Origin of the sequence: Winogradskyella sp., assembly GCF_028289625.1 — a bacterium.
Lineage (GTDB): Bacteria > Bacteroidota > Bacteroidia > Flavobacteriales > Flavobacteriaceae > Winogradskyella.
The window spans coordinates 1-115,343 of record NZ_JANQOM010000020.1 but is presented as its reverse complement, the minus strand read 5'-3'; the positions used below and the strand labels follow the sequence as shown (position 1 = coordinate 115,343).

The 115,343-nt window shown below is 35.1% G+C and carries 108 protein-coding genes, 1 tRNA gene and 1 pseudogene; 52 read left to right on the top strand and 58 right to left on the bottom strand.

Features of this window, described 5'->3' with window-relative positions:
- Positions 1-34: 34 nt before the first annotated feature.
- Positions 35-1,135 carry a DUF4407 domain-containing protein gene (locus Q0992_RS04635; RefSeq protein ID WP_299521125.1) on the top strand — a complete coding sequence of 367 codons (1,101 nt, stop codon included), beginning with the start codon at positions 35-37 and terminating at the stop codon, positions 1,133-1,135.
- 43 nt (positions 1,136-1,178) lie between these two features.
- Entirely contained in the window at positions 1,179-1,646 is a 468-nt protein-coding gene (locus Q0992_RS04630) for a nuclear transport factor 2 family protein (RefSeq protein ID WP_299521123.1), read from the top strand.
- A 90-nt stretch (positions 1,647-1,736) separates the two neighbouring features.
- On the opposite strand, the gene Q0992_RS04625 is transcribed toward Q0992_RS04630, so the two are convergent.
- From Q0992_RS04625 to Q0992_RS04610, 4 genes are all read right to left on the bottom strand, one after another.
- Complete coding sequence (locus tag Q0992_RS04625; RefSeq protein ID WP_299521121.1) at positions 1,737-2,027, bottom strand: hypothetical protein; 291 nt, start codon at positions 2,025-2,027, stop codon at positions 1,737-1,739.
- A 322-nt stretch (positions 2,028-2,349) separates the two neighbouring features.
- Positions 2,350-3,351 (bottom strand): type I phosphomannose isomerase catalytic subunit, encoded by a 1,002-nt coding sequence (locus Q0992_RS04620; protein WP_299521119.1) that lies wholly within the window; start codon positions 3,349-3,351, stop codon positions 2,350-2,352.
- Positions 3,352-3,361: 10 nt separating this feature from the next.
- Positions 3,362-3,862 carry a glycosyltransferase gene (locus Q0992_RS04615; RefSeq protein ID WP_299521117.1) on the bottom strand — a complete coding sequence of 167 codons (501 nt, stop codon included), beginning with the start codon at positions 3,860-3,862 and terminating at the stop codon, positions 3,362-3,364.
- A gap of 6 nt (positions 3,863-3,868) precedes the next feature.
- The gene (locus tag Q0992_RS04610) at positions 3,869-5,056 is read right to left on the bottom strand and encodes a response regulator (RefSeq protein WP_299521115.1); all 1,188 of its coding nucleotides are present in this window, start codon (positions 5,054-5,056) and stop codon (positions 3,869-3,871) included.
- A 183-nt stretch (positions 5,057-5,239) separates the two neighbouring features.
- On the opposite strand from Q0992_RS04610, the gene Q0992_RS04605 reads away from it, so the two are divergent.
- Genes Q0992_RS04605 through Q0992_RS04595 form a run of 3 tightly spaced genes read left to right on the top strand, consistent with a single transcriptional unit; the run spans position 5,240 to position 11,056 of the window.
- The gene (locus Q0992_RS04605; RefSeq protein WP_299521113.1) at positions 5,240-8,329 is read left to right on the top strand and encodes a hypothetical protein; all 3,090 of its coding nucleotides are present in this window, start codon (positions 5,240-5,242) and stop codon (positions 8,327-8,329) included.
- Positions 8,329-9,543: a hypothetical protein gene (locus Q0992_RS04600; RefSeq protein ID WP_299521111.1), complete on the top strand. Its 1,215-nt coding sequence runs from the start codon at positions 8,329-8,331 to the stop codon at positions 9,541-9,543. Before Q0992_RS04605 ends, Q0992_RS04600 begins: the two co-directional genes overlap by 1 nt.
- Positions 9,536-11,056: a glycoside hydrolase family 2 TIM barrel-domain containing protein gene (locus Q0992_RS04595; protein WP_299521109.1), complete on the top strand. Its 1,521-nt coding sequence runs from the start codon at positions 9,536-9,538 to the stop codon at positions 11,054-11,056. Before Q0992_RS04600 ends, Q0992_RS04595 begins: the two co-directional genes overlap by 8 nt.
- Here the strand turns inward: Q0992_RS04595 and Q0992_RS04590 are convergent.
- The 3 genes from Q0992_RS04590 to Q0992_RS04580 all read right to left on the bottom strand — a co-directional run bounded on the left by Q0992_RS04590 (position 11,046) and on the right by Q0992_RS04580 (position 13,932).
- The gene (locus tag Q0992_RS04590) at positions 11,046-12,272 is read right to left on the bottom strand and encodes a glycosyltransferase (RefSeq protein ID WP_299521107.1); all 1,227 of its coding nucleotides are present in this window, start codon (positions 12,270-12,272) and stop codon (positions 11,046-11,048) included. The genes Q0992_RS04595 and Q0992_RS04590 overlap by 11 nt on opposite strands.
- Positions 12,273-12,373: 101 nt before the next feature.
- The gene (locus tag Q0992_RS04585; RefSeq protein WP_299521105.1) at positions 12,374-13,633 is read right to left on the bottom strand and encodes an oligosaccharide flippase family protein; all 1,260 of its coding nucleotides are present in this window, start codon (positions 13,631-13,633) and stop codon (positions 12,374-12,376) included.
- Positions 13,634-13,659: 26 nt separating this feature from the next.
- Positions 13,660-13,932 (bottom strand): STAS domain-containing protein, encoded by a 273-nt coding sequence (locus tag Q0992_RS04580; protein WP_299521103.1) that lies wholly within the window; start codon positions 13,930-13,932, stop codon positions 13,660-13,662.
- 156 nt (positions 13,933-14,088) lie between these two features.
- Here Q0992_RS04580 and Q0992_RS04575 point away from each other — a divergent pair, with 156 nt between their 5' ends.
- From Q0992_RS04575 to Q0992_RS04565, 3 genes are all read left to right on the top strand, one after another.
- Positions 14,089-16,137: a tetratricopeptide repeat protein gene (locus Q0992_RS04575; RefSeq protein WP_299521101.1), complete on the top strand. Its 2,049-nt coding sequence runs from the start codon at positions 14,089-14,091 to the stop codon at positions 16,135-16,137.
- A gap of 118 nt (positions 16,138-16,255) precedes the next feature.
- Entirely contained in the window at positions 16,256-17,704 is a 1,449-nt protein-coding gene (locus Q0992_RS04570) for a hypothetical protein (RefSeq protein WP_299521099.1), read from the top strand.
- Between the two features lie 324 nt (positions 17,705-18,028).
- The gene (locus tag Q0992_RS04565; RefSeq protein WP_299521097.1) at positions 18,029-18,415 is read left to right on the top strand and encodes a hypothetical protein; all 387 of its coding nucleotides are present in this window, start codon (positions 18,029-18,031) and stop codon (positions 18,413-18,415) included.
- 240 nt (positions 18,416-18,655) lie between these two features.
- On the opposite strand, the gene Q0992_RS04560 is transcribed toward Q0992_RS04565, so the two are convergent.
- The 15 genes from Q0992_RS04560 to Q0992_RS04490 all read right to left on the bottom strand — a co-directional run bounded on the left by Q0992_RS04560 (position 18,656) and on the right by Q0992_RS04490 (position 34,217).
- Entirely contained in the window at positions 18,656-21,103 is a 2,448-nt protein-coding gene (locus Q0992_RS04560; protein WP_299521095.1) for a DUF4114 domain-containing protein, read from the bottom strand.
- A 200-nt stretch (positions 21,104-21,303) separates the two neighbouring features.
- Complete coding sequence (locus tag Q0992_RS04555; RefSeq protein ID WP_299521093.1) at positions 21,304-23,907, bottom strand: T9SS type A sorting domain-containing protein; 2,604 nt, start codon at positions 23,905-23,907, stop codon at positions 21,304-21,306.
- Positions 23,908-24,216: 309 nt separating this feature from the next.
- A complete protein-coding gene (locus tag Q0992_RS04550) occupies positions 24,217-24,927 on the bottom strand; it encodes a LytTR family DNA-binding domain-containing protein (protein WP_299521091.1) in 711 nt (236 codons plus the stop codon).
- 9 nt (positions 24,928-24,936) lie between these two features.
- A complete protein-coding gene (locus Q0992_RS04545; RefSeq protein WP_299521089.1) occupies positions 24,937-25,254 on the bottom strand; it encodes an Hpt domain-containing protein in 318 nt (105 codons plus the stop codon).
- A gap of 4 nt (positions 25,255-25,258) precedes the next feature.
- Complete coding sequence (locus Q0992_RS04540) at positions 25,259-27,730, bottom strand: PAS domain S-box protein (protein WP_299521087.1); 2,472 nt, start codon at positions 27,728-27,730, stop codon at positions 25,259-25,261.
- Positions 27,731-27,733: 3 nt separating this feature from the next.
- Positions 27,734-28,273, bottom strand: coding sequence for a heme NO-binding domain-containing protein (locus Q0992_RS04535; protein WP_299521085.1), 540 nt, complete (start codon positions 28,271-28,273; stop codon positions 27,734-27,736).
- On the bottom strand, positions 28,273-28,683 hold the full coding sequence (locus tag Q0992_RS04530) for a response regulator (RefSeq protein ID WP_299521083.1): 411 nt from the start codon (positions 28,681-28,683) through the stop codon (positions 28,273-28,275). The genes Q0992_RS04535 and Q0992_RS04530 overlap by 1 nt, the downstream gene beginning before the upstream one ends.
- A gap of 123 nt (positions 28,684-28,806) precedes the next feature.
- Positions 28,807-29,202, bottom strand: a complete 396-nt coding sequence (locus Q0992_RS04525; protein WP_299521081.1) for a hypothetical protein — start codon at positions 29,200-29,202, stop codon at positions 28,807-28,809.
- Between the two features lie 119 nt (positions 29,203-29,321).
- A complete protein-coding gene (locus Q0992_RS04520) occupies positions 29,322-29,684 on the bottom strand; it encodes an MmcQ/YjbR family DNA-binding protein (RefSeq protein WP_299521079.1) in 363 nt (120 codons plus the stop codon).
- Positions 29,685-30,377 carry a hypothetical protein gene (locus Q0992_RS04515; protein WP_299521077.1) on the bottom strand — a complete coding sequence of 231 codons (693 nt, stop codon included), beginning with the start codon at positions 30,375-30,377 and terminating at the stop codon, positions 29,685-29,687. It lies immediately after the preceding gene.
- Positions 30,378-30,397: 20 nt separating this feature from the next.
- Positions 30,398-31,009, bottom strand: coding sequence for a DUF4230 domain-containing protein (locus tag Q0992_RS04510; RefSeq protein WP_299521076.1), 612 nt, complete (start codon positions 31,007-31,009; stop codon positions 30,398-30,400).
- A 41-nt stretch (positions 31,010-31,050) separates the two neighbouring features.
- Positions 31,051-31,800, bottom strand: a complete 750-nt coding sequence (locus Q0992_RS04505) for a cyclase family protein (protein WP_299521074.1) — start codon at positions 31,798-31,800, stop codon at positions 31,051-31,053.
- A complete protein-coding gene (gene hemW, locus Q0992_RS04500) occupies positions 31,797-32,930 on the bottom strand; it encodes a radical SAM family heme chaperone HemW (protein WP_299521073.1) in 1,134 nt (377 codons plus the stop codon). The genes Q0992_RS04505 and hemW overlap by 4 nt, the downstream gene beginning before the upstream one ends.
- 88 nt (positions 32,931-33,018) lie before the next feature.
- Entirely contained in the window at positions 33,019-33,573 is a 555-nt protein-coding gene (gene ruvC, locus Q0992_RS04495) for a crossover junction endodeoxyribonuclease RuvC (RefSeq protein ID WP_299521071.1), read from the bottom strand.
- Between the two features lie 5 nt (positions 33,574-33,578).
- Positions 33,579-34,217, bottom strand: coding sequence for a cell envelope biogenesis protein OmpA (locus tag Q0992_RS04490; RefSeq protein ID WP_299521069.1), 639 nt, complete (start codon positions 34,215-34,217; stop codon positions 33,579-33,581).
- A gap of 27 nt (positions 34,218-34,244) precedes the next feature.
- Between Q0992_RS04490 and Q0992_RS04485 the strand changes: the two genes are divergently transcribed.
- The 4 genes from Q0992_RS04485 to Q0992_RS04470 are packed head-to-tail and all read left to right on the top strand — an operon-like array spanning position 34,245 to position 38,014.
- Complete coding sequence (locus Q0992_RS04485) at positions 34,245-35,213, top strand: lysylphosphatidylglycerol synthase domain-containing protein (RefSeq protein WP_299521067.1); 969 nt, start codon at positions 34,245-34,247, stop codon at positions 35,211-35,213.
- Positions 35,210-36,358 carry a glycosyltransferase gene (locus tag Q0992_RS04480; RefSeq protein ID WP_299521066.1) on the top strand — a complete coding sequence of 383 codons (1,149 nt, stop codon included), beginning with the start codon at positions 35,210-35,212 and terminating at the stop codon, positions 36,356-36,358. Before Q0992_RS04485 ends, Q0992_RS04480 begins: the two co-directional genes overlap by 4 nt.
- A 52-nt stretch (positions 36,359-36,410) precedes the next feature.
- Complete coding sequence (locus Q0992_RS04475; RefSeq protein ID WP_299521064.1) at positions 36,411-37,274, top strand: hypothetical protein; 864 nt, start codon at positions 36,411-36,413, stop codon at positions 37,272-37,274.
- A 2-nt stretch (positions 37,275-37,276) separates the two neighbouring features.
- Entirely contained in the window at positions 37,277-38,014 is a 738-nt protein-coding gene (locus Q0992_RS04470; RefSeq protein WP_299521063.1) for a Bax inhibitor-1/YccA family protein, read from the top strand.
- Here Q0992_RS04470 and Q0992_RS04465 read toward each other — a convergent pair.
- The 3 genes from Q0992_RS04465 to Q0992_RS04455 form a co-directional block, all read right to left on the bottom strand.
- A complete protein-coding gene (locus Q0992_RS04465) occupies positions 38,011-38,487 on the bottom strand; it encodes a hypothetical protein (protein WP_299521061.1) in 477 nt (158 codons plus the stop codon). The genes Q0992_RS04470 and Q0992_RS04465 overlap by 4 nt on opposite strands.
- Before the next feature lie 357 nt (positions 38,488-38,844).
- A complete protein-coding gene (locus tag Q0992_RS04460) occupies positions 38,845-41,289 on the bottom strand; it encodes a M56 family metallopeptidase (protein WP_299521060.1) in 2,445 nt (814 codons plus the stop codon).
- A gap of 2 nt (positions 41,290-41,291) precedes the next feature.
- On the bottom strand, positions 41,292-41,651 hold the full coding sequence (locus Q0992_RS04455; protein WP_299521058.1) for a BlaI/MecI/CopY family transcriptional regulator: 360 nt from the start codon (positions 41,649-41,651) through the stop codon (positions 41,292-41,294).
- Positions 41,652-41,779: 128 nt separating this feature from the next.
- Between Q0992_RS04455 and Q0992_RS04450 the strand changes: the two genes are divergently transcribed.
- Positions 41,780-42,274, top strand: a complete 495-nt coding sequence (locus Q0992_RS04450; RefSeq protein WP_299521056.1) for a DUF456 domain-containing protein — start codon at positions 41,780-41,782, stop codon at positions 42,272-42,274.
- Between the two features lie 251 nt (positions 42,275-42,525).
- Here Q0992_RS04450 and Q0992_RS04445 read toward each other — a convergent pair whose 3' ends face one another.
- The 3 genes from Q0992_RS04445 to Q0992_RS04435 all read right to left on the bottom strand — a co-directional run bounded on the left by Q0992_RS04445 (position 42,526) and on the right by Q0992_RS04435 (position 45,584).
- The gene (locus Q0992_RS04445; RefSeq protein ID WP_299521054.1) at positions 42,526-43,194 is read right to left on the bottom strand and encodes a response regulator; all 669 of its coding nucleotides are present in this window, start codon (positions 43,192-43,194) and stop codon (positions 42,526-42,528) included.
- A gap of 82 nt (positions 43,195-43,276) precedes the next feature.
- Positions 43,277-45,316 carry a tetratricopeptide repeat-containing sensor histidine kinase gene (locus tag Q0992_RS04440; RefSeq protein ID WP_299521052.1) on the bottom strand — a complete coding sequence of 680 codons (2,040 nt, stop codon included), beginning with the start codon at positions 45,314-45,316 and terminating at the stop codon, positions 43,277-43,279.
- A 100-nt stretch (positions 45,317-45,416) separates the two neighbouring features.
- Complete coding sequence (locus Q0992_RS04435) at positions 45,417-45,584, bottom strand: hypothetical protein (RefSeq protein ID WP_299521050.1); 168 nt, start codon at positions 45,582-45,584, stop codon at positions 45,417-45,419.
- A 557-nt stretch (positions 45,585-46,141) separates the two neighbouring features.
- Here Q0992_RS04435 and Q0992_RS04430 point away from each other — a divergent pair.
- On the top strand, positions 46,142-46,786 hold the full coding sequence (locus Q0992_RS04430; protein WP_299521048.1) for a BglII/BstYI family type II restriction endonuclease: 645 nt from the start codon (positions 46,142-46,144) through the stop codon (positions 46,784-46,786).
- Positions 46,770-47,396, top strand: a complete 627-nt coding sequence (locus tag Q0992_RS04425) for a hypothetical protein (protein WP_299521046.1) — start codon at positions 46,770-46,772, stop codon at positions 47,394-47,396. Before Q0992_RS04430 ends, Q0992_RS04425 begins: the two co-directional genes overlap by 17 nt.
- On the opposite strand, the gene dcm is transcribed toward Q0992_RS04425, so the two are convergent.
- Positions 47,347-48,753 carry a DNA (cytosine-5-)-methyltransferase gene (gene dcm, locus Q0992_RS04420; protein WP_299521044.1) on the bottom strand — a complete coding sequence of 469 codons (1,407 nt, stop codon included), beginning with the start codon at positions 48,751-48,753 and terminating at the stop codon, positions 47,347-47,349. The genes Q0992_RS04425 and dcm overlap by 50 nt on opposite strands.
- A gap of 456 nt (positions 48,754-49,209) precedes the next feature.
- Here dcm and Q0992_RS04415 point away from each other — a divergent pair, with 456 nt between their 5' ends.
- Together Q0992_RS04415 and Q0992_RS04410 are read left to right on the top strand one after the other, a co-directional pair.
- A complete protein-coding gene (locus tag Q0992_RS04415) occupies positions 49,210-49,428 on the top strand; it encodes a hypothetical protein (protein ID WP_299521042.1) in 219 nt (72 codons plus the stop codon).
- Positions 49,429-49,530: 102 nt separating this feature from the next.
- Complete coding sequence (locus Q0992_RS04410) at positions 49,531-50,361, top strand: hypothetical protein (protein ID WP_299521040.1); 831 nt, start codon at positions 49,531-49,533, stop codon at positions 50,359-50,361.
- Positions 50,362-50,815: 454 nt separating this feature from the next.
- On the opposite strand, the gene Q0992_RS04405 is transcribed toward Q0992_RS04410, so the two are convergent.
- The 5 genes from Q0992_RS04405 to Q0992_RS04385 form a co-directional block, all read right to left on the bottom strand.
- Positions 50,816-50,889: transfer RNA gene (locus tag Q0992_RS04405), tRNA-Asp, on the bottom strand.
- A gap of 75 nt (positions 50,890-50,964) precedes the next feature.
- A complete protein-coding gene (locus Q0992_RS04400; protein WP_299521038.1) occupies positions 50,965-51,894 on the bottom strand; it encodes a DUF58 domain-containing protein in 930 nt (309 codons plus the stop codon).
- Between the two features lie 68 nt (positions 51,895-51,962).
- A complete protein-coding gene (trxA, locus tag Q0992_RS04395; RefSeq protein ID WP_299521036.1) occupies positions 51,963-52,280 on the bottom strand; it encodes a thioredoxin in 318 nt (105 codons plus the stop codon).
- Between the two features lie 118 nt (positions 52,281-52,398).
- Positions 52,399-56,787 (bottom strand): DNA polymerase III subunit alpha, encoded by a 4,389-nt coding sequence (dnaE, locus tag Q0992_RS04390; protein ID WP_299521034.1) that lies wholly within the window; start codon positions 56,785-56,787, stop codon positions 52,399-52,401.
- A 136-nt stretch (positions 56,788-56,923) separates the two neighbouring features.
- Entirely contained in the window at positions 56,924-57,340 is a 417-nt protein-coding gene (locus Q0992_RS04385) for a DUF6252 family protein (RefSeq protein WP_299521032.1), read from the bottom strand.
- A gap of 335 nt (positions 57,341-57,675) precedes the next feature.
- Between Q0992_RS04385 and Q0992_RS04380 the strand changes: the two genes are divergently transcribed.
- From Q0992_RS04380 to Q0992_RS04360, 5 genes are all read left to right on the top strand, one after another.
- The gene (locus tag Q0992_RS04380) at positions 57,676-58,185 is read left to right on the top strand and encodes a 30S ribosomal protein S16 (RefSeq protein WP_299521030.1); all 510 of its coding nucleotides are present in this window, start codon (positions 57,676-57,678) and stop codon (positions 58,183-58,185) included.
- Between the two features lie 171 nt (positions 58,186-58,356).
- The gene (gene rimM / locus Q0992_RS04375) at positions 58,357-58,884 is read left to right on the top strand and encodes a ribosome maturation factor RimM (protein WP_299521028.1); all 528 of its coding nucleotides are present in this window, start codon (positions 58,357-58,359) and stop codon (positions 58,882-58,884) included.
- A 91-nt stretch (positions 58,885-58,975) separates the two neighbouring features.
- On the top strand, positions 58,976-59,689 hold the full coding sequence (locus tag Q0992_RS04370) for a methyltransferase (RefSeq protein ID WP_299521026.1): 714 nt from the start codon (positions 58,976-58,978) through the stop codon (positions 59,687-59,689).
- 114 nt (positions 59,690-59,803) lie between these two features.
- The gene (locus tag Q0992_RS04365) at positions 59,804-60,982 is read left to right on the top strand and encodes an acyl-CoA dehydrogenase family protein (RefSeq protein WP_299521024.1); all 1,179 of its coding nucleotides are present in this window, start codon (positions 59,804-59,806) and stop codon (positions 60,980-60,982) included.
- Between the two features lie 60 nt (positions 60,983-61,042).
- Positions 61,043-61,939, top strand: a complete 897-nt coding sequence (locus tag Q0992_RS04360) for a metallophosphoesterase (protein WP_299521022.1) — start codon at positions 61,043-61,045, stop codon at positions 61,937-61,939.
- Positions 61,940-61,964: 25 nt separating this feature from the next.
- Here the strand turns inward: Q0992_RS04360 and Q0992_RS04355 are convergent, their stop codons facing one another.
- Positions 61,965-64,088, bottom strand: coding sequence for a sigma 54-interacting transcriptional regulator (locus Q0992_RS04355; RefSeq protein ID WP_299521020.1), 2,124 nt, complete (start codon positions 64,086-64,088; stop codon positions 61,965-61,967).
- A gap of 344 nt (positions 64,089-64,432) precedes the next feature.
- Here Q0992_RS04355 and Q0992_RS04350 point away from each other — a divergent pair, with 344 nt between their 5' ends.
- From Q0992_RS04350 to Q0992_RS04310, 9 genes are all read left to right on the top strand, one after another.
- Positions 64,433-65,149 carry a pirin family protein gene (locus tag Q0992_RS04350; RefSeq protein ID WP_299521206.1) on the top strand — a complete coding sequence of 239 codons (717 nt, stop codon included), beginning with the start codon at positions 64,433-64,435 and terminating at the stop codon, positions 65,147-65,149.
- A gap of 211 nt (positions 65,150-65,360) precedes the next feature.
- Positions 65,361-66,110, top strand: a complete 750-nt coding sequence (locus tag Q0992_RS04345) for a hydrolase (RefSeq protein WP_299521016.1) — start codon at positions 65,361-65,363, stop codon at positions 66,108-66,110.
- A 104-nt stretch (positions 66,111-66,214) separates the two neighbouring features.
- On the top strand, positions 66,215-68,053 hold the full coding sequence (locus Q0992_RS04340) for an amidohydrolase (RefSeq protein ID WP_299521014.1): 1,839 nt from the start codon (positions 66,215-66,217) through the stop codon (positions 68,051-68,053).
- Positions 68,054-68,104: 51 nt separating this feature from the next.
- The gene (locus Q0992_RS04335) at positions 68,105-68,629 is read left to right on the top strand and encodes a YceI family protein (protein ID WP_299521012.1); all 525 of its coding nucleotides are present in this window, start codon (positions 68,105-68,107) and stop codon (positions 68,627-68,629) included.
- Positions 68,630-68,702: 73 nt separating this feature from the next.
- A complete protein-coding gene (locus Q0992_RS04330) occupies positions 68,703-69,134 on the top strand; it encodes a DoxX family protein (RefSeq protein WP_299521010.1) in 432 nt (143 codons plus the stop codon).
- Positions 69,131-70,456 (top strand): porin, encoded by a 1,326-nt coding sequence (locus Q0992_RS04325; RefSeq protein ID WP_299521008.1) that lies wholly within the window; start codon positions 69,131-69,133, stop codon positions 70,454-70,456. The genes Q0992_RS04330 and Q0992_RS04325 overlap by 4 nt, the downstream gene beginning before the upstream one ends.
- Positions 70,457-70,468: 12 nt before the next feature.
- The gene (locus Q0992_RS04320) at positions 70,469-70,789 is read left to right on the top strand and encodes an N-acetyltransferase (RefSeq protein ID WP_299521006.1); all 321 of its coding nucleotides are present in this window, start codon (positions 70,469-70,471) and stop codon (positions 70,787-70,789) included.
- A gap of 84 nt (positions 70,790-70,873) precedes the next feature.
- Positions 70,874-72,052: a cation:proton antiporter gene (locus tag Q0992_RS04315; RefSeq protein ID WP_299521004.1), complete on the top strand. Its 1,179-nt coding sequence runs from the start codon at positions 70,874-70,876 to the stop codon at positions 72,050-72,052.
- Positions 72,037-72,288 carry a glutaredoxin family protein gene (locus Q0992_RS04310; protein WP_299521002.1) on the top strand — a complete coding sequence of 84 codons (252 nt, stop codon included), beginning with the start codon at positions 72,037-72,039 and terminating at the stop codon, positions 72,286-72,288. The genes Q0992_RS04315 and Q0992_RS04310 overlap by 16 nt, the downstream gene beginning before the upstream one ends.
- Before the next feature lie 3 nt (positions 72,289-72,291).
- Here Q0992_RS04310 and Q0992_RS04305 read toward each other — a convergent pair whose 3' ends face one another.
- The 7 genes from Q0992_RS04305 to trmB all read right to left on the bottom strand — a co-directional run bounded on the left by Q0992_RS04305 (position 72,292) and on the right by trmB (position 76,888).
- Complete coding sequence (locus Q0992_RS04305; RefSeq protein WP_299521000.1) at positions 72,292-72,618, bottom strand: 2Fe-2S iron-sulfur cluster-binding protein; 327 nt, start codon at positions 72,616-72,618, stop codon at positions 72,292-72,294.
- 19 nt (positions 72,619-72,637) lie between these two features.
- Positions 72,638-73,693 carry an NAD(P)/FAD-dependent oxidoreductase gene (locus Q0992_RS04300; protein ID WP_299520998.1) on the bottom strand — a complete coding sequence of 352 codons (1,056 nt, stop codon included), beginning with the start codon at positions 73,691-73,693 and terminating at the stop codon, positions 72,638-72,640.
- A 66-nt stretch (positions 73,694-73,759) separates the two neighbouring features.
- On the bottom strand, positions 73,760-73,999 hold the full coding sequence (locus tag Q0992_RS04295; RefSeq protein WP_299520996.1) for a NifU family protein: 240 nt from the start codon (positions 73,997-73,999) through the stop codon (positions 73,760-73,762).
- Positions 74,000-75,139: an Mrp/NBP35 family ATP-binding protein gene (locus Q0992_RS04290; protein ID WP_299520994.1), complete on the bottom strand. Its 1,140-nt coding sequence runs from the start codon at positions 75,137-75,139 to the stop codon at positions 74,000-74,002. It abuts the gene before it with no gap.
- 109 nt (positions 75,140-75,248) lie between these two features.
- A complete protein-coding gene (locus Q0992_RS04285) occupies positions 75,249-75,581 on the bottom strand; it encodes an MGMT family protein (protein WP_299520991.1) in 333 nt (110 codons plus the stop codon).
- Entirely contained in the window at positions 75,581-76,210 is a 630-nt protein-coding gene (locus Q0992_RS04280; protein ID WP_299520990.1) for a lysine transporter LysE, read from the bottom strand. Before Q0992_RS04280 ends, Q0992_RS04285 begins: the two co-directional genes overlap by 1 nt.
- A gap of 3 nt (positions 76,211-76,213) precedes the next feature.
- Complete coding sequence (gene trmB / locus Q0992_RS04275) at positions 76,214-76,888, bottom strand: tRNA (guanosine(46)-N7)-methyltransferase TrmB (protein ID WP_299520988.1); 675 nt, start codon at positions 76,886-76,888, stop codon at positions 76,214-76,216.
- A 97-nt stretch (positions 76,889-76,985) separates the two neighbouring features.
- Between trmB and Q0992_RS04270 the strand changes: the two genes are divergently transcribed.
- Entirely contained in the window at positions 76,986-78,050 is a 1,065-nt protein-coding gene (locus tag Q0992_RS04270) for a glycosyltransferase (protein WP_299520985.1), read from the top strand.
- On the opposite strand, the gene Q0992_RS04265 is transcribed toward Q0992_RS04270, so the two are convergent.
- From Q0992_RS04265 to Q0992_RS04250, 4 genes are all read right to left on the bottom strand, one after another.
- A complete protein-coding gene (locus Q0992_RS04265) occupies positions 78,033-79,076 on the bottom strand; it encodes an ATP-binding protein (RefSeq protein ID WP_299520983.1) in 1,044 nt (347 codons plus the stop codon). The two genes, Q0992_RS04270 and Q0992_RS04265, sit on opposite strands and share 18 nt — an antisense overlap.
- Complete coding sequence (locus Q0992_RS04260; protein WP_299520981.1) at positions 79,076-79,759, bottom strand: response regulator transcription factor; 684 nt, start codon at positions 79,757-79,759, stop codon at positions 79,076-79,078. Before Q0992_RS04260 ends, Q0992_RS04265 begins: the two co-directional genes overlap by 1 nt.
- 111 nt (positions 79,760-79,870) lie before the next feature.
- Positions 79,871-81,313 (bottom strand): DASS family sodium-coupled anion symporter, encoded by a 1,443-nt coding sequence (locus Q0992_RS04255; RefSeq protein ID WP_299520979.1) that lies wholly within the window; start codon positions 81,311-81,313, stop codon positions 79,871-79,873.
- A 3-nt stretch (positions 81,314-81,316) separates the two neighbouring features.
- Complete coding sequence (locus tag Q0992_RS04250) at positions 81,317-82,240, bottom strand: hypothetical protein (protein WP_299520978.1); 924 nt, start codon at positions 82,238-82,240, stop codon at positions 81,317-81,319.
- A 74-nt stretch (positions 82,241-82,314) separates the two neighbouring features.
- Between Q0992_RS04250 and Q0992_RS04245 the strand changes: the two genes are divergently transcribed.
- From Q0992_RS04245 to Q0992_RS04195, 11 genes are all read left to right on the top strand, one after another.
- Complete coding sequence (locus Q0992_RS04245) at positions 82,315-83,811, top strand: PLP-dependent aminotransferase family protein (protein WP_299520976.1); 1,497 nt, start codon at positions 82,315-82,317, stop codon at positions 83,809-83,811.
- A 111-nt stretch (positions 83,812-83,922) separates the two neighbouring features.
- Positions 83,923-85,578, top strand: coding sequence for a lamin tail domain-containing protein (locus tag Q0992_RS04240; RefSeq protein WP_299520974.1), 1,656 nt, complete (start codon positions 83,923-83,925; stop codon positions 85,576-85,578).
- A gap of 148 nt (positions 85,579-85,726) precedes the next feature.
- Positions 85,727-86,731 (top strand): lamin tail domain-containing protein, encoded by a 1,005-nt coding sequence (locus Q0992_RS04235; RefSeq protein WP_299520972.1) that lies wholly within the window; start codon positions 85,727-85,729, stop codon positions 86,729-86,731.
- Between the two features lie 16 nt (positions 86,732-86,747).
- On the top strand, positions 86,748-88,109 hold the full coding sequence (gene dcuC, locus Q0992_RS04230; RefSeq protein WP_299520970.1) for a C4-dicarboxylate transporter DcuC: 1,362 nt from the start codon (positions 86,748-86,750) through the stop codon (positions 88,107-88,109).
- 1 nt (position 88,110) lies between these two features.
- On the top strand, positions 88,111-89,256 hold the full coding sequence (gene iadA, locus Q0992_RS04225; RefSeq protein WP_299520969.1) for a beta-aspartyl-peptidase: 1,146 nt from the start codon (positions 88,111-88,113) through the stop codon (positions 89,254-89,256).
- A 16-nt stretch (positions 89,257-89,272) separates the two neighbouring features.
- Positions 89,273-90,655 carry a porin gene (locus tag Q0992_RS04220; RefSeq protein ID WP_299520967.1) on the top strand — a complete coding sequence of 461 codons (1,383 nt, stop codon included), beginning with the start codon at positions 89,273-89,275 and terminating at the stop codon, positions 90,653-90,655.
- 1 nt (position 90,656) lies between these two features.
- Positions 90,657-92,186: a M14 family metallocarboxypeptidase gene (locus tag Q0992_RS04215; protein WP_299520965.1), complete on the top strand. Its 1,530-nt coding sequence runs from the start codon at positions 90,657-90,659 to the stop codon at positions 92,184-92,186.
- Between the two features lie 20 nt (positions 92,187-92,206).
- Positions 92,207-93,481 carry a hypothetical protein gene (locus Q0992_RS04210; RefSeq protein ID WP_299520963.1) on the top strand — a complete coding sequence of 425 codons (1,275 nt, stop codon included), beginning with the start codon at positions 92,207-92,209 and terminating at the stop codon, positions 93,479-93,481.
- The gene (locus Q0992_RS04205) at positions 93,481-94,632 is read left to right on the top strand and encodes a T9SS type A sorting domain-containing protein (protein WP_299520961.1); all 1,152 of its coding nucleotides are present in this window, start codon (positions 93,481-93,483) and stop codon (positions 94,630-94,632) included. Before Q0992_RS04210 ends, Q0992_RS04205 begins: the two co-directional genes overlap by 1 nt.
- Before the next feature lie 71 nt (positions 94,633-94,703).
- Positions 94,704-95,684 (top strand): acyl transferase, encoded by a 981-nt coding sequence (locus tag Q0992_RS04200; protein ID WP_299520959.1) that lies wholly within the window; start codon positions 94,704-94,706, stop codon positions 95,682-95,684.
- Between the two features lie 44 nt (positions 95,685-95,728).
- Positions 95,729-96,172: a YHS domain-containing (seleno)protein gene (locus tag Q0992_RS04195; protein WP_299520957.1), complete on the top strand. Its 444-nt coding sequence runs from the start codon at positions 95,729-95,731 to the stop codon at positions 96,170-96,172.
- 78 nt (positions 96,173-96,250) lie between these two features.
- On the opposite strand, the gene tyrS is transcribed toward Q0992_RS04195, so the two are convergent.
- Entirely contained in the window at positions 96,251-97,549 is a 1,299-nt protein-coding gene (tyrS, locus tag Q0992_RS04190; RefSeq protein ID WP_299520955.1) for a tyrosine--tRNA ligase, read from the bottom strand.
- Positions 97,550-97,697: 148 nt separating this feature from the next.
- On the opposite strand from tyrS, the gene Q0992_RS04185 reads away from it, so the two are divergent.
- Positions 97,698-98,723, top strand: a complete 1,026-nt coding sequence (locus tag Q0992_RS04185; protein WP_299520953.1) for an NAD-dependent epimerase/dehydratase family protein — start codon at positions 97,698-97,700, stop codon at positions 98,721-98,723.
- Here the strand turns inward: Q0992_RS04185 and Q0992_RS04180 are convergent.
- Genes Q0992_RS04180 through Q0992_RS04170 form a run of 3 tightly spaced genes read right to left on the bottom strand, consistent with a single transcriptional unit; the run spans position 98,720 to position 101,248 of the window.
- Positions 98,720-99,151, bottom strand: coding sequence for a DUF4296 domain-containing protein (locus tag Q0992_RS04180; protein ID WP_299520951.1), 432 nt, complete (start codon positions 99,149-99,151; stop codon positions 98,720-98,722). The two genes, Q0992_RS04185 and Q0992_RS04180, sit on opposite strands and share 4 nt — an antisense overlap.
- 23 nt (positions 99,152-99,174) lie before the next feature.
- Positions 99,175-100,518 carry a dihydroorotase gene (locus Q0992_RS04175; protein WP_299520949.1) on the bottom strand — a complete coding sequence of 448 codons (1,344 nt, stop codon included), beginning with the start codon at positions 100,516-100,518 and terminating at the stop codon, positions 99,175-99,177.
- 4 nt (positions 100,519-100,522) lie between these two features.
- Positions 100,523-101,248, bottom strand: a complete 726-nt coding sequence (locus Q0992_RS04170; protein ID WP_299520947.1) for a polyprenol monophosphomannose synthase — start codon at positions 101,246-101,248, stop codon at positions 100,523-100,525.
- A gap of 137 nt (positions 101,249-101,385) precedes the next feature.
- Here Q0992_RS04170 and Q0992_RS04165 point away from each other — a divergent pair, with 137 nt between their 5' ends.
- Both Q0992_RS04165 and Q0992_RS04160 read left to right on the top strand, forming a co-directional pair.
- Complete coding sequence (locus Q0992_RS04165; protein ID WP_299520945.1) at positions 101,386-102,036, top strand: DUF4271 domain-containing protein; 651 nt, start codon at positions 101,386-101,388, stop codon at positions 102,034-102,036.
- Positions 102,037-102,053: 17 nt separating this feature from the next.
- Complete coding sequence (locus Q0992_RS04160) at positions 102,054-102,803, top strand: uroporphyrinogen-III synthase (RefSeq protein WP_299520943.1); 750 nt, start codon at positions 102,054-102,056, stop codon at positions 102,801-102,803.
- A 76-nt stretch (positions 102,804-102,879) separates the two neighbouring features.
- On the opposite strand, the gene pckA is transcribed toward Q0992_RS04160, so the two are convergent.
- Together pckA and Q0992_RS04150 are read right to left on the bottom strand one after the other, a co-directional pair.
- Complete coding sequence (gene pckA, locus Q0992_RS04155; RefSeq protein ID WP_299520941.1) at positions 102,880-104,499, bottom strand: phosphoenolpyruvate carboxykinase (ATP); 1,620 nt, start codon at positions 104,497-104,499, stop codon at positions 102,880-102,882.
- Positions 104,500-104,562: 63 nt separating this feature from the next.
- Positions 104,563-104,952 carry a DUF423 domain-containing protein gene (locus Q0992_RS04150; RefSeq protein WP_299520939.1) on the bottom strand — a complete coding sequence of 130 codons (390 nt, stop codon included), beginning with the start codon at positions 104,950-104,952 and terminating at the stop codon, positions 104,563-104,565.
- Between the two features lie 80 nt (positions 104,953-105,032).
- On the opposite strand from Q0992_RS04150, the gene Q0992_RS04145 reads away from it, so the two are divergent.
- From Q0992_RS04145 to Q0992_RS04135, 4 genes and pseudogenes are all read left to right on the top strand, one after another.
- Positions 105,033-106,397 (top strand): saccharopine dehydrogenase C-terminal domain-containing protein, encoded by a 1,365-nt coding sequence (locus Q0992_RS04145; RefSeq protein ID WP_299520936.1) that lies wholly within the window; start codon positions 105,033-105,035, stop codon positions 106,395-106,397.
- Positions 106,398-106,448: 51 nt separating this feature from the next.
- Positions 106,449-106,919 carry an Lrp/AsnC ligand binding domain-containing protein gene (locus tag Q0992_RS04140; protein WP_299520934.1) on the top strand — a complete coding sequence of 157 codons (471 nt, stop codon included), beginning with the start codon at positions 106,449-106,451 and terminating at the stop codon, positions 106,917-106,919.
- Positions 106,916-107,584, top strand: a pseudogene (locus tag Q0992_RS16855) (glycosyltransferase family 39 protein); the annotation flags it as partial. The gene Q0992_RS04140 and the pseudogene Q0992_RS16855, both read left to right, overlap by 4 nt.
- Before the next feature lie 204 nt (positions 107,585-107,788).
- Positions 107,789-108,277, top strand: a complete 489-nt coding sequence (locus Q0992_RS04135; protein WP_299520932.1) for a hypothetical protein — start codon at positions 107,789-107,791, stop codon at positions 108,275-108,277.
- On the opposite strand, the gene Q0992_RS04130 is transcribed toward Q0992_RS04135, so the two are convergent.
- From Q0992_RS04130 to Q0992_RS04110, 5 genes are all read right to left on the bottom strand, one after another.
- Entirely contained in the window at positions 108,255-109,670 is a 1,416-nt protein-coding gene (locus tag Q0992_RS04130; protein ID WP_299520930.1) for an FAD-dependent oxidoreductase, read from the bottom strand. The genes Q0992_RS04135 and Q0992_RS04130 overlap by 23 nt on opposite strands.
- Before the next feature lie 145 nt (positions 109,671-109,815).
- Complete coding sequence (locus Q0992_RS04125) at positions 109,816-110,511, bottom strand: zinc metallopeptidase (protein WP_299520928.1); 696 nt, start codon at positions 110,509-110,511, stop codon at positions 109,816-109,818.
- Positions 110,512-110,591: 80 nt separating this feature from the next.
- Positions 110,592-111,116, bottom strand: coding sequence for a hypothetical protein (locus Q0992_RS04120; RefSeq protein ID WP_299520926.1), 525 nt, complete (start codon positions 111,114-111,116; stop codon positions 110,592-110,594).
- Between the two features lie 49 nt (positions 111,117-111,165).
- Complete coding sequence (gene ald, locus Q0992_RS04115; protein ID WP_299520924.1) at positions 111,166-112,269, bottom strand: alanine dehydrogenase; 1,104 nt, start codon at positions 112,267-112,269, stop codon at positions 111,166-111,168.
- Positions 112,270-112,626: 357 nt separating this feature from the next.
- Entirely contained in the window at positions 112,627-112,986 is a 360-nt protein-coding gene (locus Q0992_RS04110; protein ID WP_299520922.1) for a hypothetical protein, read from the bottom strand.
- Positions 112,987-113,606: 620 nt separating this feature from the next.
- Between Q0992_RS04110 and Q0992_RS04105 the strand changes: the two genes are divergently transcribed.
- The gene (locus Q0992_RS04105; RefSeq protein WP_299520920.1) at positions 113,607-113,795 is read left to right on the top strand and encodes a hypothetical protein; all 189 of its coding nucleotides are present in this window, start codon (positions 113,607-113,609) and stop codon (positions 113,793-113,795) included.
- 187 nt (positions 113,796-113,982) lie between these two features.
- Entirely contained in the window at positions 113,983-114,723 is a 741-nt protein-coding gene (locus Q0992_RS04100; RefSeq protein ID WP_299520918.1) for a GLPGLI family protein, read from the top strand.
- Positions 114,724-114,834: 111 nt separating this feature from the next.
- Here the strand turns inward: Q0992_RS04100 and Q0992_RS04095 are convergent.
- Positions 114,835-115,343, bottom strand: a 509-nt coding sequence (locus tag Q0992_RS04095; RefSeq protein ID WP_299520916.1) for a class I tRNA ligase family protein, incomplete at its 5' end; no start/stop codon positions are given.

Below are 115,343 nucleotides of genomic sequence, written 5' to 3'. Positions count from 1 at the left end.
CGTTCTAATATACTATCAATCAAAACCTCTGCTTATGTTAAAGCAATTCTTTATTTTATGTTCTGGATCCGATACCGATATCTTAAACGACTGTTCTATTGGTGAACAAAATAAATACGCTGGTATTGGAGCAACCGTATTTTTTACAGCATTAATGGCTACTATAGCCTCTAGTTATGCGCTTTATACTGTTTTTGACAATCTATATACGTCTATTTTCTTTGGAATCATTTGGGGCTTGCTTATTTTTAATCTAGATCGCTATATTGTCTCAACCATAAAGAAACGTGACAATGTTTTAGATGAAATTCTTCAGGCTACCCCTAGAATTTTCCTAGCTGTTATTATAGCTATTGTTATTTCTAAGCCTTTAGAGCTTAAAATTTTCGAAAAGGAAATAAATCAAGTCCTTCTAGAACAGAAGAACGATTTAACGCTGGCCAATCAAAATCAAATTGCAGAACAGTTTAATCCTAAAATCGCGGAATTAGAAAATCAGATATTAGGATTACAAGCTCAAATTGACACCAAAGAAACAGAGGTGAATGCACTTTACGATACTTATATCACAGAAGCCGAAGGGACTTCTGGCACCATGAAATTAGGTAAAGGGCCTGTTTACAAAGAAAAGCGCGAAAAACATGATGCAGCATTAGCCGAATTGCAACAATTGAAGCAAGATAATAAGGCTAAGATTTCGGCAATAGAAAACGAAATCATTACCCTACAAGGGGATTATAAAGCTAATGTCGCCGAATCCCAACCCGTTATTGATAACTTTGACGGTTTAATGGCGCGTGTAAATGCTTTGGGTGAATTACCTTGGTTACCTTCATTCTTTATATTCTTACTGTTTTTAGCTATTGAAACCTCGCCAATCATCGCTAAACTATTATCGCCTAAAGGGGAATATGATTACAAGCTACAGGATCAGGAAACCGTGGTTCAGAGTTGGACGATGCAACAGGTTGCTGAACGTAAGCTTCTTGTACAAACTGATAACGCTATTAACAATAAGGTTTATACCGAAATTGCCGATGAAGAAGAAGTAATGAATTACAAACGTAAAAAGGCAAGAGAGTTAATGCAGCATCAAGCTGATGCCTTCTTAAAGAAGCAGAAAGGCGTACTTTAACCTTTAGTTTATTACTTTTAAGCTTGAATCTAAATTTGAGCTTATGAAATATTTAATTTTACTTTTTATCGTCTTAAGCAGTACAAGCTGTATTTCCGTAAAAGCAGATATAACTACTGATACAGAAACTCATATTACCAAAGACAATCTAGCAGAAGCTAGAATAAGATTGGTTATGGAAAAGCAAGAAATTGCCTGGAACAATCATGATTTAGAAGGATTTATGGAAGGCTATTGGAAAAGTGAAGATCTAAAGTTTTACGGTTCAAATGGATTAACCCTTGGTTGGAAGAATACACTCAAGAGATATAAAAAAGCCTATCCGACTAAAGCCGAAAGTGGCGTGTTGAATTTTGTTATCAATGACATTTCAAGAATTGAAGGAGACAATTATTGGGTGATGGGAGAGTATCACTTGAAACGTGATATCGGTGATGCGGATGGGGTCTTTACCATTATTTTCAAAAAAATCAATGGCGAATGGAAGATTATTGCAGATATGTCTTGCTAATTTATAGCACAAAAAAGTGTTTCCGAGAGTATTAATCTGTCAAGAAAAACACTAGTCGGAAACACTATGTTTAAAATCTTTATCTTTTGACTAAGCAGCGACTGTTGAACTATCTTGACTCTTAAAATGATCGTATAACTCTTTACAGCCAAGACCAACAATTGATAATTTTTTGGATTTTATAATGGATTCATTGTGCAATCGTGCTAGAGCCATAACTCCAGCTCTATCTATACTTTCAACACTTTCAATATCTAATAGCACATCGTCTAGTTTCTCAAAAATGTTGGCAAAATGTGCGTTGAATGTCTTTAGGCTTAGTTTATTTAAAGTTCCTTTGATTTGAAATCGGTTGTTGTAACTAGTGATTTGTAAATCCATAATACATAATGTTAAATCATTAATACTAAATTTGGGCTATTAATCTGTAAATTTGGTGCTATTAATTTTAGAGGGATAGCTTAAATATCCGACATTAAAACCTGGTATTTATTAGAAATTCGACAAATGGCAAATTTGACAAGTTTATTTGAAATGGATTGTTTTTTTTTTCGATAAACAACACATTTTTAAATAGATAATATGTAAGAAAAGTCTTTTAGAATTTACTGTGTTTTTAGTTTCCCCAAATGCTTTTCAAAGTCTATTGCTAGTCAAAATTTTTTGCATAGGTGTTTTTGTGCAAATAATAAACCCTATTAATTTAAGAAGCTATTTTCCTTGATTTCGGATCCTTAGCATCAATATATACTTCTAGAAACTTTGCGTTTTGAGAATTGAAAACAACTGATTCACAATTTGCAGGAACTAAGATAGTTTCTCCCTTTGCTACAAACTCACTACTGTCATCAATCATTACTTTAGCTATCCCTTCAACACACATAAATATCTTAAATGAATCCATGGTGTGATAAGTTCTTTTATTTAATCCTCTAACATTAAAGATATTGGTTGTAAAAAAATCGCAATCCACTAAATTACTGATTGTGTTATCCTTCAGATTGTATCTACACTTACCATTAGATTCAAATACTTTAGTAGCGCTCTGGGCCAAGTCAGTATGCAACTCTCGTTTCTGACCTTTATTATCCACTCTATCCCAATCATAAACGCGATATGTGATATCACTTGTTTGTTGAATCTCAGCAGCCAAAACACCTGCACCTATGGCATGGATTTTTCCTGCCGGTATAAAATAACTATCACCTTGTTTTACCTTCTCTTTATTGAAGACTTTATCAATATTAGTGGCATTGATATGCTTCAAAACTTCGGTATCTGTCTGTGTACTTTTTAATCCTAATACTATTTCAGCGTCCTTTTCACTATCCATGATATACCACATCTCTGTTTTACCAAATGAGTTATGCTGTGCTTTTGCCATTTTATCGTCCGGATGAACCTGAACCGATAAATTTGTTTTTGCATCTAAAAATTTAATGAGCAACGGGAAGCTTTCACCAAAAGCTGAAATTATCTTATTCCCAAGAAATTCTCCTTTAAAGCTTTTGATTAAATCGTTTAAAGATTTGCCTTTGTAAAGACCATTAGACACCACAGAAATATTTCCTTCTACACCTGATATTTCCCAACTTTCACCTACGTTTTTAGATGTTGTTTTTTTATTCAAAACTTTAGACAGTTTTTCTCCACCCCAAATCTTCTCTTTTAATATTGGTATGAATTTTATTGGATATGCTTTCATAATCTAATTTTTAAAGTATTGATTGCTGTATATTACTTTTAATAGAATCCTGAGATTTAAAATAATCAAGGACCGAAAAAACACTTTTAAATAAGGTTGATTTTATATGTTGCTTGCGTTTGTTTTCTTTGTCAAATGCAATGATTTCATCTTTTTCCACATACAAAGCATTTAGAATATCATTGATGTTATAGTTGTGTTCTATTAAACTATGGGTGTCTATAAAACCTATATGCTTTAGATCAAAATCGTTAAACATATATCTGGCACCAGCTCGTTTTGCCGACTCTCGATTCACCTTCTTTTTTATCTGTACCACAGCGACTTTGTCCTCGCAAACCTCCTTGATATCCAATAATTTCTCGAGTGTTTCATCCTTACTTTCATTATCAACAAAGCACATCTTAATATGATTTGTCGACTTAATATTCTCGATAAAAGCTCGATTATTTATCTCAGTTGCATTGTTATGAAATATGATAATTACGCCAATATTCATTTTTAAATTCATTACTATTTAAACTATTTCTAGTTCATGATTAACTTCATAATTAGACACATCTTTTTTACTTCTATATACCCAAGCTATTTGAGCTAATTGCATTACAATTTTTACAGAATCTTTCATTGATAGTTTAGAGCCATCTGCATGTATCCAACGTTTAAGCGGTTGCTCACATAGCATAGCTTTTGCTTTTTTAAGACCAAAATGAATCGTCATTCTCTTAAAAATCTCTACATCAAAAATCCATTGGGTGACAAATTTCTTTTTGAATGCAATATCGATTACATCCTTACGGAAAATCTTAGCACCACATTGTGTGTCTTTAAAATCCATGGAAAGAATTTTTCTTATGATAAAGTTTATGGTTAAGCTAATTATTTTTCTCGCGGATTCTTTGGTGATATTTGCTCCCATTCTTGCAATACGAGATCCGCTCACAATTTTAAAATCAGAGTTTTCAATAGTCTTAACTAAGTCATCAAAATCAGCTAAATCCGTAGATAAATCTGCATCCAAAAAGCCTATATAATCCAAATCATCCCTTTGGGCTATATGTAGCATCCCAAGTCTTACAGCTTCTGCTTTACCACCATTCTTCTCACAATCGTAAACTGTAATAAAATCTTCTCTTCCCTTCTGTAAATTCTGCAAAACCTCTAAAGTATTATCCTTACTCCCATCATTTACAAAACATAGATGATAACCTGAGTTTTCGTCTACAAAACTTAAAAACTCATCACTTAATAAACGTTCTTCTTCATTGTAACAAGGGATAACTACACCAACACATCGCTGCTGAATCATGACATTGTTTTCTACTCTCACTACTGTACTTAACACTGGAGCACCTATTAATCGTTTTACTCTGGCACAAATCTCATTAAGGCTCAAAGGTTTTTTCATATAATCGTTAACACCTAAATCGAAAGCCTTAGTGATATTATCATCGAGCGTGTTTCCAGATAAAATCATTATTGGTGTATCTGATGCCTTAGTAATTCTAATATGAGTGATGACATCGAAACCTGATACATTTGGCATATTAATATCTACTATAACTAAATCTGGATTAAAAGCATTAAAAGCCTCTAAACCTTTTTGCGCATCCGTTTCAATCTTAACATCGTATCCCAAATCTGTTAAACGTTTCTGTAAAGGAAGCAATACTAATTGTTGGTCATCTATGGCTAAAACTTTCATAATAATTGATTTTTGTGATTATTTACAGTCCAAAAGTAATTGAGAAGACATCCCAATTTTTTTAATTTAGATAAGCAGGGCTGTAAGTGTAGACGAATGGTAGATTACTGTAGTTGATTAAAATCAGTATCAGCATTTAAATTATATATATTTACAGTATTGAATACATTCTCAATTATTTAAATGAAAAATGCCTCAAATAAATATTTAATTGCCGCACTTTTAATTGGCATAGCTTTTCATGGGACTTCTATTTTTTTCACTTTAGAAACCACCTATGACGCACTTATTCATTTATTTTTTGCCGATCATTATGCCAATAGTTGGTTTGAGCCTTGGAACTATAAATGGTACACGGGATTTACCGTTATGAGTTACCCACCATTAGTACATCAATCTATTGCTGCCCTTTCTTTTATAGGAGGACTAAAATTTGGTTTATTTAGTGTTGCGCTCATAGGAACTGTTCTGTTCATTACTGGTATTTATCGATTTTCGTTACTGCTATCCTCAAACAGAACCGTAGCGGGATACGCAGCCATATTGGCGGTGTTTTCGTCTTCGTTTGTTGAGACCCTACATATATTCGGACAACTTCCAAGTATCATTGGTATATCTGTACTAATGCACGCTCTACCAGAAATCTATCTCTGGTTAAAAACCGGGAAATGGCGTTATTTGGCGACATCCCTTTCTTTAATCGCGGTCACTGTAACCTCTCATCATGTTACACCAATTTTTGGAATGGTATTCTTTATTTTCCCATTAATAGGAATGATAATTATGGATAATGCCAGTGAACCTATAAAATCTATTAAGGCAGTTACCATAAAACTTTTTATCAATAGCTTTTTTAGGCTATTTAAACGCATTGTCGGATTTGGATTGCTCTCACTAATCATCATTGTAGTTTGCATACTACCCTACTGGATAAATTCTAAAAACAATCCTATTACACAGGTGCCCATACCTCACGGTTCGAGAGATAATTTCTTAGAAGTAAGCTCATCAGGACTTGTATTCTTTTTAATTCCTTGGGGCATTTTATTGATTCTACTACCCTATATTTTTTACAGATTTTATAGTAGACGCTATCTGTTTTTCGGCTTATCCATAACTTTATTATTTGTACTTGGAACCGGTGGCACTACACCGATTCCCAAGCTGGTATTAGGCGAGACTGCTTTTAATATATTAACCTTAGATCGTTTTACCCTTTGGGCCTCAATCATGTCTTTGCCTTTATTTGGTGAGTTTACATACCGATTTGTAAAAGGTGATTTAAAGACCTTAATACAATCTAGGCTTGGTGCTGTTTACCATCGCATTGCTGGTGGTATTTTAGCGAGTCTGTTTCTTTTTATGACTATTTTTACGATGAGTCTTGGCTATTTTAAACCTTCACAGCCACAGAAAATAAAAATGTTGCCCATTGTTAACTTCCTTAATCAAGATCAACACGATCAATGGCGTTATATGACTTTAGGTTTTGGTGATCAGATGGCATGGCTATCCGCACAAACCAATGCCATGTCTGTAGATGGTAATTACCATTCAGCAAGACGATTACCTGAGTTAACAACTAGACCCATAGAGCGTTTGGAAAACTCAAAATTTAAAGGTGTTGAAGGTATCGGTTCCTTACAGCAATTCTTAACAACACCAGAGAAATACAATCTGAAATATATTTTTTCTAATGATAAATTCTATGATCCTATTTTATATTTCTGTGGTTGGCAGCGACTAAGGCAGCTTGAAAATGGCATCATGGTCTGGGAAAAGCTAAATGTACCTCCGTTATCATCCATATTACCAAAAGATGATGTGGCTACCTGGCAAAAATTATTGTGGGGAACTATGTCTTTTCTCACGGTTTTAATTGCTTTCTTACTTAATGTACAATCATTCTTAATTCGCAGTTTAAAAACAAAAATTAAACCGCTACCTGTTTACTTTAATTTTCGGAATGATTATTCTAAATTTTCAAAAAGTCTTCTAAAATTCACACATATGTGGGCTATCATCTTAGCGCTTATTGTGTGTTTTGGGATTTATCAATTCTATATTAAAAATGAATCGCATCATTCACCAGAAAATGCCATTTTAGCCTACTATGACGCCTTAGATTTTAAAGAATTTGAGAAAGCACACAGCTTAATCAACCCCGAAAGTGAAATGACTATTGCACAATACATGCTAGAAGTATCAGTCACTGATGGCTTATTAAGTTCGTATGCAAAACTAGATGCTATAACTACAGAAATTATAAGTCAATCGGACAATCTCGCTAGTGTAAAAGTGAATACGTATTGGATTACACCTTTAGAAAAAATACACAAGACCTACTACAGGTCACTCACTCAGGTCAATGGAAAATGGTATTTAGAACCAGAAGATATTACTACCGATTTACCACCAGACCAACTTTATGCGAGCAATAAAACCAATTACTTTAATCAAGGGCGACGACGAATCACAACCGAACAAACTTATCATGAAGATGTTTTAAAACAACCTGTTTTAGAAATACTAACGGCAAAGCTCGTTAAGTTTAATAATAGCTATGCCATTGTTGGTGAAGTTCAAAATATAGATAATGTTCCTGCAGATGTGGTTTTAAAAGGCACTTTATATAATGATGATGATAAAGCACTAGCCACCTATAATGCAAAATACCACATAAAGCATAAGTTGATGCCTAAAGAGGTGAGTGCATTCAGAATTAATTTTGAAGGTATCGCTTGGTCCAAAACGAAAGATTCCATTCCAAAAACTTTTAATCCTGATGAGTTTACACCTATTGAGTTTCAAGAACAGCCCACTAAATTTAATCTCCAAGCCGCAGGCAATGTTTCTGGTTCGGATTTATATAAGAACACAACACTATCCATTGCTAAAATAGACAGTAATCATATCTCTGGCTCACTATTTAATAGTGGCACTGAAGAAGTGACGATTCCACAATTATTAGTGTCTTATTACAATGAAAACAAAGACTTGATATGGGTGGATCATATGTTTGTAAAAGATGGTATTCGCCAGCAGCGAAAACAATCGTTTCAATACCCAATCTTAAAAAATAATAGTATCAAAATTATTAGTGAGGATATGCGTAATTGTTATGTCAATGGCTTACCCAATGAACCGATTTCTAATAAGATTGTATCCAATCGGATTGTTCATCATTCTAATGAAACGCTACAAACCATCAGTCATCCTAACTATAAATTCATAAAACTAGACGTCAACACCTATATTGGCAATCCTAACTAATGTCATTAAAATCGTTACACATATCACTGATTACTCTAGCTCTTCTTGTTATTGGCCTTATTACTAAACAAGATAATTCTAATCATAATTATACCTTAATCACAACATCAAAAGTCTATACAGCTGGAGATGACATTACCTTAGAATTTACTTTTGAAGGTAATCCTGATGTATTTATGTATTGCTCTAACAGTTATGGCCCCCTGATTTTAAAACCCGAAATCAATAATTCATTAAAGTTTGAAATCCCAAACATTTTATCCAATAAGTCAGGTATTTTGAACTGGGAATTGCATTTCGGTTCTAAACGAAACTCAGGGCAAATCGAGATACTGCCAAAAGACAAAATTAATTCTATTGAGACTTACATTGGTCCTCCTAGTATCGAAGCTGGAGGTACAGACTATTCGATGCTAGTTACCGTACCCACAGATGATTTAGACAATCCCCTTATTGACAGTACTAAAGTCGCTATAAAACGTCAGTTTTTAGAGATTCGAGAACTTGATGATATATACATCAAAAATGGCATTGGCTATAAGTGTTTATACTCTGATGATAAAAGTGGTCGTATGCTCATTAGTACAGAATGTTTAGGTCTTAACTCTAAAGAGTTTGATGTGAATATCGTGCCTGCTATACCAACCCATTTTACAATCTCAGCAAATCGTATTCACAGCTATGCCGATGGTAACCAGATGACTACCTTTAAGACTTCCATCATAAAAGACCGTTTTAATAATGTAGTGAGCGATGGTACTTTCGTTACGTTTTTCGTCACTAACAAAGCTGGTTTAAAAGCCAAGACTTCTGGAACAACAATGGGCGGAATAGCTACAGCAAAACTATTACATCCAGACCATGAAGACCAATGGACGGTTAAAGCCTATGTAAAAGGGATGGCCAATAGTGAGGTCATCACTTTAAATTATGAGCAGGTCATTACTGATTTTGAAGTATCTTTTTCTGAAGACCATAGATTAATAACTGTCGGTCCATTACAGAGTTTTATGAATCAATATGTTCCTAATGGACTCGATGTGACATTAAAGATTTACAAAGATGGCGCTATTGAACATCAGATGATTGAACAAAGTATTGATGGCTTCGCTAATTTCAAATTAAACAAAGATCGTTATCCAAGAGGTCGGTATAAGCTGGAGATTGAAGCTGCTGGCATCGTAAAATCTTTCGCAGACATCAATTATGAGTAGTTACAACAAAAACATATTGCGAGGTATTATTCTATTAAGCTATGTGCTTATCATTGCCTTAGTGATTTATGGAGTTGCTGCTATTTTTTCTTACCTCAACACTGGCGCTGACCGTAGTACGATGCCCCATACAGAGGTTAAACAAGCTGACCAGTACTTACCAGAACTTACTTGGTCTCCTTTAGCCAATGAAGGGCGTTCTATGGATAAGGAAAACCTCAAAGCTATAGAAGATGATTATCTAGATGCCTGGTATGTAAGGTACGTCGCCTATATGACTAACTCTATGGGAGGTGTGGATGATTTTTATACTGAAAGTGTTCGAAAACATATTCGCAACATTGTTTCTATGAATTCAGATAACAATACGTTTATAGAAGCCACCACATTAGCACATCATCCTACCCTAGAGTTTTTTAGTGAAGACGGACAGCTTGCTGTGCTAACAGACCATGATGTCATTGAATACAAAAGAATTTTTAATGATAAAAAACTGATTGCAGAAATCTATGAAAAATCCACCTATAGAGTCACCTTACTCTTAGAAGACGGATTTTGGCGTATACGACATTTAGTGCGTATGGAGAGTGCGCCTTATTCCGCAGAACAAGAAATCAATCCGATAACAGTTTCCGATATAAAGGGTATCAATTATTACCCGCAAGCTACCCCTTGGGACATGTATGGGAATCATTTTAACGAGGCTATCATTAACACCGATTTTGAAATCATAAAAAACGCTGGTTTAAATAGTGTTCGGATTTTTGTGCCTTACGAAGACTTTGGAAAATCAAATGTTTCAAAAGATAAGTTAGAAAAATTAGTTCGAGTTTTGGATATAGCCGAAACACAGCATCTTAAAGTTTTGATCACACTTTTTGACTTCTATGGGGATTATTCTGTACGCGATTGGACCTTAACACAGCGTCATGCCAAATCTATTGTTAATGCTTTAAAATCGCATAATGCCTTATTGGGTTGGGACATCAAAAACGAACCCAATTTAGATTTTAAAAGTCGTGGCGAAGACTTAGTCATAGCTTGGTTAGACAATATGGTTGATTTCGTAAGGTCTCAAGATCCAAATCATGCTATAACTATTGGATGGTCTAACGTGAAAAGTGCAGCATTACTTGAAGACCAATTGGATTTTGTATCTTTTCATTACTACGACCAAGAAGATCAACTCCCAGAAAAATATCAAGCGCTAAAAGCTAACATTAAAAACAAGTCTATCGTGATTACCGAATATGGCATGTCTTCTTATAGTGGTTTTTGGAAGCCTTTTGGAAATTCTGAAGATGACCAAGCAGATTACCATCAATCCATGCAGACTATATTTTCAGACAATAACATTCAGTTTATGTCGTGGACCCTTTACGATTTTGTAGAAATACCAAAGGAAGTCGTGGGACGACTTCCTTGGCGCCAAAATGCCCAAAAGCATTTTGGATTTATAGACGAAAGTAGGGCTAAAAAACCTTCTTTTAAGTATATCTCAACTAAAGAATAGCTTCCTGCGTTTTATTATCAATTAAAGGGTTAACAACGCGCTTTCGATCTATAATTTGTTTAAACGTTTCTATATACATTTCAGCTATCTGAGACATCGGGTGTGCCGTAGCCGCTTTATAATTCGCTTTTGCAATAGTTAAGCGATGTGCTTCATTGGTTACTAAATTTTCTATAGCTAATGCCAAGCTTTCAACATTAGTAGGCTCAAAGAATTCTCCTCTGTAACCTTCATCTTGCACTAATAGAGCTAAATCGCCTAAGTCTGGCATCACTACAGCTTTGCCATAACTCCCTGCCTGATGTAATACACCTGAACTTCCTGTTGTAGACGTGTAAGGAAAAACAACCACAGCACTTTCATTAAATATGACTGGTACGTCTTCTTCCTCAACATAACCCGTGAATCGAACTTGAGGCACATGCTTGTACTGTGCTTTAACACCTTCTAAGTAACCTGGCACATTAGGATTGTCGGTTCCAGCAATCACCACTTCTAAATCCAAACCTGTTGACTTGCGTACCATCTCAACAGCCTCAATCATTCCTTCTACTTTTTTATAGGTTCCAAACTTTCCGAAGGTCATAATTTGCAATGGCCCTTTTGGTAAATTGTAGTCAGGTTCTTGTGGTATTTCAAAAGTCCCATGAGGAATTAACTTCACGTTTTTAGCACCGTATTTGGCTTCTAAAATAGCAACGTATTTCTGCATGGTTACCGCTACGGTGTCTGCCCGTAAAATCAACTTTGTTAATGTTGCACCAATAAAGCCATAAATCTTTTGCATGAATTTATTAGAGGTAAAACCAGCGCTTCCTAAATCAACTTCTTCTAAAATATTGTGTAATAGCACGACATTAGGAATCTTCTTTAATCGGCATACCAATGGTAACATTAAACCCAGAGCTGCAGCGACTTTCTTATCTCCAAACTTCATAAACTGAAGGTTGAATAATACGGAGTCTGGCTTCGTTTGGTTAATCGCTCTTGTTACTGAAATGATGTTCTTATAGCTATTAAAGCTCCAGCATTCCTTTACAGTAATCTTACAGCCTGCTTTTGTAAATTCTAAATCTTTTTCTCCTTCGGTTTTATCCGTCAGCAAGATCAATTCTGTGACCTCTTGTTTTTGTCTAAACTGCTTTACTAAATGGTAGGCATATTCGTTTAAAGTGACTTTACTCGGTGGATATGCTGTTACAATTGCTAATTTCATGATTGTATATTTTTATTGTTTACTCTACAAATTTGGGGTTTTAATGCTATAAAATCAGGGGACTTTAGATGGGCTGCTTTTTAGTGTCGGCGAATGGTATTTTACTTTAGATTAAGCTTTTTTTGAATCAAGTATTGCCCTTTAAAAAACACTAGTTGAATCCCTAATAATAAGGCCATAGCTACAATTTGCATGTGCACCACTTGCGCTAAACTATCGTGAAAAAATACGACTAAAGCGACCTGTAACATACCAAAAATGCCTGAAATGATGACTGGTATATATTGGTCTAAGGACAAATAGTAATACGCAAATATATTTGAGATGGCAAACATGGACGTTGCTATAGCATACTTCCATAACAAAGGCGCCATGCTTATGTAGGCCTCTCCAAATAATAGTTTTATAATTAATTCTGGACAAGCTAAACACACTAATATGATAACCGAAGCAATTGCCGAGATATAACCAACATATTTAAACAATACGGATGCAGTGTCCTTACCTTCTTTTTGCAATTCCACAACTGCTGGCAATAGTAACATCACAAACATCCATGCTATAAAGTATACGATACGTCCTATTAATGCCAAAGAAGCGTAAAGACCAGCTTCATAGGATTCAAAATAATGCTTTACCAATAAGATGTCACTGTTGTTTATAATAATCTGTGTCAACTCGTAAAAAGCTGTGAGCAAAAAGAAATGCTTAATTTGTTTGCTATAGGTTTTCTCTAAAGGTAATACCGTTTTAAAGCTAAGTTGCTTTGCCTTAAATGGAAACAATCCAAAGCCAAAGGATATTAAAATTCCTAAAGCAATCACCCAAGACGACTTAATATCGAATAGTAGAATGATCCCTAGGGTGATGAGCAAACGGCTTAACATTTCACCTTGATATGTTATAGACAAGGATTTATAGGCCTTTTTACCTTGATAGCTACCACGATTAACGCTCATTAAAAAATACAGTGGTACGCCACAGCCGAATATGACAAACATATTGGATGACGACGTATGAAACACCGCTTGTAACTGTGAGGCAAAGCCAACGATCAATACTCCTAAAAAGATTCCGACAATTAAAGCCTGTTTGTATACTCTAGCAATAAAATTTTTGAAGGTGTCTTCCTCAAAAAGTACTGAAAATTTTGCCGTAACCAACTGAAAAGTCATGGCGATAAACGACAACACTAATAAAAAGGTGATGAGCACTGCAGCATCTGCAAACTGCGCTGGACCTAGTACACGTCCTAATATAAGATTGTACAGGTAATTACCACCATTAACGGTCAACACACTCAACATAAACAATTGTTCTGGTGTTAATTTTCTCGATTTTAAAAGGGCTAAGGCTTGCATGGTATTTCTGTTTTTAAAGCAATTGGTTATGCGGCTAATCTAAATTCATCATAAATCTCTTTGCAACCATCACCAACAATAAAGAATGCTGTATGTGTTTGTTTTGCATACTCATATAATTCGCGTAGAGCTAACAAACCGTTCACATCGATATAAGCGATTTGTTGGATATCGATCGTTGCTTCACCACATGTCCTTAATAAAGTTTCACAGTGGGATTTAAGGTTTTTTACTGTAGTAGTATTGATGGTTCCTTCTACTAATAATATTCCGTTGTTCTCTGTAATTGTAAGTGCCATAATTTTATTGTTTTTTAATTATTATTCGTTCAATTCTGACGTAAATATCTAGTGTAATTCCATGTATGAGCGTTCTATTTCGATGGATGGTAGTTTACTGTAGATGAATGAAGCACCAACTGTCCGTAACTTGCAAGTAGTTAAAATGTAACAGACATGAAGACCCTAAAATCAATAATTCGTATTTATTTTTTTGTTGTTGTATGCAACGCAACAGCTCAAAACATGCAAGAAGGATTTACTTACTTAGAAACTGGCCAATATGCAAAGGCGGAACAATTCTTTACCATGATATTAAAGGATTACCCTACTAATAAAACGGCAAGACTATGCTACGGTCGTGCTATTGGATTGAATGGTAAAGCCAAGGCTGCCCAGCTAGTCTTCACCGAACTTTTAAAGGATTACCCGAATGACTTTGAAATAAAGTTGAACTATGGCGAGTCCTTATTATGGAATGCTAACTTCACCGATGCCAAAACCTATTATGCAGCTTTAGTGAGTGAGGACCCAAACAGTTTTGCTGCCTTATTAGGCTTTGCAAATACATTATCCAATCTGAAAGACTACGAGAACGCTTTAACTTATGTCAGCAAAGCCTTGGAAGTATCTCCCGGCAATCCAAATGCAATGACTTCTAAAAAGTATATCTATTTAGGGTATGCGTACCAAAACCAACAAGCACAGCAGTACGAAAAGGCAGAAGCGCTTTTGACCAAGAATCTCGAATTGTTTGGGGATGATAAAGATACCTTGTTGAACTTAGCCAATCTCTATTTAATCTGGGAACAACTAGATAAGGCTGAAGCGATGTACAACAGATTAGCTGAACAACCAGAACACAAAACTTTAGCTTTAAACGGACTAGCTTTAGTAGCACACCTCAATGGAAAAGAAAAACAAGCCTTAGCTTTAAGTACCGAAGCTTATAAGCGTTTAACGGAAACGACTGAAGCCACAATCACGCAACAAATGACTGAACGTTATGTACAAGCTCTGATTTGGACTAAAAAGTACAAAGCGGCCACCACCTTAATTGACCAACTCATCACTAATTACCCCAACCAAAATTGGGTCTTGGCCTTAAGAGCGACTTTAAATATTTATAAGAGTAACTTTAAGCAAAGTTTGGCGGATTACAATCAAATCCTAGCCAACGACAGCACCTCTTTTGATGGCAACCTAGGAAAAGCTAATGTGCTTAAAGCCTTGGGTAGATATGACGAGGCCTATACTTCAGCCAAAAACACCCTGAAGTTTTACAATAATCAAAAAGATGCAGTCAACTTTATTGAGCAATTGGATGTAAAGTTTTCACCTCAACTCGATAGTAAAGCAGCTCACACCTTCGATAATGGTGATAATAAAGCCTATATGCTTAGTACAAATTTAACTTATCCCTTATCAACAAAACTGAGCCTTTTAGGCAATTATAGTTATAGAAGCACCAACAATACGGTGACCGATAATATGGCCAATTCTAACAATTTATCCTTAGGATTAGCTTACCAAGTCGTCCCCAATATTACGTTTAAAGGTACAGCAGGACTCATATCTGCCAATGCTGAAACTACGGATTACACCCAACTATTAACGAATCTATCGGTTAATATTAAAGCATTTAAACTACAAACTTTAGACATTGGGTATAAGCGCCAGGTAGAAAGTTTTAATGCGGACTTATTGGACCGTGAATTGGTACAGAATAACTATTACGTTAACTATAATTTAAGTACTAATGTTAATTTAGGTTGGTATACGCAATTAATGCATACCACACAAAGTGATAACAATACCAGAAATCTATTGTTCACCTCATTGTACTACAACCTCTTACCAAAGCCAGGATTAAAAGTAGGTTTGAATTACCAGTATATTACGTTTAAAGACCAAGTCCCGAGCATTTACTTTAGCCCGGAAAAATTTAATGCTTATGAAGTCTTTGTCAATTTGATAAAAGATGAAGCCGTAGCCAAACCTAAGCAATGGTTTTATAACCTCACCGGAGCCTTTGGTTACCAGTTTATAGAAGACGACCCAAAGCAAACGGCTTATAGATTACAAGGGGCCTTCGGCTATAAATTCTCTGAGCGAAGTTTATTGAATATCTATGGTACACATAGTAATATTGCCTCTGCTACTGCTGCTGGGTTTACCTTTACTGAGATTGGGTTACGGTTTAAGTGGGTTTTGGGTAAAGACTAGCTTATAAGAAATTAGACAACATGGTCTTAAATGTGTTGTTATCCCTTGACTACTGCCGTTAATTAGTTATATTTATTATGATATATTAAGTTGTACACAAGATTAAGAGACATTCGTATTGAAAGAGAAATTTGAGAAAAATATAGAAAATGAAATTGAAAAAATAAGCAGTTTTTTACAAACAGAAACTTTTCAAATTGTACACAAAAATAAATTCCCACTAAACGAAAGTGAAATCACATTAACCAAGCTTCAAGAAAACTATAGCGTAGATTTTGACTTAAAACTTAAAACACCACAAAATCCGAATGAAGTAACATTTAAAAAACTAGGATTTAATGAAGACTTTAAACTAATTTCTAATGAAAAAACATTTCTGATTCCAGCCAAAAGCGCAACCAGAATAGTTGGCAAAAGCTTCGTTCAAAGCGAAAGCATCAAAGGTAATTTAGGAACAATCTACTCCGAGAATTTCCCAACAACTTCAAATTCAATATTTCGTACAATACTGAAAATTGGAAAAGATAGCTTAACAACAATATTTTTAGGAGCTCAATATTCTTGTAGAAAGATTCATTATGGATTAGGTTTAATTGTAATTGAGGTAGATAATCTAGTTTTTCACGTTTACAGGCATAGTCAAAAAGATTTTAATTTTTTAGTAATTGAGTGCTTAAATAAAACAGATTTAGAAACTTTTAAAACCATAAGCGAATTAACATTGAAATCAATTGGATTTTTAACTGGAAACTGGCATCAAAATGAACAGTTTATTTTTTCTTACAAATCTTCAATGTTCGAAAATGCAAATTCAATTTATTATGAATCTTTAGGAGAATCAATAATCTCACACCAAGAAATTATTAATCCTAGCCAGTTTAGGACTTTTATACAACCGGATTCAGAAAAACGTCCATTGTTAACACCTTTACTATTTCCAGAAAAATCATTATCTCAACTTATAAGCGATTTAAAAGTAAAACCTGAATTAGAACGTACAGTTGAATTATTAATTGAAGGAAATGCGATAAAACCACCTCTAGTTAGATGCTCTAACTTCCACGTTGCTTTAGAAACCATTGTTGGTTTAATAAACTCTGAAAACAAAAAATTCTTTGAACCAATCAAGAGTTCAGAAAACCTTGAATCATTAAAAGAAGAACTTAAATCTTTAGTCTTATCAAAAAAAGAAAAATTTAGCAAAATAGAATTAGAATCTTTAAATAAAAAAATTACCTATATTAATACACCTTTCAATAAAGACAGGTTTCTATTAGCTTTTGATTTTTACAGAATAGAATTACCTGAAAAATTAAAAAAGTTATTGAACAATAGAAATAAGTTTTTACATGGTAAAATGCCATACAAAGAAGGTCTACTAAAAACTAAAATAAAAGAATTGAATTTAGAAGCTGATAGAATTCATTTATTAGTTTCAATTCTCATTTTAAAACATTCAGGATATAAAGGGCATATAAAAAATCAAGCAGCATACAGATTAGAAATAAAAAAAATGCTGGAAGATTATGACTTGAAAATTGATGAAAGTGCTTTTTATAGGATATAAATCCAGTGAACAACGGGTATAGTTTCATTGCGGCTGAATTCATAAATCGGAATTCATTGCAATTCACTATCTTTCGATTACGGTGGAAAATCGCAGCTTATTTTCCGCAACGAGCCTACAAAACCGTTGTGAACAAAGGTTGAGCTGGAGATATTTTTTGTATTAGTAACAAGATTTCATCTAGCCTGATGATTAAATTATTTACCATTTAGAAAATCTATAATTATCGAAAAATTTAAATTTAAAAAAGCTTCTGAAAAAGAAAAATTTCTCTATTGTTGTTTAGGAGAAGCTCTTTGTGCTGTACAAATTTTAGAAGACGCTTTGAGTCACTCGATTGTTTTAAAAAAAACAGAGCCTTCTCAAAAGAAAGAAGCGGACAATCTTTTAAAAAAACAACAATTTTACACTTTTGGAAAAGCGATAAATGTTGCGAAAAAAGAAGCCTTGCTTCCTGAATCTTTGATAAATGAATTGCATAAATTTCTAACAGAAAGAAATTGGCTTATTCATGAAAGTCTTATAGAAAACAAAAATGAATTCCAATCTGATTCTTTCTACAAGAAACTATCTGAAAGAACTAAAGACATATCATTAAAAGCTCACAAGTTGCAGATAAAAATTGAATTAAATTTAATTGAATACGTTGAAAAGAAAGGAATTGATTTGTCTAAAGTCAAAAATAAAATGAATACGCATTATGGTTTATAAATCTTTAAAAAGTATTCAACTGCAATGCCCAGCAAAATGTATTGCTCATTGCAAATGAATTCCTAAATCAAAATTATAACGAAAAGCAAAAGCTTTTGTCATTCAGAGCGTGGCGAAGAATCTTTTAAAATTAAGTTTAAATTCATACAGATTCATCGGTCATCATTCCCTCTGAATGACACAAAAAACAAAAGGCAAAAGCGTTCGCCTTTGCCTTCTAAAATTAGTTAATAATTAGGGTTAATTAATAATCAGTTTTAAGGCATCAAACTCATGTTGAGCACTAGCAATTGTACAGAAGTATAAGCCTGTGCTTAAGTTTACTCTGTTAAAAATCATACTGTTTTTTCCTGCTACGGCTTCATAGGTTGTATGGTAAACTTGCTTACCTAACTGGTCGTAGACTATAAACTGTACGGTTTCATTTTGTACCATGCTAAAGGTTAAGGTCGTTTGAGATTGCATTGGGTTAGGATAGGCTCCCAATACATTCTCCTCTACTTCAAAGGTATCGATACTTAAGCTCTGGTTAGCGCCAAATGCCACTTCAGACACTTCTAAATTAAATGGTACCGCATCAGCATAGTTACCAACGACCGAGAACACTATTGTTTTTACATCTGTCATGCTACCACTTTGCCCATTGGCATCCACAAAATCTTCAAAAGGAATGTTATAAAATGTATGTCCTGAAGTTGCGCGTATGGTATAACGCAGACGATTGTTCCAATCTTCTAAATTCTCGGGCATCAATACGACTTCAATCAATTGATTGCTTGTCATATAAAACTGCATCGCTTCAAAGTTGGTGACGTCCAAGGTTTGATCACCAGGTAATACATGTCGAAACAAATTAACATGTCCTGTAGCAATACCCGAAACTGAAGGCTGACGTTCTATTTCGTAAAGGTTGTCATCATACGTTATAGGATTGTTGGCTACATCAAAGCTATGGATATCTGCTAATTGTTCGTTGTAATCTACACCCCAAGGGCCATCAGCCAAATACAAAGCATCGTGCTGTGCATAGCCTGCAACTTGTAGCGAAAAACCAACATCAAACAACGTCCCTGTGGTTATGGTAATACTTTCATTCCAATCCCCTGATAACACTATAGTCTGTAAATCGCTATAATGATCCATCGTTTCTGTTGGTGCAATACTGGCGTTAAAGTTTAAGGCCGTAGCATTGATTTTGTTTATGATATTCAATTGAAGTTCACCATTGCTATAAGTCCCTGATTTTACAAAAACCATAGGTATTACATCATTAACTGCGTTGCTAACCAAAGGGTTTTCGGCGGTAAGTGTATCAATAACATAGTTACCGATTGTAAACACTTGTGAAAATGAACTTCCCCAAATCTGGAAATTATAATAATCGCCTTCAGGGTATTGTGCTACATTCCAAAAGCTGAATAATTCATTCTGCATCTCACCTAATTTTACCGAGAAACTTAGGGTGTATTCCCTTTCTCCTGTAGCGCGCAAAATACTAGCACTAATAATTTGGTGCCCTCTTACATTTACAGTTCTTACATCCTCTAAGCTAGAGCTGTTAAGCCTATCACAAATGACTTTAGAATGGTCATAAACTGTACCTTCTGTTGCTGTTGCTAAAACCGCAGACACTCTAGTGCTCTCTTTGTACATGTCTAGGGAGAATACTTCCGTGGCATTGGTGATACCGATTAAATCCTCTGGACTAGAAATATAAGCCGTTTCATTACCATACATCCCTGTTTCTGGCAGGTAAGATTCCAAACCTTGCGAGGTTGACGTTTTAGACAAGGACATCATATCTCTCATAAACTTGGATTGTCTATCTCTTTTGTTGTGGATATTATTTGTTTTTGTGCGGTTAAAGTTTCTCTTGGCTATTAAACTCGCCAAATCGCCATTACTCTCCAACCCACCGTCGTTACCTGAGGTCACATCTGCTGCACTACTAACATCTGCATAATTTACAGTTCTTAAAGCTTCATAAGGATTTGCTGTAACATAGAATATCGCATCGTTAAAATCGTTATCACAAGACGCGTAATCTCTTCTTATATCTTCAAACCCTAAAATAATACGCTCATTGGATGGATCATTTAAAAGAACATTATGGTATCGTAAAGCGGCATCGGATTCTGGGTTATAATCTGGATTAGAATATAACTGCCAATGGCCGTAACCTACACTACTTGTAGACGAACTCCAGGCGTTTGCCAATAAGACCCAGCCTATTCCTGTACCTGCAGGAAATGTACCAAGCTTAACCTTGTCACCAGCCTGTAAGCCACCGCCACTATATAAAGCAGATGCATTTGGAAAAATAATGGTAATATCTTCTGGCTGTGGGGCTGTGGTGGGTGGATTATTAACGTCGTAGGTATAAAATCCCAATACATTTCTATAACCCGCACCTTCACTAACAAAGGTCACCCAAACATCTGCCAAACTATCGAGTTGGACATCTGTGTCGTAGCCAGAAGAAATATAGTGTGGATTATAATCCGGTACTGGGTAGCTCTCCGGGAGGGAATCGTCAATCATTTGTAATGTTTCTCCTGAAACGGTATCGCCAGGGTTTTCTAAATACAATGGTGTTCCGTTTGATGTAAAATCCCCCAGAAATTGATAGTTCTGTGCGGATGCTGTTATTGCTACTATCGAGCAAAGAATGAGTAATTTATGTTTCATGATTTCTTGTTTTTATACCACTAAACTAGGGCTTAGAAAGAGAGGGAGTTTTTATTTTCGATTGACACTACGTTAACCTAGATAGATGGTTTTTTAGTTTCGGTGAATGGTTTTTTAACCTTTTATCGATTTGGTTTATATAGAAAAAATAAAAGGCAAAAGCTCTCGCCTTTACCTTTACAAATTGATTATGAAATTAGCTAGTTAATAATCAGTTTTAGGGGATTAAACTCGTACTCGCTACTTAAAATTTTACAGAAATATAAACCTGTGCTTAAGTTTGCTCTGTTAAAGGTCATGCTGTTTTTACCTGCTACGGCATCATAGGCTGTATGATAAACTTGCTTACCCAACTGGTCGTAGACCATAAACTGTATGGTTTCATTATGTGCTAAACTAAAGGTTAAGGTCGTTTGAGAGGTCATAGGGTTAGGATAGGCTCCTAGAGTATTGGTTGCCGTTTCAAACTCATCTATAGATAAAGCAGTTTCTTGTGATAGCCTTAAGTCCTCTAGCTTCATAACTTTAGTTTGTGAAGTACCATCGTCAGAAGCCATTGTAAAGACAATAGTGACTACATCATCCAACACAGGATCTATGTCATTAGCACTCATAAAATCAGCCAGAGGCAATACAAAGTCTTGTGGCGTATTGTTTAATGCAATGGTCATTTTGTACTGGTCCTCCCAGTTCGTAATGCTTTGTTTTACAAAAGCAATCCCTAAGTTTCCTGTCCCAGATGCACTTAACTTTAAGCTATTATAACCCATGAGATCTACGGCTTTAAAGCGTGGTGTTAAGGCTCTGTAAGTTGCCACATATGTATTAGTTGTTGCTCTTAATTGTACATTACGCTCTATCGGGTAATCCATAACCTCAAAATCAAAGTCGTTCTCAGTGACATTATAAAGCCCTACCGTTGTACCTTCTTGTGAGTCATCAATACCCCAAGGACCATCAGACATAAACAAATCATCTGGTGTGGCAATGCCATCACCAATCCTAAACCCTATATCAAACAAACGTCCTGTATCCACTGTGAGATTGGTGATGTAGTTGCCATTCAAGTCTATGGTAGAATTGAGTGTATTAAATGTTGTTGTTTCCGTAGTTCTATACCCTGCGTCTAATGTTACAGACTCAGTGCGATTGGTATTGACAATCTGTAAATCCAAACCTCCATTAACATATTGTCCTTTTCTAACAAATACCGTAGGTGGTGTAGAATTATTGTATTCAGTAATTGGCTTTTCAATATTTAAAAGATTCAAGACTTCTTCACCCAAAAGGTACAAATCATCAACAGTATTAGCCCATATCTGAAAATTATAAAAGGTGGTATTGTTTTCGTACTGATCTAAATTCCAGTGGCTTTCTATGGCAAAGTTTTGTTCATTATTAATCACTTTAGCGGATAAGCTTAGTACAAATTCGTAAGTGCCATCTACGTTTTTAATAATAGACTTAATAAAGGCTTGCTCATTTATGGTCATTGTATTTACTGAGATGAGTTCTGCTCCCAGTAAGCGGTCACAGATATACTTGGTATGCTCATAGACACCATTTTCTGTTTTTAAGGCCAAAACCGTGGCTATTGGTGTCCCTAAATTCATGTAATCTACAGCATAGACTTCTGTAGCATTAGTAATATTCACTAAGTCTGCTGGTGTGGATTCTATCGCTTCGGTTTCGCCAATGACCTCTAAAGGGATGAAATCTTGCAGGGTAAAACTGTTATTGCTCTTAGCTAGTGAATACGCAAGCCTTCGTCTAACTTTTGGTGCTGTTAATCTATCAAATTTATGGCCTGCTTTGGCTCTGTTAAAGTTACGTTGGTTGATTTGTTCAGATAAACGGTTATTACTTTCTAAACCACCATCATTACCTCCTGAAGTTGGTGGTTCAATCACTTCGCAAGATTCATAACCAGAACATGAAGGATCTTCACAATCGATAAGACCATCACCATCATCATCAATACCGTTATCACAGATTTCTTGCGGTACGGGAGCCGTTGGACAACGTGCGCCATCATTACTAGAACTTGATGGTCCAAAAGCAAATAAATTAGAATCCATGTCCGCAGATGTATTTACGGTTTGCACATTTTGAATCACATAGATGGTTCCTGTTTGATTTGCTGATATATAAAAACGCCCGTCAGCATCAAAATATACGGCACCATAAGTATAATTATTTCCTGCCAAAATCGGCACTTCACCCAAAGTCGTCACTAGACCGTTATCAGGATTGATTCTGTATAATGTATTAGAACCCTTCTCTACAGTGTATAATTGGCCATCAACAGCATTAAACGCCCAATCGTGAATATTAATATTTCGAGATAATGTCTCCGTGGCGTTGTGTTGCACATAATTTGGCGACCCAGGATCTAAATCAATTTTAAAGTACGTTGTATTTCCTCCTTTTAAATAATACATGCCTCCTGCACTAATACCACCAACATAACGATTATAATCTGGAAGTTCTGGGACATTATAAATTAAAGTTGTAAAATTCTTGCCTATCCTTACAATGTCTTTTGAACCTTTTAGAGAACCCCAAATAAAACCATCCGCAGGATTATAGGCTGCAGCATTAATAGAAGCTTCTGTTACGTTTTCATGAACTAAGTACGAGCTACCTGATGCCAAGTCTATGGCATAGACATCGTTAAACTGAAATAAATAAGCATTATAGTCGCAATTAAAAGGAATATCCTCTTGTGCTATACCTGTAAAACTAATTACTAATATTATAACTAGTGATAGTTGTCTCTTTAAAGCGTAAAGTTGGGGTTTCATACGGTTTCATTTTAAATTCTGAAACAAATCTACCTTGCCTTTACGACTTTTTTGAGGATTTTCGATTGACACGGTAAGGCTAACGTTAGGAAACCATTTAGTGTCGACGAATGGTTTTTGGACTATGATTTAATATCAAAAAAATAAGGCAGTAGAAAATTCTACTGCCTTATCTTGCTATTAATTCAATATTTAAACCTACTCTATGAATCTGATTCAAAGATAAATAAGATAAATCTATAAGAAATTCAAATTTCGATGACTAAACTTACCGAATCGTTGGTTGACGTTTTTCTGTCGATGTACTATTTAAAGTAAGTTTAAGCGCTTCATTAACTCTGGTCGATTAGAGCGACTTACAGGAATAACATCCTTTTTAATCAGCACACTATTATCTTCAATATCAATGATCTTCTGTACATTGATGATATACGACCGATGAATTTTTAAAAACAGACTATCTGGTAATTTCTCTTCTATCTTCTTCAAGGTCGAATGAACCGTATAGTTTTTATCCTCTGTCTTTATTAAAATGTAATCGCCTTTTGCTTCTACTAAGTAAATACTAGGAATATCAATCTTAATTAAACGTCTATCAATATTCACATACAGGTCATTGCCTGAAGTGGTTTCCACATGTTCTGATGCACTAGAACTTGATGCTGCCACTGGCGAAGTTTCTGCTTTTTGGATGGCTTTTTGAAAACGCTCAGGTGTGATTGGTTTCACCAGGTAGTCCACTATACAGTCATACTCGAAAGCTTGGATTGCAAAATTAGCATCAGAGGTTGTGAGGACTATTTTTGGTGGATTTTTAATGGTTTCAATAAAATCAAAGCCTGTGAAGTCGGGCATGTGTATATCGAGAAAAATCAAGTCGACTTCATTCTGGTTAAGATACTTTATCGCCTGTATTGCATTTGGAAATTCTTCTAAAACAGTTAAGCTTGGTACATTGCTACACAATTGGCCAATTATAGCTCTGGCTGTAGCTTCATCATCGATAATAATACAATTCATAAATTAGGCTTATAACGTCTCTAAAAAATCAGTCATGTTTTGCAAAATGGCTTCAAAATCATCTTGCCCTTCTTTACTACCTTCTATAAGATGATGCTCATAAGTAACGGCAGTTTCATAACTTTTAACGAGTCCTAAAATACTAATTTTATGTTTAAGTTTATGTACGTTTTCCGCAGCAGCTTTAAAATTATTAGCTGCAATATTATTAAAGTAAATTTCTTTTTCTTCTGGAAATTCTTGCTGAATGATATCAATAAGTTTTTGTTCGAAGGCTTGATCGCCTCCAGACATGCTTTCAATATACGATAGATTTGGTTGCTCCATAGCCTTACTTTTTTAGTGTGAAGAAAAAGGTGGTACCTTCTTTAGGCTTTGAGGTTAACCAAATTTCACCATTATACAAATCTACAATCTTCTTGACTATTGAAAGACCAATACCTGATGATTCCTTATTCTTATTTAGGGCATGAAATATCTTAAAGATTTTATCGTGGTGTTTTTTCTCTATCCCTACTCCATTATCCTTGACTGAAAACTGGTAATACGATTTTTGTTCTTCCACATCAATTTCTATAAGACCATTTTCTTTATCATTGAATTTTATAGCGTTACTAATTAAGTTCTGAAACAATTGCTGTAGCTTGGTTTTATCACCAATCACTGTTGGAAGTAGGTTGAGAACACGAATTGAAATATGCTCTGGCACATATAAAATTTGCTTAAGTTCCTCAATGAGTTCATTGAGATTAACCTTAGTTTTGTCTTTTGATTCTGAAGTTACACTGGAATATTCGAGAATATCCGAAATCAATTGCTCCATCTTTTCTAAAGTCATTTCGATGAGTTCAAAATTCTGATTGGTCGCCTCATCAAATTCTCCTTTATTATCTTCCTTTATCCACTGCACTAATGCATCTATACTTCGCAAAGGAGATTTTAAATCGTGTGAAACAATATGTGCATATTCTTGTAGTTCATTATTATTTTTTTCTAATTGGCTTAAAAGTTGAATATTACGTTCCTCAGCTTTTTTGCGCTCTCTAATATTTATGGCTGTTCTTAATTTTATAGCCACTAAACTCGCTATACTTTCTAAAGCTTTTACATGCTGATTGGTATAATAGTTTTTATCCTTATGCTCGGAATCTATAATTCCAATTACTTTCCCATCCCTTATAATAGGAACCGTAATTTCGGAATAACGTTTAACACCATCAGCAACATACCTGCCATCTTTAGAAGTATCTTTTATAACCTCAGATTTGCCAGTTCGTACAACATCACCAACAATGCCTTTTCCAATAGGCAAAATGAGCTTGTTAATGATATTATTGTTTTGGTCGAGCTTATCGCCATAAACAGCAACTTGCTCTAAAGTTTCATTTTTATGATCTACCAAATAAATGACACAATCATCTGAGTCTAAATACTCGGCAATATTATTAACAATTTCCCAGGCAATCTCATTGATATCCGTTTTCCCAAGAATAGATTTTGTAAGGTTATTAATCATATCTATGATTAATGTTTTTTCTCTTTCTGAAGTTATGTCTTCAATTAAGGCAACTTGAAATTTGATATTTCCATTTATGTCTCTTACAGCACTTACATTAGTCTTAGCCCAAATAACAGAGCCATCTTTTTTCTTGTAGCGTTTATTAACTATGAAATTATCTATCTCACCTGCATTCATCTTTTCAATAAATGCTTTTGATTCAGGATAATCTTCAGCTAAAGACAGATCTTTAATAGTAAGCCTATTTAGCTCTTCTTGATTATAGCCTAGCATATTTTGAAATGTCTCATTTGTCCGCTTAATGTTGTTTGCCTCTGTTAACACAATACCAATTGAGGAATTGTTGACAATAACATCTAACTCCTTCTTTTGTTGCTCAATAAGTTCAGTATTGCGTTTAGCATCAGTTACATCTAAATGAATACCTATAGAACCAATTACGTTATCATTAATATCATAATTTGGTGCACCACTAATCAACCAATACCTCAAATCGCCAGCCTTATTTTTTACAACCAATTCATAAGAGTTAGACTTTCCTTCTCGGCGCTTCTGGTTTTCCTTAAGTATAATATCAGATGATTTGTCGGCCACCAATAACTCGCCACCTTTTTTTCCGACTAACTCATCCTCATTATAACCAGACATTTCTATAAAACTTTGGTTGACCATTTGGATAACATCATCGCTATTAACTTCAACCAAACCAAGGTTCATATTGGCTATAATACTTCTATACTTTTCCCGTTCTGTCTCAATGGCACGTTGATATTCACTTTCTAATGTGATATCCCGTACAATACCCTGCGCGGCAACGGCCTTACCATCCTCATAGATAATACTGGCATTGATATGTACAAATTTTGAGATGTTTTGTTTGGTTCTAATTCTAATTTTGAAATCAGTAATAGAGCCGTTTTCAAAGAGTTGTTTAAAAGCTGGTTCTACTTTATCTATATCTTTGGGATCAACTAGTGTAGAAAGATTTCCTTCATCGTGAACCGTCTTAAAGCCTAATAGCGTTACCGCTGCCTCATTCATCTTAAGAATATTGCCCCATAAATCCATAATGACGTAGGCATCTACAATATTCTCGAATACTCCTTGAAGTTGTGAAGAGGTTTTATTGTAGAGTACCGTTAGCTCAGCATGGGATTCTTCGAGCTTTTTATTGACTTCATAAAGCTCTGCAGACTTTGCTTCAAGAATTTCTTCAGCCGCTTTCCTAGATGCACGTTCGCGCGCTAACGCTCGTTTTAAGATATCTACTTCTTCTTGACTCATTCATTATCGTTTAGTGATAACAAATCGCACTTTGGTACCAGCTTCATTTAGTTTTTCATAGGCTATATCGACTGGTACTTTAAAAAGTTTAAATGTTTCTAACATCAATCCTTTTCCTAGCATGTACAGGGCTTTATCGGATTTATAAACCATCACCATTTTTGTATCAGTCCGCTCTTCTAGATCAAAAGTTGGCAGTTGTGCTTCAGGATATATCTTCTGGACCTCAACATGAATATGATTTTCGATAGATGCGAGCAAGTCCATTGGGTCTTCATAATGATTGACTAAGTCTGGATGTGATTTAATCAATGCCGTAAATAAATGCTCCGAATACACCATTAGCAAATCGTCCACAGATATATCCGTGTTATTACTAAGATGTGTAATGAGTTGTAACATTTCAGAAAACTCATAGGTGCCGACAGATGTGTAAACACCACCAGACTCTAAATTGGATTGACTAATAATTTTGTCAACCATAACCAAACCAAATTTCTCTTCAACCAACTCCAGGAACTCTGTAAATATGATGCCCTTCATTATACCATAATTAATTCATTAACACTCCAATATGACAATAATTTTTCAATTTTTGAAACATAATCTTCATATTTTAAAGGTTTTAATACATAGCCTGCGATTCCTATTTTATAACATTCCAATAAATCACGCTGATTACTTGAGGTAGTCAGCACTACAGTTGGTATGTATCTTAGCTGGTCATCAGCCTTAAGAATTTTTAAAAACTCTATGCCATTTATCTTAGGCATATTAAGATCTAACAAAATGATATCTGGTAAGTAATCTTTTTGTTTTAAAAGTTTTAATGCGTCTTCACCATTGTTGGCTTCCGTAATATTATGATTAAGACCAAGGGATCCTTTAGCTCTCTTAAGCTTCATCACCTCAATCATATCATCTTCTATCAATAAAATATTAAGGGTATTCATGATATCTTATTTAGTGGATAGCAATTTAAAAGAATCCTTAACAGAAGTACATTGTATTTCGGTTAGTTGTTATTAAGTGTAGATGAATGGCAGATAAGTGTCGACGAATGGTTTTTGGTTCTGTTAAGCTGCTTTTTTATTGCTAATAGAACTTAGTATACATGTGGATTCTAATACTGAAACTTGTGTTTTAAATTTACTTTCTTTCAACTCATAAAGGCAATCTACAGAAAGTAAGCATTCTTCATTTTTATTGATATAAGACTCGAGTTTTCCGATAAACTCTAAATGTTTTAGGCTTTTATTCAATGCTTTTCCTCTTTCAGAGACCACAGTACTAATCTCAGAAATCAGATATGAACTATCATTTTTAGCGGGCAGCCTTAGCGTTATAAAAACGGCTCTTTTTAAAAACCTATAAATTTCGCTAAAGTCTTGTAATGTGAGACTATTTGTAGAAAATAGATACGCTGAAGTACTTAATAGCAATATGACGGCATAAATAACTAAAAAATTCATTATCAGGGATTAATTAATAATACTCCCAATAAAGTTATATTGATAGTTACTTCAAAATTCTATTTTTCGTTGAGTAATCGCTTTGAAGCGTTGGTAGGTATAAATTTGACTTTTAATTGCTATTGCAGTTTAGCCTGTAGCTTTTTAGGCAATCCTTTTACGACCATATTGTAAGAATGGTCAATAAGTTCTAAGATTAATTTTGATGACAACTCGCCAGTATGAATATAGACGCTATTCCATTGCTGTTTGTGCATGTGGTAACCAGGTTTAATACTATCGAACTCTGCTCTTAGTTCTTGTGCATACTCTGGGTTGCATTTAAGATTAATAAAAGCATCGCCTTCCTCCCACCGTTTTAATGAAGCTAAGGCAAACATCTTGTTACAGACCTTAAATACTAAGGTATCATTATCAAAAGGAAAATGCTCTGTGACCTCCTTTTTTGCCATGCAATAATTTCTATAGTCCTCAATATTCATTTAATTACAATTTTTAAAAAGCACGTCATCGGTATTCTCATAAGTTTGAAGAAGTAAACTACCTCTTTGTATGACTTTTACCCATTGATTAATAAATTCGTCTCTTTGCTCTTTGCCATTTATCCAATATCCATTATAAAATTGGTCTTTAAGTGTTTCATTGATGGTATTGAAATCATCTTGAAGTTGATATATTAATTCTATATCAGTGATGCATTCAAAATTTGTGATGTCTGTATAATTGGTTTGTTTGTATGAATTCCATGCAATATTGCTAAGTTCACCAACAATTAATCTAGACTGAATATTGATGTTGGCATCGCCAGATATTTTAAGAGAATCATTACTGTTCTCAGCTTTTTCTGTTTCCATATTATCAATCAATTCTTTCGTTTTCTGCTTAAAGCTTGCTAAAGAATCGTTATGAATCAACATATCAGAAGACGATAAATCACCTTTTGTTTTTGAAAAAAAATAGGCTACTTGTTCAATCTTTAATCTAGAAATAGAGTCGTATTCAATCAAAATCTCTTGATTGTTCCTAATCTCTTTTTTAATCATTTCTAGGGCTTCTCGTTGAGCGGCTTTAAACTTTTTAGCTTCAAAATAGTTAGACAGGTATAAACCTGCAAAAACACCAAGCATGGTAGAAAACAAGGTTATAAACCAATTACTAATTAGAAATTTTTTCAACGAAAAATTAATTCTGGCCATTAGTCCTTTAACTTTTTTGGTGACCTATTCTCAATCTTTAGAGCGGAATAATCCAGAGTCCAGCCAATAGTTTCAACTAAATTTTCAATCAATAGTATAGCCTCTAAGGCTTCTTGTTTTGCCACATTGTATAAGCCACTCTCTGGAATTTTATCTTTGATATGTTCTTTTGCCTGTGCGTGTAATTCAGTTAAATCTGAAGCATCAAACTTATTAAACATCCCATCTTGTTTATCGTAATAATTAATATTACTTTCTATAGATAATACCTCGGGCTGTGGAAAGTGTGAAAGTATTACGGTTTTAGATTTTGGATGGGACGTCATTTGCACTTTACTTAAATCAAAACCAACATGTGCTTTGGCATTGATAACGACCAAAGCTTTCTTTTTGCTCGAAATCAGTTTTAAGAACTTCTCCTTAACGTCTTCATAATGGTAGATTTCGGCAAAATCACCTTCAACAGTAATAAACTTACAGACCCGCTTGATTTTGTCTAATAAGATTATGGATTGTTGATTGGTCTTATTTTTGGTCTGCCATTGCTTATAAATAGTAACCAAGCCTAATGTTACCAAAATACTTACTATGATTATAAAAAATGTTTCCATAATGCTTTGGTTGGACACTTAAATCTTAGAAATGTTACATGCTAATCTAATATCTGATATAAAACGGGCTTACTTGGCGAAGCGTCGTTCTCAAAAGGTGCAATCTGAAGATTAAGCATATAAGCTCCATCCTTAATTTTATTTGAGACATAGATAAACTCTGTAATCGTGCAATCTGTCCTTAGTTTTCCTTTAGTATTCCAAAAGGCATTATGACCTTTCAGTTCACCTGCATCCTCCTCCCTATCTATGCTTGGTAGGTCAACTAATAGATGTTTTATCCCTTTCTTGACTAGTAGTTTTATGGCATCTTTCTCAAAATAAGTCCAATTGGTATTTGAATATTGTCTTGATTTCTTTTCTCTAGTATTAGGGAGTGTTCTGACAACCACAGCCTCACGTTTTTTGTTGCCTATGGCAAACTGCAATTGTTTTGCCGAAATGATATAGTCTTCACCAGATTTTTCAGGTGCAACTGTAATCACTTCTGCTAAAAAGAAAAACTGCTTTAAGTATTTATTTATCGAATATTTCTTTTTTGTGATATGACCTACAGTCTCTGTATGTGTACCATGGGAATGTGGGTTAAAGGTGATTCTATTAAAATTAACCGGAGCACCTTCCTCGACACTGATAACACCATTTTCAAAAACCTCTGGTTCAATTTTAGGTGAATCAATATACCAAGCATTTACATTAGAATCATCGCCTTTAATCGCAATTGAAATATCTAAAGGTTGCGATAAATCTATTTTTAGTCTTTTAGAGTTGTATTGTAATTGTGCAATCAAGATAAATTGAGTTTAAATAATTCTGAAGCAATGCCGTCACTTAAAAACTGACCTTTTTTGGTGACACGCAAATGCGCTTCATCAATATACAACAAATGTTGTTTAATAAAAACATTGGCTTGCTCCAAAAGATAATCCTTAAAAACTGCACCAAAATCGTTTTCGACCTTAAGCAATGAGACTCCCCAAATGGTACGCAAACCAGTCATTATATATTCGTTGTAGCGATCCGTTTTAGTAAGTGTCTCTATCTCAATGGGCAACTCATTCTGCTGAATGGATTTGATGTATTTTGAATTGTTTCTGACATTCCAACCACGTTGTTTTCCACTAAATGAATGAGCGGAAGGACCTATTCCTAAATACGGTTTCCCTTGCCAATAGGCCGAATTGTTTTTACTAAAATACCCCTCTTTACCAAAATTAGACAGTTCGTAATGAATATATCCTTCCGCTCCTAATCGCTCTTTTAAAAGATGAAATTGCTCATGAGCTTGCTCATCATCCACATCTGCAACTATACCCTTTTTAATAAATGACGCTAATGCGGTTTTAGGTTCTACAGTTAGAGCATAGCTAGAAATATGTGGTACATTAAAACTCAAAGCGATTTCAATATTTTTAAGCCATTGTACGTTGGATGCATCAGGAATACCATAAATTAAATCGAGTGAAATATTATCAAAGTGCTTAGTGGCCTCCTCCAAACAGGCTTTTGCTTCTTCTGCATTGTGAGCGCGATTCATCAATTTTAAATCAGATTCAAAAAACGATTGAACTCCTATAGATAAACGATTGATAGGACTATTTGATAATTCTACGATTCGATTTTTGGACAAATCGTCTGGATTGGCCTCCAAAGTAATTTCAGGTTGGTTAGCAACTTTATAATTTTGATAAACAGTATCAATCAAAAATTGTAACTCGACATTAGATAACAAGCTTGGAGTACCACCACCAAAATATATGGTTTCAACTATAATGTTTTCAAATTCGGCTTTACGTAGTGCTAATTCTTTAGCAAGGGCTTCAATAAGCTCCTCTTTCTTTTTTAATGAGGTTGAAAAATGAAAATCACAATAATAGCAAGCTTGTTTGCAAAAGGGGATATGGATGTAAATGCCACTCATAATAGTTCTCAGTTTTCAGTAACAGTTGGCAGTTTATCAAAAACTTTGATTAAAGCTATGTAGGCTGAATACTGAGACTGCATACTGCTTACCGTTTCACCCTATCCTCATTCTGCTTAACAAAAGCCGCCCAACCGGTATAACTTTTACCGACCTCAACCTTACCTTGATTGTAGAAGTGACAAACTGCTGCTGCAAGCCCATCTGTAGAATCTAGATTTGAAGGTAGTTCTTTAAGTTTTAAGAGGCTCTGTAACATCTTGGCCACTTGTTCTTTACTCGCATTTCCATTACCTGTAATGGCCATCTTAATTTTTTTGGGTGAATACTCGGTAATCGGCACTTCTCGAGATAAACCTGCAGCCATAGCCACGCCTTGAGCTCTTCCCAACTTTAACATACTTTGCACATTTTTCCCAAAAAAGGGGGCTTCGATAGCAATTTCATCAGGATGAAATGTGTCAATAAGTTCTACCGTGCGTTCAAAAATGAGTTTTAGCTTTAGATAATGGTCATCATACTTTTTTAGTTGTAATTCGTTAAGCTGCATAAACGTCATGGTCTTGCCTACGACTTTTATAAGACCAAAACCCATTATGGTTGTTCCTGGATCAATCCCTAATATAATTTTTTCTTTACCCATCTCACTTAATCACAATATTGACAACCACTTAAAGAGACCGCTAATCCTAAAGTAACATTAAATACACTCCCATTAAAGGCACCTAGTCCACTTAAAACCGGATCATAATCACCTAAGGAGGTGAAGCCATAAATATAAGCGATATCGGTATAAATGGAAACTTTTTCGTTGATGGCATAATGTACCTCCAATCCACCTAACATATTTAAATACGATTGCTTATTATCACTTAAGTCGCCCAAAGGCGTTGTAAAACTGAAGCCTGGACCAGCGTGCAAAATTGTCCGCAATCGTTGTGGCAGAAATCCAAGTGCCTCTGTAGCATCAAACACAAATTGCGCATTTATACGCGAGTAGTTCACTTTAAACTCTGGTGATTCATCATCATTCTTAAAACGATTAAACCCATAATCTAACTTTACGCCATAGGCACGTTTAAACATATGCTGTATGCCTATATTTACTGTCGGGAAATTAACGGGCTGTGCAAAAGTGCCGTCAACAAATCCGTCCGTTGTAGGATAATTAAAGCCTAGTGCAAAAAGCGCTTTCCATTTGCTCGTATCTTTAAACTGCCCATAACAGCTTAAGGTCATAAAAAAGACAATTGAAATAAAAAGGAGAGGTTTTAAATAACGCTTCATGTCTAAGTTTTTGGTTTAATTTGCAGCATGTTGTACAGCGTACCATACAAAACTAAGCAATTCTTATTTGTACTGATTAAGTTGAGTATTGTAGTTGGTGCTTTTTATTTTATTTACTCTAAACTAGCTGAAAATGAAGATTTGCAATTCAGTGAATTTTTAGCATTTTTGAAAGAAAACGATACATTTTCGACCAAAAATGTCTTTTTTTTAATCATTTTGAGCATTTTCAACTGGTTTTTCGAGATTTTTAAATGGACGCTTTTAGCAGGAAGCATTAAGAAAATTTCTTTTAAGGAGGCCTTGGAACAAAGTCTAGGTGGATTAACCGCATCTCTCATAACTCCGAATCGTATTGGTGACTATGGAGCAAAAGCAATCTATTACGCCAAACCTCTGCGAAAACGTATAGTCTTGATGAACCTTATGGGCAATATGGCTCAAATGACCATAACTACCCTACTTGGTATTGTCGGCCTAATTATGTTTATCAATCGCTATCAAATCGATGTGGACTATTATAAGGTCGGCAGGTTTATATTCATAATAATTGCTATAGGTGCATTTACCGCTTTTGGAATTAAACATAAAGCCATTAACATTAAAGGCTATTCCATCAATAGAATCTTAGAATACATTAAACGCATATCCTTCAAGACTCATGCCGCCAATCTAGTATTATCCCTAATTCGTTATTTAATTTTCTCATTTCAATTTTATTATCTACTTATGATATTTGGTGTTGACGTCGATTATGTAAAGGCTATGGTCGTGATAACAAGCATGTATTTTTTGGCTTCGATTATACCGTCCATTTCTGTTTTTGATGTTGTCATAAAAGGAAGTGTTGCCGTATTCTTATTTGGTTATGTACAAGTGAATGAGCTTACCATTTTATCGATTATCACCGTAATGTGGGTGTTGAACTTTGCCATTCCTAGCTTGTTTGGAAGTTATTTTGTGTTGAATTTTAAGCTTCCTAAAATCGAAGAATGATATCTGCCATAGTCATAGTAATCGTTATAGTTTACCTAGTCCTAATTGGTAGTTTAATCTATGGCTTTGATAACGTTGAAACGTTTAAACTGCAGGATTTAGAGGCAAAGACTAAATTTTCAATTGTAATTCCCTTTAGGAATGAAGCGAAACATCTGCCAAGACTTTTAGAATCTATCCTAACGTTGAATTATCCTAAGGATTTATTTGAAGTTATTTTTGTGGATGATAATTCTAAGGATAATTCTGTCAAAATCATTCAAGAAGTTCTCGATACATCACGCCAAAAGCGTGACACTCGAACTGACAACATCAATATTATTAAAAATAGTCGTAATTCTAGTTCACCAAAAAAAGATGCTGTCAGCTCTGCGATAGAGGCTTCTAAGTATGAATGGATTATCACCACAGATGCCGATTGTATTTTACCACGATATTGGTTAGATACCTTTGACGAATATATTCAGAATCAACACCCAAACTGTATTGTTGCACCTGTTACTTATACTAAAAATGACTCCTTTTTTAATAGGTTTCAAACTCTTGACTTTTTGAGCCTCCAAGCTGCCACAATAGGTGGTTTTGGATTAAAGCAAGCCTTTCTCTGCAATGGTGCTAATTTTGCGTATCGAAAAACGGTTTTTAAAAATATAAATGGCTTTAATGGCAACTCCAATATTGCGAGTGGTGATGATATTTTCTTGTTAGAAAAGTTTAAAGGATTGGATGCTAAAAAAGTAACCTATTTAAAATCTACGGAAGCTCTTGTCACCACATACCCTGTTGATAATTTTGGTCAATTAATGCAACAACGACTGCGTTGGGCTTCTAAAACAACTCAAAACCCTAATGGGTTTTCTAAAATAATTGGGTCTATTGTTTTTTTAGGCAACCTTGTTTGTATTGCTTTACCTATTTTATTTTTGCTAAATCTTATTGAAGCTAGAATAACTATTGCATTACTAGTCATAAAATTTGCCATTGATTTCTTATTGCTGTTTAAGATGACAGGTTTTTTGAAGCAAGAAAGTGTATTGTCGTCGTACATATTCTCTAGTGTTCTTTACCCTTGTTTTAGCGTTTATATTGCCTCACTATCCTTGTTTAAGCCTTACTATTGGAAAGGTAGAGTATTCAAAAAATAACTGTTTTTAAGATATTTTTGGTAGTTTTACTAAAACCAAATCCTAGCATAAAATGAGAAGAATCATCATTTTACTTTTTGTGTGTTTTGCTTTTCAGCTTAACTATAGCCAAGAAACCTACAACATCAGAGGAGAGACTCTAGAACTCAAAACCGAAATTGACGGTAAATTAGACCTACTTTGGAATATTATCGATGGAAAATACCGCTATTTTGTGCGTACTGAAGATGGAACGATTACAGAGTTAAAAAACTCAAAGGGTGTAGATAACAAATTTCAGGAAGAGTATAAAGCAACGTTAAGCAGCCTTACTAATGAGATGTCTACGGATGAGCTAAAATTAACGCTGTATAGTTTAAGGAATTATCTTGATGCCTACAATGCCTCTGTGGATCCTGACTATACCTCTACTTCTACAGAAAGTAATGTTCAATTTAGACTTGGGGTTTCTGGTGGTATTACGAACAATCCTTTTGTCGGTAATCCAGACAATAAAAACGTCCCGATGATTGGTGCCGAATTGGAAATATTTGAGGCTAACGTACTTCCAAGACACTCTGGTTTTTTACAAGCTAGACATGCCTTTGATAGTGATGATTTTCCTTATAGTACTACAGAATTGTCTTTAGGTTATCGTTACCGATTTATAAACAAGGAAACCTTCTCAATTTATGGCCAATTTAAATTAGCCACATTGAATTTCTCCAATGCTACCTTTATAAGCGAAGATGATATGGAAATCGACTCAAGTGAAACTTCGTTTGATATTCCATTCATTTTTGGTGTAGGTTCAGATATTAAGATTGGAGAAAATAGTTTCATTACCATTATTTATGGCGAACTATTCGCCATTTTTCTAGATAACCAAGGCAATTTTTCTACAGATATTGCTATTGGTTATAAATTCAACTTATAATAATGAGTCTTAGGAATTTCAAAACCTCTAACCCTGTTTTTAATGGTTACTTTTGGGACGACGGTAAATCATCGTCCAAAACCATGTCCGTTTTTGGAATTTTTATTAAATCCATGCTAGGAATTTTGGTGATTGCTGCTATTACAGCTTATCTCTGGAAACTCAATGAAGCTGGCACTCCAATGCGATGGTTTACGCTGGGAGGTATGTTAGGGGCAATTATTGTAAGTGTTTTGATATCTGTTAGACAACGGTGGGCGCCTGTTTTAGTACCATTATATGTCATTGCCAAAGGAGTTTTCTTAGGTGGTTTTTCGTCTTATGCACATCGAAATTTTCCTGAATTACCATATCAAGCCATAGGTGTTACCATTGTAACCTTTTTTGTGATGCTTATACTTTATCAACTAAGAATTATTGTAGTCACCAAAAAATTACGAAGCGTTATTATCACTGCGACTGTGAGTATTATGGTGGTGTATTTAATCTCATGGATACTAAGTTTCTTTGGCATTAAACCGTATATCTGGGGGACTTCATGGTTTGCTATTGGATTTAATATCTTGGCAGCTATTGTAGCATCCTTTGCATTACTTTTGGATTTTGACTATATAGAGCGTTATAAAAACAAAGCTCCAAAGTATAAAGAGTGGATAGCCACTTGGGGACTTTTAGCTACATTGATTTGGCTGTATGTTGAAGTTTTAAGGTTAATGCAGAAATTGGCGATACGTTTTTAATCAATTTTTACAATCACAGGCAACTCAAAAGCTGTGGTGACATACTGACTTCTTTTGGTGGCTGCTTCAATTTTTGGGATACCCTTTAAGCTTTGATGTAATAAACTATCTATTGTTGGGATTTGGAATTGGGTTTCTGGCTTTATAATGATTTCCTCTATCGCTAATGTACCATTAGCATCAATAATTAAACCTATTCGAATCGTATCATTTACATCTTCTGAAACTACAAGATTTTGTCGCCCTAAATAATCATTCACATGGGCCAATAGTGTGTTTTGAAAACAAACTTTCCCTTCTTCTTTGTCAATAATAGAATCACAACCGCTAAAGGTAGGGTAGGTATCTACGTCATTCCAATTAAAAGTTTGCAGTTCTTCTTCTAGTAAATCATCGGCATTCACTTTTTGCTTTTCAAAATAGTTGCAAGCGCTTAAAAGTGTAAATAATAAAAGACAAGCTATTCGATTCATTTGCACTATTCCAATAGCGAAATGTACAATATTTTTAGGTTTTAGTCTTTTTCTGTAAATTTTTCTTCCTTCAATATTTTTAATCGTTGTTCTTCATTGTCATACTTTTTAGTGCGCGTGAGAAGTTTAGCATATTCGTATTTCAAGAAGCTATTTTCGAGGTCTACCCTTATCGCTGATTGACAAAACTTTAGACCTTCGGTATAATTGCCTATTGCAACATAAGCTTTGGCTATTTTTCAAGTTCAGGCTTAGAAACTTCAGCGGATTTGTAGGCTTCGATAACCTTTGAGTAATTCCCTAAAGCATAAAAAGCACACTATACATAAAGAGAATCAACAAAAGTTTAATCTTCATTTAGTCCTTATGATTCTTATCATTGGGGAAGGTCATATACACAATGGGCAAACTACAGGTTACGTCTACTATATCTCCTTTATGTTGGCCAGGAACAAACTTTGGGAGTAAATCTATAGCTCGTTTTGCTTCTTCTTCAAGTTTTGGATGTGCCGCACGAACTTTCACTTGTTTAACAAAACCCTCTTTGTTTATGGTAAACGATGCAAAAATACGTTGCTTTCCATCAGGTAAATTTAGAGTTGCTAACGAGTCTATCTTGAATTCTCGACTAACCAACTTATAGATTTCGTTGGTTGTACATTTTTTCCTTTCTTCTTGCCCATTAACCGAGATACAATTAGGATGGGTTGGAGGAACATCGACTATGCTATATGGCAGCGTTGTTGCGTCTTTATAATCCGTTTTTACGAATTTCTTCTTTTCAATTTTTTCAATTGAGTCTATAAACTTGTCATACTTAGGTGTATCACCCTTTTTAGAGTCAGATTGCTTATCAAATACAATCGGCAATGAATAGGGCACCACTACATTTTTTCCTTTTTGACGACCAGGTGCAAATTTTGGCAATAATGCTACAACACGCTTTGCTTCATCTTCTAGAGCTTCACTTGGCCCTCTTACTTTTATGGTTTTGATATAACCTTTATCATCAATACTAAATTGAACAAAAATTCTTTTTCTTCCAGGAGACAAACCATCAGCGACATCGGTATTAAAATTCTTGCCAACAAATTCATTAACAAAATTACTTAAGCATTTTTTCCGCTCATCATTGTTTGTTAAATCTTTACACTTCTGTAAGGTCGGGGCTTCATCGACAATACTAAAAGGAACTTCAACAGAATCTACAACCTCATGTCGGTCAATTCCATAAGATTTATAATCTCGTAAAATGAGCGTTTTAGCTCCATGGGTGCCGTCCTCTTTTTTAGTTGACTTTTCTGTTTTAAGCTGTAACGCATCACCTTTATCAATAGTCGTAAGAAGTGATTTTAATTCACTTATTGAAAAGAGACGAATTAATCCGTCATAATTGTCCTTGGTAATTTCAATCGACTTTGAATCGTCACTAACAATAAGTCTTTTATATAATCTACCTCGAAGCACATCTCTGGCTTTCTCAAAAGCATCTATATGCTCTTCTGCACTTAGATTATTAATGTCTTTTGAGATGACTCTCAATGTCCTATTATACAGAGATTCTTCATGGATGCGCTTTGCTTCCTTTGTTTTAAGATACTCTAAATGCTCATCATAAGACTTATCAAAGTTTATCATGTGGTCAAAATGCGATTTCATTTGACTCATGCTCGTCTTTTCTGACTTTTCTGAGAACTCTTTAAACTTATGCCCCATGTATCTCATGTATGCAACATAGCGCAAGTACTCATCGCGAGTGGGCACGTACTTTTCATCTGAATAATTATAAGTATCTGATATCTCCGAAAAATTTGAGAGATCTTTATTTTCTTCAAGAATATCCTCATAGTATTTTTGGATAACTGCTTCATCATCTACATCTTGAGTAATCGTTGATTCTTTTTCATTACTTTCTTCTTGTGCAATAACTTCTGTTGAAGTGTAAACCAAAATCCCAAATACTATTGGAATTAGGAGCGCGTATTTGATTAGGGCAACTTGTCTGGATTTTTGTTTTTGCAACATAGCAATTCGTTTTTTTATTAATGATTTTTTGAAAAAGGCATTTGTAAATGAGATATTGTGAACATCAAATATTTGATTGAGCAAGGTCTGGTAATACGCCGCTTTATTTTTTTGCTTTACAGTATTCGCATCGGCTATAAACTCGTGTAGCTCTTTAATTCTATATTGATAGATATATACCAAAGGATTAAACCAAAAGACAATTCGCAATAGTTCAAAGAAAAGTAAATCTAAAGTGTGCATTTCTCTTAAATGTACCAACTCATGCTTAATAACTACTGGAGCCTCTTCTTCTGGAATTTGTTCACCAAGAAAAATAGTATTGAAAAAAGAGAATGCCAAGCTACTTCTTATAAGCTTTACAATAAGCACATTGCCTTTCCAACGTTTAGGACTTACATGCCTTAGCCAATACAGTTTTGAGATTTTAATTACAAATAAAATAGTTGCGACACCAATACCTGTAAACAGAAGTATTTGCCATAGAGGCGTATGCGGTTGCTCTAAAATTATGCCAGCTTGTTCGGCTATAAAAACCTCGTTACTTGTTGGCACTTCGGCACCGAGAAAAACTTCTGGCAATTGAATTACAAAATCATTGGTTGTTGCCTTTTTTAATTGAGGCAACTTTATAAAAGGGAGTGCCAAAGACAAGATTGATGTAAACAACAGATAAACTCTATTGTAGTTAAAAAATGTTTCACGTCTTAAGAAAAAGTCATAGACCAATAAAAAAAGCGCCTGAAACAGAACAATCTGAATAATATAGTATAACATAACTACTGTTTTTTATTGATTTCTTTGAGCAAACTTTCTATATCCTTAAGATCTACATCGTTCTTCTTAACAAAAAAAGACACCATACTTTTAAAAGACCCCTGAAAATAATTATCCACCAACTTATTAATGGACTGATTGCTATAAGACTCTTTAGCAATAATTGGAAAATAAATATGCCCTTTACCTTGCTTCTCATAATCCACAAACCCTTTGGATTCTAATATTCGAATAATGGTGGACACTGTATTATAGGCAGGTTTAGGGTCTGGTAAAATCTGAATAATAGATTTTACATTGGCTTTTTCTAATTGCCATAAGACCTGCATAATTTCTTCTTCTGCCTTTGTTAACTGCTTCATTAAACTAAACTTTTAGTTGAACAACGAAAACAAATATATAACTAAAAAATTAGTTTAAACTAAAAACTTAGTTAAAATGTAACTTTAGTTCGCTTTTTGCGTCATATTAGTGAATCTAAACCATCAATATGGAATTATTTTTAGTAATCGTGGCATTTCTTCTAATGCTTTTGGGCATATTAGGTAGCTTCTTACCTGTTATACCTGGGCCACTGACCAGTTGGGCAGGATTTTTAGTACTGCACTTTACGGAGGGTGTACAACTGAGCAACACATTTTTAATTGTTACGCTCATAATAGCCATTTTTATATATGTATTAGATTACATAATCCCAGCTATAGGCACCAAACGTTTTGGAGGTAGTAAAGCCGGAATGATTGGTACAACTTTAGGGCTTCTTGTTGGGTTATTCTTTCCCCCTTTTGGTATTATTATAGGTCCCTTTATTGGAGCTTTAATAGGAGAGATGATTCACAGAAATGACACAAACAAAGCATTGAAAGCTGCTTTTGGTTCCTTTTTAGGTTTTATTGCTTCAACATTTTTAAAGTTTATTGTCGCAATTATATTCTTGGGCTTCTTTATTGTAAAACTTTCTGGCCATGATGCCAGTTGGTTCTAAACCCAAAAGATAAAGCAAAAAAAAAGCCTAGTAGAAAGTTCAACTAGGCTTAATTTTCTTGCTATTAACTCAACAATTACTTAAGAGGGATCAATTAATTCTTGTTGACTTGGGCTAAAGATAGATTACTCCATTATTTTTTTGCTGTGGTAAAACCGCAAACTTGATGCGGAAAAACCGTAATTTTCAGCAATAACAGCTTATTCAAGCGTTTTTAATCTTAAAAAAAGTAGCGGATTTTTTCATTTTTTTTACAAATAGCCTTTCTCCCTAGCCTCCTGTAATAAGGTTTCGTCCTTACCATCGGTCACCGAAAACAATAATTTTAGCTGTTTTTTACGCTTCTCTATGGCACTTGTAGATAATGGAATATACTCGCTCAAACTTTTTGTCTTGATCCCTTGGGATAATAAATGAAGAATTTTTCTATTGATATCGTCCACATAGATTTCGCTAGTAATGGTCTTTTTTACATAGTTACTTACCGTACTACTATAATATGGTGGATATTTTAGGATTTGTTGAAAGGCATCAGCTAGTTCCATAGAGGTTAAATCGCTCTTAATGAGAAACCCATCAGGATTTATTTCCTTTATGATATTATGTATTCTAAAAGACTCATTAAACATCGTAAGGATTATAATTTTAGCATCTGGCAAAACACGCTTAGCCAAAAGTGCCAAGTCTTCGCCTGAAGCATATCTACCATCCTCTGAAGGCGGCAAGCTTATATCAAAAAAACATACATCGTAAGGGGTGCCTTTTGATGCTCTATTAATCATTAATTGTGCCGTGTCACAATTATTGGCAGTGTCGATGAGTAAAGTTTGGTCGTCTTCTTTAGTTGCCATTAACACATTTTGGTAGCCCTCTATAATTATGGGATGATCATCTACCATTAGTATATTAATATGCTTCATCTGTTTTTTATTTCAAAAGTTAGGGACAGATGAAATTCGCCATGAGTTATCTTCTTAAATTGAAATTATATTATGGTTCATTTCATATCGACTGGTTTTCGTAGGGAATCTTAACATTAACCGTTGTACCATTGCCAAATTGAGAGGTAAAGGTGATTTTTCCATTAATGTCTTCAACGCGAGATGTCATATTTTTTAAACCAATGCCTTTTTTGTTCTTAGAGGTATCAAACCCCTCTCCATCGTCAATGATGTCTAAGCAAATTACGTTTTTTTCTAATGAAATACTAATTTTTATAGCTTTTGCTTTGGCATGTTTGTAGATATTTTGCATGGATTCTTGTATAATCCTGTAAATGTTGATTTTAGTTTTATTAGAAACTGCATCCCAACTAATGTCATCGGTATGATCAAAATCGTATTCTAAACCATAAGCCTGTGTTTGATTTTCTATAAGTTCTGAAACAATATCCATAAAACCAGAACCAGACACAAAATCGGTATTTAACTCGTGTGATATTTTGCGTATGTCCTCTTCAATGGTTTTAAGCTGACCTATATAATTGGCTCTGGTCATCATAGCGTCTTTGCCATCTTTAAAATTTATGCTATCGAGGCTAAGACGCGTCCCAAAAAGTCGCCCCAAGACTCCATCGTGTAATTCTTCTGAGATACGTTTTTTCTCTTGGGTTCTGGCTTCATCAACTTTATCTTGTTGACTCAGCATTAAGTTATAGATATCCTCATTGGCTTTTTGCTGAACCTGAATAAGTCTTAATTTTCTATTCTTTGCACGCTGGGAAATAACGACATAGACCAAGATGGCTGTTAGCAGCAAGCCAGCCGATAAGAGTAACAAATAAAAATTTTCTCTAGAGATTTGTTCGTTTTCGGCTTCGAGTTGGTCGGTTTCCAATTCAATACGTGCGAATTTATTTCTAACGTTTCGTTCTACATTTAACAAACTATCACTTAATTTAATGTGCTCGTTGAGATAGGTCTTAGCATTTTCATCATTACTTAGCTCTGCTAAAAGCAATAATGATTCTAGCTTCAATTCATTATTAGAAATTTCATTAGAGATGTCGTAGCTTCTTTCAGCATAATATAGTGCAGAATCTAACTCTTTTATATCAAAATAAAATTTAGAAAAATCTATAGCTATTCCCAGCTTGGCAAGAGGGTCGTCAATGGTATCACTTACTTTCTTCCCCAACCAAAAAGTACTTTTGATTTCGTCTATATCCCTATCAGACTTAAAAGATTTAGTGTAAGCTAAATTTCCTAATGTAATGGCATAAAATGAGGAGTCGTAATAATCTAAACTATCTTCAGAAATAACTTGCTCGTATAATTCAATTGATTTATCAATTTCATTCTTATACCTGTAAGCAATCGCCTTATTATTTATAGAATACAAGTTATTATAATACCCATAATCCATCTTTTTGGCTATTTCTTGAGCTTTATTGTGATATTCTATAGCCTTGTCATAATTTTTGAGTTTTAGTGATACAATACCTATTAAATTATTTAATATCCAAAGACGATCCAAATCATCTTCATTTATAGTAACTGAGTTTATAAGCCTAATTGCTTTTACTGCATTTTCCTCTGCACCGATATAATCTTTTTCCGTTTCCTGTATATCAGCGATATTAAGTAATATTCTAGCTTCCTCTCGAATATTTTTAGATTTATCATATAACTTCAAAGCCTTTGAATAATAGAAAAAAGCACTGTCATTAAGCTCTTTACTATGAAAAAAACCTCCCATATTAGAATTAACTACTTCCAAAGAAGAGGAATCCTTTAATTTATTAGCAAGTCTTAAATTTTGATGGTTTATATTCAAGTAAAGACTATCCTTTTTAGCATTGTAATATGTTAATGATAATATTCTACCACTCTTTAATATCACAGAGTCCTGTTTTAGCTCTCTTGAAAGCTTAATTGCCCGCTCAGCAAATTTAACCCTGTCTTCGGTTGAATAATTATAGTCTTGTGATAGTTTTCTTAATTCGAATATACTATCGAGTTGAATTTCTATTGATTTCTGTTGTGAAGAAATTGCAATAGCTTTAAATAATAGAAGTAGAAAAAAATAATATCTTAAATTCAAAATTTGAGAATACAAAAGTATTCTCAAATTTAGGATAAATTTATAAAATTAAAAGAAATTTAGCCCTCAAGTAATCAAGGACTTATTCTATAAAAAGGGTTTAAGCCTGCTGCTCAACTGCCCTCTTCTTTTTATTTATTGCTAATACGTCAAAATTGCTTTTGGTTTCATAAGTGGGTTTATCATTAACAGCTTTTTCAGATTGTACACCAGATACAGTTAACATTGCAATGGCAACTAAGGCTAAAGTAATTTTTAGGGTTTTCATAAGTATCAATTTAGGGTTTGTTTAAATAGTCAATATTAAATTACGTAACGATTTTCGCTACAATTTGAGGGAGGTAAATGGATAATTAACTATTGTAGGTTTTCACCTAAATTGTACTAAAATAAAACGAGGGACGTTTTAGTAAAATGTTTAATGGATTATGAAATTCTTGAAAGTTTGATTTGAGGGCTTACAAGATGTAACAAATATATAAGTATTTGCTTCACAAGAAAAAGAATCATCGATAAAATGTATTTAATTATCGTTTAAGTGCTATTTTAGTGTTTAAAACCTGTTGAAAAGTGATTTTTTATTGAGGTAAGATTCTGTCCCAAAACAAAAAAGCATTCCGATTTACTTGGATACATTACTACTACACTCAGACTACAACATGTGAACAATACAGGTCTTTATAATATATAGGCTCTAATGCCTCAGAGCCTACAACTACACAAAAGTTATCAAGATTGCGGACAGCATGGGACTCGAACATATAGACAACTATTCACAATAGAAATTAAAATTAGTTTGTAACTTTAACATCGTTATATTTAGATGTGAATTATATATCCCATTCATTCAGACATGCACAGGTAATACTGCAAGAACCCAAATTTATCAATCAATACAATGAATTGAATGCCATACTAGACAGTATAACAGATAGTCAAATCATAGAAAAACACTTAAGCTATGGCTATAAAAATATTGAAAAGACCCCTAAGAGTATTTCTAAAGCAATAAATGACCTATTAAAAGAAAGGTTTACTAAAAATAACTGGCTAAGTGAGTCAGGCATTTTTCAAGACAATCAATATACTGGTGACACGTGGAGGCTAGACTTTGCAAAAAAAGATATCTCAGTAGAGGTCGCTTTCAATCATGCTACGGTAATAGCTTGGAATTTAATAAAACCTGTTCTTGCAAGTGAACTTAATCATGTTCAGAAGGCTATTCAGACCAGAATTGGGGTCATAATTACAGCTACAAATGACATGAAACAATTGGGAGGCTTTGATAGTGCCATAGGCACATATGAAAAATTCTTGGACTATTTACCACCACTGCGAAACCTACTTACTGTGCCCCTTTTAGTAATTGGATTAACTCCTCCTGAGACTTTTAGAATAGAACATAAGCAGATAGCACCAAGAAAAAAAATAGGTCGAATAATACGATTTGGCAATGACTTATTTTCATAATGATTTAAATAAGGAACAAATACTAGGAGTATATCTTGATGCTATTTATGATAAATTAAACTTTAAATTAACTCGAGTTAAAAACTCTAAATTGCAATTTGAAGGTGTTGATTTAATTTACCAATCTAAGAATGGCCCAATTTTCATTGACGAGAAATCCCAACTTCATTATATAAATTCTGACTTACCTACATTTACCTTTGAACTATCTTACCTAAAACACCAAGAAGAAAGGAAAGGTTGGCTTTTAGACCGAGATAAGATTACCCAATATTACTTTTTGATTACTGGTATATTCGTAAAAAGTGGCTCAAATATTGACTCAGGTTTAAAATCATGTAAAATAACCTCAGTAAATCGCATAAAGTTAATACAGCTATTAGCCAGTAAAGGTTTAACTCCCAATAAATTGATGACATATGCTAAAGAGATTAGACATATGCCCCAGCCTGATAAGAAAATTGTATTGCAGGAAATCAACCAAAAAACAGAAGGTTGCTTAGTCTACTCTAACCACCTATCTGAAAAGCCAATAAATGTAATGCTTAAACTAGAGTTTCTTATTTCACAAGGTGTTGCAAAACAGATTCATCCTCTGATTCAAAAATAAAATCTTGAAGGGTCAGCCCTATTCTTTCAATTATACCAACTACTAAGGCATTACCCATAAAAAAAGCTCTTTTAGCATCTGATATATTATGATGATTTGTATGGCCTTCGGGAAACATATTTAATCTTTCTAATTCTAAAGGAATGAGTCTTCTGTATAAGCTATTTGGTTCAATCTCTATGAGATGTTTGAACCTAGAAGCTCCAGAACCACCTTCTGATGTAATTATTGTTCTTGAAGGTAAATTTACATCATCCGTTAACTTAAGTGGTCCCTCAGTGTAAAAAAACACACCTTTGGACGACACCCTCTTTTCTGCTTTTCGACCCTTAAGATATTTCCATTTATCAAGTTCTGTTAACATTATTGCTTCGTTCCTAGCATTCAAATCTAAATATGAAAGTGGCACTCCTTCTTTTTGTTCCTTTATCAGAGGAGATTTTAAAATCTTATGATTATCAACATAAAACTCTTTAGGAACGGCTTCATGATTTTCTAGTACATCTTTTAGTTTATCAAAGACACTTAATTTTTTATCCCCAAGGTCTACAGGACTATAATCAAAAGTTAGCACATCTCTTCCAATCATTACACCACAGTTAAAAAACTTACCATGCGGAAAATCCTTAGATATAGCCACGGGATTACCTTTGATTTTTATAAGTTTTCTATCACCTTTCATTTTAGACGGGAAAGATTTACCAATGATACTTTCCGTATTAATCCAGTCTATGTCAGATTTTAGTTTTAAACCGCTTGATTTATGAACACCAAAGATAAATACCCTCCTTCTGCGCTGAGGCATTCCATAATCTGCGGCATTTATTACTTTCCATTCCACATCGTAGTCCAAATCACTCATCGTAGCAAGCAAAATGGCAAAATCCCGTCCTCTTTTATTGACTGGTGATTTTAAGAGCCTATCCACATTTTCCAACAGAACGTACTTAGGTCTTTTAACATCAAGTATGCGATGTATATTCCACCATAGCACTCCTTTTTTACCTTCAATCCCATTGGTATTAACACCTGCAACAGAATAGTCCTGACAAGGAAATCCACCAACAAGTAATTCATGGTCAGGAATATTATCGTTTACTTGCTTGTTGGTTAAATGATCTCCTACTACTTCATTAATATCTTTATCATTATGATTAGCATTGGGCCATTTGTGTTTATAAACAAGGTTTGCATGTTGTATATTAGTTGAAGGCTCCCACTGATTAGACCAAACAATCTTATAATCCGTCCCTAGTTTCTTCGTATAATTTGATGATGAGGATTTGCCTTGCCAGCCTTCAAGACCTAATCTAAAACCTCCAACGCCTGCAAAAAGTTCAACGACTCTAATGCCCATTTCTTAATTTATTTTTTACTTTATCAAAAATACATTTAATAAGAACTATTATTTGTTAACTAAAATTGACCTGAGCCACTTTTTATTAACAACACTTAATAATTTAATTTTTGATGTTTTTAATCTTTATCTAAATAGTTCTCAGAATTAGTGAGAATTAGTGAGATTGAAAATACATATCCCAAAAGAAAGAAACAGCCTTACCGAGCCTTAAAACAGGATGTAAAGGTGTTTGAATTAATTCTTCAATATAAAAATAAGAATGTGTTAAAAAGATTAGGTGGGTTTAGTTTTTTTTACTAAATTAAGATTCATAAGATTCCCACATTTTAACCCTTTATTAAATAGCTTCTCATTAATTAATTAATTATGAGACTGTAATCTATTGCAGATATCAATCAATAGTTTCATTCCTTAACATATGAGTGAAGGACGAAGAATATTTAATACCATAAAATGAAATTAGAACAGATATTAGATAAGCTAGGGTCAATAGGAAGGAACTTACTTATTAAGGTGATAGACAAAATCATTTCGAACAATCCAAAAACAATTATTGAGAGTAATAAAATATCGAGCACCCAAGATAATTGTCTTAAACAGGTTGATAATCAATATGAAGTCAAAATTGAGCTTCCACAAAACAATATCTATTTGTTTTTGTTGGATGTTTAGACAATTACATAATGATTGCTAAAATGGTTACACAATAAACCTATTTTATAAAGGGTTCAAAATAACAAAGTAAACTAATTATTAATTTTAAATCAACAAATTATGGGAGGACTAACAAAAAGACAAGCAAGACTTTTAAAACGTCAAATTAGAAAACAGTATGGAAGAAATTATATCCCTGTCATTACGGGTGACAACACATTATCAATAGGGGATATTCTCTTAAAAAAGAGAGATATAGTTGTGGCTATAGATTCTTCTGCATTTAGTAACAGGAACACAGAATTTGTGGAAGGAAGAAAAACAAACCAGAATATAACCTCTAGTTCTAGCGTGAACATCACAACTAAATTCAAAGGGCAAGCTGTTTTACCTGAACGTTTTGATGTTGAAGAAGCCGGTCTTGCTGTTGATTTCACTTCTGAAAACCAAATGTTCTTGAAGGTTATGGGAATCCGACAGCAAAGCATTAAAAACTTTGTTGAATTTCGTAAAGAACTCCTGTCTAAATACGTCAAAGGTGAGTTGTCATCAAAGGTTTATGTCGTTCGCGGCTTAGTTTATGCTGATAAATACTACTTGCAATATAGTGGGAGTAAAGGTGGTACTATTACTTTCAATCTTGATGCTCAAGTAGCTGCAGGTGATGCGGATATAAATGCGGACTTTTCTTTTAAATGGAAAAAAGAAGTGGGTTTTAATATAGATGGACGTACTGGAGGGGTTTTAGCATATAGAGTTTCAGGGGTGAGATTAAAAAGGCACTTGATTCCTCAAGAAATACAGACTAATATATTGAGTGGAATGGCAGAATCGGAGGCTTTAGATATGGTTGCTTTTGAGGATAGACAAAGGCTATTTGATGAAGATGCTTTAGAAATTGTTGATTTAACAGATGAGGTATTGCTTTATAACGAAGATGAAATGGCTTAAAGCTAATATCAAATAGAAACATTAGTAATGGCTATTCCAAAAGATTGCTATTACTAATGTTTTATTAGTCTTAAAAAATTAAAAGGGTTGCAAAATGATGGAAAAGTTTTAGATTCATAATGAGATAATTACTCCCGACACTGATTAAATTAATATTGATAATCAATTAACTATAATTTTAGGCAACAAATAAACAGCCAGAAGTTATAAGATAGAGTCATCTTAAGTCAAATAGACTCAATTTGTATTCTTGTACTTTGTCACTAAATCCTTGTATAATTCAGTCAATGCATTACTATAAAACAAAAAAGCATCCCGATTTACAGTGATATACCTTCGCCAAGGCTATGGTATACAAAGAAAAAGGAAAGCTTCTCATTGGATTACCCAGTATTATTGGGCTTTCACTACGTACTGACGATACTGTCAGTAACAACACAACTTCTTAAAGAAGCGGTCTGGACGGGACTCGAACCCGCGACCCCCTGCGTGACAGGCAGATATTCTAACCAACTGAACTACCAGACCGTTGCATTATAGCGAGGGCAAATATACATTGCATTTTTAATTCCGCAAACAAAAAAGAAAAAAATATCGGTGCCCTCATACAAATTTCTGTCGCTCTATCATGTAAGTAGTTAGTATGTGGTTAAAACCTTGAGTAATGTCTGCCTCAACATATTTTATGCGGTATTGCCCACACTTTAATCTTAAATTATTAAAGTAATCTTTAACCGCTTTTTCATAATTGTCTTTAATGTTATCTGGATACAAATTGATATAATCTCCAGTTTCAACATCTATAAACCGTTTGGGCCGATTATCAAAATTGAACGTTAACTCTTTCGATTTATCAAACACATGAAAGAGTACCACTTCGTGTTTATTATGTTTTAAATGACGTAATGCTTCAAAAAGTTTTTTATCCTCTTCAGAGGTTTGAAACATATCCGTAAATACAAAAATTAAAGACCTGCGATGTATCTTTTCAGCAATCTGATGCAAATAGGTATAGGTTTCAGTAGTCTTGGAATCTGGTTTGGACACAACAGCTTCACTAAGCTTATTCAGCAACATTTGATGGTGGCGCTCGCTCCCTTTTTCAGGAGCGTAAAAATCATATTTATCATTGTAAATACTTAAGCCGACAGCATCACGCTGTTTTTTTAAAATATGCATTAATGAAGCACATGCTAAAGCTGAAAACGCTACTTTATTGATGTTACCGATGGACGTTCCTGCAGATTCAGGATAATGCATGGACGTACTATTATCCAAGATAAGATGACAGCGAAGGTTGGTTTCTTCGTCATAACGCTTAGTGTATAAACGATCTGTTTTGGCATAGAGTTTCCAATCGATATGTTTGGTACTTTCACCATGATTATAAATCTTATGCTCTGCAAACTCTGCCGAAAATCCATGAAAAGGACTTTTATGCATGCCTGCAATGAAGCCTTCAACCACTTGTTTTGCTAGCAGCTCTAGATTTTTAAAACCACCTGCTTTGTTAAGTTCAACTTGTAAATCCATGAATTACCGAAACTAAAAAAGGTTTGCCATAATGGCAAACCTTTTATCATTTCTTTTAGAGAGTCTTATTATAATAGTGCGTCGATTGCGTCCGCATAAGCATTCTTTGGTGCTACACCAACTTGGCGGCCAACAACTTCACCATTTTGGAAAACCAATACCGTAGGTATGTTTCTTACTCCGTATTTAGCAGCAAATTCTTGATTAGCATCAACATCCACCTTACCTACTACGGCTTTACCTTCGTACTCATTGCTAATTTCGTCAATGATTGGCCCAACCATACGACATGGCCCACACCACGCTGCCCAAAAATCTACCATTACCGGCTTATCGCTCTTTAATACTTTTTCTTCAAACGTTGCATCTGTTATTTCTAATGCCATAATATATTGTTTTTAATGTATTTTACTTCCGTTTAACATGCAATATTAGTCAAAAAAAATGCCAAACCTTACGCTGCCTATATTCGATTTGGTTATGGTACTATTGCCTAGTTTTATGCTAGTTTAACTTATACATCACATCCAATTCTTGCAACTCATACAATAGCTCTTGTGAAATCTTAACTTTTTGCTTTCGGCTTGGCATGGTCAACTTTAGCTTATCTTTGTTGTCATAAACCACAAAATTAAGCGCATGGTTGCCTTGATGCAATCGAAACATGTCTTGCAACTCAGCAATTTTATGCTGTTCCAAATCCTCTATATTCAATTGTATCGATAACTTTTTAGCATAGGCATCCATAACATCATGGAGGAGTTGAAAATTATTGAACTGAATTCTTGGCTCCCCTTTTTGTCCGGTATCGCGATTCATCCAGCCTTCTTTAATAAAGGCTCGTACATACACAAAAGAGTTCTGCACCAAGAAATGTCTAAACTTCAGATAATCCTCACCAAAGATTCTAAACTCATAACTATCGGTATAATCTTCTATAGTAAAAGCAGCCCAGCCCTTACCTTGTTTACTCACGCGATGCTGTATGTCCGTGACTACACCACCAAAAGTCACTTCTCTATTGACTATAGCTTGTAAATCTTTAAATACGGAAACCGTTCCGTTACAAAAGGTTTGCATCTCGATTTTAAAATCATCTAAGGGATGACCAGAAATATAGATGCCTACAACTTCTTTTTCTCTAGATAACTTTTCCATAGTTCCCCATTCTTCGCAAGGTGGTACTTGTGGTTCAGGAATTTGCACTTCGCTAGAGTTGCCAAATAAACTTACCTGAGCCGAATTTTCATTTTCTTGATATTTAGCACCATAGCGCATGGCTTTTTCTAAAAATGTAATATTATCTCCTTCGTGAGCAAAATATTGCGCACGATGGGTTTCAGTAAAACAATCAAAACCACCAGCATTGGCTAAACCTTCAAACGATTTCTTATTAGCTGCTCTTAAATCCACACGTTTGGCCAAATCAAAAATGGACTTGTAATTACCATCTTTCTTTCTATTGTCTACAATAGTCCTAACTGCACCATGCCCCACACCTTTAATGGCTCCCATTCCGAAACGCACCGCATTGTCTTTGTTTACGGAAAACTTGTAATAACTCTCATTAACATCTGGTCCTAAAACAGGTAAACGCATGCGTTTACACTCTTCCATGAAAAAGGTAACCTGTTTTATATCGTTCATATTATTTGAGAGTACTGCGGCCATATATTCTGCTGGATAATGCGCTTTTAAATAAGCGGTTTGATAAGCAATCCAAGCGTAACAGGTAGAATGCGATTTATTAAAAGCATAACTTGCAAAGGCTTCCCAATCTTTCCAAATCTTTTCAAGCTTTTCTCTGTCCATGCCTTTTGCTGCGGCTTGGTCCAAAAACTTAGGCTTCATTTTATCTAGCGTAGCACGTTGCTTTTTCCCCATGGCCTTACGTAAAACATCGGCCTCGCCTTTAGTGAAATCGGCCAATTTTTGGGATAGTAACATTACCTGCTCTTGGTACACCGTAATACCATAAGTTTCTTTAAGGTATTCTTCCATCTCGGGCAGGTCGTAAATGATTTCTTCTTTCCCATGCTTGCGATTAATAAAGCTCGGAATGTACTCCATTGGACCTGGACGATACAATGCGTTCATGGCAATGAGATCATCAAAAACCGTGGGTTTTAAATGCTTCATATGCTTCTGCATACCGGGAGATTCATATTGAAAAATACCTACCGTTTCGCCTCTTTGGAAAAGTTCATACGTCTTTTCATCATCTAATGGAAAGTTCTCGGGATCGAGATCTATGCCATGTTTGGCTTTTACAATCGTAACGGTATCCTTAATCAAAGTCAAGGTCTTAAGACCTAAGAAATCCATCTTTAATAAACCAGCACTTTCAACAACGGAATTATCGAACTGCGTGACATATAAATCAGAGTCCTTAGCTGTAGCTATTGGTACATAATTAGTGATATCTCCTGGCGTGATAATCACACCACAGGCATGAATTCCTGTATTGCGAACTGAGCCTTCCAATATTCTAGCTTGGTTGACCGTTTCCGCCTGTAGATCCTCACCGTCGGAAATATTGAGTAACTGATTCACCTTTTCTAGCTCCTCTTGTCTAAATTTTTGGGCGAGCTCCTTTTCACTCTTACCAAATATCTTACCAAGCTTAGACATGTTCGGAATTAATTTGGCAATATGATCGGCCTCACTGAGCGGCAAATCCAACACACGAGCAGTGTCTCTAATTGAGGATTTAGCAGCCATGGTGCCATAAGTGATGATCTGTGCCACTTGATTTGCTCCATATTTATCAATAACATACTGCATTACTCGACCACGACCCTCATCGTCAAAATCGATATCGATATCTGGCATGCTCACACGGTCTGGATTTAAGAAACGCTCAAAAAGCAAATCGTACTTAATCGGGTCTATATTTGTAATCCAGAGGCAATAGGCGACAACAGAACCAGCTGCAGAACCACGTCCTGGACCAACCGAGACATTCATATTACGAGCTTCGCGAATAAAATCTTCAACGATTAAGAAATATCCTGGATAGCCTGTATTTTCAATAACGCTCAATTCAAAATCGAGACGTTCTTTAATCTCCGGAGTTATTTCACCATAACGCTTTTTAGCTCCTTCATAAGTTAAGTGTTTTAAATATGCATTTTCACCGCGCTTTCCACCATCAATATCGTCTTGCGTATCTTTAAACTCGCTTGGAATATCGAATGCAGGCAAGAGTACATCTCGTGCCAATTCAAAAGGTTCAATTTTACCAACAACTTCTTGTATGTTAATAATTGCTTCAGGAATATCCCTGAATAAGGCCTTCATTTCTTCTGAAGACTTAAAATAATAGTCTTGATTAGGCAAACCATAGCGATAACCACGTCCTCGTCCTATAGGAGTTGCCTGCTTTTCGCCATCTTTAACACATAACAAAATATCGTGTGCATTAGCATTTTCTTGCTCAACATAATAGGTGTTGTTAGTCGCCACTAATTTTATATCGTGCTTTTTGGCAAATTGAATTAGGACTTGATTGACCCGATTTTCATCTTCTTGATTATGACGCATTAGCTCGATATACAAATCGTCATCAAAGGTGTATTTCCACCATAGCAATGCTTCTTCTGCTTGGTTTTCACCAATATTTAAAACCTTGCTCGGAACTTCGCCATATAAGTTTCCGGTAAGACAAATTAAATCCTCCTTATATTGTTCAATGAGTGCTTTGTCAATCCTTGGCACATAGTAAAACCCATCTGTAAAAGCTACCGAAGATAACTTGGCTAAATTATGATAGCCATTTTTGTTTTTAGCCAAGAGCACAATTTGGTAGCCATTATCCTTTCGAGTTTTATCTTGATGATTTTCGCAAACAAAAAACTCACAACCAATAATTGGTTTTATAAGTTGCCCTTCCTTCTCTTCTCCATTGGTTTCAGCTTCTGCATGCTTTGTCTTAACCGATTTATTATGATTAGAAACAGCCTGTACAAAATGGAATGCACCCATCATATTCCCATGGTCTGTCAATGCTACTGCTGGCATATTTTCCTTAGCAGCAGCTGCAACTAAGTCATTAATGCTAATGGTAGATTGCAGAATAGAGAACTGTGAATGATTATGAAGATGCACAAAATCAACCTCAGCTAATCGCGAAGCTGCTACTTTATCGGTTTCGGTAGAAATTGGCTCAGTGGATTGCTCTTTTTGAAGTCTGTTATTAATCTTGGCACTTTCGCGCTTTAGATTAATATGTTTCAGCCCAATAAGTTGAATTTCATCTGGGTTTTCTTCTGAAAACCTTTCAAAATAATCAGGTTGTACATCCAGTTCTTCTTTAGTGTATTCTTTTCTTCGGATCAATTCCAGAAAACAGCGTGTTGTGGCCTCAACGTCTGCAGTGGCATTATGAGCTTCAGCAAATGGTTGATTGAACAAAAACTCGTGCAATTCCGTTAACGTCGGTAACTTAAACTTACCTCCACGTCCACCTGGGATTTTGCATAAGCTTGCCGTATGCTCGGTACACGTATCCAAGACTGGTAATTCTTGAAGTGGATTTGCTACATCTTCTCGTACAAATTCGGCTCCCATTATATTGAGATCAAACTTTACATTTTGTCCAACCACAAATTTAGCTTTAGACAAGGCTATATTAAACTTATCCAAAACCTCAGACAATGGCACACCTTGCTCCTGTGCTAACTCAGTTGAAATACCATGAACCTTTTCAGCATCGTAAGGAATATTGAAACCTTCTGGCTGAATTAAATAATCCTGATGCTCCACACAATTCCCCATAGCATCATGCAATTGCCACGCAATTTGAATAGCTCTTGGCCAGTTATCAGTATCAGTTATAGGCGCATCCCAACGTTTTGGTAAACCTGTGGTCTCAGTATCAAATATTAAGTACATAGAAGTCTTTTGATATAAAAAATCCGAACTTTAAAATTAAGAAATATTGATGCTTTAATAAACTAAAGTTATAAACAGTTGTAAACAAAAAAGCACTGTTAAAACAGTGCTTGCATAATTAATTAGTATTGTTATATCAATCGTTAATGACCTCCAAACCACCTATAAGAGAGATGCGATTAAATACACCGCTAATGAAATTTACAGACCGAAGACCATCCTCAGAAAACGCCGTAAAATTGAATTCGCCACTAATGAGTCTTGGGTCGGCATCATTATCAATTTCTTGAACACTGATAGTACCTTCTACAGGGTAAATCGTGACACTTGGGTCAGGAATATTTCTTGTTGAATATACTGTGCCATCAAAATCCCTAAATACGGCATAGGCACTACTATTACCTCCTAAGCTAAAGGTGCCTATACCATCAGTTGGTGTAACAAGTTGTAAAACCTCATCTCCAATTCCACCCTCTATAAGAAAACCACCAAAATCAATATCCGCTGCAAAATACGTGGCTCTCCATGTCACACCCTCTCGATTTGCTTGCATCGCCGGCGTATTAAATCGAATTTCGTCACCGCAGCTAAAAAAAGTTATAATTACAAAAGATAAGAGGAATAGTTTTTTCATCGCCTAAATTCTAATTTACCTTTGTTTCTTCATATAACGAAACAAGAATCCCAAAAGTATAATATTTTTTGATACTAGACTTATCTAGATTTCTACTTTTGGCTAAAGTGATCATCTTTCAGTTAAAAACAGCTAAAAGGGCAATTAATTAAAAAAATATACTATCTTTGCGCCCGCTTGAATATTTTTTGAACAAAATGTTAGATTAAGCGTTGATTAATAACAGAGGTCGAGAACCTCACTAATTAATAATTATGCCTGTAAAAATAAGATTACAAAGACACGGTAAAAAAGGAAAACCTTATTACTGGATTGTAGCAGCGGACTCACGCGCTAAAAGAGATGGTAAATACTTGGAGAAACTAGGTGCTTACAACCCAAACACTAATCCGGCCACAATAGACTTAGACGTTGATGGAGCTGTAAAATGGTTACAAAATGGTGCTCAACCGACCGATACAGCTAGAGCTATTTTGTCTTACAAAGGTGCTTTGTTAAAGAAGCATTTAGCCGGTGGAGTTAAGAAAGGCGCACTTACTGAAGAGCAAGCACAAGCGAAGTTCGATGCTTGGTTAGAAGAGAAAGCTGCTAAAATTCAAGCGAAAGCTGATGGCTTATCTAAAGCTTCAGATGATGCCAAAGCAAAAGCTTTAGAAGCCGAAAAAGCTGTTAATGAAGCTCGTATTGCTGCGGCTGCTCCAGTTGTTGAAGAAGTGGCTGAAGAAGCTACCGAAGAGGTTACAGCTTCAAACGAAGAAGAATAAAAAATTAATTTTTATACTTTTAAACCCTGACATGTTATGGTCAGGGTTTTTTTGTGAAATAGTATTTTGTCCTGTCAAAATACGTGATTAAACAAATCCTGCTTTAAGCAGGATCTTACACCAATAATGAGACCCTGAAATAAATTCAGGGTGACAAATCAATAATTTGTCATGAAAAAGGAGGATTGCTTTTATTTAGGAAAGATTGTAAAAAAGTATAGTTTTAAAGGTGAGCTTTTGGCAAAGTTAGATACTGACGAACCTGAACTCTACGATAATCTTGAGGCAATTTTTATTGACTTAAGAGGAAACCTCATTCCATTCTTTATCGAATCTTCACAATTACATAAATCAGATTTGTTGCGTATTAAGTTCGAAGACATAGACAATGAAGCAGATGCAGAAACTTTACTAAAATCTGAGTTGTATTTACCGTTAGAATTCCTCCCAAAATTAAAAGGCAATAAGTTTTACTATCATGAGGTTATTGGTTTTACAATCAAAGATTCCAACTTTGGTGATGTTGGTGTGATTAAGGCCATTAATGATGCTACAGCTCAAGCCTTATTCGAAATCGATAGAAATGGCATAGAAATTCTTATCCCTATGAATGATGAGTTTATTGTTAAAGTAGATCGAAACACTAAAACCATTGAAGTTAATACACCCGAAGGGTTGATTGATTTATATATTCAATGAATTGCTGTCATTCTTGTCTGCACAGGGATCAAATATCTCCAATAAATAAAAATTGAATGAGATTCCCGCTTTCGCGGGAATGGACAAAAAAATGAAAAAACCTTTCCACTTCAAACAATTTACAGTTAACCAAGATCGATGTGCCATGAAAATAGGCACTGATGGTGTTCTACTTGGTGCTTGGACGTCTATCGAAAATAATCCTTTTTCTATTTTAGATATTGGAGCTGGCACAGGAATTTTGTCATTAATGCTCGCTCAAAGAAGCAATGCCCAACAGATAGAAGCTATTGAAATTGACGAAGAGGCTTACGAACAATGTATCGATAATTTTGAAAACTCCCCTTGGAATGACCGCTTATTCTGTTACCATGCTTCACTTTTGGAGTTTGTCGAAGAGGTTGATGATACATTTAACTTAATTATTTGCAATCCCCCATTCTACTCCGAGAATTACAAAACGGATAATTCTTCAAGGGATTTAGCGCGTTTTAATGATGCCATGCCTTTTGAGCATTTAATATATGCTGCAACTCATTTACTCTCTGAAAATGGTTTGTTCTCTGTAGTTATTCCAAAAAAGGAAGAAAAAAAATTTATTGATTTGGCACTAAAAACAGGACTTTTCCCTAACAGGATTCTCCATGTAAAAGGACAGCCTCATTCAAAGATTAAACGCAGCCTTATCGAATTTTCATTTCGTAAAACTGAAATCACAACAAACGAATTAATTATCGAAACCAAAAGACATCACTACACAACGGATTACATTAATCTTACCAAAGATTTTTATTTGAAAATGTAATCATTCGTTGGGCAATGAAAACGTTTTCGTTACATTTGACCCATAATTAGGTATTTCAATAAATTCTTGCTACCTGTTACCAACTAATTGCAAAATATTAAAGACACTTTTATAATGAAACCAGATCTATTCGAAGCTCCCGATTATTATAATTTAGACGACTTACTTTCTGAAGAGCATAAACTTGTTCGTGATGCAGCTAGAGAATGGGTAAAGCGCGACGTGTCACCAATTATAGAAGAATATGCGCAGAAGGCAGAATTTCCCACTCAAATCATAAACGGTTTGGCAGAAATCGGAGCATTTGGACCCTATATTCCTGAGGAATATGGCGGTGCTGGTTTAGACCAAATTTCTTATGGCTTAATTATGCAAGAAATAGAACGTGGTGATTCTGGTGTACGTAGTACAGCTTCAGTGCAATCATCTTTGGTTATGTATCCTATTTGGAAATATGGCTCAGAAGAACAGCGTCAAAAATACTTACCTAAATTAGCTTCGGGTGAATGGATGGGTTCTTTCGGGCTAACAGAACCTGACCATGGTAGTAATCCTGGAGGTATGACTACCAATTTTAAAGATATGGGTGACCATTACCTTTTGAATGGTGCTAAATTATGGATTAGCAATTCCCCTTTTTGTGATATCGCTGTGGTTTGGGCAAAAAATGAGGAGGGTCGTATCCATGGGCTCATTGTTGAACGCGACATGGAAGGATTTTCAACACCTGAAACTCATAATAAATGGTCGTTAAGAGCATCAGCAACTGGAGAATTAATCTTCCAAGATGTAAAAGTGCCGAAAGAAAACCTACTCCCAAATAAATCTGGACTAGGTGCTCCATTAGGCTGTCTAGACTCTGCGAGATACGGTATTTCTTGGGGAGCGATTGGAGCGGCAATGGACTGCTACGATACGGCTCTGCGCTATGCCAAAGAACGTATCCAGTTTGGTAAACCAATTGCTGCTTTTCAGTTACAGCAGAAAAAATTGGCCGAAATGATCACTGAAATCACTAAAGCCCAACTTTTAGCGTTTCGTCTTGGACAATTAAAAAACGACAATAAAGCAACGTCTGCACAGATATCAATGGCCAAACGCAATAATGTAGAAATGGCCATCAATATAGCCAGAGAGGCTAGGCAAATACTTGGCGGTATGGGCATTACAGGCGAATATAGTATTATGCGACATATGATGAATCTTGAAAGTGTTATTACTTACGAAGGCACACATGACATCCATCTCTTGATTACAGGTCTTGATATTACTGGTTTAAATGCCTTTAAATAAACATTAAAAAGTTTATAAAATGCCTCTCGATTGAGAGGCATTTTTGTTTAAATTTACTTTATGTCTTCAAAATCGAGATTAGATCGTGCTTACAAAAATGCCCAACGCATTCCATTTAACGATTCATCCAAAATTATTCTATTTAGTGACTGTCATCGTGGGGACAATAGTTTTGCAGATGATTTTGCCAATAATCGAAACATTTATTTTCATGCTTTAAAGCACTATTATAATGAAGGTTTTAGTTATTGTGAGCTTGGTGATGGTGATGAACTTTGGGAGAATCTGTCTTTCGAATCTATACTAGATGCTCATAAAAATGTATTTCTTCTTATGAAACAATTTCATGAGGAAGGGCGTTTACACATGATTTGGGGCAATCATGATATGGTTTATCGTAACGCTGATTATGTTAAAAAATATTTGTCCACCTATTTTGACCCTAAAATTGGTGAGAATGTCGAATTATTCTGTGATATAACCTATCATGAAGGTATTGTTCTAAAGCATTCCGAAACTGGACAAGAGTTATTTTTATGCCATGGCCATCAAGCCGATTGGTGGAACTATCTTTTTTGGAAATGGAGCCGTTTCTTGGTCCGTATCCTCTGGAAGCCATTGAATGTTATGGGTATTGCTGACCCAACCAGTCCAGCAAAAAACTACAAAGAACTCATTAAAGTAGAGCGACGAACCAAGAAATGGATTGTGGAAAACAACAATCTCCTTACCATCGCTGGTCATACGCACCGTCCACGCTTTCCAGAACCTGGTGATATTGCTTTTTTTAACGATGGAAGCTGTGTACATCCAAGAAGTATTACGGGTCTGGAAATTGAACAGGGTAAAATTTCATTGATTAAATGGCAAATCGCCACTACTGATGATGGTACATTAAAAATAGTAAGGGTATTACTTGAAGGGCCAACACCATTGATTGATTACCAAACAGAATAAAAAGACTTGTATAATTCTGTTTTGATTATCGCTTTAAACCAATCTGTTTTTCAATGCCTAATTTTTTCATTCTGGCAAAAAGGGTCTTATCCTTCATCCCTAAAATAGTTGCTGCACCTTTAGGTCCGCTAACACGCCAATTCGTAAAATCCAATACTTTAATAATGTGGTCTCTTTGTGTTTCATCCAAAGTTTTAAACGCATCTGAAGCCAAGGCAATATTTTGATTCGGCATCCAAGACCCTGGTTTAAGCGTAGTACCATTTTCAATAATGACGGCACGTTCGATTAAGTTTTCTAACTCTCTTATATTCCCAGGAAAATTATAATCCATTAATCGCTCTGTGGTTTGTTTAGAAAGTCGCTTGAATGATTTACCTGCTTTTGCAGAATATTTTTCAAGAAAGAACTGCGCCAATAATGGTATATCATCTTTTCTGGCTCTTAATGGAATATTGTGTATTGGAAAAACATTTAGCCTATAATACAAGTCTTCACGAAAATTCCCGTCTTTAACCATCTCCTTCAAGTTACGATTCGTCGCTGCAATAATTCTGACATCAATTTTTGTAGTTGATGTTGCTCCTAGTTGATCAAATTCACCTTCTTGCAAAACACGCAATAATTTTGCTTGTAAATCAATAGGCACCTCACCAATTTCATCTAAGAAGATGGTCCCGCCATCAGCCAGACTAAATTTTCCCACTTTATCATTTATTGCACCAGTAAACGATCCCTTTTTATGCCCAAATAGTTCGCTCTCAAAAAGTTCTTTGGGCAGGGTTGCACAATTTACCTTTATTAGAGGACGATCACTTCTCAGGCTATTTAAATGTACTGCACTTGCCAAAAGTTCCTTACCCGTACCTGACTCTCCAGTGATTAAAACGGTGGAATCAGTAACGGCTACCTGTGTGACTTGGTCAAGGACTACTTTATATGCTTTGCTTCTACAAATAATATTATTCAAATTTATTTTGCTACTGATTTCTTCACGTAAATATTGGTTGTCTATTTCAAGTTCATCTTTTAATTCCGATAGCTCGTCTAGTGCAACTTTTAGTTGTTGCTCATTTTCTTTTAACCGTGAAACATCTCTAATTACGGCACAGTTGATATCTTCACCATTATAGACTAAATGATTCGCGATAATATCTGCTGGGAAAGCAGTTCCGTCTTTTCGTGAAATCATCCACTCAAGATGCACTGCTCCTTTTTCTTTTATCTCGTCAAAGTGGCTGTACCACCATTCTTTCGTAATCCTCGAATCTAAATCATAAATCCAAAAACTGTCAAGTTCAGATTTAGAAAATCCAAGCGCCTTAACCACAGACTCACTATAATGTAATAGCTTCCCTTCTCTATTGTAGAGATAAAATAAATCCTCAGCATTATCAATTATTTCTTTAAAAAACTGGAGTCTGTTTTTCTTTTCAACTTCTTCTGTAACATCTTGATATGTTCCAATCAACCTATAAATTTTGTCTTTTTTAATCACTGGTTCAGTGACACACCTTAAATAGCGTAGTTCACCAGATTTTCTTTTAAGGGTAAGGATTTCATCATAGTCTGCGCCATTTCTCATGGCCTTACTCATTAATGCCTTTAAGTGTTCTGATTCTTCAAAGCGATGAATGACCACACTTGGTAAAAATTCTTGCGGATTATCGGTTTCGAATATTTTAAAAGATTCTTGGGTTACAATGATAGAACCATCCTGCAAATTTAATTTCCAACCTCCAATATGATTCATACGTTCAGCATGGTTCAACAGATTTTTGTAAAAACTCGACTCGGAAATATCATTAACTATAGCTGCTATAATCTTTTTTCCATTATTTGAGAAAAAATGAGCAGAAACCTCAACATCATAGTAATTTCCTTTTTTGGTTTGGTGCACTGCTTTAAAGCTATGAAACCTCTCATAGCTTACTTTATCCCAATGATCTTTCCAAGTTTCTGTTGTGGTAGACGGATTGATATCAAAAATGGTTAGCTTTTTTAACTCATTTCTGGTATAACCTAAGCGCTTTAAAAACTTAGTATTAGCATAGATTATCTTACCCAATTCATCCATCCACATAATCTTGTAGGGAAGGTTTTCAAAAAATTTTTCTCGGAAAATTTCAAAAGGAATATTGTTGTCCATTAAACCAATAATTAGATTGTTAAAATACAATTAAAATTTCTCATATAATAGAAAATTCTAAAAAATTAGAATTTTTATTCCCCCAAAACTCAACATAAAACACTGGTAATCAAATAAATGATTTTTTGGCACAAGAATAGCCTATAAAACACCAAACAAAAACAAGTAATATGAAACGTAAGGACTTTTTAAAAACATCTATAGTCGGAACAATAGCTTCAACGTTAGGTGTTTCAGCTTTAGCTAAAACCAATTCTGAAACTGCTAAAGCCGAGTTAAAAAAAGTTGGTTACAACCATTTACCTAATAAAGATCAAAACATTATGAAAACAACAGTAGAAAACGTGAATACTATAATTCACAAAGCAGACACAAGAGGAAGTGCTAATCATGGCTGGTTACAGTCAAGACACACTTTTAGTTTTGCCAATTACCATAACCCAGAGCGTATGCACTTTGGTGTATTAAGAGTATTAAATGACGATATCGTCGCAGAAAGTCAAGGTTTTGGTACACATCCACATCGCGATATGGAAATTATTTCTATTCCATTAGAGGGCGACCTAAAGCACGAAGACAACATGGGCAACAAAACTATTATTAAATCGGGTGATATTCAGGTGATGAGTGCAGGTACTGGAATAATGCATTCTGAGTACAATGCCAACGCTGATGAGAAAGTGAAATTTCTTCAGATTTGGGTTTTCCCAAACAAAAAAAGCGTTCAACCTCGTTACGACCAAATCACGTTAAATACTATAGACAGACAAAACAAACTACAACAAGTATTGTCACCAAATGCAGAAGACGATGGTGTATGGATTCACCAAAATGCATGGTTTCACATGGCCAACCTCGATAAAGGAAAGTATGTTAACTATCAATTAAAAGATTCAAAAAATAATGGTGTTTACGCTTTTATCATTAAAGGGGATGTCACCATAAACGGTGAATCATTAAATGAAAGAGATGGCATGGGTATTTCTAATATTGAAGAACTGACCATAGAATCCGATAGTAATGCTGAAGTATTACTAATGGAAGTTCCGATGACCATATAATCTAATAGAAAGGAAAATTAAAAATGGTAAACGTTCGATTCATAGAAGCATGCAGACACTTTAACTGCCATGCTGCTAACAGAAACCTTACGCAATACAACCATTTAAAGCGAAGAATAAATAGTCGCCTCATGCGAAAGGCTTCATGATAACGAAAACATAACTCAAACAAATATCAACCGCTCAATCAATGAGCATAAAAAACAAAAAAATGAAAACTTTAAAATTAACTATTGTCGCACTATTAATATCAACGGTGTCATTTGCGCAATGGACACAGTACAATCCTAATCCAGTTAATGATCCATCAAAGGCAGCTGAGCAAGTCTTAAATCCAACTAATCATGCCCTAATTTTAATTGATCACGAAGGTCAGATGGCATTTGCTGTGGAATCACAACCCATTGAAGAATTGAGAAACAATGCCGGTTTAATTGCTGGTGCATCAAAATTATTCAAGGTTCCAACAATTGTAACGACTGTGGCCGAAAGACAATTTTCCGGTCCGGTTTTTCCAGAAATTAGAGAGTATTATCCAGATGAAAGTACTTATGTAGATCGTACCACCATGAATTCATGGGAGGACACTAACTTTATAAAAGCTGTTGAAGCCACTGGAAAGAAAAAACTTGTGATGGCTGGGCTTTGGACAGAAGTATGTATCAACTTAGCTGCGCTATCTGCTTTAGAAGATGGCTATGAAGTCTATGTGATTTCTGATGCCTCTGGTGCTGTATCCCAAGAGGCTCATGATATGGCTATGGCACGTATGATTCAAGCGGGCGTTATCCCCATGACCTCTATGCAATACTTATTGGAAATCTACAGAGACTGGTCGCGTTCTGACCAGTATATCGAAGTGAATGAACTGGCTAAAAGATATGGTGGAGCTTATGGTTTAGGTATCGATTATATCAAAACTATGCAAAAATGGGCAAAAGAAGAGGAAAAGAAAAACTAGTAATAATTCTGATTAGCACCTCATAAATAGATTTGGGGTGCTTTGCAATCCTCTTTTAGTCCACAATCAAAACATCTAAGTCCAATCCTGTAATTATTAATTCAATGAAAAATAAAACAACAAACAACATGCGTCGGAGAGACTTCATCAAAGGCACTATGGCAGCAGGTGCATCAACCTTAATAATGCCATCATCTGTCTTTGGAAGTCCCTTTTTTCAAATAAAAGGTTCGGCAGATTTGGTTGTGCGCAATGCCAAAGTTACAACCATAGACCCTAAAGCCCCCAATGCAGAAGCCTTTGCCATCAAAGATAGTAAGTTTTATCGTGTAGGCTCTAACAGTGCAGTATCTGAACTAATTGGGCGACAAACAAAGGTAATCGATGCCAAAGGGCACAGAGTTATACCTGGTCTTAACGACTCACACACTCATGGTGTTAGAGAAGGTTTACATTATGGTTTAGAATTACGATGGGATTGGGTAAGCTCTGTTGAAGAAGCCTTAGCAATGTTAGCTGAAGAAGTAAAACACACACCTAAAGGTCAGTGGATACGCGTAGTAGGCGGATTTTCATGGGAACAATTCAAAGAGAAACGCATGCCTACCTTAGATGAGATTAACAAGGTAGCACCTAACCATCCAGTATACATTTTTTATCTCTATGCCTATGGTATGCTCAACAGAAAAGCCATTGAGGTTTTAAATTATGATAATGAACCTATTGATTTATACCACAAAGGCCGTATAGAAAAAGACCGAAATGGTCGAGCTACGGGAATTATTACTGCAGCACCCTCTGGCTTAATCATGTACAAAACACTTACCAAGTTACCCAAAATGACTAGACCTCAGCAAGTTTTGGGAACTCAACACTTTATGAATGAGATGAATGCTCTTGGGTTGACTTCATTGTCTGACGCTGGTGGTGGCGGTATGCAATACCCAGATGCATATGATGTTATTCAAGATGTAAACAAACAGGGGTTATCAACGGTACGCGTAGGTATTCATACGTTTCCACAAGTCGGAGGTCGAGAATACGACGATTACAAACGATGGATAGGCATGGTTAAACCAGGTGATGGTGATGATATGTATCGATTCATTGGTGGTGGTGAGAATATTGCATGGGCGGCTTATGATTATGAAATCTTTGCGCAGCAACGTCCTAACTTGGAGCCAAATGTTAGAGAGGTTGCCTTACCCATTTATAAGTTATTAGCTGAAAATAACTGGCCATGGAGACAGCACGTCACCTATAATGAATCTGCTCAGATTTTATTGGATATGTATGAAGAAGTTGCCGCTGCAGGTGATGGTAAACTACCGAAAGGAACTTTTATTGACCATGGTGAAACTTTTGACGAAAGAACTCTAGAGCGTATTGCCAAATTAGATTTAGGTATCGCAATCCAAAATAGAATTGCTTATCAAGCCGAAGACTTTGTGAAGAATTATGGAGCAGCTGCATTGGCACAAACACCGCCAATTAAAAAGATGCTAAAAATGGGCATTCCTGTTGGTGGTGGAACCGATGCTACACGGGTTAGCTCTTACAACCCATGGTACTCTATTCATTGGTTAGCTACAGGACAATCTAGAGGTGGGCGTCAAATGTATGGTGATGACAACATCTTAACAAGAGAGGAAGCCATTGGATTATGGACAAAAGGATCAGCTTGGTTTACTGGTGATGATGGTAAAAAAGGACAGATAAAAGAAGGGCAGTTAGCAGACTTCACAATTTTAAATCAGGATGTGATGGAAGTTCCAGATGCCTTAATTCCTAGAACACACGCTAAGTTAACTGGTCTTGGAGGAAAAATTGTCCACGCTTATGATGATTTCCAAAAATTTGCTCCACCAGCTTTACCAGATGTTGCGCCAGATTGGTCGCCACTCTATCGTACTGGTGATTTTAGAAAATTGTATTTGGACTAATTCAAATCCCAAAATATAAAACGAATAATAAATAATCAAAAAACAATAAAAATGGAAACAATAACAAAAACAACATGGAATGTCGATACAGCACATTCTGAAATAGGATTTAAAGTAAAACACATGATGATTTCAACAGTAAGTGGTCACTTTGAAGACTTCATAGCTTCAGTTGAAACGGACACAGAAGATTTTAATGATGCACGGTTTAACTTTTCGGCAAAAGTTAATTCTATCAATACTAAAAACAAGGATAGAGACAACCACTTAAAATCAGAAGATTTCTTCAATGTTGCATCTTTTCCTGAAATGACATTCAAGTCCAAATCTTTTGATGGCTCAAAAGTTATTGGTGATTTAACTATTAAAGACGTAACTAAAGAAATCTCTTTAGATATGGACTTTAACGGTATAGCTGTTGACCCATATGGCCAGACCAAAGCAGGTTTTGAAATCTCTGGTAGCATCAGCAGAAAAGAATTTGGCTTAACATGGAATGCCGTCACTGAAGCAGGTAGTGTTGTTGTCGGAGATACTATTAAGCTCGCAATAGAACTTCAATTTATTAAGGAATAAGCCTGAAGCCCAACTGATTTAGAAGCGATGTTGGTTTTCATCGCTTCTATATGCATTAAACATCTTTTTAGAAATGGAAAAGACAATCCAAAAACTATTTTCTGACCAATCAACATTTTTATCGAAAGACTTAACGTTACTATTATTTAGGGTATTAGTATCACTGTCCATGATCAATACGCATGGCATGAAAAAGCTTTTGGATTTTGAAGGCACGGTTGCACATATTCCAGATCCTATAGGAGTTGGTGGTGAAGTAAGCGCCATAATAGCGATTATTGCCAATATTGTTGCGCCGATTTTTGTAATATTAGGACTAGGAACCCGATTAGCTATACTACCCATAATAAGCGTTACCTTAATGGGATTCTTCATAGTGCATGGCAACGACCCTTGGTCAGTAAAAGATGTACCGTTAATGTATTCGTTAGCTTACTTAGCCCTGTTTTTTCTTGGTGCCGGTAAATACTCATTAGATTATAAATTGTTTAGCAGCAAAAAATGAAAGCATCAGCGCTATGCATAATTTGCTTAGTTACTTTTACTATTTGGTCGCAAGAAGACAACCAACTGAACTTCAGTTTGCTTCGGCAAAATGATGTCATTCAAATTGAAAATCCAGATTCATTCTATAAACAACTGAAGCAACTTCGACTGTCTGAAACAACAACATTAAGTTTTGGCGGAAGTTATCGTTTTCAAACCGAAGCATTTATAAATGAGCAGTTTGACAAAAGTGTAGATCAGACCGATTATTGGTTTTTAAATCGATTTATGCTTCATGCCCATTTAAAAGTAAATGACAAGATTGAAGTGTTTTCCGAATTAAATTCTAGTTTAATTACTAGTAAGGACAACCTGGTTCCAGTGGATAGAGATGAATTGAGTTTTAATCAGTTGTTCTTTAAATACCATTTTTCAGACCAATGGGAGCTACTCGTAGGTAGACAAAATATGCGGCTCGGAAGTGGTCGTTTAGTCGATGTGCGCGAAGGGCCCAATGTACGTCTATCTTTCGATATGGCACAATTGCGATTTAAAGATAGTAATACCGAAGTTATTGCTGTTCATGCCATTCCTGTACAGCAACAAGAAGGCGTTTTTGACAATGATGCCTTAGAAGGTAATGAAGCTTTGAGTGTTTTGTATTGGATACAGCACTGGACCGAGGCAACCAACACAGATATTTATATCCTTTATAAAACTGAAGAGAACAAAACATGGAACGCCGGAACTGCTGATGACAATCGTGCTTCAATCGGCCTGCGTCATTTTGGCGAGTGGAAAGGATTAAAATACAATAATGAATTTGTATATCAGTTTGGATCTTTTGGAGATCAAGATATTAGAGCGTGGACGGCATCCTTTAATATTGAAAGTGACTTTTCATTCGGAACCCTTGGACTTAAAACGGAAGCGATAAGTGGAGACAGTGATGACGGCGCACTAAACACCTTTGATGGCTTATACCCAAGAGGTGCCTATTTTGGACGTGTCGCCAGGTTTGGGCCTTCAAACTTATTTGATATTCATCCTTATTTGGAGACCCAATTAGGAGACGTAAATGTGCAATTAGACTATGTTGCTTTTTGGCGATTATCGAGAAATGATGGTTTATATAATCCAGCATTGATATTGGAATATCCATCTATAAATAACGAACGGTTCATAGGTCATCAATTAGGAGGTATTGTAAGCTACGAACTCAATAAATTCTTAAATTTCGAATTAGAATCCAATATCATCTTTCCTGGGGCTTTCCTAAAAGAAAGTGGCCTTGGAGATCCCTTATATCATTTTGTATTTACAACAGAATTTAAATTTTAAAAACATCAAAAAATGAAACAAGAATATATCGACATTCCTTTAGTCAAAAACGATGAAAAGAAACGCTTTGAAATTAACATAGACGGATATTATGCCTTTATCAATTTTGGTGAATACGGCAATCATATTGCTTTGGTCCATACCGAAACCGAACCAGAATTAGCTGGTAAAGGTGCAGCGGCAGCTGTCGTTGAAAAAACATTGCGGTACATTGAAGATAATGGCAAACTATTAATGCCTTATTGTCCTTACGTATTCGCTTACATAAAAAGACATCCCGAATGGAAACGCATTGTAAGCAAGCGTTTTCATGGTTATGACAAGTTACCTTAAAGCATAGTCAATTAAAACAATTGTAATATCTTTAGTGTACCAAGTAATTAACCTAAAACGAGTTTATCAACTGACCCATAACTCATGCAACATCATATCCTTATAAACATTTGTGCGATATTCGGAGTCGCCACTGCTGTTATCATCATATGTAAGTTTTTAAAAATCAGGTATATCATCGGATATTTAATTACTGGTGTTTTACTAAGCCCAAATACATCAAGCTATTTTGCAGATATGAAAGAAGTTGAGGTCTATGCGGAAATTGGCATTATACTTCTATTATTCACTGTAGGATTAGAGTTTTCATTCACCAACTTAAAGAAAATAAAAAATTATGTGCTAGGTGGTGGAGCTGCTCAAGTCTTTTTTACCATATTTATTACCGCTGGACTCATTTGGTTACTGATGCGCCCATCCTTCCAAGAGAGTTTATTTTGGGGCTTTTTATATGCACTGAGTAGTACGGCCATCGTTGTAAAAGTACTTCAGGATACCAATAAAATTACAACACCGCACGGGAAATTTATTCTTGCGGTATTGCTTTTTCAAGACATCATGATTGTACCATTAATGCTGTTTACGCCCATACTTGCTGGTGCAGGAGAAGATCCCGTAACTGCCCTAGGTTGGTTATTTGGTAAACTGATTTTAATGGGCATCATAGCCTATGCATTGGCGCGCTATGTTATTCCCTATTTTTTAAAGACGGTTATGAGAGTTCAAAGTCAAGAAGTATTTTTAATCGCTACTGTATTTTTGGTAACAGGTATTGCCCTTCTAACAGAAAAACTAGGATTATCGCTAGCTTTAGGTGCATTTATAGCGGGTTTAATCATTGCTGAAACAGATTATAACCACATGGCAATTTCGTGCTTCTTACCCTTCAGGTATGTGTTTATGAGCTTCTTCTTTATTTCTATGGGTATGCTATTGAATTACGAAATTTTTGTAACTGACTTTGGCTGGATTATCTTTTGGTTCTTCTTTGCATTATTGGTAAAAGCAATCGCAGGAATATTGGCTGTTAAGGTGATGAAACTAGAATGGAAAACTGCCCTTGCCGTTGGTTTTTCTATCGCCCAAATTGGGGAGTTCTCATTCGTATTGGCGCAAAGCGGTCTTAAATACGAATTGATTTCGACCAATAATTATCAGATATTTTTAGCGGTTTCAATACTACTCATGTCAGTAACGCCATTCATTGTGAGCAATGCAGAGAAAATACATCCTAAACTTATGAAATTATGGAAAAGAAACTAGAATTATACGGAACGGGCTGGTGTACAAAGTCGGCAGTAATTCGTAATTTTTTACAATCCGAATGGATAGAATTTGAGGACTTTAATGTTGAAGAAGATAGTGATGCCGAAGAGAAAGTGCGAAACTTATATGATGGGGAACTCAAGTTTCCAACGCTGATTTATGGTAATCAGCATTTGAAAAATCCAACCATTGCTGAACTAAAAGCTTTTCTAAAATCGAATAACATTAATTGAAGATTAAGACTCTGGTGCCAGTTCTACCTCTAGGCCTTCCATATCTGGCGTCATAGGAATCTGACATCCTAAGCGTGAATTATCTTTTACATAAAACGCTTCAGAGAGCATAGCTTCTTCTTCGTCTTGCATTTCTGGAAGTTCATTATCGCTAAGTACATAACATTGACAGGAAGCGCACATCGCCATACCGCCGCAAACACCAATAGTGCCTTCTGGAGCCAGCTCGAAAGAACGCACCACTTCCATTAAATTCATAGCCATATCAGTGGGTGCTTCAATGTTGTGGGTTACACCTTCGCGATCAATGATTGTAATATTAATGTCCATCTCCTGACTTCCCACAACTTTATTGAATTGCTTTAACCACCGCTTTTGGGGCTTCTTTTCGTGTACCATCAAAACCATCGACTCCTGAAACTGTGGTATACTTTAAGACGTAGCGTTTTCCTGGATGAATAATTTTATAAGCTGCCTGACACATTAAGGTCGCCTCATGAAAACCACAAAGAATGAGCTTTAATTTTCCTGGATAAATATTTACATCTCCAATGGCGAAAATCCCAGGAATATTAGTTTGATAGTCTAAAGCATTATTCACTTTAATAGCATTCTTTTCTATCTCAAGTCCCCAATTAGCAATAGGCCCAAGCTTAGGCGACAAACCAAACAATGGAATAAAATGATCCGTTTCTATTAAATAAGGTACTTCATCTTTTTTGGTCACTTCAACACTCTCAACTTTACCATCGCCATTAATCGCAGTAATCTCGGCAGGAGTCACCAAATTGATTTTTCCTGCATTTTTAAGTTCCTGCACTTTTTCCACAGAATCCAAATGCCCTCTAAACTCATTACGTCGATGCACTAAAGTAACACTGGATGCAACATCGGCTAAAAAGATGGTCCAGTCTAATGCAGAATCGCCACCACCTGCAATAACCACTTTTTTATTCCGATACATTTCGGGTTCCTTAATCATGTACTCCACTCCTTTTTCCTCATAATCGATAATATTATCAATTAAAGGCTTTCGCGGCTCAAAACTTCCTAATCCTCCAGCAATGGCTACTACAGGTGCTTGATGTTTTGTGCCTTTATTCGTAGTGACAATGAATGTGCCATCTTCCTGTTTTTCGATAGTCTCTGCACGCTCACCTAAGGTGAAACCTGGTTCAAACTGTTTGCACTGCTCGAGTAGTTTATCTGTGAGGTCACCGGCTAAAATTTCTGGATATGCAGGTATATCGTAAATAGGTTTCTTTGGATAAATCTCTGAGCATTGTCCGCCGGGCTGTGGTAAAGCATCAATGAGATGGCACTTTAATTTTAAGAGTCCTGCTTCAAAAACAGTAAAAAGCCCAGTAGGCCCAGCACCTATGATAAGTATGTCGGTTGTAATCATGAATTAAGAATTGCAGACAAAACTACTAATGCAATTTTAAGTTAAACGTGACAAAAGTCACATTATTTATTCTACATTAATAACGCGTTCTATTTGTGGTGCGTACTTCTTAATCGTCATTTCTACTCCAGACTTTAAGGTCATCTGGTTGACACTACAGGACGTACAAGTGCCAACGAGTTGTACTTTAACTAATTTGTCATCATCAATTGACAGTAAGTTGATGTCACCACCATCACTTTGTAAAAACGGACGGATTTCGTCTAGTGCTTTTTCTACGTTCGATTTTAGTTCTTCTGAGTTCATTTACTTTTTATTTACTGCAGAGCAACCTGCCATTGTTGTAATTTTTATTGCTTCTGTGGCTGGAAGATTTTCATTTCGATAAACCACTTGCTGAACGACATTTCTTGTCAATTCTTCAAAAGCTTCTTCAATTGGTGTGGCCGTTTGTAATGCTGCTGGTCTTCCTACATCGCCTGCTTCTCTTACACTTTGTACCAAGGGTACCTCTCCGATAAAAGGCACCTCTAAATCCTGTGCTAAGTTTTTAGCACCTTCTTTCCCAAAGATATAATATTTATTTTCTGGCAACTCTTCTGGTGTAAAGTACGCCATATTCTCAATAATACCTAATACTGGTACGTTGATACTATCTTGTTGGAACATAGCTACTCCTTTTTTAGCATCTGCCAAGGCTACATTTTGTGGTGTACTTACAACAACCGCTCCTGTTATTGGCATAGCCTGCATAATGCTTAGATGTATATCCCCTGTTCCTGGAGGCAGGTCGAGTAATAGGAAATCCAATTCCCCCCAAGCAGCATCAAAAATCATTTGGTTTAATGCCTTTGAAGCCATTGGCCCTCTCCAAATCACAGCTTGATCGGGTTTGGTAAAAAAGCCAATGGATAAGACCTTTACACCATAATTTTCTATAGGCTTCATCTTAGATTTACCTCCAACATTTACCGATAAAGGTCGTTCGTTAGCTACATCGAACATAATGGGTATGGACGGCCCATAGATATCAGCATCTAAAACTCCTACTTTAAAACCCATTTTAGCTAAGGTCACTGCAAGGTTAGCCGTAACAGTAGATTTACCAACACCACCTTTCCCTGAAGCCACTGCTATAATATTTTGAATACCAGGAATTGGTTTTCCTTTAATTTCATTTTTGGGCTTAGGAGCTGGAGCATCTACCTTTATATTTACTTTAATCTTAGCCTTTTCATAAACTTCTCTATGAATAGTTTGTAAAATCTCGACCTCAGTCTTTTTTCGTGCCTGTAAACTTGGATTTTTAATGGTAATATCCACAATTACCTCATCTGCAAAGGTCACAACGTTGGTCACCGCACCACTATCTACCATATTCTCTCCTTCTCCAGGAACTGTTATGGTTTTAAGCGCATTTAATATATCTTGTTTATTGAGTTTCACTATCTTATCTAGATTTATTCTAAATGCAAAGATACTGCAAAACCTTTAGATTTTGAAGTACTTAAATTGAAATGAATAATGGGTGAATTTAGTTTTGAAATAGTTGCCTTTACTGTAATTCTTTAGAAGGGTCCCAAAATACAGCTTCAAAATTCTGAATTTGATTCTCAATAACTTCAATACCTTCATTTTCCAAAAGCTGCTGCATTAAGTTGGTACCATCAAAATGGTGTTTGCCTGTCAATAACCCTTTTCTGTTTACAACACGATGTGCAGGCACATCTTTTCCTTCCGAACCATTCATGGCATAACCAACGATACGTGCACTTTTTGTAGCACCTAAATATTTGGCAATGGCACCATAACTTGTAACTCTTCCGTAGGGTATAAGTCTCGCAACCTCATATACTTTTTCAAAAAAACCTAAGGTTTCCGGCTTCATTATAGTTCTCTCAAAATATTAATAAAGGTTATTAGGGCTACAATACCAGTAATGATTCCTATGCTATAATTCATGCTTTTCTGTGAAGTAAAGCTCCTGTCCTTAATTTTATCAAAAAAGAAAATATAGAAATACAACATCACAAAGGTACCCATAGCTGCACCTGTAACGTAGGTTACAATAGTGGTTCGTTCAAAATCCATCCAACCAAATGATGCTAATGTTATGGTCATATAGGCTTGGTATGGAATGGGAAATACGTTGAGCGCCGATAAAAACATACCATGGAAAAAGCGACTTTGTTTGCTCTTAATATCAGTTTCGACCTTGGCTTCTTTTTGGTTTCGAGCTATCACCAAAAAATAAATAGTAATCAGTACAAAGATGACAAAAGCGACGCGTTGTAATATTTCAACGATATCTGACCTGTTAGATAAGTATCTTGAAAAAATAGCAGCAACATAAGTCTGCACAAAAACAATTAAACATACTCCAGACGAAAATGTAATACCTCTTCCAGGACCTTCCTTTAAACTTATCTTAGCTGCTGTCATGTTTAGCAATCCTGGCGGAATAACACCAATTAACGACACAAAAAGTCCAAGAAAAAAGACGACTGTTATACTCAAGCTTTAGTTGATTTTGAATCTAATATACGTAATTGCTTTGTCATTCTCTAAATACTGGCTTTCGTAAAATGTCTGTATTTCTGTGACTTCTTCTGGACTTCCCTCTAGCTTATACACGTTATGATTGGCATACAATACGTCGTGCCCCAAACCATGTAGTAAGCCAAGTGTATAGCCATGCATGAATTCGCTATCGGTTTTTAGATGTACTAAGCCATTCGGTTTTAGAATTCTTTTATAGCGCTCTAAAAACTGAAGGTTAGTGAGTCGATGTTTGGTTCTTTTGTACTTTATTTGAGGGTCTGGAAAGGTTATCCAGATTTCATCAACTTCATTGTCTTCAAAAATATATTCAATGAGTTCTATCTGGGTTCTTATAAACATGACATTAGACATCTTATCTTCTATAGCAGTTTTGGCACCTCGCCAAAAACGCGCGCCTTTTATATCAATGCCAATAAAGTTTTTGTTAGGGTAGCGTTTCGCCAAACCAACCGTATACTCGCCTTTACCACAGCCCAACTCCAACACTATAGGATTTTCATTTTTGAAAACCGTCTTTCTCCATTTCCCTTTTAATGCATAATTACCATCAATCAATTCTCCTCTTGATGGTTGAAATACATTGGCAAAGGTTTCATTTTCCTTAAATCGCTTCAGTTTATTTTTACTACCCACTTATGTTAATATTTCTCTATACAATTAATAATTTGGTAAAATTAAGGAAACATTTTAGGTTTACTTTTGCAGGCATTATTTTTATCTAAATTTAAAGATGTCTGATTCAGGGGAAGAAAAGAAGAAAATCTTAGTGGCTCCTTTAAATTGGGGCTTGGGCCACGCTACTAGGTGCATTCCTATCATCAATGCTTTGTTAGAGCACAATTTTGAACCTATAATTGCCAGTGATGGTGTGGCTTTAGAATTATTAAAGAAAGAATTTCCTCATCTCAGGGCATTAAAACTCCCATCTTATAACATTACTTATTCTAAAAAAGCAAGTAGTTTTAAGCTTAAGCTAATTAAGGACTCTCCACATCTTTTAAAAACTATAAAAAAAGAAAAAAAAGCCATAGAGGCTTTTATAAAAACCGAAAATATTTCTGGTATTATTTCCGACAACCGCTTTGGTGTTCGTCATAAATCTGTTCCATCCGTATTTATAACACATCAGCTTAGAGTGTTGAGTGGAAGCACTACTTGGTTGAGCAGTAAACTGCATCAAAAAATAATCATGAAATATGACGAGTGCTGGGTTCCCGATTATATTGGCACTAATAATTTGAGTGGAGATTTAGGCCATCCTGAAGGTTTTCAGTCCTCAGTAAAATATTTGGGACCTTTAAGCCGGTTCAAAAAAATAAACCTTCCTACCAAATATAACCTCTTGGTGGTATTATCTGGTCCTGAACCGCAACGTACATTTTTGGAAAAAAAGTTGTTAGAGGAGTTAGAATCATATAGCGGCAAGGTTTGTTTTGTGAAAGGTAAAATTAATGACGATGAGAACAAAAGGGAGAATGGTGATATGACGACTTATGACTATATGACCAGCAACGAACTTGAGGTTGCTATAAATGAAAGTGATCTTATTTTAAGCCGATCTGGCTATACCTCGATTATGGATTACGCCAAACTCGGAAAAAAGGTCTTTTTTATTCCAACCCCTGGACAGTTTGAACAAGAATATTTAGCAAAAAAATTAGATGAAGAAGGTATTTCGCCTTGTTGTAAGCAAAAAGACTTCAAAATAGAAATGTTATCTAGGGTAAACGATTACAAAGCGTTCACAGCGACGGAGTACAACATAAATTTCAAGAAGTTATTCCACCTTTTCTAATGTAAAGGAAAACTCGCTACCAACACCTAGTTCGCTCTCAACATACACTTTTTCATCATGAGCTTCGATAATGTGTTTTACTATGGATAGTCCTAAACCTGAACCGCCTTCTTTTCGAGAACCACTTTTATCAACCCTGTAAAAACGTTCAAATAAGCGCGTTAAATTTTCTTCCTTAATCCCTTCACCATTATCCGTTACTCTTATAATAGCTTTATTTTTAATGAGGTTTTCAATACTGACTTCTGTAGTTCCTTTTTTTCTACCGTACTTAATGGAATTCACAATTAGGTTGGTCAATACTTGTTGTATACGTTCTTTATCAGCATAAACCATTATCGGTTCCAGATAGTCCATATCAAAAGTTAAGGTGATTTGCTTTTTAGCAGCCTTCATTTCAAAAAGCTCAAACACATTTTCAACCAATTTAACAATATCAAAGTTTTCTTTGTCGAGCCTAAGGTCACCTACTTCGAGCTTAGTAATCATGTCCAAGTCCTTTATAATGTAGGTTAGACGCTCTACACCTTTACTGGCTCTATTTAAATATTTTTTTCTGATTTTTTCATCATCGATTCCGCCATCGAGCAAGGTATCTATATAACCTTGAACCGTAAACAGTGGTGTTTTCAGTTCATGAGATACATTTCCTAAAAACTCTTTACGATACTCCTCTCTAATCTTGAGGGTTTCTATTTCAATTTTTCTATCCCTAGCATATTTATCAATCTCCTTGGTAAGCGTACCCATATCTGTGGTGATAGGTTGACGCCTTAAACTCGTAGATTCCAAGAGTGTTAAGTCATCATATATTTTTTTAACACGTCTGTAAATAAATCGTTCTACTCGATATTGAATGATGACAAAACACAAGGGGAAACATATCAGTGGGAAGATTATCACCTGCCAATCAAATGTATGATAGTAATACAAAAAAACACTCACTAGGAGTGTTGCGAAAATCGTAACATATAACGAGGTTCGTATAGCGAACTTATACGTTTTTTTTAGGCTTTTTTTCTGCATTAGTCAACAAACTTGTAACCAACGCCTTTGACAGTTTTAAAGGATTTATCTCCAATCTTTTCGCGAAGTTTTCTAATATGCACGTCTATGGTTCTACCGCCTACAACCACTTCATTACCCCAAACTTTATCCAAAATTTCTTCGCGCTTAAAAACTTTACCAGGCTTTGTTGCTAGCAAAGATAGTAATTCGAACTCTTTTCTAGGTAAGATAATTTCTTCACCTTTTTTAGTAATCTTATATTCTTCTCTATTTATTATAAGGTCTCCTATTTTTATAGATTCGTTAGTGTTCTCTGTCTCTTTGAGTCTTCTCAATAGTGCCTTAACTTTACTCACAAGAACCTTTGGTTTTATAGGTTTGGTGATGTAATCATCAGCGCCTGCCTCAAAGCCAGCCACTTGGGAATAGTCTTCTCCTCTAGCCGTTAAAAACGTAATGATTGTATTGTTGAGCTTAGAATCCTGACGTATGCGCTCACAAGCTTCGATACCATCCATCTCTGGCATCATAACATCGAGAATTATTAAATGAGGTTTGTGTTTTTTTGCTTTTTCAATGGCTTCGGCACCATTTTCGCCAGTTATAACTTGATATCCTTCAGACGATAGATTATAACCTACAATTTCTAAGATATCTGGCTCATCATCAACCAGAAGTATCTTAATATCCTTTTTTTTCACTGTTAAGATAATTTTAAGCTAGCGTAAATATAAAATATATCTTTTTTATGTTAGTGTTTTACTAAAATTGATAACAATTCTCTAACATTGGTGCTCCTTGTAGAAGAAAAATTAGTTTAATTCCCAAATTAATGGAAGTATATAGTAAACTATAAATGTGAGAATACAAATCGAAATTAGGTTTAGCCAAAATCCTTTTTTAACCATATCTGCAATCTTAAGATAGCCCGAACCAAAAACAACAGCATTTGGAGGTGTAGCCACGGGTAACATAAAAGCACATGACGCCGCAACTGTGGCCCCTACTAATAGAAAATAGGGATGTACATCAATAGCAGTTGCCAAGGATACCAAAACGGGTAATAACATAGCGGTTGTTGCCAGATTTGATGTTATCTCTGTTAAAAAATTGACTGAAGCAATTAATATGAAAAGTAATACTAGTAATGGGATTGTATCTAATCCTGTCATCTGGTTTCCTAACCAATTAGCTAATCCACTAGAATCAAAACCACCTGCTAGTGCCATACCGCCACCAAAAAGTAACAGAATCCCCCAAGGTAATTTAGTAGTATCTGCCCAATTTAAAAGACGCACCTTTTTGTTTTTTGATGGGAAAATGAAAAGAAAAGTGGAGAAAGTAATTGCAATAATCGTATCATCAATGGCTGGAATAATTTGCTTTAAAAAGAAAGATCTTGTTATCCAAGCTAAAGCAGTAAAAAGAAATACAATCCCTATCAGCTTCTCTTCATAAGTTATCTTACCTAAATCTTTTAGCTGTTTATTTATCTCTTTCTTACCACCAACAAACTCTTTTTGCTTAAATGAAAAAGCTATTCGAGTAAGGTACAGCCAACATAATACTAGAAATAATAAACAAATGGGAAATCCAAAGGAAAACCATTGCGAAAAGGTAATTTCAATATTGTAGCTTTCATAAACAACACCAGCTAGAACCAAATTAGGTGGCGTGCCGATTAAGGTAGCCATTCCACCAATAGAGGCACTATAGGCTATAGCTAACATTAGAGCCTTCCCAAAAATTAGGTTTTCGTTTTCTACAGTTCTTGGATCATCTCTAAGTTGAGCTACAATGGCCATGCCAACTGGTAAAATCATTACGGCAGTTGCGGTATTAGAAATCCACATCGATAAAAATGCCGTTGCCACCATAAAGCCAAGAATTATGTGTACCAAATTAGTACCAACCCATTTGATTATAGTTAAAGCAATACGCTTGTGTAAATTCCATTTTTCTATGGCAATGGCCAATAAGAATCCACCGATAAATAAAAAGATATATTTATGCCCATAGGAGGCTGTTGTACTGGATAAATCCTGACCGCCAGATAAAGGAAATAATACAATAGGCAAAAGGGCGGTAACAGCGATTGGTAAAGCTTCGGTAATCCACCATATTGCTACCCAAATCGCCGAAGCCAAAATAGCATTAGCTTCATCAGAAAGTCCTTCTGGGTAAAAGAAACACCTCATTAACGTGAATAGAAGCGGCCCTAACACAAGGCCAATCGACTGCTTAGATAATCTCATGTATTATTGATTAAATAACAAATCAGACACTTTCGAAATAGCCAATGTGAAATCATGACCAGCATCATCGTTTACTTCCAAGTTCCAATTAAAATTCAAATCTAATCCCTGTGCACTTGAAGAAGCCTTATCAAAAAAGCTTTGCGCCCTTTCATATCTGGTTATTCCTTGTGCATCCGCAAATTCATTACGTCTTAAACCTGAGGCATTCGGATTATCATCAAATTCTCCAATTAGAACTGTCAATTCAATATTGTATAAACGAATAAAATCCATAGTTGTCAATAGTGAATTCTGAAAACCATAAGGAAAATTAATTGCCAAGTCTGGCATTGTGTACCACCCCGAACCAGAGGCCACTACCCTATCAAAATTTGCGTTAGGCTTAAACATTACAAAACGATGTGCAAACTGTCCACCAGCAGAGTGTCCAAAAACATCGTAAGATGGGTTTAAATTTCCGACACTATTTCTAAAAAAATCGAATAATGGCTCTATAACAGAAAAAGCCCATTCCTCTTCTGGGTTTAAACTTGATAATGTAGGATTATCACCATCAACATAGACATTACCTAAATTGTAGCCGTCTCCTCCAGGAAAAGTGCTTGCGGAAAATTCTGGCACAAGAACAATAAAGGAATGTAAATTGGCCTTATTTATAAATGAATTTCTATACTCATTAGCATTGCGCCCAGCCCCATGAAAAACTATGAGAATAGGTGTTGAGGAATTGGAATTTGGTGGAATATGATAATAAACATTCATTGGACTACTTGACAGTAATCCAAACTCATAGGCATATTCAAAAAATCCAGAACCCCTCGTGTTACTGTCTAGGGCAATAGGTTCGCTGCCATCAATCGAAGAATTATTTGAACAGTTAAGGCATAAAATAGCAAAAAATGAAACAATACTTTTTTTGATCACAATACTGAATTATTACTGGTAATGTAAATTACGATTAGTTTTTTATATATTTATAAGTCCAATATTTAAAATTAATGAATACCAATTATCGGTTTTCTCTAAAAAAAATAGAAGAATCATTCCGTGCTTCGGACCATAAATCGAAGACAACAAAATATGTAACACTATACAAGTCAATTAAACGCTTAATTATTTCTGGTGAACTGCCCTTTAATTGGCTTTTACCCTCTACAAGAGTACTTTCTGCAAACCTTAATATTTCAAGGACAACAGTTAATAAGGCTTATGAATTATTGCAACTTGAAAAACTAATAGACTCCAAAATTGGGTCTGGTTTCAAGGTCAATTTCAGTCCTTCTTCAGACAACAGCGATGCATTATTGCCTGTTATCAAGGATTTAGGCAGTTACCCGCAAATTTCCGAAAAAGGATTGGCATTTACTGAAAACATCTCACTTGTCAACAAAATAAACGATCATCATCTTGCATTTAGACCTGGTTTGCCACCTTTAGATGTCTTTCCTGTTAATCGATGGAAAAACCTTCTCAATAATTATTGGCGTTATATTAAATCCTCAAACTTATCTTATTCCTCCGCTACAGGGTTAGAAGAGCTTAAAAAAAGTGTCGTCAACTATCTAAATGTAAGTCGAAATATAAAATGCAGCCATCAACAAATCGTCATTGTTTCTGGTTCATTACAATCCCTATACCTAGTAGCTACGGCATTAATTAATAAGGGAGACACAGTGGTATTAGAAAACCCTGTTTTCCCTAATGTACATTCGGTTTTCAAAAGCTCACAAGCCAAAATAAAGACGTGTTCTATGGATAGTGAGGGTATTGCTATTAGCAATTTAAAATTGAATCGGTCAACGCCAAAGGTTATTCATGTTACTCCTTCGAATCAATATCCATTAGGCATCAAAATGAGTTTAGAGCGACGTCTAGAGCTTTTGGTATGGGCCTCTAATAAAAAAGCAGTCATTATTGAAAATGATTATGAGAATGAAATAGCCAATAACCAGATGTCTTTACCTAGTATTTTTAGTTTGGATAAGGAAGATCGGACCATTTATATGGGAACATTTAACAGGCTTCTTCATCCTTCAATTCGACTTGGCTATATGATTGTACCTAGATATCTGGTAAAAACTATAAAGGCACTTCAGGAACATTCACATAGGTTTGTCCCACCCTCAATACAAGTGGTTATGAATCAATTTATTGAAAAAAATTATTTATACCAACACATAAAATCATCTATTGATGTAGCCAAAGAACGCTATGAAATCTTTAAATCGGAATTTGAAAAAGTCAGTACAAAAATGAGACTAGAAGACCATAATGGTACAAGTTTTCATGTCATTGCAAAATTTAATGAGGACTTTTCGACAAGATTAGAAGAATCAAAGACAATCAAAAGACTTGAAGAAAGAGGAATTACGGCGCACTCATTAAGTAAATGTTACATCAACGCACCTAAGACTTATGGGTTAGTGTTTGGCTATGCAGCAGTGAGGCCCAGAAAATTGATACAAAAAATTCAAAGTATGAAAGGAAAGTTATAGTATCTTTAGTTGCTATTTTATTTAATCGGACTTAATAATAATTTAATATTGGTATGACCTTCGATTCATTATAAAAACTAACTTTGATATATTAATTAATAATTCGATCTTATGAAAAAACTTTACATTTTATTTTTATTGAGCTCGTTTATAGGTTTTAGTCAAAACCCGGGCGACTTAGTAATCACAGAGTATTTGAATGACTCTGATGCAGTCAGCGATACTGTTGGCGAATGGTTTGAAATTTACAATACTACCGGAAGTGCCATTGATTTGGACGGCTGGACTATACGAGATGACGGATCTGATTCTTACACTTTCTCTGCGACCTTACTTGTACCTGCTAATAGTTACTTTGTATTAGGTAGAGGACCAAATGACCCTTCCAATGGAGGTGTAAGTCTAGACTTCAGTTATGGGGACGGAGTCTTTACATTAGGAAATGGTGATGATGAAATTGTTTTGGTCTCACCAACTGATGTTGAAATTGACAGAGTAAATTATGGTTCAGGAAATGGATTCCCAGATGAAGGCCCTGGTACCAGCCTTATTTTAGACCCTACACTCACTATTGCAACAGCCGACAATAATGACGGTTCAAATTGGTGTTTTTCTTCCTCTTCTTTTGGTGGTGGCGACTTGGGTACGCCAGGAGCACAAAATGACACTTGTACTGCAACATGTGAGGCTAATCTAGGCGCAAGTAATGCAACTTGTGATACTATCAACCCAGGAGCAACTGATGATACTTATACTGTGACTTTAGCTTACACAGGCGCAGCTACAGGGGAAATGTTTGTAGTTTCGACTAGTCCAACCGGGTTCACCATAGGTGGTGATGACCCTACTGCAGTTGCAGATGGTACAATAACCATATCTGGCGTTACTGAGGGCACTGATATTACAATTACTGTTGATAATACAGCAGATGGTGGCTTATGTACATTGACAAGAGATATTACGACTCCTGTTTGTATTCCTACGGGTAGCGTTGATTTAGAATTACAAGGTGTAATTGATTTTACTGTACCTGAAGGTGGATCTGCAGGAAAAGCTGTACATGTTGTGGCGACAGCAAACATTGCCGATTTGAGCGAATACAGTATCGCAGTTGTAAGTAATGGCGGAGGTACCTATGGTGCTAGTTTCGACTTTCCAAGTATATCAGTTTCAACCGGTGAACACATTTTATTAGCAAGAGATTTGACTGCTATGGAAAACTATTTTACCACAGCAGGCTACAATTTATTCGATTACCAAATCTTAGCGACTAGTAGTGTTACACAAAATGGAGATGATACTATAGGTCTATTTAAAAATGGTAGCTTGGTTGAAGAAATGGGTGATCCAAATGTTGATGGAACTGGTGAGTCTTGGGAGTACTTAGATTCATGGGCATATAAAAATACACCTGGATCTACTTGGCCAATGGGTTGGATATATGGTAGTGTTAATTGTACCGATGGAAGTAATACAATTTTTGATAGCAGCTGCGTTTATCCATTTGTGGCCTCACTATCTAATACAGAATTGACAAGAGACGAATTATCAATTTATCCAAATCCTGTTAATTCTGGGGTAATTAATATTACATCTGCTATTGAAGGTGTTAAATCTATTCAGTTATTTGATATTATGGGAAGAAATGTTATATCGACGGCTATAACGTCTAATACCCTTGATGTTTCAAACTTGAGAACAGGTATATATTTATTGAAAGTTACAATTGCTGATCGTACATCAACAACAAAATTGATAATTGAATAATTGAGTCATTACAGATTAAAGAGCGTCCTTTTAAAGGGCGCTTTTTTTTATCTTTTTTTTAATTGGTATTTAGTATTTAAACAAACTGGTATCCGTATAGCCACATTTAAAATTCTATTTTTGAAATAGGTCATCTAATTCTCAACCTATGAATTCAACAACTAAATTAAAGACACTTTTCGGACTTCTTTGTATTGGTCTTATAATAGGGTCTTGCACAACTGACGATATTAAACCTGCACTATCTCTATCGTCCGATGGCACAAGCTTGAGCGAAAACAATGGTTCTTTAACAGTAACAGCTACATTAAATGCAGAATCCCCAAACTCTGTTAGTATTCCTATCAACTTATCTGGTGCAGCTACAATAAATACCGATTATAGTATCAGCACTAGTGAAATCATCATAAACGCTGGTAACACTTCAGGAAGTGTGACTTTTACTGGTATTCAAGATATGGAAATAGAAGGTACCGAAATAATAGAATTGAGCTTGGGCAATGTTAATGAATTTTTGGTTTTAACAGTATCCTCAATAACTATTGAAGTCCTAGACGACGATTCTGACTCTGATAATGACGGTGTCCTAGACGCTAACGACGAATGCCCGGACGAAGCTGGAGAAATTGAAAATAATGGATGTCCTTTCTTAGGTTTTTTAATTAATGAGGTTAATTACGACCCAGAATCTGGTTTAGCTGGTGATGCTAATGGTGACGGCACTAGAGATCCAAACGAAGATGAATTTATAGAGTTTTTTAATTCTGGACCAGAATTGGATTTAAGTGGTTACACCGTTTCTGATGCAGATCAGCTAAGACATACTTTTCCTAGTGGAACCATATTACCAGTAAATAGCGTACTAGTTTTATTTGGAGGTGGGAATCCCACAGGTAATTTTGGTGGTGCTTTAGTTCAAACTGCTTCAGAAGGGCTATTAAACATGAGTAATGCCGGAGACTTTATGACCATTGCCGATCCTTCCGGAAATGTGGTGTTAACATTTGACATTGAGCCTTTATCGAACAATCCTAATGAGTCTTACACGCGTAATCCTGACCTTACTGGTGACTTTGTTCAACATGCTAGTGTAGATGAAGCGAATGGGGCCTTATTTTCCCCAGGCACCAAATTAGACGGATCTGATTTTTAGCCAATATTTATAGTACATGAGTTATTTGGGACCAATATTGTCATTAGCTTTTGTGATTGTAACAGCACGATTATTACTTCACAAGTACAATCCCCATGCCGTATTGTTAGTTTCTGGTTTAACCATGCTCATTGTCTCACAGGTTTTAAACTTCAATATGCCAGATTTGAAGAATCCGACTGGATTTCCTGGTTTTAATTTGTTTAGATATATCAAGGAATCCTTCAGTAAAACCAATGCTGGTGTTGGTTTAATGATTATGTCTATTGGCGGATTTGTTGCTTACATTGATAAAATTGGTGCTTCAGACACATTGGTTTATGTTGCCATGAAACCTTTAAAACTCTTTAAAAAACATCCTTACATAGCTGCATCAATGGTTATCCCTATTGGTCAGGTGTTATTTACTGCAATTCCTTCTGCAGCAGGACTGAGCCTTTTGCTAATGGCATCCTTGTTTCCGATATTGGTCAATTTAGGCGTTAGTCGTCTTTCAGCTGTTTCGGTAATCACAGCGACTACCGCATTTGGTATGGGGCCAGCCTCGGCAATTACCGCAAGTGCTACAGAAATTTCTGGAATAGGCACTATCCCATTTTTCCTTAATTATCAAATCCCTCTGGTTTGGCCACTAAGTATTATTATGATGGTTGTGTATTATATTGTTAATAGATACTATGACAAAAAAGAACAATTAGAGGCTATTGAGAGTAATGAAAATGATATAAAACCCAAGACACCCTTAATTTATGCATTAATCCCTGTCTTACCCATTATTTTACTCATTGTTTTTTCAGAGATTTTTAGTCTTTTTAGCACGCCCATTTCCCTAGATACCACAACGGCTATGTTTATTAGTCTATTTATCGCAATGCTTTTTGAATTCATTAGAACAAAAAGTATAAAGCAGGTTCTTAATTCTTTAAGTACATTTTGGAATGGTATGGGTAACATTTTTAAATCTGTCGTTACTTTAATTATAACAGCAGATATTTTTGCCAAAGGGTTAATAAGTCTCGGATTCATATCAGGTTTACTGGATTTAGCCCAGAATATGGGCTTGGGAGCCATAGGAATTGGAGTAGTTATGACCCTAATGATTTTCTTAGCCTCAATGCTAATGGGAAGCGGCAACGCATCATTCTTTGCTTTTGGTCCATTGGTGCCAAAAATCTCAAAATCTCTTGGTGTAGATACGGTAGACATTATCTTACCAATGCAACTTTCGGCTTCAATGGGTCGTACGGTTTCGCCAGTTGCAGGTGTCATTATTGCCACAGCGGAAATTGCAAAAGTATCAACAATAGCTATTGTAAGACGAAATTTGATTCCTTTATCTATAGCACTTATAGTTATGTTAATCTCCCATTTTATTTAGTATGCTTAAACTCATAAAACATACTCAATTATATAGTCCAGAATTTCAAGGACAAAAAGATATTCTCATCGCACATAAAAAGATAATTGCCATAGGAGATGATTTATCGCATTTTGAAAGTGATGCGCAAGTATATGATGCTAAAGGAAGAATAACTACACCTGGTCTTATTGATCAACACATTCATGTTATAGGTGCAGGTGGAAAGGATGGTTTTGCTTCAATGACACCCGAAGTAACACTCAGTGAACTCATTGCTTGTGGAACCACAACTGTTTGCAGTTTACTGGGCACTGATGGTACCGCAAGAAATATCCGGAGTCTTTATGCTAAGGTAAGTGCACTTGAGCAAGAAGGGATATCAGCTTATATGTTCAGTGGATATTATGGAATGGATACTGTTACTATCACTGATAGTATTCAAGGGGATATGATATTTATTGATAAAGTTCTCGGCTGTAAAATTGCTATAAGTGATATACGATCTTCGTATCCTTCAGCTACTGATCTCGTAAGAAAATTAAGGGATATTAGAGTTGGCGGTATGATAGCTAATAAAAAAGGAATTTTACATATTCACTTAGGTAACTTACCAAGTAAAATGGATCTGCTTTTTGAATTGGTTGAAAAATTCCATTTCCCGATAGAACATATCTCACCAACTCATGTTGGACGAACTAAAGAATTATTTGAACACGCTATAGCCTTTGCAAAACTAGGCGGAATGATAGATATTACCACTGGTGCTTCAAAATATACAGATCCTTACAAAGCTGTTTTATATGCTTTAGATCAAGGAGTGTCAATAGACTTAATGACTTTTAGTACTGATGGACACGCTGGGCTTACTAAGTTTAGTGAATCTGGTGAAGCAATTGGTGTGCGAAAAGCTCCAATAGATACAAATCTTAAGGAAACGGTAGCACTTGTTAAACAAGGAGGTATACCTATAGAGGAGGCTTTTAAGCTAATAACTGTTAATCCAGCCAAAAATTTAGGATTAAAACACAAAGGAAAAGTTGATTTAGGTTATGATGCCGATTTATGCTGTTTTAATAACCAGCTTGAACTTGTAGATGTTTTTGCTAAAGGAAAACATATGATGGAGAATAAAGAAATTATAGTAAAAGGAAATTTTGAACTATAGGCATAAAAATATGAATATGAATATTTTTAAAATAACTCTCAGTATGTTGGCCATTTTGAGTTTCTCAGACCAATTTGCTCAAAACACAAAACTGAGCTCATATACATTTGGTGAGGGTTATAATTTCACTAATGTTAACGGCAGTACGTTTAGAATACAAGGGTATATTCAGCCTTCTATGGACACAGAAATTTATGAAGATTCCGACGAACCTAGCGACACAAGATTTAGAATGCGCCGACTGCGTTTGAGGTTTTCTGGCCAGTCTGCAAATGAGAGATTTGGTTATAGACTACAAGTGGATTTGGCCGGACAGGATGAAGCACAGCGAGAAGGAGATGTTACCGATGCAAGAAACTTTCTTCTAGACGCCTACATCTCCTATAAAATAACACGACGTATAGAACTGATTTTTGGTCAACGTGCCACTTATACCGATAACCGAGAATTGTTTATGAATTCCAATTCCCTTCAATTACCTGAACGTAGTAGATTGACTTCGGCATTCGCGAGTATTAGAGAGTTTGGGCTATTTGCTAAAGGCACATTTAGAACAGGGGGAAGCACGTATCTTAAACCTTATCTTACTATCACTAACGGAGATGGTGCTAATGTCTTTGGAAATGACAGAGGTGGACTTAAATATGGAGCACGCTTAGATTTTTTACCATTTGGCTTATTCACTAATTTTGGGCAGTTTAGACAAGCTGATGTCGTGAGAGAATTGACTCCCAAACTTGTTGTCGGTCTTACCGGTAATTATAATGATGGTGTTACGAGTAGAAGAGGAAGAAATAGTGGAAGAATCGTCTATTTGAATGATGCGAACGGAAATGGCGTTTTAGATGATGGTGAAGAGCGTTTGCCAGATTATGCGAAATTTGGCATTGACTTTCTGTTTAAATACAAAGGATTTTCAATACTTGGCGAGTACCACAAAAGTTTTGCAACAGATATTGCAGACGATATCAATTTAAGAAATGACATATTTGGTGATGATATTAACGTCTTAACAGATCGATTTCGAGGACGGGTGAATCCAACCTCAGACGACTTTAGAGATTTTACGCCTCAAGAATATGTAAAACGCCAGTTGATGCTAGGTGAAGCATATAATATTCAGGCAGGTTATCTTTTCAAAAATGGAATCTCAATAGACGCAAGATATACACATATCAACGCAGACACCTTTTCTTTTCTCAACAATGCAACATTCTTTAACAGACCTGATTACTATACCATTGGTGTGAGTAAATATCTATCCAGAAATTATGGCGCAAAAATTCAGGCCTCTTACACTTGGATAAATGCAGGTGAGTTTGGAATATTTGATAATAATGGTAATACTCTACCGAATGGAGAACAACTATTAAGACTAATCCTAACCGTAGCCTTTTAAAATGAAGAATCTAATTATTTTAATCTGTATAGCGTTGAGTATAAAGACTTATGCTCAGTTTAGTCCACAAACTAAGACAATAACGAAAACATTTTTCTCTGATAGTGATGAGGTTTTAAATACAACACCTGCTCTTCAAAAAAAGAGAGGATTTACCAACTATAAAGAATTAATAGCATTTCTGAATTCGACCAAAGCGAATCATCCCAATAAAATTAGGATTTCATTTATCGGAAAAAGCCAAAAAGGCAAAGACATTCCTATGGTAAATATCAATATTCCCAACGGGAAAGATAAAATCAAAGTTTGGATGCAAGGAGGTCTGCACGGTAATGAGCCAGCTAGTACAGAGACTATGCTGTATTTAATTGACCGTTTATTAAACGATAAGGCGTATGAGAGATTAATTGAATATTTAGATTTAGCTATTGTTCCTATGGCCAATATTGATGGGTTTTTAAAAAATAACAGGAACTCTTCTAATGGATTGGACCTCAACAGAGACCATACAAAACTTATGGCACCAGAAAGTGTTGCTCTTAAACAAGCATATTCTGACTTTAATCCAGACGTAGCCGTAGATTTTCATGAGTACAGACCTTACAGAAGGGATTTTACCAAAATGAGTGACTTTGGTGTAACTAATATGTATGATGTTATGTTCTTGTGCAGCAGCAACCTCAATATCCCCAAAAATTTAAGAGACCTAACAAGGACTTTATTCATTGAAAATGCCGGAAGAAGTTTAGATATGTTTAACTATAAACATCATCCATATATTTCAACAACTAAAGTTGAGGGCGAAATACATATCAACCAAGGTTCTATAAGCTCTAGGTCATTTGCAACAAATACAGCTTTAACAAATACTATCTCTTCTTTAATCGAAATAAGGGGTGTAGGGATAGGGAAAACATCTTTTAAAAGAAGAATGCATTCAGGATTTTTAATTGCTATTTCCTATCTCAAAACTGCTACTGAAAACATGGTCTTAATCAAGGATGAAATAGAAAAAGCAAACGATGCACAAAATAATATTGTTGTTGAGTATGAAAGAGGCGTATACCAAGATGACGTTTCATTTATAGATTTAGAACGTAATGAATATATAACAATTGATTTAACCATAAGAGATGCTGAAAAAGCAACTCCCACTTTAACAAGAAAAAGACCTAAAGCCTATATTATTAATGCCAACCAAACGGATGTAATTAATAAGCTAAAAATCCTTGGTGTAAAGGTTGAACTATTAGAAAATGATAGCGTCTATAATGTTGAATCTTATGTCATCGATAACTACAGTGTTAAACCTTTTAAATATGAGAAAATGAAGCTCCAAACTGTTAGTACAAATTTAAAGAAAGGAGAACTTAACTTTCCAAAAGGTACTGCAGTGGTTTATATGAACCAAAGAAGAGCCAATATTGTACCAGAAATACTAGAACCAGAAGCTCCAAATAGCCTAGTAAGTTTTGGTATCATTAAAACCAATAAAGGAGAAACACTACCTATTTACAGGTTAATTAACTAAGAGGAATAAACCAAATTGATATGAAACGATTACAAAACATAAAACCCTTTCAATTACTATTTTTAATTTGTTGTTTTGGATTAACTATTACAGGGAATGCCCAACAAGAATATCAAGAGGAAGAACCAGGCACAGAAACTGAGACCTCAAAGAATAACGCAAGCTATGAATTAGGTAGTGGCTTAAACTTTTCATTCAATGAAGGTGCCTATCAGTTTGGGGTAACAGGTTTTATTCAACCAGGATTTTTAAATGAAAGTACCGAAGGTTTTGACGATGTCAATCAATTTAGATCCAAACGCACCTTCTTGCAGTTTAATGGCAATGCTTTAAAAGAAAAAGTATCTTTCTTTATTCAATTAGACTTTAGCCTTTCTAATCCACTAATGGATGCTTGGTTGGCCTATGAACCAGTAGAGCAAGTGAAAATCAGCTTCGGGCAAAAGCAAACCTTTGTTAATAATCGTGAGATGTTCTATCGCGAGGATAGATTGCAATTCGTTAATAGAAGTTTTTTAAGCCAAAACCTTTCTGAAACAGGTCGTGAGTTTGGTGTTTTTGTTGAATCTAGATTTGAGTTTGGCGGAATCGGTATTGTGCCTATGGCAGCTTTAACCTCTGGAGATGGACGTAACTCATTTGGCGAAGACTCTAGAGACTCAGATATTGGTGGCTTAAAAGTAGGTGGACGCCTAGACATATACCCATTGGGTTACTTTAAACCCGGTAATGAGCTAACAAGTGCGGATTTAGAAAGGGAGGACAAACTTAAATTCGTCTTAGGTGCAGCCGCTAGTGAAAATTATGGTGCAAGTGGACCAACAGGAGAAAGTCATGGTGATTTTTTCCTTTACGATGTTAATGGTGACCAAAGTCTTCCAGACTACAGACAATTATATATTGATTTTCTAGCTAAATTTAAAGGATTTTCATTTTTAGCCGAATATGCTAACGCTTCTGCGACTGGTATAGATGAAGTTTATATAGATGAAAATGCAACTCAAATCCTGGCACCTGAGCAAATAAGCGAATTCTTAGCGCTAGGCGATAGTTACAATTTGCAGTTAGGTTATACTACAAAGAATGGCTACAGTTTTGACTTTAGCTACAATGCTTCTACCCCTGAATTTGAGAATAGCACCTCTATTTTAAACGATTATAATGCTACTACCTTTGGTTTTACAAAATATTTCTACGGAAACAATCTCAAATTACAAGCATCATATAGTATTGTTAATCCATCTATTGGAGAAAATCTCAACCAATTTGAAGTAATATTCCAAATCGCCCTGTAATGCACAGAATCAAGATATTAATATCCTTTTTGATTTACTACCAGAGTGGTATTGGACAGAATCTATCTGCAAATTCAACAGGCTCATTTACTTTTACACCACAGCCTCCTTTAAACCGACCACCGGTTGAGGTTTTTTATCATATTCCTGAGGGTAATATAGCCACCATGCCTATACTAATGTCATTCCATGGCGCAGCAAGAGATGGTGCTACGCACCGAGATTATTGGGTAAATATGGCAAATAGCAATGGTTTCATGGTTTTTGCCCCTCAATTCTCTAACGCTAATTACCCTGGTTTGGGAGATAATTATATTATGTCCAATATTTTTGAAGATGGTGATAATCCAAGTCCAGAAACATTTAACGATCAAAACGAATGGACCTGCTCAATTTTAGACCCTTTATTTGAATATATTAAAACTGATATTTCTGGCACACAATTAAGCTATAGTGCCTGGGGGCATTCAGCAGGAGCACAATTTTTACATCGGTTATTTATGTACCTGCCTAACTCTAATATCAATGTTGCTGTTTGTTCTAATGCAGGTTGGTATACCGTTCCTGAAGAATCTGTTAATTATCCTTATGGTATTTTAAATAGTCAACTACCTCAATCTGACTTAATATCTTCATTTTCAAATAACATAATTATACATTTAGGTCAGGATGACACTGTTCCAAGTACTGATCCTGGCGGTCCCAGAGATAATACCGTATTGAATAACCAACAAGGCTTACATAGATTAGAGCGTGGTCAGTACTTCTTCAATACCAGTCAAACAGTGGCTGGAAATCTTGGAGTTGATTTTAATTGGGAAAAGCATGAAGTCCCAAACGTAGGGCATGATGGCCAACTCATGGCAAATGACGCCTTACAATATTTAATGCCATTTTTATTATCTACACCTGAATTTGATAGCAATACCCTATCTATTTTCCCCAACCCAACAAATACTGGAGTAGTAACCATCACTTCAAATAAAAGTGATGTTATGAATGTGCAGGTTTTTGATATCCTTGGTAAGCAAGTGAAAAATGAGACGCTTACCAATAACACACTAAGTGTTTCTGATCTTAAATCTGGTATTTACATTGTAAAAATTACACAAAATAATGCCTCTACGACTAAAAGGTTAGTAATTAGATAAGCATTATTTTATAAGACTTAAAGCGCAGCTAAAATTTAGCTGCGCTTTTTTATTTTCTATACTTTTACCAAATGATTTCAAACGATGCTATTTTTAAGATAAATACGGGCAAGGAGTTTGAGACTTTGGCACTCAATATCTTTAAATTTCAGTTTGAAAAAAACCCAGTGTACCGCTCGTTTTGTGATTTATTATACAAGCATCCTTCTGATATAAAATGTATTGAAGACATTCCATTTTTACCTATTCAATTTTTTAAGAGTCATCAGATTTTAAGTGGACATCATCCTATAGAAAAAACATTTACAAGTTCAGGAACAACCGGAACCAAAACAAGTAGTCACAACATAACGGACATTAACCTTTATGAAAAAAGCTATTTGAATGGTTTTAATCATTTTTATGGTCATATTGAGGAGTATGCTGTCTTGGCTTTACTTCCTTCTTATTTAGAACGTAAGGGTTCCTCACTTATTTATATGGTAGATGATTTAATCATTAAGTCCAAACATCCAGAAAGCGGTTTTTTCCTCAACAATCTTGATGATTTAGCAAAAACCATTCAACAACTTGAAGCCAAAAAACAAAAAACGCTGTTGATAGGTGTATCTTTTGCATTATTGGATTTGGCCGAACAGAACCAATTTAACTTAAAACATACTATTGTCATGGAAACTGGCGGTATGAAAGGACGGCGAAAAGAAATCATCAGACAAGAACTACACGAAATTTTAAAATCTAGCTTTGGTGTCGATCAAATTCATAGCGAATATGGTATGACAGAACTTTTAAGCCAAGCCTATTCTAAAGGTCATGGTATTTTTGAATGCCCACCATGGATGAAAATCGTTACAAGAGATGCCGAAGATCCTTTTTCTATACAGCAACCCCATAAAACTGGTGGTATTAATGTCATTGACCTGGCCAATATAAATTCGTGTACATTCATTGCTACACAAGATTTAGGGAAGGTCTATGAAAATGGACAATTTGAGGTGATTGGCAGATTCGATAATTCAGATATTCGCGGCTGTAATCTAATGGCATTGTAAGTCTTATTAAATTCTTCGACTTAGACTAGAAACAGAGTATCCTTATGAAATATGCATTTCTCATCTGGCTAGTTACTTCTACAGCTATTTATTCTCAAACTACAGATTACAATACAAAAGGTGGCTTTATTGCCAAAGGCTACGATGTTGTTGCGTATTTTAATCATGAAGCCAAAACAGGAGTAAAACAATTTTCCACTACTTATGATGGTATAAAATTTAGGTTTAGTTCCCAAAAAAATCTGAATACGTTTTTAGAGAACCCAACGAAATATATTCCGCAATATGGAGGCTATTGTGCTTATGCCATTGCTACAAGTTCAAAAAAAGTTGATATTAACCCAAAGACCTTTGAAATAAGGGATGGGAAGCTTTATTTGTTCTACAATTCTTGGGGAAATAACACCTTAAAAAAATGGCAGAAAAACGATGTGAAAGGTTTACAGAAACAAGCCGACAAACATTGGGAGGCTATTAAGTTTGGTTAATTCTATGAAAAAGAAGAATTAATTTTAGCCTCATGATTGATTGGTTAGATGTGCCCAAAAGAGATTTTGGGCACTTTTTTATACCACCTTAATGATATAAGTATTCTTTCTACCTTTATTTAGAATGATATAACTACCATTAATTAAATCTTCAGGAGACAATTTGTAGTCTTCTTTTACCTTTTCTTTATTCACGGAAACTGAATTTTCCTTTAAAGCTCTACGCGCTTCGCCATTAGAATTTAAAAATCCTGTTTTAGCAGCTAGGGCTCCAATCATATCCAAGCCTTCTTCAAACTCTGACTGTGAAATATGTGCCTGTGGAACTCCTTCAAAAACATCCAAAAATGTAGCCTCATCCAAAGTTTTTATATCGTCCTTAAATGATTTACTGAATAAAATATTTGAAGCTTTCTCAGCATTTTCAAAATCTTCCTTAGAATGCACCATAGTCGTGATTTCTTCAGCTAATCGCTTCTGAAGTATTCTTAAATGAGGGGCTTCTGCATGTTGAGATATAATGTCATTAATCTGGTCTTCTTCTAGAAACGTAAATATTTTGATATACTTCTCTGCATCCTCATCACTTGAATTCAGCCAATATTGATAGAATTTATAAGGTGATGTTCTTTTAGCATCTAGCCATACATTTCCTCCTTCGGACTTTCCAAATTTAGAGCCATCACTTTTTGTAATTAATGGACATGTAATAGCATAACCTTTTCCGCTACCAATACGTCTTATGAGCTCCGTGCCAGTGGTGATGTTTCCCCATTGATCACTTCCTCCCATTTGAATGGTACAGTTGTTTGTTTTGTATAAATGTAAAAAGTCATAGCCTTGAACCAACTGATAGGTAAATTCAGTAAAACTCATACCCTCATTGGTAGATTCACCAGAAATTCGATTTTTCACAGAGTCTTTGGCCATCATGTAATTTACCGTGATATGTTTACCGACATCTCGAATAAATTCTAAAAATGAAAACTCTTTCATCCAATCATAATTGTTTACTAAGACTGCTGCGTTTGCATCATTACTTTCAAAATCCAAGAAATGGGATAGTTGTTTCTTTATGGCTTCTTGGTTATGGCGCAGGGTATTTTCGTCTAAAAGATTACGCTCACTAGACTTCCCAGAAGGGTCTCCAATCATCCCTGTGGCTCCACCAACCAAAGCTACCGGTTTATGGCCGCAACGTTGATAATGAGCAAGCAACATTATAGGTACCAAATTACCAATATGTAAAGAATCTGCCGTTGGATCAAAGCCCACGTAAGCACTTCGCATCGCTTCTGATAGATGTTCTTCTACTCCTGGCATACTTTGATGTAACATGCCTCTCCATTGCAATTCTTCAACAAAATTCTTATTCATTGTAAACTTGTGTAATTTGATGTGAGCAAAGATATGTTTCCACTTTAAAAGACAAAAGACAATTTTAACGTAATTTTACTTCGGTTACGCCGGTCTGCCGACAAAGGAAGGCTTAGTAGCCTAGTTTTATTTTAATCAAGATTAAGAGATGATATTAGTTACGGGAGGAACAGGCTTAGTTGGTGCCCATCTACTTTTTAAGTTGGTGAGCAATGGCGAACATGTCCGTGCTACTTACAGAAGAGAAAAGACATTACAACGTGTTTCTCATGTATTTTCTTATTTTTCTGAGGAGTCTGAATCTCTATTTAATAGCATAAATTGGGTAAAAGCCGACATTAATGATATTCCTCAACTTCAAAAGGCCTTTAAGGATGTAACACACGTTTATCATTGTGCAGCATTTGTCTCTTTTGAGCCCGATAAATATCATCTTTTACGTAAAATAAATATTCAAGGTACTGCCAACATTGTCAACTTGTGTATTAGTCACTCCATAGATAAGTTATGCTACATAAGCTCAATTGCAGCCATTGGGCATGAGGAAAACCCGGAAGAACTTATTGATGAGCAAACTGCTTGGAATCCTGAAGGAGACAATAGTGTGTACGCTATTACTAAATATGGTGCCGAACTCGAAGTGTGGCGTGGAGCACAAGAAGGTATTGATGCTATAGTTGTAAATCCAGGAATCATTCTTGGGGCTGGTTATTGGAAAGGCGGAAGTAGTGGCAATCTATTTAGGCAAATCAATAACGGTATGCGCTATTATGTTACTGGTATTGTTGGTTATGTCGATGTTTTTGATGTTGTTAACGCTATGGTTCAACTCATGAAAACCGATATTAAAAATGAACGTTTTATTTTAGTATCTGAAAACCTTAGCTTCAAAGACTTTCAATATAGAGTGGCAAAAGCATTAAATGCTGTTCCACCTAAAAAAGAAGCAAAACCATGGTTGCTAAATTTAGCATGGCGACTAGACTGGTTAAAACATAAGCTTTTTAACACACGACGCAGTCTCTCCAAACAAACTGCAAAATCTGCCACAAGCATTACAAAATATGATAATTCCAAACTTAAAAATACCATAGGTTTTAAGTTTAAGCCTGTAGACCAATCCATTAATGAAGTTTGTAGCTCATACTTAAAAGACCTTAAAAATCAAGGCTAGTTTATTGGTGTTAATTTTTTTGTTTTTACTATTGAATCTTTTTTTATCTTACTATTGACTTTGCTTATGGAATCTCTTCTGCGTTTTGTAGCCTTTGCTTCCTTTTTTTGTAGTTCTTCAAAGTATTCCTTTTCCTCCTGAAGCCTTTTCTTTACATTATCAATAATTATTTTATACCCTTCAGAATCAAATGCATAATAGTCATTGCTCTCTGCAAATTGCAAGCTATCTATATTGTGTTTGGTCAATATATAAGTCTCTGGTATGATATTATTTTCTTCTAATACTTTTTTATTAACGCCTTTTGCTGAAGTAATTATATAAAGATCATATATAATCTTTTCCATTTGATCTTTTGGAATGAGATTTTGTGGTTTTTTGGGTTTGTTTTTATCTTCACAAGCAAAAAACAGAAAAAAAAATCCCAATAAAATACTTAAGATTCGGTTCATTATCTATTAAAAGTTAATCGTCGTCCTGCTTTAACGTCTAAAACCTTAAAATTGTTATAGGCTAGCTGACCATTAATAAAGGTGTGTGTTATTCTACTTCTAAAGGTATTCCCTTCAAAAGGAGACCATCCACATTTATATAAAATATTGCTTTTATTTACGGTCCAAGGATTATTTAAATCCACAATAACCAAGTCGGCAAAATAACCTTCCTTTATATAACCTCTTTTTTCGACATCAAATAATATTGCCGGATTATGACAAGCTTTTTCAACGATTTTTTCTATTGATATTTTTCCTTGGTGACACATCTCTAGTAGAGCAACTAATGCGTGTTGTACTAACGGTCCGCCAGATGGAGCACTTGTGTAGGGATTACTCTTTTCTTCGATGGTATGAGGAGCATGGTCCGTAGCAATAACGTCTATTCTATTGTCTAACAGTGCCTCAAGAAGTTGCGTTCTGTCTTTTGAAGTCTTTACGGCTGGATTCCACTTAATATGGCTTCCTTTTTTAGCATAATCTTCATCTGAAAACCATAAATGGTGAATACAAACTTCGGATGTAATCTTCTTATCTTTTAATGGAATTTTATTGGTGAATAAATTGGTTTCCTTCCCAGTAGACAAATGGAAGACGTGCAGTCTGGCACCAGTTTTTTTAGCCAGTTCAATAGCTTTAGATGATGATAAATAGCAAGCTTCTTCACTTCTAATAATAGGGTGCAATTCCATAGGAATATCATCCCCATATTCTGCTTTATATTTTGCTAAGTTTTTTCTGATAGTGCCTTCATCCTCACAATGTACTGAGATTACCAGATCCGTATTTGAAAATATATTTTCGAGCACTTTAGGGTCATCCACTAACATATTACCCGTAGAAGACCCAAGAAATATTTTAAGTCCAGCAACTGTTTTAGTATCTACTTTCAGAATTTCATCTAAATTATCATTAGTGCCACCAAACATAAAGGAATAATTAGCATGTGATGCTTTTGAAGCTATGGCGAACTTTTCTTCTAATTTTTCAACTGTTGTAGTTTGCGGATTGGTATTAGGCATTTCTATAAAAGACGTAATACCACCAGCTAAAGCGGCTTTTGATTCTGTCTCAATATCTGCCTTATGAGTAAGTCCTGGTTCTCTAAAATGTACCTGATCATCAATCATACCAGGCAACACATAATTGCCTTCTGCATCAATGACCGTCATATCGGCTGATTTTACACTAATCGACGTATCTACTTCCTTAATAATATCGTTCTCAATGAGAATATCACCTTCAATAGTTTTACCTTCGTTAACTATCTTGGCATTTTTAATGAGGGTATGTCCTTTCATGTTTTTACGACTTGGTAAATAAGCTTTTTAATTTTAAACTAATAACCCCAAAAATGGCTTCAGAGATAATACTGCTGCTCATTTTTGATTTTCCTTTAATTCTATCCTTAAAAATAACAGGAATTTCAATAATTTGAAACCCTTTTTTATACGCTTTAAATTTCATTTCAATTTGAAACGCATAGCCTATAAATCTTACTTTATTTAAATCTATGGTTTCTAGCACTTTTCTTTTATAGCATATAAATCCTGCTGTGGAATCTTTAAGCTTCATTCCTGTTATAAAACGCACGTATCTAGACGCTCCATAAGACAACAAAATTCTAGACAACGGCCAATTAACAACCGTAATACCTTCTACATATCTTGAACCTACCGAAACATCAGCACCTACTTCAGCACAGGCTTCATACAATTTAATTAAGTCATCTGGATTATGAGAAAAATCGGCATCCATTTCAAAGATATAGTCATAGGATTTCTCCAAGGCCCATTTAAATCCAACGATATAAGCCCTTCCTAAACCTTCTTTTTTATTGCGTTCTAATAAAAACAACTGATCTGAAAACTCACTTTGTATCGTCTTAACCTTTTCAGCAGTTTTATCTGGCGAATTATCATCTACTACCAAAACATGAAATACTTTTTCTTGTGAAAACACAGACCTAATAATGGCTTCAATGTTTTCAATTTCATTATAAGTAGGAATGATGACTAGTGCGTCGGACATTTATAAACTTTTATAGCAAGATAATGTTGCAGATAGAATTTCCAGCAAATGTAAAGTTTTTAATGGATTCTAACCTGTTATAGGATTATTAAGATTTTAATTATGTTACCCTTTTTTTTCTTTATAATTTAGCAATTATGCGGAATTTTATTACTTACGAGTGGTTTACGGTATTCACGATTTTGGGAATAGTTGCCATAACAATCGCCAAATATCTAAATACATTGCGCTTTAATGATTTTTTATCAGTAATAGGCAATTCCAAATATTTGAAGATTTACAGTAAAGATCAAAAGTTCATCGATCCTTTTGATGGTTTCCTGTTTCTTAATCTAGCATTTTCGGGAAGTATATTCCTGTATTTTAGCTATTCAACTTTTATTTCTCCCTTAGCGTTTGAATTGGTCTTTTTTCTGAAATTATTCTTTGCAGTTGCGGTCATTGTCATTATCAAAACACTATTAGAACGACTCATTGGTAGTCTCTTTGAAATAGATAGTATTGTGGATGGATACCTGTTTCAAAAAATCACATTCCTTAACTACTCAGGGTTTATCTTGTTACCTGCCAACCTTTTGTTATTATACACTTCGAATTATTCAAAAATTATCATAATTGTATCTTTTTCTTTGATTTGCTTAATAAACCTTATTGGCTTTGCAACTTCATTTAAAAACTATCAAAAAATAATAAATCCCAATTATTTCTATTTTTTGTTGTATCTTTGCGCTCTCGAAATTGCGCCTTATGTGCTTTTATATAAGGTAATTAGAGAGTATAATGCTTAAAACAAAGAGGTTTACCTATGAAAGTGAAAACGATTTTAGTATCACAGCCAGAGCCTAAAATAGAGAACTCTCCATACTTTGACTTACAGGAAAAGCAAAAAGTTAAAGTTGACTTCAGACCTTTTATTCATGTAGAGGGTGTTTCAGCAAAAGAAATTAGACAACAAAAAATCGATCTCAGTAAGTTTACTGCGATTATTTTAACCAGCAGAAATTCTGTGGATCATTTCTTTAGAATTGCAGACGAAATGCGTTTTAAGGTACCAGATACCATGAAGTATTTCTGCCAATCTGAAGCCGTTGCCTACTACTTACAGAAATACGTTGTCTACAGAAAGCGTAAAATCTATGTGGGCAAACGTACTTTTGGAGATCTTACACCTTTAATTAAAAAATACAAGGATGAGACCTTTTTATTACCTACTACAGACAAGGTAAAACCAATTATCCCAGAAACTTTGGATAATTTGGGCGTTAACTGGAAACAAGCCACATTCTATAAAACCGTAATTAGTGATTTATCGGATTTGGCAGACGTTTACTACGATATTCTAGTGTTTTTTAGCCCATCAGGTATAGAGTCTCTATTCCATAATTTCCCAGACTTTAAACAAAATGATACACGTATTGCTGTGTTTGGTAATACAACGGTTAAAGCGGTTAAGGAAAAAGGACTTCGTGTAGATATTGCGGCACCAACCCCTGAAACGCCATCAATGACTATGGCATTACAGAAGTATATTGACGCTGTAAATAAAGGAAAGTAATTAGGTTTACTTGAAAACATAAAAAAAGCGATTCTAAAAATTAGAATCGCTTTTTTTATGTCAATGATTAATATCGTTAATAGTTATAACGTTGTGGCCCCCCTCGTCTAACTTCTTCAGAGGCACCAGATTCAAATTGTTTAAAGTTTTCTCTAAAGGCATTAGATAGTTTAAATGCCATATCGTAATAAGCTTTATCATCATTCCATGTGGCTCTAGGGCTCAGTACCTCTGTTGGTACACCAGGACAAGTTCTAGGTTGTGCCACACCAAACACCGAATGAATATGATAATCTTCATAAGTATAATCACCTAAGTCACCGCTAAGTGCTGCCGTAATCATAGCTCTGGTATATTTTAGCTTCATACGTGTTCCAACACCATAAGGACCACCTGTCCAACCCGTATTAATCAACCATACATTAACATTTGCTTCCTTCATTTTTTTACTCAACATGTCGGCATATTCTGCAGGATGTAAAGGCATAAAAGGCGCTCCAAAACATGCAGAAAACGATGGTTGTGGTTCTACAACTCCAGCTTCAGTACCTGCAACCTTTGCCGTATATCCCGAAATAAAATGATAAGCGGCCTGTGCTGGTGTTAATTTGGATATTGGAGGTAGTACACCAAATGCGTCTGCCGTTAAGAAGAAAATATTCTTCGGGTTAGCAGCATATGATGGTGTTTTTATGTTATCGATATGATAAATGGGATAACTTACGCGCGTATTCTGTGTAATGGTACTATCTAAATAATCGACTTCACCATTGTCCTTAAAGATGACATTCTCTAAAATAGCACCTGGTCTAATGGCTCTGTAAATATCTGGCTCCTTTTCTTCTGACAAGTCAATAACCTTGGCATAGCAACCACCTTCAAAATTAAAGATGGTGTTTTCTACAGTCCATCCATGCTCATCATCACCTATTAATTGACGGTCTGGATCTGTGGATAAGGTCGTTTTTCCTGTTCCAGATAGACCAAAAAATATAGCTGATTCTCCATCTTCACCAACATTTGCGGAACAGTGCATCGGCAACACGTTTTTCTCTACAGGTAGAATAAAATTTAAGGCGGTAAAAATACCTTTCTTCATTTCACCTGTATAGGCGGAGCCTGCCACTAAGGCAATCTTTTTAGTGAAATTTAGTATGGAGAAATTACCTTGCCTTAAACCGTGTGCTTCATGATTTGGACATTCGTAACCTGGAGCACATAGCACCAGCCACTCCTCTTCAAAGTCGATTAGCTCTTCCTCATCAGGCCTTAAAAACATGTTATAAATAAACATGTTAGACCATGGGTATTCGGTTACCGTCCTTACGTTCATTTTATATTTAGGGTCAGCACAAACATAACCATCCCTAACAAACACTTCCTTACCACTTAGGTATTTCTCAACTTCAGATTGTAAAAAATCGAAATGCTCAGGTGAAATGGCCTTATTGGATTTTCCCCACCAAATGCGATCCTTAGTATAATCATCTTTTACCAAAAAGCGGTCTTCTGGTGAACGACCAGTGAACTTCCCTGTATTAATAGCTAAGGTGCCATTAGGTGTTTCTTTGCCCATCCCTTTTTCTACAGTAATGGCTTGCAATTGTTTGGGCTCTAATTGATAATGGATTTGGGCATTTTTAATGCCGTATTTTTCTAACGAAATCGTTTTCGTTGAAGATGTATAGTCAGCCATATTGTTGTGTTGTTTAAGCTGCAAAATTATAACTTTATTTTAAAAATACACGGCTAAATGACATTAATCGACCTTATTTCTTATAATACCGATTAATATCACTACCCAAGCTACAATAAGAAGCAAACCTCCTATTGGTGTTATCATTGCAATAGTTTTAAAATCAAAGCTTGAGAGCTCATTTGTCGCTAATCCATAGATAGATCCAGAAAAGAAAATTAAGCCAATGATTACTATATAAAATATTATTTTTTTGCTTTTAGCACTAACAAAAGAAGTGCCTCCAAGTATAAGAAGCAAAAACGCATGGTACATTTGATAACGGACTCCTGTTTCAAAAGATTTTATAGCGTCAGCATCTACTAATTCCTTCAAGCCATGGGCAGCAAAGGCTCCTAAAACTATACCTAAAATCCCTAAAATTGAGCCTGTGATGAGTAATTTTTTGTTCATAAGTAAAACCGTTTTTATGTTTCTTTTACTTTTTCTATTTATTACATTCGTGCTTACAAAATTAGTCATATAAAGCCATTATGCGAAAGATTTTAATCATTGGTGCAGGGAAATCATCATCTTACCTTATTAAGTATTTGTTAGATAAATCAGAGCTTGAAAATCTTCAAATTACTATAGGTGATCTTAATATTGAAAATGCGAAAAAACTTGTTGGTCAACACTCTAATGTTACTATTATTCATTTAGATGTCTTTAATGCTGAATCTCGCACTTCTGCCATTAAAAATACTGATATTGTTATCTCTATGCTTCCTGCACGATTCCATATCGAAGTGGCAAAGGATTGCATCACTTACAAGAAACATATGGTAACGGCTTCTTACATCAGTAAAGAGATGCAAGCTTTGGATGCAGATGCGAGCGCGAACAACCTCGTCTTTATGAACGAAATTGGCGTCGACCCAGGCATTGACCATATGAGCGCTATGCAAGTTATTGATCGTATCAGGGATAATGGCGGTAAAATGATTTTATTTGAATCTTTTACTGGTGGTTTAGTTGCACCAGAAAGCGATGACAATCTTTGGCATTACAAGTTTACGTGGAATCCAAGGAATGTGGTAGTGGCAGGTCAAGGAGGAGCAGCCAAGTTTTTACAGGAAAATCAATTTAAATATATTCCATATGGCAGACTATTTAGACGTACTGAGTTTTTAGATATTGACGGCTATGGTCGTTTTGAAGCTTACGCCAATAGAGATTCATTAAAGTATCAGCATGTATATGGTCTTGACGATGCCAGAACGCTATATCGCGGTACGATGAGACGTGTTGGTTTTAGTAAAGCCTGGCATATATTTGTTCAACTTGGTATGACTGACGATAGTTATACGATTGAAGATAGCGCCAATATGAGTTATCGTGATTTCGTCAATGCATTTCTACCCTACAGTCCTACAGATTCAGTAGAATTAAAATTCAGACATGCTTTAAAAATAGATCAAGATGATATTATATGGGACAAATTAGTAGAGTTGGATATATTCAATCCTAATAAAATGGTTGAATTGGACAGGGCAACGCCTGCACAAATCCTAACAAAAATATTGATGGATAAATGGACATTGGATGAAGACGATAAAGATATGATTGTGATGTATCATAAGTTTGGTTATGAACTCGATGGAAAGAAACATCAAATTGATGCTACTATGGTTGTGGTAGGTGAAGATCAAACTTACACAGCAATGGCAAAAACCGTTGGTCTGCCTGTCGCTATGGCCACTTTAGATATTTTGAATGGCAAAATAAAAACACCTGGCGTTCAAATTCCTATTTCAAGAGAAGTTTATACACCTATTCTTAAGGAACTAAAAATTTATGGTGTACAATTTAACGAAAAAGAAGTACCATATTTGGGTTATAACCCATTAAATCTTTAAAATTTATAATCCTTTTCTTATTTTTAACTTTCAATTTTAAAGTTCTTCTTCATGAAAGTTAGCGATAAAGGGATATATATTGACGGTATTGATAAAAAAATACTGAGAGCATTAATGGAGGATGCCAGAACACCGATTTTAGAAATTGCGCGACAGGTTGGCATTTCTGGTGCTGCCATTCATCAACGACTTAAAAAACTTGAAAAGTCGGGTTTGTTGTCTGGCTCCAAGTTTATCATTAACCCAAAAGTTTTGGGTTACACCACAATGGCTTTTGTTGGAGTGTATTTAGATAAAGCGGTTAGCAATCCTGAAGCTGTAAAACAACTACAGCGCGTACCAGAAGTCATTGAATGCCACTATACTACTGGAGAATGGAGTATTTTTATTAAGATCCTTTCAAAGGATAATGAGCATTTAATGCATCTTTTAAACACACAAATTCAAGGCATTAAAGGGGTCTCAAGGACTGAAACTTTTATTTCGCTTCAACAACAAATTAACCGACAAATTAAGATATGAGTTCCTTATCTTCTGATTTGAAAGAAATATTTAAAATTGACAAATTTCTTATAGCATTAACAAGTGTTCAATTGTTTTTTTTGATCTACAGAATTATTCAAAATAATTATTTGGTACTGATCGACAGTGTTGAATACTTTAATCTTGCTAAAAATATTCTAAATAATTTTGAATTTCATATTGGAGGGCCTAATTCCACTATCGAACCAGAATCCTATACTAAAAGGCCACCATTATATGCTGTCTTTATTACTATTTTTTCTGGTTTCCTAAATTCTAAAGCCTTAGTGATTTGTATTCAAAGTTTGTTGTCAATATCTAGTATTTTAATAATTAAGTCCATTTTTAAGGCTTATTTTGGTAATATCAATAATGTTCTATTATTCTTGTTTACGTTCTCGTTTTTAAATCAGTTTATTTATTCTAATTTCATTATGAGCGAGATTTTTTTACAATTCTTAATTGTAATATCTATGTATGTATTGAATAAACTTCTAAATAAAAAGTCTTTAAAATACCTACTCTACTATCAAATACTTGTAATACTTTTATTTCTCACTAAGCCTGTTTTTTATTTATATGTTATACCTAATATTTTATTGACCTATTTATTGTGTAAACGTATAAATCTAAAGTTTGGAACAATCTATGCTTCAATACCTTTACTAGTAGTATTCCTCTATTGTCAATGGAATTATAACAGGACAGGATCTTATAATTTTTCTAGCATCCAGCAGATCAATCTAGTAAACTACAATCTCAAATACTTCCACACTAATAAATATGGCACAACATATGCTAATAATATAAATACTAGGATAAGAGAAGAAGCTCAGGAAATAAACAACTATTCAAAAAGACTGGATTATATGACATCAACGGCAATTAATCATATAAAAAAGGATTTGCTTTCTTATTTAGTTTTCCATGCAAAAGGGGCAGTAAGAATCTTTATTGACCCTGGAAGATTCGACATGGTTAATTTTTTTAAACTTAATTCAGATGTAAAAAACGAAGTAGGACTTTTAAAACAAATTAATGAAGGGGGCTTAAAGAGTGCTATTGATTATTTAAAAACTCAGCCTTTACTTATCATTATCTGTTTTAATTTAGTTTTGTTGTTCAATCTTATAAAATTCTTAGGATTTTTATGGTTTTTAATTCGAAAACTAAAACAAAGTAAGCTCATTATATGGATAATATTTGGTTTTATTCTTTATATAGCTGGATTAACTGGACCGTTAGGAGCATCTCGTTTTATAATTCCGGTTTTACCATTGTATTTATTTATCTCACTTTATGGAATATCTGACTTTATAAGTACTACCAAATCGTTTATTGGATTAAAACGTCCTTAACTTCTCCATCTTCTTGATAGTCCGTATCTGTGTTAATATCCCAAAGATTGATATTTGAATTATAACATATGTTTTCCCCAGCTAGTATACCCATTAAAATTGAATGATCTTGGTTGTTGTACTTAAACGCTCCATATCGACCTATAGGGATAAGGTTGTCAATGGAGTTTAAATAATTTTCGATAATCTGAAGATGTTCTTTATAACCAGTTTCATAGACAGGATAACATTTAGGCACTCTTTTAACCTGTACATTCTCAATCTTCTCATCTGCACTTATAAGCTTTATTTCCTTTAATTCCTGTTCGGCAATACTTGCTAGGTATTCGTCTTCAGCTTTCCAGATGTCATCATTATCAAAAGCCCAGAACTCCATACATAAAATAGTACTTTTTTTGTCTTTATTAAGACTAGGTGCCCAATTCCTAAAATTGGTTATTCTTCCATGTTTCACATTCGGAGCATGAATGTAAATCCAATTGTCATCAAAAAGATGTTCGTCGTTAATTTCTAAATAAACTAAAATTGTATTTCTAAAATAAAGCTTTTTGGCAGTGTCTAAAATATCTTTTGGTGTAATGTCAATGCCTTTGATCAATTTAGTAATCGGCATTGAAGAAATAACATAATCAGCATAATGCTCTTCCCCATCTTTAGTAACAACACCCTTACATACATTATTATTTATAATTAACTTCGAAATCGGTTGTTCCATATAAATGACTCCTCCATGGGATTCTATATGTTCCAATGCTTTATTGTAGAGAGATCCAGTGCCTCCATTTGGATATTTAAATTGATCAACTAATGTCTTGTGCTTATTATTTTTATTCCCCCTTATTGAATTTATAACTGCCTCAATTAAAGATAAGCCTTTAATTCTCTGTGCTGCCCAATCAGCATCAATTTTAGAACCAGGAATACCCCAAAGTTTTTCTGTGTAATTTTTAAAAAAGATACCGTATAATTTTTTTCCGAATCTATTGGTAACCCAATCTTCAAAACTACGAGGGTTTTTTATAGGAATAATCTGTTGCTTAATATAGTAGTAAAGAACACTTACAATAGTAGAAATGCTAAGATTCTTAAATACATTGAATAGCTTTAGTGGATAATCAAAGAATCTCTTGTTATAATAAATACGGGTCAATCTACTTACATTTGTATAATCATCTTTTAATACCTCATTAAAAAATTGATTTACTTTGGGTTCTTTTGAAAAAAACCTATGAGGTCCTAAATCTACTGTTTGTCCCCAAAGATTAAAACTTCTAGACATACCACCGACATAGGGTGAAGCTTCAAAAATTTCAACTTTCACATTGTTTTTGCTTAACATATAAGAAGCACTAATTCCGGCCGGACCAGCACCTATTACTATAACCTTTTTCATTAATGGTTAACTTCAGAAACTTAGGTAGGCAATATACACAAATAATGGCTAGAATCTTCTTCATAATTTTTGTAAGTATTATCAACTTATGAACTAAAAAAAGCCCTGATTTTCATCAAGGCTTTTTTATTCTATTTCCACAAAATTAATCTCTACCACCAAACACTTGTAGCGCCCAATACAATAAAGAGGCTAAGGCACCTATAGCCGCCACCAAGTAAGTTCTTGCAGCCCATTTTAAAGCATCTTCAGAGCCTTTATATTCTTCGGGTGTTACCATATTCTTAGCCTTTAACCAAGCCAATGCTCTATTGCTCGCGTCGTATTCTACTGGTAACGTAATGAAACTGAATAAAGTAGCAAAGCCCATCATCGCTAAACCAACAAGCGCTACCCAATATCCAATACCGACTCCTGCGGCAGCACCAAGTACTAATCCACCAATAACAACCCACTGCGACATGCCAGATGTCACACTAACGATTGGCACTAACTGCGAACGCATTTGTAAATAACTATAAGCCTGTGCATGTTGTACGGCATGACCCACTTCATGTGCTGCAACTGCAGCCGCAGCTGCGTTACGTTGATTATAAACTGCTTCGCTTAGATTGACGGTTTTATTTTTTGGATTATAATGATCGGTTAACTGCCCAGGAGTAGAAATCACCTCAACATCATAAATCCCGTTATCAGCTAACATTTTTTCAGCAATCTCTCTGCCACTTAATCCATTGCGTAAGTGTATCTTAGAGTATTTAGCAAACTTTCGTTTTAGTGTACTACTTACCATCCAACTAACTAAGGCTATGGCTCCAATTAATATATAATATCCTAACATAGTTTTTAAATTTAAGTATTGTAAAAGTACTAAATGAACCGCAAATAGTACGCCAAATTAACGTTAAGAAATTTTGTCAGTTATTGTTTCATCAGTATGGCTTTTTGAACCACAGTAACAGGATACACTGACACTTCTGGAGTGTCTTCACTAGACTCATTAGTCGTCTTCTCTTTTAGGTTAGAGAATATAATTTTAAACTCCATACGGTCTTTATAAAATGTCTCTATAGTAGTTAGCAAACTGCTTTCAACTTCAAATACACTATACAAGGTATTATCGTAGAAATTGGCACCTAATACTATACCGTTATTTTCATCAATCAAATATTCCCCTTTTTCAGCATCTTTAACAATTAGATTATAGTTACGTTCCTGACGTTTACCATCAGCAATATAAACCAATTGATAATCATAATAGCCTATACTATCTGTAGCATGCAGATTGAATTCCATGCCAATAGATTGGGTGCCCTTGGGATTTCTAATAACTAAATCACCTTTATAACTTCCTAAAACATCGTTAGGAAAATTAAGTGCAACATCCTCCTGCGCATTACCATTAGAGATTATACAAACAAAGATTAAAAACTTAAAGACATTCATAATATCGACTATTCCTATATAAGATTAAAGATAGTCAAAAACAAGATGTCTATGCCATGGCATCAACAGACCAGTTAAAGGCTTGAGCAATTTCTTCGTATACGATTTTACCTTTTACGATATTTAATCCTTTTCTAAGCGATTTATCCTTAGCACAGGCCACTTCCCATCCTTGATTCGCTAATCGAAGGACATAAGGTAAAGTCACATTGGTTAAGGCTAATGTCGATGTATAAGGTACCGCTCCTGGCATATTGGCAACACAGTAATGCACAACATCGTCAATGATGTAAGTAGGATCTTCATGTGTTGTGGCTTTGGTCGTTTCAATACAACCGCCTTGATCTACAGCTACATCAACAATGACGGTTCCCGGACGCATATCCTTAAGCATCTCTCTAGTAATTAGTTTTGGTGCTTTCGCTCCTTTAATTAGGACTCCACCAACAATCAGGTCATGATCCTTGATTCTATTTCTAATATTGAATTCACTCGAAAACTCAGTCACCACGTGATTAGGCATAACATCATTGACATAACGCAATTGTTTCATGTTAATATCCATAATGGTGACATGCGCACCTAGACCTGCGGCCATTTTAGCGGCTTGAATGCCTACGGTCCCAGCCCCAAGTACCAAAACTTTTCCTGGTGGTACACCTGGCACACCTCCCAGTAATACTCCACGTCCTTTAATTGGCTTTTCTAAATATTTAGCTCCTTGTTGAATAGCCATACGGCCTGCAACTTCAGACATAGGTGTCAATAACGGTAATGAACCGTCTTCATCTTCAACTGTTTCATAAGCGATACAAACGGCTTCACTGTTGAGCATGGTTCTTGTTAAAGGTTCACTTGATGCAAAATGGAAATAAGTAAATACCACATGATGCGGTTTAATTAAATCATACTCCTCAGCAATTGGTTCTTTGACTTTTACAATCATCTCGGCAGAAGCATAGACCTCTTCAATCTTGTCTAATAAGGTAGCACCTACCTCTTCGTAGTCTTCATCAAAAAAGCCACTGCCTAAACCGGCATTCTTTTGTACGTAAACGGTGTGATTGTTTTTGATAAGTTCGAAAACTCCAGCTGGTGTCATACCAACTCTGTTTTCATTGTTCTTGATTTCCTTTGGGACTCCGATTTTCATTTGATAATTTTTAATTTGGTAAATCTGTCAAATGGAATTCGCCAAAAAGTGAATTAGAATTCATCTTAATTCATTGAGGCTCATTTCATGGTAAGATTTTGAGTTATTAATAGCACCATGAAATACTATTAAAAAATTTAGGTATCCAAATTTGAATACTGATTTGAGCCCATTTTTGCGAAATTTTAATTTTAAGGTGTTTATTTTATGAATATTTTAATAAATCATTCATTTTCAAAAAAATACGGCAATAGACGTAGGTAGTATAGTTTCGATAAAGTGAAAAATGTGGTTTTTGGATGGATAAGTTCTCGATACAATCCCGATGGCTATCAGAATCACTCGAACTGACAAAAACTACTCAAAAGCTAAAGTCACTTCATCGACACTTTGATTGACAAAAATGATAAGTAGGTGCTCCTTTCTTGAATTAAAGAAGTTTGGTAGGTCTCCAATGCTATAAATGAATATATCCTTTTCCGCATTGGAGCTTGAACTTGGTTCACCTAATATCTTTCTAACCTCAAGCTTAGACTTATACATCAACAACTGCGACTCTATAAGATCATCTACCATTTTATAGCGTTGCGCAGGATTGGTTGTCCATCGTTCTTCTTTAAAACGCTCTTCAAATAACTCTAAAAGTGAAAAACTAATGACGAACACAGCCAGAAAGAATATCCCAATTTTATGTGTCCTTTTTAGCCTTAGCGCCATAATCCTGTTACATTATAGTTGACCATTTTTACTAATTCTACAATCATGTTTTAAAATTTACAACCTTTTATTTAAGTATCGAAGTCTGATATGAGTAATTTTCTTTATCATAACTTGTTTAAAATGACACCTTTCTATATCATCACTGATTACGATAACACCTAGGGTCGTAAGAATACAACAAAATATTAACTTACTTGTAGGATACTTTTCCAAGAGGATAAATCTTGGAATAGAAATAAGCTAGCTGAACATACTGTATTTATTACAAAAATACTGAAAGTATTCTCGCTCAATTTAATCTGTTAATGGACTAAATAAAAACTATTTAAGCCTGTCAAAAAAGTAGAGAAAAACTTACTGAAATGATGTGGATTTCGTATCTTTAAATTAACTTTTTTTGAAGTTAATTTTTGTTTGTTCATTACCTTAATAGTAAGGCTACAATAGCCAAATTATGATATTTGTTAAGGATTGATTTCAGCATGAAAATGACATGCTATTAGATACTCAAAAAAGATGTTCTTCTTTAAAATATAAAAATGCTTTCGCGGAGCTAGGCTGAAACCCTGACAGTCGTAAAAAGTTCGAGGCAAACATAATTTATTAATCTTATAAATATGAAAAGAATTGGTCTAAAAAAGTTTAACGTTATATCAAAAGAACAATTGAAATCTATTCTTGCAGGCGAAGAAAGTCTTACAAGAGATGGTTTTGATTGTGCATGGTATTACCAAAGATGTGATAGAATGTATCCTGACAATTACGATATGTTTAGTTGGTGCATGAGACACGATGGTTGTGCATGATGAAACATAGTTGGAAAGATTATGGACGTTAGATTATTTAACAATTGTAACATACATGCGCTACAAATAATTTATTGAAACATTCATGGCCAAGTCCCGATTCATTTCGGGCTTGGTTATGTATTTGCAATCAACCTGTAATATCCTCAGTTTATTGTTCTTATTACTAATTTTAAAATTTTGCTCCATGAAAAAATTAATGCTTCTATTTTCATGCTTCAGTACACTATTAATATCTCACGCACAGGATATTGAAGCTAAAATTGTCTATAAAGCAACTTTGGACAACGAAAACTATAGACTTCGTATTCTTAATGACAGTACAATTGAAGAAGATGTCAAAACATGGAAACTTCAAGACATATCTAACAAAAAACCTGTGAATTTTCATTTACTAATTAATGGAAACCAAGCCTTATATAAGTCTGAATACGATATGACTGATCGCATGAACCTTGGGTGGAATATGACAAGTATTATATCACAAGAGGAAAGAGTTTACTATACAAATTCAGAAACTAAAGAAAAGTTTTTTAAACCATATTTTGCAGAAGGTATCTTAGTTGATTTAGGTGATGTTGATTGGACACTCACAAAAGAATCGAAAAAAATTGGAAAATATATATGTTACAAAGCCACAGCTAATATTATAGCTGAGCAGCTTCATGATATGGGCTTTATTGCACCAGTAGTTGCATGGTATACCCCAGACATACCTACCTCATTTGGAATTAAAACATTTAATGGGCTCCCAGGACTAACGCTTGAGTTGATTACCAACTTAGAATCGGGAAAAGTCCATTACATAGCAACAGAAATTGATTTAAATCCAAAAAGCGAAATCAAAATCAAAAAACCTCAAGCACCAAAGACTATTTCTGAGGAGGATTATTTACTACTCATTAAAGATTTGAACAATAGGCGTTAAGGGATAATAAAACCTAAATACCAAAAGCGATTGAAAAGGAATTCTGTGAAGAATAGAATATGTTATAACTTCAACTCAAGTTGATCTTGTACGACTTATTCTAAGTAAGCTCTACCCAACGATATTTACAATTTTTCCAGGCACCACAATCACTTTTTTAGGAGTACGCCCTTGCAATTGCTCTTGAGTTTTCTCGTACGCTAAAACCGTTTTTTCAATATCTTCCTTACTCATATCTAACGGTAATTCTAGTGTGAAACGCATCTTACCATTGAAAGAAATTGGATAATTTTTAGAACTTTCCACCAAATGTTTTTCCTCAAATTTAGGGAATGGTGCTGTTGAGATAGATTCGTTATTCCCTAGCTTTTCCCACAATTCTTCGGCTATATGCGGTGCGTATGGCGAAATTAAAATCAATAATGGTTCTAAAACCGACCTCCTTGTACATTTTTGAGCGGTTAATTCATTCACAGCAATCATAAAGGTCGAAACCGAGGTATTAAACGAAAAGTTCTCAATATCCTCTTCGACTTTTTTGATGGTTTTATGGAGGGTTTTTAAATGGTCTTTCGTTGCTTCTGCATCATTGACATTTAAACCATCTTGACCAACATACA

Excerpts from the sequence above, each read along its gene's own strand:
- Q0992_RS04470 (WP_299521063.1), top strand. The coding sequence starts at position 37,277 with ATGAGTCTTAGGAATTTCAAAACCTCTAACCCTGTTTTTAATGGTTAC.
- Q0992_RS04380 (WP_299521030.1), top strand. The coding sequence starts at position 57,676 with ATGCCTGTAAAAATAAGATTACAAAGACACGGTAAAAAAGGAAAACCT.
- Q0992_RS04370 (WP_299521026.1), top strand. The coding sequence starts at position 58,976 with ATGAAAAAACCTTTCCACTTCAAACAATTTACAGTTAACCAAGATCGA.
- Q0992_RS04295 (WP_299520996.1), bottom strand. The coding sequence starts at position 73,999 with ATGAACTCAGAAGAACTAAAATCGAACGTAGAAAAAGCACTAGACGAA.
- Q0992_RS04355 (WP_299521020.1), bottom strand. The coding sequence starts at position 64,088 with ATGGACAACAATATTCCTTTTGAAATTTTCCGAGAAAAATTTTTTGAA.
- dcuC (WP_299520970.1), top strand. The coding sequence starts at position 86,748 with ATGAGTTATTTGGGACCAATATTGTCATTAGCTTTTGTGATTGTAACA.
- Q0992_RS04185 (WP_299520953.1), top strand. The coding sequence starts at position 97,698 with ATGATATTAGTTACGGGAGGAACAGGCTTAGTTGGTGCCCATCTACTT.
- Q0992_RS04300 (WP_299520998.1), bottom strand. The coding sequence starts at position 73,693 with ATGATTACAACCGACATACTTATCATAGGTGCTGGGCCTACTGGGCTT.
- Q0992_RS04245 (WP_299520976.1), top strand. The coding sequence starts at position 82,315 with ATGAATACCAATTATCGGTTTTCTCTAAAAAAAATAGAAGAATCATTC.
- Q0992_RS04620 (WP_299521119.1), bottom strand. The coding sequence starts at position 3,351 with ATGAAAGCATATCCAATAAAATTCATACCAATATTAAAAGAGAAGATT.
- Q0992_RS04455 (WP_299521058.1), bottom strand. The coding sequence starts at position 41,651 with ATGAAGCAGTTAACAAAGGCAGAAGAAGAAATTATGCAGGTCTTATGG.
- Q0992_RS04550 (WP_299521091.1), bottom strand. The coding sequence starts at position 24,927 with ATGAATTGTATTATTATCGATGATGAAGCTACAGCCAGAGCTATAATT.
- Q0992_RS04575 (WP_299521101.1), top strand. The coding sequence starts at position 14,089 with ATGAAGACCCTAAAATCAATAATTCGTATTTATTTTTTTGTTGTTGTA.
- Q0992_RS04610 (WP_299521115.1), bottom strand. The coding sequence starts at position 5,056 with ATGAAAGTTTTAGCCATAGATGACCAACAATTAGTATTGCTTCCTTTA.
- Q0992_RS04255 (WP_299520979.1), bottom strand. The coding sequence starts at position 81,313 with ATGAGATTATCTAAGCAGTCGATTGGCCTTGTGTTAGGGCCGCTTCTA.
- Q0992_RS04540 (WP_299521087.1), bottom strand. The coding sequence starts at position 27,730 with ATGAGTCAAGAAGAAGTAGATATCTTAAAACGAGCGTTAGCGCGCGAA.
- Q0992_RS04125 (WP_299520928.1), bottom strand. The coding sequence starts at position 110,511 with ATGTTAGGATATTATATATTAATTGGAGCCATAGCCTTAGTTAGTTGG.
- Q0992_RS04615 (WP_299521117.1), bottom strand. The coding sequence starts at position 3,862 with ATGAATTTAAAAATGAATATTGGCGTAATTATCATATTTCATAACAAT.
- Q0992_RS04235 (WP_299520972.1), top strand. The coding sequence starts at position 85,727 with ATGAATTCAACAACTAAATTAAAGACACTTTTCGGACTTCTTTGTATT.
- Q0992_RS04240 (WP_299520974.1), top strand. The coding sequence starts at position 83,923 with ATGAAAAAACTTTACATTTTATTTTTATTGAGCTCGTTTATAGGTTTT.
- ruvC (WP_299521071.1), bottom strand. The coding sequence starts at position 33,573 with ATGGGTAAAGAAAAAATTATATTAGGGATTGATCCAGGAACAACCATA.
- Q0992_RS04605 (WP_299521113.1), top strand. The coding sequence starts at position 5,240 with ATGAAAAATGCCTCAAATAAATATTTAATTGCCGCACTTTTAATTGGC.
- Q0992_RS04410 (WP_299521040.1), top strand. The coding sequence starts at position 49,531 with ATGGGAGGACTAACAAAAAGACAAGCAAGACTTTTAAAACGTCAAATT.
- Q0992_RS04200 (WP_299520959.1), top strand. The coding sequence starts at position 94,704 with ATGATTTCAAACGATGCTATTTTTAAGATAAATACGGGCAAGGAGTTT.
- Q0992_RS04210 (WP_299520963.1), top strand. The coding sequence starts at position 92,207 with ATGAAACGATTACAAAACATAAAACCCTTTCAATTACTATTTTTAATT.
- Q0992_RS04265 (WP_299520983.1), bottom strand. The coding sequence starts at position 79,076 with ATGCAGAAAAAAAGCCTAAAAAAAACGTATAAGTTCGCTATACGAACC.
- Q0992_RS04450 (WP_299521056.1), top strand. The coding sequence starts at position 41,780 with ATGGAATTATTTTTAGTAATCGTGGCATTTCTTCTAATGCTTTTGGGC.
- Q0992_RS04590 (WP_299521107.1), bottom strand. The coding sequence starts at position 12,272 with ATGAAATTAGCAATTGTAACAGCATATCCACCGAGTAAAGTCACTTTA.
- Q0992_RS04135 (WP_299520932.1), top strand. The coding sequence starts at position 107,789 with ATGACATCAACGGCAATTAATCATATAAAAAAGGATTTGCTTTCTTAT.
- dcm (WP_299521044.1), bottom strand. The coding sequence starts at position 48,753 with ATGGGCATTAGAGTCGTTGAACTTTTTGCAGGCGTTGGAGGTTTTAGA.
- Q0992_RS04385 (WP_299521032.1), bottom strand. The coding sequence starts at position 57,340 with ATGCAAGCAAATCGAGAGGGTGTGACATGGAGAGCCACGTATTTTGCA.
- Q0992_RS04510 (WP_299521076.1), bottom strand. The coding sequence starts at position 31,009 with ATGGAAACATTTTTTATAATCATAGTAAGTATTTTGGTAACATTAGGC.
- Q0992_RS04525 (WP_299521081.1), bottom strand. The coding sequence starts at position 29,202 with ATGAATTTTTTAGTTATTTATGCCGTCATATTGCTATTAAGTACTTCA.
- Q0992_RS04110 (WP_299520922.1), bottom strand. The coding sequence starts at position 112,986 with ATGGCGCTAAGGCTAAAAAGGACACATAAAATTGGGATATTCTTTCTG.
- Q0992_RS04465 (WP_299521061.1), bottom strand. The coding sequence starts at position 38,487 with ATGAATCGAATAGCTTGTCTTTTATTATTTACACTTTTAAGCGCTTGC.
- Q0992_RS04160 (WP_299520943.1), top strand. The coding sequence starts at position 102,054 with ATGAAAGTGAAAACGATTTTAGTATCACAGCCAGAGCCTAAAATAGAG.
- Q0992_RS04195 (WP_299520957.1), top strand. The coding sequence starts at position 95,729 with ATGAAATATGCATTTCTCATCTGGCTAGTTACTTCTACAGCTATTTAT.
- Q0992_RS04530 (WP_299521083.1), bottom strand. The coding sequence starts at position 28,683 with ATGAATACCCTTAATATTTTATTGATAGAAGATGATATGATTGAGGTG.
- Q0992_RS04270 (WP_299520985.1), top strand. The coding sequence starts at position 76,986 with ATGTCTGATTCAGGGGAAGAAAAGAAGAAAATCTTAGTGGCTCCTTTA.
- Q0992_RS04535 (WP_299521085.1), bottom strand. The coding sequence starts at position 28,273 with ATGAAGGGCATCATATTTACAGAGTTCCTGGAGTTGGTTGAAGAGAAA.
- trxA (WP_299521036.1), bottom strand. The coding sequence starts at position 52,280 with ATGGCATTAGAAATAACAGATGCAACGTTTGAAGAAAAAGTATTAAAG.
- Q0992_RS04545 (WP_299521089.1), bottom strand. The coding sequence starts at position 25,254 with ATGGAGCAACCAAATCTATCGTATATTGAAAGCATGTCTGGAGGCGAT.
- Q0992_RS04595 (WP_299521109.1), top strand. The coding sequence starts at position 9,536 with ATGAGTAGTTACAACAAAAACATATTGCGAGGTATTATTCTATTAAGC.
- Q0992_RS04215 (WP_299520965.1), top strand. The coding sequence starts at position 90,657 with ATGAAGAATCTAATTATTTTAATCTGTATAGCGTTGAGTATAAAGACT.
- Q0992_RS04475 (WP_299521064.1), top strand. The coding sequence starts at position 36,411 with ATGAGAAGAATCATCATTTTACTTTTTGTGTGTTTTGCTTTTCAGCTT.
- Q0992_RS04285 (WP_299520991.1), bottom strand. The coding sequence starts at position 75,581 with ATGAAGCCGGAAACCTTAGGTTTTTTTGAAAAAGTATATGAGGTTGCG.
- Q0992_RS04205 (WP_299520961.1), top strand. The coding sequence starts at position 93,481 with ATGCACAGAATCAAGATATTAATATCCTTTTTGATTTACTACCAGAGT.
- Q0992_RS04305 (WP_299521000.1), bottom strand. The coding sequence starts at position 72,618 with ATGGACATTAATATTACAATCATTGATCGCGAAGGTGTAACCCACAAC.
- Q0992_RS04100 (WP_299520918.1), top strand. The coding sequence starts at position 113,983 with ATGAAAAAATTAATGCTTCTATTTTCATGCTTCAGTACACTATTAATA.
- Q0992_RS04325 (WP_299521008.1), top strand. The coding sequence starts at position 69,131 with ATGAAAGCATCAGCGCTATGCATAATTTGCTTAGTTACTTTTACTATT.
- Q0992_RS04105 (WP_299520920.1), top strand. The coding sequence starts at position 113,607 with ATGAAAAGAATTGGTCTAAAAAAGTTTAACGTTATATCAAAAGAACAA.
- Q0992_RS04140 (WP_299520934.1), top strand. The coding sequence starts at position 106,449 with ATGAAAGTTAGCGATAAAGGGATATATATTGACGGTATTGATAAAAAA.
- iadA (WP_299520969.1), top strand. The coding sequence starts at position 88,111 with ATGCTTAAACTCATAAAACATACTCAATTATATAGTCCAGAATTTCAA.
- Q0992_RS04315 (WP_299521004.1), top strand. The coding sequence starts at position 70,874 with ATGCAACATCATATCCTTATAAACATTTGTGCGATATTCGGAGTCGCC.
- Q0992_RS04635 (WP_299521125.1), top strand. The coding sequence starts at position 35 with ATGTTAAAGCAATTCTTTATTTTATGTTCTGGATCCGATACCGATATC.
- Q0992_RS04560 (WP_299521095.1), bottom strand. The coding sequence starts at position 21,103 with ATGAAACATAAATTACTCATTCTTTGCTCGATAGTAGCAATAACAGCA.
- Q0992_RS04120 (WP_299520926.1), bottom strand. The coding sequence starts at position 111,116 with ATGAATGTCTTTAAGTTTTTAATCTTTGTTTGTATAATCTCTAATGGT.
- Q0992_RS04345 (WP_299521016.1), top strand. The coding sequence starts at position 65,361 with ATGAAAACTTTAAAATTAACTATTGTCGCACTATTAATATCAACGGTG.
- Q0992_RS04425 (WP_299521046.1), top strand. The coding sequence starts at position 46,770 with ATGACTTATTTTCATAATGATTTAAATAAGGAACAAATACTAGGAGTA.
- tyrS (WP_299520955.1), bottom strand. The coding sequence starts at position 97,549 with ATGAATAAGAATTTTGTTGAAGAATTGCAATGGAGAGGCATGTTACAT.
- Q0992_RS04520 (WP_299521079.1), bottom strand. The coding sequence starts at position 29,684 with ATGAATATTGAGGACTATAGAAATTATTGCATGGCAAAAAAGGAGGTC.
- Q0992_RS04460 (WP_299521060.1), bottom strand. The coding sequence starts at position 41,289 with ATGTTATACTATATTATTCAGATTGTTCTGTTTCAGGCGCTTTTTTTA.
- Q0992_RS04485 (WP_299521067.1), top strand. The coding sequence starts at position 34,245 with ATGTTGTACAGCGTACCATACAAAACTAAGCAATTCTTATTTGTACTG.
- Q0992_RS04400 (WP_299521038.1), bottom strand. The coding sequence starts at position 51,894 with ATGGATTTACAAGTTGAACTTAACAAAGCAGGTGGTTTTAAAAATCTA.
- Q0992_RS04585 (WP_299521105.1), bottom strand. The coding sequence starts at position 13,633 with ATGCAAGCCTTAGCCCTTTTAAAATCGAGAAAATTAACACCAGAACAA.
- ald (WP_299520924.1), bottom strand. The coding sequence starts at position 112,269 with ATGAAAATCGGAGTCCCAAAGGAAATCAAGAACAATGAAAACAGAGTT.
- Q0992_RS04435 (WP_299521050.1), bottom strand. The coding sequence starts at position 45,584 with ATGAAAACCCTAAAAATTACTTTAGCCTTAGTTGCCATTGCAATGTTA.
- Q0992_RS04415 (WP_299521042.1), top strand. The coding sequence starts at position 49,210 with ATGAAATTAGAACAGATATTAGATAAGCTAGGGTCAATAGGAAGGAAC.
- Q0992_RS04220 (WP_299520967.1), top strand. The coding sequence starts at position 89,273 with ATGAATATTTTTAAAATAACTCTCAGTATGTTGGCCATTTTGAGTTTC.
- Q0992_RS04130 (WP_299520930.1), bottom strand. The coding sequence starts at position 109,670 with ATGAAAAAGGTTATAGTAATAGGTGCTGGTCCGGCCGGAATTAGTGCT.
- Q0992_RS04145 (WP_299520936.1), top strand. The coding sequence starts at position 105,033 with ATGCGAAAGATTTTAATCATTGGTGCAGGGAAATCATCATCTTACCTT.
- Q0992_RS04445 (WP_299521054.1), bottom strand. The coding sequence starts at position 43,194 with ATGAAGCATATTAATATACTAATGGTAGATGATCATCCCATAATTATA.
- dnaE (WP_299521034.1), bottom strand. The coding sequence starts at position 56,787 with ATGTACTTAATATTTGATACTGAGACCACAGGTTTACCAAAACGTTGG.
- Q0992_RS04340 (WP_299521014.1), top strand. The coding sequence starts at position 66,215 with ATGAAAAATAAAACAACAAACAACATGCGTCGGAGAGACTTCATCAAA.
- Q0992_RS04335 (WP_299521012.1), top strand. The coding sequence starts at position 68,105 with ATGGAAACAATAACAAAAACAACATGGAATGTCGATACAGCACATTCT.
- Q0992_RS04365 (WP_299521024.1), top strand. The coding sequence starts at position 59,804 with ATGAAACCAGATCTATTCGAAGCTCCCGATTATTATAATTTAGACGAC.
- Q0992_RS04330 (WP_299521010.1), top strand. The coding sequence starts at position 68,703 with ATGGAAAAGACAATCCAAAAACTATTTTCTGACCAATCAACATTTTTA.
- Q0992_RS04310 (WP_299521002.1), top strand. The coding sequence starts at position 72,037 with ATGGAAAAGAAACTAGAATTATACGGAACGGGCTGGTGTACAAAGTCG.
- rimM (WP_299521028.1), top strand. The coding sequence starts at position 58,357 with ATGAAAAAGGAGGATTGCTTTTATTTAGGAAAGATTGTAAAAAAGTAT.
- Q0992_RS04490 (WP_299521069.1), bottom strand. The coding sequence starts at position 34,217 with ATGAAGCGTTATTTAAAACCTCTCCTTTTTATTTCAATTGTCTTTTTT.
- Q0992_RS04555 (WP_299521093.1), bottom strand. The coding sequence starts at position 23,907 with ATGAAACCCCAACTTTACGCTTTAAAGAGACAACTATCACTAGTTATA.
- pckA (WP_299520941.1), bottom strand. The coding sequence starts at position 104,499 with ATGGCTGACTATACATCTTCAACGAAAACGATTTCGTTAGAAAAATAC.
- Q0992_RS04320 (WP_299521006.1), top strand. The coding sequence starts at position 70,469 with ATGAAACAAGAATATATCGACATTCCTTTAGTCAAAAACGATGAAAAG.
- Q0992_RS04580 (WP_299521103.1), bottom strand. The coding sequence starts at position 13,932 with ATGGCACTTACAATTACAGAGAACAACGGAATATTATTAGTAGAAGGA.
- Q0992_RS04150 (WP_299520939.1), bottom strand. The coding sequence starts at position 104,952 with ATGAACAAAAAATTACTCATCACAGGCTCAATTTTAGGGATTTTAGGT.
- Q0992_RS04625 (WP_299521121.1), bottom strand. The coding sequence starts at position 2,027 with ATGGATTTACAAATCACTAGTTACAACAACCGATTTCAAATCAAAGGA.
- Q0992_RS04175 (WP_299520949.1), bottom strand. The coding sequence starts at position 100,518 with ATGAAAGGACATACCCTCATTAAAAATGCCAAGATAGTTAACGAAGGT.
- Q0992_RS04630 (WP_299521123.1), top strand. The coding sequence starts at position 1,179 with ATGAAATATTTAATTTTACTTTTTATCGTCTTAAGCAGTACAAGCTGT.
- Q0992_RS04165 (WP_299520945.1), top strand. The coding sequence starts at position 101,386 with ATGCGGAATTTTATTACTTACGAGTGGTTTACGGTATTCACGATTTTG.
- Q0992_RS04600 (WP_299521111.1), top strand. The coding sequence starts at position 8,329 with ATGTCATTAAAATCGTTACACATATCACTGATTACTCTAGCTCTTCTT.
- Q0992_RS04170 (WP_299520947.1), bottom strand. The coding sequence starts at position 101,248 with ATGTCCGACGCACTAGTCATCATTCCTACTTATAATGAAATTGAAAAC.
- Q0992_RS04360 (WP_299521022.1), top strand. The coding sequence starts at position 61,043 with ATGTCTTCAAAATCGAGATTAGATCGTGCTTACAAAAATGCCCAACGC.
- hemW (WP_299521073.1), bottom strand. The coding sequence starts at position 32,930 with ATGAGTGGCATTTACATCCATATCCCCTTTTGCAAACAAGCTTGCTAT.
- Q0992_RS04480 (WP_299521066.1), top strand. The coding sequence starts at position 35,210 with ATGATATCTGCCATAGTCATAGTAATCGTTATAGTTTACCTAGTCCTA.